This window comes from Acinetobacter sp. ANC 3813 (assembly GCF_002135435.1).
Taxonomy (GTDB): domain Bacteria; phylum Pseudomonadota; class Gammaproteobacteria; order Pseudomonadales; family Moraxellaceae; genus Acinetobacter.
This window is the reverse complement of the sequence record NZ_NEGK01000004.1, coordinates 57,672-173,014: the sequence shown is the minus strand read 5'-3', so window position 1 is coordinate 173,014 and position 115,343 is coordinate 57,672. Positions and strand designations below refer to the sequence as shown.

Here is a 115,343-nt window from a genome sequence, read left to right as displayed (position 1 = left end):
CGTGATTGCAGGTTCAATTGCCTTAGTAGGCGGTTTAGGCACTGCAGGCGCATGGGGGCCAATTTTTGAAACCAAATATGCAGTAGAGGGCGCTTTACCGATGGGTATTGCCTCTGCAACATTTGGTATGGTGATTGGCGGGCTGATGGGCGGGCCTTTGGCGCGCTATTTAATCCGTAAGCATCAGCTGGCGTCTCCTTTAGACAAAGAAACGCGTTTAGAGAATGATGATGCGCCGCTGACTGATCAGGAATACTCATTTGAATCGCCGCATAAAGTCCGTTTAATTACTGCAGACAATGCCATTGTGACGCTTGGCATGTTTGCATTTGCCCTGGCCTTTGCAGAAGTCTTGAAAGGTTTAACAGTCGGTACGGCTTTTGAATTGCCAACCTTTGTCTGGGCCTTAATGGGCGGTATTATCTTGCGTAATGTGGTCGAGTCTGGCTTTAAGCGTGAAATCTTTGACCGTTCAATTGATGTATTTGGCAACACTGCTTTGGCGCTGTATTTAGCGATGGCGCTCGTGTCGTTAAAGCTTTGGCAGTTGACAGACTTAGCCATTCCAATGCTGATTCTTTTAATTGCGCAGTCTATTGCCATGTGGGTATTTGCCGTTTACGTGTCTTTCCGCGTGATGGGCAAAAACTACGACTCTGCTGTACTGGCATCTGGTCTTTGCGGTTTTGGTATGGGCGCAACGCCGAATGCGATTGCTAATATGCAAGCCATTACCAATATGTACGGCCCATCTCATAAAGCGTTCTTGATTGTGCCGCTGGTAGGCGCATTCTTTATTGACTTGGTGAATGTGGTTGTTATTCAAGGCATCTTGAAAATATTTGGTTAAGACGGTTTGAAATTAAATACCCAAGCTTGCTTGGGTATTTTTTTGCGCGATGCGCATTTACAATCTCAATGAATGGGCTATGCGCCTTGCTTAAAAATGAAAAGCTTGACTAGGTATGCCTGAATCAATTTTTTGATTGATGATCTGTATATTATTCAAAATAATTTAAAGAAGATTTAAGAGCGTGCTATAGCCCATAAATCCGCCTATTAAAATCAGCCAAATGGGAAGCTTGGTGCGCAATAAGCAGAGCAGTGCAATCACAAAGCAAAGATCGGAAAACTGCAAAAGATAGTCATGGCCCATATGTAAAATCATCGCAAACAATAAGCCTGCAACAGCGGCATTCATGCCAGTGACTGCCGCGCGCAGCGCCTGTTGCTGCATGAGCCAAGACCAGCAAGGCATAGCGGCAAACATGAGCAAGAATGACGGCAGGAAAATCGCTGCTGTAGCGATAAATGCATTGAGCCAAGGCCAAGGGCTAATCTCTAAGAAAGCGCCAATATAGCTGGCAAAGCTGAATAGTGGCCCAGGCATCAGCTGAGCCAAGGCATAGCCTGCATTAAAGTTTTCTGCAGAAATCTGCTGGCTGAGCACAAAATCCTGATACATCAGCGGCAGCACCACATGACCGCCGCCAAAAACCATGGATGCGCTTTGATAAAACTGAAAAGCATTCTGCCAAGCGCCGTGCATGCTGGATGGCAGAGCAGTAAAAAAGATAAAGGGTAAAAGAAACAAACTGAACCAAAAAAGAGACTGCGTTATTTGTTGTCGAGCCATGCTGCTTTCGGCAGGTGCAGGCAATGTATTGCAAATATTGCGTTTCCTGTAACATTCAAAGAAATAACCCATTAGTCCTGCAATGATCAGCAGCACAATATGAGCGCCGCTGATTGGGAAATAGAGCGTCAGCACCGCAATGCAAAACATCAGCAGTTTTTGCCAAAAAGCAGAACAGAAGCTTTGGAACATCTGCCAAAAGGCATGGCAAATCACGGCCAGAACAATCAACTGGATGATATGAAAGCTTTGCGAATTCAGCAGCTGAAAATACTGCTGGCCAGCAATCGCGGCCATAGCCATCAATACAGCGGAAGGTAAACTAAAACCCAGCCAGGCGGCAAAGGCGCCGCTGTAGCCTTTGATGAGATAGCCGATGCCAATGCCAGCTTGACTGCTGGTTGGCCCAGGGAGCAGTTGAGCTAAGGCCAAGATACGTGCATATTCAGCTTCGCTGAGCCATTGTTTTTTCTGGATGAATAATTGATGAAAGAATACAAAATGCGCTGCAGGACCGCCAAAAGAGGTGCATCCGAGCCTTAGAAAGACCCAAAATATTTGCCATGCAGAAATGGATTTCATCAGTAAACGCTTTGGAATAGATTTTTGTGAATACTGAAATTATCAGCTAGTATTGCTTTAAATTATATATTTAGAATATGACAGTTTGATGCCGAATTTCTGACACTGGAAGCGGTTTAACGAATTATAACAGTGGCAGAGTGCTGATCTCTTTAGACTATGCTGCTTGCATAAAATGAATTATGAATGTTGGAATCTCTGTGCTGACAATGAAATTAGCTTTTGCTGCCTTAACCTGTGTTTTGCTTGCTGGATGCCAAACTGTTGCATCAAAAAATACAGAGCAGCTCGCGCATCATACCGCGGCGGAATTAAACGAAGTTGAAGCCTATGCGGGCAAAGACCGTATTGATTTTAAAAAGCTCAAACAGCAGGAAAAGCGGGCCGTTATTGCATTGGTTCTGGGCAGTGGCGGCGCACGCGGCTATGCGCATATTGGTGTTATTCAAGTGCTGGAAGCGCATGGCATTAAGCCTGATTTTATTGTGGGAACCAGTGCGGGCAGCATCGTTGGAACTCTATATGCTTCAGGCATGAATGCGGAGCAGCTGCGTGATGTGGCTTTAAGCATGAAACCCAATGATGTGCGGGATATTCGGCTTGATAAAAAAGGCGTACTGGATGGCAAAAAAGTTGAAGATTATGTTAATAAACAGGTTGATAATACGCCGCTGGAATTGCTGAAAACACCAATGTATGTGGTGGCGACTGAACTGCAGCAAGGCAAAAAAATGGTGTTCAATGCCGGCAATACAGGGCAGGCGGTGCGTGCATCTGTGTCTATTCCGAGCATGTTTATTCCTGCTGTGATTAATCATCAGGAATATGTGGATGGCGGCTTGGTCAGTCCCGTGCCTGTAGATGTAGCCCGTGATTTAGGGGCTGATATTATTATTGCTGTAGATATTCTGGCGCAGCCGATTCATACCGAAACCGGCAATGTATGGGGCCTATTTAACCAAAATATTAATATCATGCAGTATTATCTTGCAAAAGAAGAGCTGAAGCGTGCGGATATTGTGATTCAGCCAGACATACGGGAAAAGGCGCATATTTTTGATGTGACAGGGCGTGAGTCGACCATACAGGCTGGCGTCACTGCCGCTGAGCTGAAGTTTGAAGACATGGTGAAAGTATTTGCAGCCCATAAGCTGCCGCTGGAGCAGCCAGCGGATTTATATACTGTACAGAAATAAGCAGCAGATGGCATGAAGCGGAGGGGTGCTGAGTACGCCATTTTCTGCTCTCTGCCTGATACGCTAGAGAGATCAATAAAGCATTGCCAATCAAATACTCAATGTAAAAAGAGCTGAATGATGGTTTTAGCCTTTAGCGCTAGATGCTGCCGCGCAGATTCATACAAGCGCTGTATTTTCTAGATTTTTTTAAGCAAGTAATTGAAATTATATATAAATTTAGACTTAGCTTTAAAAGCTTAAATATAATAGTAATTTTCTATTTAGTCTTTTTCCTCAGCTATTTAAGTTTACCTATAATTATAATAAAGTTAGAATTCTGCAAGCTTTATATAGCTTCAATGAATTATTAAAAGTATGAGCAACAATGTTATGCCTAGATTAGAAGTGGGCCAGAAAGTCACCATGGCCGCTATGGAACAACAAGTATTTACAGTGACAGCAATTAATACAGATGGGTCATTTAACATAGAAACACAATTGGCGAATCAGCAAAAACTCAATTATGAAAATGTTGCATTTGAAATGCTGCGGGTGTTGCCTTCAGAGGATTAAACGGATAAGCGCATCTACGGTTTTATAGGATGCACCTTCATGATTAAATACAGGCAGCGTCCTGTATTTATTTTTTGCAAAGAACCTATATGCGAGCTTATTTAAAATAATCTAGTAATTGGGTTATATTTGCTTAATATTCATCCGCTTAATTAAGTTACTATATATTTTATTGAATGATGGCTAAATCACTATAAATAATAATGATGATTTTTTTGCCGATTCGAACATTTTATTCGAGTTAAAAACGATATAATAATCACACTAATCAATGTCCATCAAAAGTCTAGAGAAAAGCGATGTCCCCATTAGATCAAATTGCCCCGATCCTAGAAGATCAGTCTGAGTTAACTATGTCCGTCTTAATGACGCCTGATATGGCAAACTTTTCTGGCAATGTACATGGCGGCACAATTTTAAAACTGTTGGACCAAGTGGCTTATGCATGCGCGAGCCGTTACTCGGGCAGTTATGTGGTTACGCTGTCGGTCGATAAAGTTAATTTTAAAGAGCCGATTCATGTGGGCGAAATGGTGACCTTTTTAGCGAGTGTGAACCATGTCGGCCGTACATCTATGGAAATCGGCATCCGTGTAGAAGCGCAGAATATTCAGAAACGTACTGTGCGCCATACAAACAGCTGCTACTTCACTATGGTTGCGGTAGATGATGATGGCAAGCCAAAACCGATCCCTGCGCTGAATTTGAATAACGACTGGAAACGCTGCCGTTTTGAAGCAGCAGAGCAGCGCAAAATTGCGCGCTTGCAGGAAAATCATCATCCGTCTTGCAGTATCTATAAAAAATCATCGCAGAGCTGATTTGTGCTGATATAAAAAACCGCCATAAGGCGGTTTTTTATTGAGCGCGATTTAAGTAGCGCCCGTCTACAGTCATGCTCCAAATGCCATTGTTATTCAGATGCGGCTCGGCGGTAACTTTAAATTTGGAACTGAAGGGGCCGTAGCCGATATGAATAATGCTGTTGTCTAAAGACTGAATATTGCCCTGTATTGATTTTTTGTTATCAATCTCGACTAAGCGGTATTTCAATCTGCCTTCAGGACTGATTTCGATAACGACACTGCTGTCGTCATTTCTCCATGTACCTGCATATTTGCGCATGTTTTGCGGCACAGGATTGCTGCATGCACTTAAAAGCATTAAGCAAAGACTTGCAGGTACTGCTGCTTTTAACATGTGTGTCTCCCCCCTAAGTCTGCAAAATACATCCGGTTTAAATAGTTATTTTTATATTTGATATTATCTACTTTATAGTTCAAAAATGTGATCTATGCACGATTTATTTTAAGGCTTTTAAATCCGAGCATTCTACTAAAGTTTTATGCGCATCAGGTCAATTCTGCTAGAGCCGTCAGCATTTTCATCGTAGAATAAAACGATACGTATCGTTTCGTATTTTGGTGGTTTTGTAATATCAGGCTATTCTTTAAGGATACTGTATGACCCAATCAGATTTAGCTCAAGACAGGCTGAGCACTCAGGAAACTGAAAAAAGCTCACGCCGCAAACAGTGTATTTTGCGTGCGGTGAATGATGCATTAGCTGAATGCCATTACAGTAAATTAACTGTAGAAGATATTGCTTCACGTGCAGGCGTAGGCAAGTCAACGATTTACCGCTGGTGGAAGCATAAGTCAGATTTGGTGTTCGAAGCCTTTAAAGAAAATACGGTGTCTGTTTTTGATTTGGATTATGAACAGTCTTTAGAGTTCAACCTGAATCAGCAGCTGCTGAAATTGTCCAATGCTTTAAATCAGCATGTTGGGCGGGCGTTGCTGGTGGTCATGGCAGAAAACCGTGAAGCTGCAGGAGAATTTTTTCGGCAGTATTTGCTGCCGCGCCGTGAACAGACCCGCAAGCTGATTAGCCAAGCTATTGAGCGCAATGAAATTATTGCGGATTATCCCTTCGAATTGATGCTGGATATGCTGTATGGCCCGATCCATTACCAAATTATCTTTTTTAACCGTGTGCCAGATCAGAATTATATTCAGCAGCTGGTTGGCTTAGCTTTGCAGCCAATCCTAACAGTGCCGTCTAAGACGGACTTGAACGTGTGAGCCATATGTCTGAACCTCAAATGCAGGCGATGCTAAATGAGCAATTATGGAACCGTTCATTTTTGCTATGCCTGTGCAATAACTTATTTTTATTTATTTATTATTTTGCCATGCTCACGGTACTGCCGATTTACATCATGCAGGATTTGGGCGGTACGGTCAAAGAAGCAGGCTTGGCGCTGACCTTGTTTCTGGTGTCATCCATTGCAATTCGCCCATTCTCGGGCTTAATTGTGGAGCGCTTAGGAAAAAAACGTTCTTTACGCGGTGCAGGGCTGCTGTTTGTCCTTTTTGCATTTAGTTATCTGCTGATTGACAGTTTATGGTCCTTGCTGCTGGTGCGTTTTTTACATGGCTTCTGGTTCAGTATTTTAACGACAGTCAATGTGCCTGTCGTGAATGATTTTATTCCCGAAAAGCGCAAAGGCGAGGGCATGGGCTATTTTGTCATGTCGACCAATTTAGGCGTGGTGTTTGGGCCGCTGATCGCTTTGACGGTGATTCAATTTACCAGTTTTAATACGCTGTTTGCGTTGCTCAGCATTGTGACCTGCATTGGCTATGTCTTTTGCCTGACCCTGAATGTGCATGAAAATCCGAAAACAGCACCTGCAGCAGATGCCCCAAAACCTAAAATTGGCTGGCACGATATTGTTGAAGTCAAAGTCTTGCCCATCAGTCTGATTGCTTTGCTGGTGGCTTTTGCCTATTCCAGCATCACCAGTTTTATTACGGCTTTTGCAGACAGTCAGCATTTGCTGAAGGAAGCCAGCTTATTTTTTATTGTCTTTGCCGTATCGATGATTGCGGTGCGTCCTTGGGTTGGCAAATGGTATGACCGTAAAGGGCCAAGTTCGGTCATTTATCCATCCTTTGTTTCATTTGCCATTGGACTGGTGATTGTCAGTTTTATGGATAATCAATGGGTGCTGTGGCTATCTGCGGTATTTATTGGTATGGGGTATGGTTCGCTCTTTCCCTGCATGCAGACTTTGGCGATTCAGTCCGTGTCTAAGCAGCGCATGGGCCATGCCATTTCGACTTTTTTTGCGCTGTTTGATGTTGGGCTGGCGGTTGGTTCTGTGGTGATGGGCTTATTGATTGCTTACTTTGACTATCAATTTACTTATTTAAGCTGTGCGGTTATGGTGATCGCAACGCTGTTTATTTATAAGGCATCGATGCGCGCAAAGAAGCCTGTTCAAACAACTATTTCTTAGAGGTGCAGTGTGGAATTACGTCATTTGCGATATTTCGTAGCCGTTGCAGAAGAGCTGAATTTTACCAAAGCTGCACAGCGCATGTGTACGGTGCAGCCGTCTTTAAGCCAGCAGATTAAAGATTTGGAAAATGAAGTTGGCGTGCAGCTGCTGCAGCGTTCAAACCGTAAGGTTGAGCTGACAGAAGAAGGCAAGGCATTCTTGAAAGAAGCGCGCTTAAGTTTGGAGCATGCGGAAAAAGCGGTGCTGGATGCGCGTCAGGTGGCGCATCTGACCAAAGAGCAGCTGAACATTGGCTTTGTCCCTGTAGCGGAAATGAAAGTGTTTCCCTACATTATGCCCAATATCCGCGCCAAGTTCCCTGAGCTGAAAATTCATTTTCATAGCTTAACCGATGCTGATCAGCTGAAAGCGCTGCACAAAGGCGAGATTGACATCGCTTTTACCCGCTATGCGGAAGAATCTGCAGAAATTGAATCGATCCAAGTGTTTACCGAGCCTTTGGCACTGATTATGCCAAAGGATTGTCCTGAGGCGGCGCAGCGTCACATCAGTATTAAAAGCTTCAATCAGCAAGAGTTTATTGTCAGCGATGAACATTCTTCGCCTGAGCTGTACCGCATTATTCAAGAGTTTTTCAAGCAGTCGAAGCTCAATGTGAATGTGGTGCAGTACTCCACTAACGTCTTGCTGAATGTCAATTTGGTGGGCATGGGCGTGGGCTGGAGTTTGGTTCCGTCGTATGTGATTCCGCTTTTGGGCGATAAAATTGTGGTGAAAAGCACCATTGAGCCGCTCCCGATGATTGGACTGTATGCCAGCTACCGTAAAGACAAAAAAAATGAAGCGATTGAACTGATTTTAAAAGTCTTGAAAGAGCAGTTCTATATGGGGTTCTTTTAAAAACCGTCATTTAATTCAAGCCAGTCCATCGACTGGCTTTTTTATGCATCAATACAGCACCAGACAAATAAAAAAAATTATACAGATCTATTTTTGATCAATTGTAAGCTAGAGAAAGAACAAAAAAGGATCATGTCGATGAAGTACTACAGCAATAAACAATCCCGCGGAAACACACTGCTGCCGTTATTCAAAGAGCTGGGCATTGAACAAGACATTGAAATGATTGAAGTGGAATACGCCAAAATTCGAGATGAAGAATATTTGCGTATCAACCCGATGGCTAAAGTGCCTTGTCTGGTGGATGGTCCAGCTGTGATCAGCGAGACAGCGGCGATTTATGCTTATTTAGCGGATAAGTACCATGAAAAAGGTTTAGCACCTGCTTTGAATGATCCGATGCGCGGTGAGTATTTAAAATGGCTGTTTTTCTGTCATGGCCCAATGACTGAATATATGGATATTCAATACTTGCAGGTGGCAGACGCGCAAATTGAAAAATGCCACTCAGCATTAAGCATGGGAAATGAAGCCTCTATATTTGCCTTTTTGAAGCAAGGGATGAAGCAGGCCAATCCGTATTTAACCGGTGAGCAGTTTACGGCTGCAGATTTATATCTGGCGTATTGGATTGCTTATGCGGTGCAATTTAAACTTTTACCGTATTTGGATGAGTTTGATCCCTTTATTCAGCGGATTAAAAAGCGGGATTCTGTGCAGGATATTGAGTGGCTGCAGAAACTTTAAAAAATGGCTTTTAGGCGCTTTGTTCAGGAAAATGAACGCTCAGTCTATGTTTTTTAATTTTTAAGCAGGGGCAAAGCTTGGCTTGAGCAAAAATACCATTGCATCTAAAGCTGAGGTCTTTGCGGTTGCAGGGTATTCAATGATGTCATTGCTTATTATTAAGCTGCATTTATCAGTCTTTTATGTGCTTTATAAGCTGTATTTTGTCTAAGTTTAAGAATTGATTGCGACTTTTTAATTCAATTTTAAAATTAAGGATTTGGGTTTTAATAAGTAAATTTAATTTAAAATATTATAATTATATATTTGTTTTATAAAATGAATGTAAAAAATAGCCAAAGACCTGAAAACGGTTGTTTGGTTAAGCTATAAACATAAATTACTTTACTATTATAATATATTGCATGTTTAATTATTCTATAAATCTATTGCTTAAAAACGCTGTTCTGAAAGGTCAAAATCGCCAAAATTTACAATTTAAATGCGCAGAAACACCAGCAGACTTGCAGCGTATTTTAGACTTCCGTTTAGCTGAGTATCAGAAGCAATTGCCCTATATGCTTGAAACTCTTAATGAGCAGGGGCAAGACAATTACGATGCAAGTGCCTATCACTTTTATGTTCAAGACCGTGAACGCATTTTGGCAGTGGTGCGTTTTAATCGCTATCCCTTTGAATCGATGCAATGGATAGAGCCGCAGAAATTTAGCCCGCATATTGCTGCGCAGCAGTTGGATCAAACCGTGGAAATATCCAGACTGATTACAGCGCAGCAGCATGGATATAAGCGTTTAATGCCCAGTTTATTATTGTTCAGCAGCTTATATTTATGGCGGCATACGGATTGCCGATATTATATGGCTTACTGCAAAGAGCAGAATAAAGACAAATTTAAAGGGTTTCGATCCATGCAGACACAGCTGAATTTTTCAATTCAGTGCCGTGGAGAGCATGCTTATAGTTTCTATTTTGGTGAAATAAAACAGGCTTTGCTGCAGGGTCTTAAAACAGCCTTCAAGTTTAATCAGGCAAAAAAAGACCACGCATAGTGCGTGGTCAGGCCTCTGAATCAATCAGAATTTTTAATGGTTATGCAGCTGCAGTATTACTTTACATGCAGTTTAGCAAACAGTTGCTGGCTGACTTGGTCTAAAGTCTGCGGAATTGCAAGCGCTGCCACAAAGCGGTCAGGGCGAAGCACCACAACAGATTCAGATGTTTTACCAAACCAAGTGCGGATATCTGTACCAATATCGCCAATGGTAATCACGCCTTCAGGCTGTTTGCGGGCTTCGTTTTGGAACTGTACCGCTGGAATCACTTGGATGAATTTAACACCCAGCTTTTGCCATTGTTTAATCGTTGCATCTGATAAGCCCCACTGCGGGTCTACACCCCAAGCGATCAGGGCAAAATCATTGCCGATCACTTCGTCCAGCAATACGGTTTCGCCAGTCGCTAAGCGTACTTCAGGCTGAATAAACATTTTGCCGACAGGTGAGTCTTTTGAATTGTTGGCTAATAGCGCGCCATCATGGTATTTCGGCATAGGCTTAAAGCGCATTTCAAGCAAGTATTGTTTAATTGGCTTGATGTAGTTCAATGCATAAGCAATACCGTCACGTACAAAACCTTGCCATTTTTTAGGCGGCGCAAGTACGTGGCCAGCCAATACAGACAGGTCAATCATCGCTTTTGCATGGTCTTTACGTTCAATTTGGTAAGAGTCTAGAAGTTCTGGACCCGCTTTACCTTGAACCACTAATGCCACTTTCCATGCCAAGTTGAAAGCATCACGCATGCCGCTGTTATAGCCTTGACCTTGCCATACAGGCATGATGTGGGCAGCATCACCTGCAAGCAGGATGCGGTCTACACGGAATTTATCTGCAATACGCGCATTATGGGTATATACACGCTGGCGGATGACTTCAATACCGTCAGTCGTCGGCATTACTTTAGACAGTAATTTTGCAATGTTTTCCGGCTTGCTCAATTCTTCTTGAGTTTCGCCTGGCATTACCATGAATTCAAAACGGCGGATACCGTGAGGCAGCGCAGCTGAAACGTATGGACGCACAGGGTCGCAGCACAGGTAAATATGCGGTGTCGCCAGCGGGTCATTATCGATGTCGATTACAATCCATTGGTTCGGCGCAGTTTCACCGTCAAAGGCAATGTTTAATGTGCGGCGCACAATAGAGTTGCCGCCGTCGCAGGCAATCAGGTACTGTGCTTTAACAGTTTCCTGCTGGCCTTCTTTGTTGGTGATGTTCAGCGTTACGCCAGAAGCATCCTGATAGAATTCTGTTAAGTGGCGAGAGAACAATACTTCAGTTTTATCGTATTGTTTTAAGCCTTGCAGCAAGACATTGTCGACTTGCGGCTGAATAAACGCATTGCGGCGAGAAAAGCCGAATTCGCGCGTTAAAGGCTGAATGTCTGCAAAGCAGCGGCCTTTAGGCGTTAAGAAACGCATAGCGTGGTTAGGCGTAGTGTGCGGCAATACTTGATCAACCAAACCTAAAGATTGGATGGTACGCAATGATTCATCATCAATGCCGATTGCACGCGGGTAATCAATCAAACTGTCCAGCTGTTCAATGACAGTGACTTGTACGCCTTGCTTACTTAAGTAGTTGGCAATGGTTAAGCCGACTGGGCCAGCACCTATGATCGCTACTTCAGCTGTAAAATTTGCTTTATTGCTCATGTGCAAACATCCGATTCTTTCGCATTAAGATTATTTAACGGCTAAATGGGGGTATGCAGCAAGCTATGCCTAAGTCGGTGGAATAGGTGTTTATTATATTAAAAAAATAGGATATTTATTATAATTATTTGATTTTAAATAATTTGATTTGTCATTCTTTATAGGCTTTGATGATTTATCTATCATTTATAACTATGATTCATTGCTTATTCATTTAAAAAACCAGTCAGCATTTTCAGCTGGCTGGTCTTATTTTAGGTCAAACACGATGAGGGCTTTTCATCATGGAGCAGTTTTGACCTGCAGACTCTGCTGAGCTGCATCTAATGCAGTGAAGTCAGCAGAGTCAAATTCTGTGCATTACTGTGCAGGCTGAGCTGGAGCAGAGGCATCCGCTTGAGCTTCTGATGCAGGTTGCGCAGATGTTGCGCCAGCAGCAGCTTCAGTGCCAGCAGGCTGTTCTTGGGTGCTGACAACAACTTTTTCGTCCTGTGCGGGCTGAGTGTCTTGAGCGGCAAAAGTAGTCGCAGCGGCAGCAGCTAAAGTTGAAGCAAGTAAAATTTGAGTTAATTTCATTTTGGCATTCCTTAATATCTATTTTGATTTGATATTCACATTGAGCATCACTCTCAATATGAATAGGAACCCATGCTAAAAGCCGAAACGGATGCAGGCAATGATTGCAGCAAAAGCTTAATAAAGGAGTTACAGAACAAAGGTATTTGAATTTATTTTGTTGGTTTATGTGAATAAAAAACTGAAATGATTGCCTAAAATGTATGCAGATATTTCGAATTTCAGTATTCAGCACAGCGGCAGTAACGCTGCTGTTACAAAAGCGGGTAATGACGAGCGAAATGAACAGGCTTGGCAGACAAATAAATGTAAGATTTCATTGCAGATAGACCTCAATATGAAGCAAATGTGTCAATACAGTCAGTTCATGACTGTCAAACAGCACAATATTTTTTAAGCGCTGCAGAATAAGCTGTTCATAGACTTGTCAGCACAGGGTGGTCCAGCTGTACAATTCAGTTCTTTCATTCCTTCTTCGCAGGTATTCTTTTGAAGCTCGTTACAGCATCTCAGGCAATTCCCGTTCATATTATTTCTGGTTTTTTGGGTGCGGGTAAAACCACGCTGCTCAAACATTTGCTGAGCCAAAAACCTGAAAATGAAGTGTGGGCTGTGCTGATGAATGAGTTCGGGCAGATTGGGGTTGATCAGCAGCTGCTGCCGCAGGATCAAGGCTATGCGGTGAAAGAGCTTTTGGGCGGCTGCCTTTGCTGCAGCAGTCAAATGCCAATGCAGATTGCTTTGTCACGCCTGCTTTCTGAAAATCAGCCAGACCGTTTGTTTATTGAGCCGACAGGTTTAGGCCATCCTGCGCAGCTGCTGGAGCAGCTAACTGAACCGCATTGGCAGCCGCATTTGAACATGCGTGCTTTGCTGACTGTTGTGGATGGTTCACGTTTGCACGACAGTGAATGGTCAAAACAAAACTTATATGCTGATCAGCTGAAAGCTGCGCAAATAATTGCGGTTTCACATGCAGACCAAATGAATCATGCCGATGAACAGGCGCTTGAGTTATTGCAAGCTGAGTATCAGCCTTATCAGCAAATATGGCTTAAAACAGCGATGGGGCAGCTCACACTTTCGGACATCGATTTGCCTTATGCAGGAACACCGCGAAAAATTCAGCCTTTGCTTCGGGTTCAGCAGCTGTTTAATACAGGCGAAGCTATGCCTGAAATTAAGCAGTTGCCATATCATTATGTTGAAACTGCGCAGGGCTATAGTGTAGCAGGCTGGAAAATGCCTAAGCGTTGGGTCTTCGATTTTTATGATTTGCTGGATTTGCTTTGTGAGCAAAAAGACTGGCTGCGTATTAAAGGCATCTTTCAAACCAATCAGGGCTGGAAAAGCTTTAATTTTAATCCTGAACAATTTAACTATCAGAGTGCTGAAGAAAGCATTGATAACCGTCTGGAAATTATTTATCTGCAGGAACGTGCTTGGCTGGAGTTTGAGAGTTTGCTAATGAATTGCCGCGTGGATCAAGAGCAAAAATAACCTGTAGGGGAGAGTGATTTACGCTGCCGTTATAGCATTCGCATTCATTTTCATTTGATCAATGTTTTAAGTTGGAGTTTAACGAGACTGCATAAAGTCGTGGAACATTGTTTAAATAGTAGGCGTGAAACGTGATCAATCAATAAAAAAAAAGCTCAGATCAGTAGATGTGAGCTTTTATGTTGACATAAGATACTGAAATTTATTAATTAAGATGATTTCGTATAACGTGTATTATGTTAATTTTAGGGATATTTAATAATTAAGCATATTGTAATGACTAGAAATGAGCTAATTAAATAATTAGAGCATCTGCGAGTTCATCACATCAGTTACTCTTTTGATAAAATCAAGAACTCTGAATGTATTAGTGTCTTAAAACAAAAAACAGAGTGGTGTGTTTATTACACTGAGAGGGATAAAGCTGAACTTATATTTTCTTCGAAAGAAGAAAGTGATGCCTATGAATTTATAGCTAATGAGTTTAAAAGGTGGATCGTATAGAAACCCATTTAACATATATGGCTGTTATACGAAATTTCGTTATTCTTAGCAGGTAAAATAATCATATGCCTTATCAGAACTTAAATATTATGTATGACTTTGGACCAATCGACATAAAGGTCATCGAGAGTTTTGAGCACGATAATAAAATTAATTTTCCTTTAAGTTATAAAAAGCTGATTGCTTCCCACAATGGAGTGCAATTTATGGAGAATAGCTTTGAATATCTAGATTCCAACAATGAAGTTGGAGAATCTGGCATAGCCTTTTGTTGTTTTGGGAAAGGGGGAGGAGGTGATGATATTGAAAACTGTCAAGATCAGGATATATATGGCCATGATAGGATAGTCGTCTTTGGACTAAATGGTTGTGGTGACTATATCGGATTTGACTACAGATCTGACGTCAATCATCCTAAAGTAGTTCTTATGTACCATGATCAATATATCAAAGATCAACATGAACAACCCAAATTAAAATTAGTAGAAGTATCTGATAGTTTTGATAATTTCTTAACTTCACTAAGATAAACTAAATTATTATTCTGAAAATAGATTTAACATAAAATCTCTTATACGAAATCCATTTTACCCCCCAGAAAAGTGGTGTTCAAGTGGGATCGGAATGTCTGCTCATTTATTTGTGGAATGAGCTATCCAGTAAAATAAGAATACGCATTGATGCCAAAGTTACTTATAACTTCAACTCAGGCTGTTGTTTCCATATTGTTCTCCCGAGTGATTATTTCACTTTTCTACTGATGCAAAAACTTCGCCAAAATGCGTCAAGACGGTCTAAATCGGGTATGCTATGCGCCAAATTTGAGGACTTTTTCTATGGCGCTGAAAGCTACAATTTATAAAGCAGATTTGAACATAGCCAATATGGATGTGCATCAGTATGGTGACTACCAGTTGACCATGGCGCTGCATCCATCAGAAACAATTGAACGTTTGATGGTGCGCATTTTGGCTTATGCCCGCTATGCGGATGAAGCTTTAGAATTTACCAAAGACTTATTTGAAACCGATGAGCCTGCACTTTGGCAAAAAGACTTAACAGGCCAGTTGGAAAAATGGATTGAAGTGGGCAGTCCAGACGAAGACAAAGTGAAAAAAGCCTGTGCGCGCTGCAGCCGAGTGGTCATTGTGACTTATGGTACTGCAGTAGATGAATGGTATAAGCGCAACAGCAAGCTGAAAACATTGAAAAATTTAGAAGTGTGGAAATTGTCTTTGGCAACCACAGAAGCGATTCAGGCACTGTGCGAACGTACCATGCAGCTGCAGTTAAATGTAATGGATGGCGAGTGGACGCTCATCGGCGATACAGCTCAAGCCGTGATCGAGTGGGAACAGCTGCAGTAAGCGTTTCTTTCAGATCAGCTGTAAAGCGTCTTCAGGCGGCTGCATGCTGAAAACTGAGAAATGTTTATAATGTAATTTGGTTGTGATAAGGCAAAGGTATTCAGACATGTCGAACGAATTAGAAATTATTGAGTTAAAAATTGGTGAAGGTAAAGAAGCGGTGAAAGGCGCTTTGATTACGACGCACTATACTGGATGGCTGGAAGACGGCACAAAATTTGACTCATCCATTGACCGCGGCAGTTATTTTGAAACCGTCATTGGTACTGGCCGTGTAATTAAAGGCTGGGATCAAGGCATTATGGGCATGAAAGTCGGCGGTAAGCGCAAACTGATTGTACCTGCGCATTTGGCTTACGGTTCTCGCAAAATGGGCAATATTATTCCAGCGAACTCTAATTTGATTTTTGAAATTGAATTATTTGATGTCAAAACCCGTGATTAATATTTAATCCGCTGGGGTTTATTAACGGCAAGGATGCTGTTAATCAAAAAAATAAAAAAGTATTTGGAAATCATAAATTTTCATTTTACATTGAGTGATATAAAAGCGTTAGGAACTCGATGTTTTGCGTTATTTGCATGATGCGATCCGTATTTTTCAAGGATTATTGCTGCTGAGCTTGATGATGATTTTTGGGCAAACCGCTGTGTTTGCGCAATATGAATCTGCGCCGGCGTCATTTTATGAAAAAAATCGCGAAAATATTAATGAAGTGCATTTTAGCGAAAACAGCAGTTCGCTGCTCAATGGCCAATGGCAGTATTATCCGCAAGCCTTTTTAAAAGGACCCAGTCAAAAACTTACTCCACAAACGGTATTTTTACCTGCATCTTTAAAAGAAGTTGCTGGAAATAATCAAACTTACGGCACTTATGTCGGCTATTTTAAATTGCCGAAAGAGTTTGTCGGGCGCCGTATTGCAATTAAAGTACCTAATCAGTACGGGGCATATAAGTTCTTCTTAAATGGCGACTTTCTGATTCGTGTTGGGGAAGTGAGCAAAGATGAGCAAAGCCAAGTCTCTGAAAATGCACCGCGCATTGCTTATTTTATTACCGATAAAGAATACTTTACGTTAGCCATTCAGGTTTCAAACTATTCATCTTTGCATGGCGGTTTGGAAAACCCGATGCGCATCGGTTTGGCGCGAACCATTAACCGCGAATATCAGCAATTGATGATGAGTATAGGGGTGGTGTGCGGGGCGATTTTGGGCGTGGGTTTATTTACCATTCTGTTTGCGCTGTTCCGAGGCTCCAAAGAACGTAATTCCAAAAGTATTTTGGTCTTCGGAATTTTTATTATCTTTTTGGCGCTGCATAACTTTTTCTCAGCGCCCTATGCCTATACCGCCGTGGTGGATATTAACTGGCTGTGGGGCGTTCGTTTAGAATATTTATTTACCTATTTCAGCATCATTTTTTTTATTACGTATATTCATTTACTGAATCCTCGCTATTTGCATCGGCTAAATTTTCAAGCGGCCATGCTGCTGCTGGCGTTGAATATAGGAGTGACGTCATTTTCCCAGCCGGAAATTTTTGAGCGATTGGCGCTGTTCTGCTCAATATATGCCTTAATGGTTTTAGCCAATTTTATTTATGGCTTTTATCAGACTTTAAAATTTAAAGAGCCATATTCCATTTTGAATTTATGCGCAGTCATTTTCTTGTGCATCACTTTTTTAAATGATTTTCTGCTGATGATGAATTGGATTGATTCGGTCAATTTGTCCTTTGTATCCACCAGTTTATATGCGCTGCTGATTATGTTTCAGCAGTCGCGAAATTATGCATATCAGACTTATCATACTGAAATGCTGAATAATAATTTGATGGAGCTGAACCGTCTGCTGGATCAGAAAGTCAAAGCGCGGACAGAGCAGCTGCATGAGCTGAATGCCAAATTGGAACAGCAGGTAAAAATAGATGCTTTGACGGGGGCTTATAACCGCCGTGCGCTTAATGATGAAATACAGGAGCGTTTTGCGCAAACGAAACGCTTACGGCACGGCACTTTAGTGTTTGCCATGATTGATGTGGATTTTTTCAAAAATTATAACGATTATTACGGTCATTTGAAGGGCGACGAAGTTTTAAAGCAGCTGGTGCAAGTGATTGGCGGCATTTTACCGCCCTCAGCATTTTTAGCGCGCTATGGCGGCGAAGAATTTGCCATAGTGGTGCAGAATGTGCCCCTGCAGGTCTCAGTAGATCTCATGACTAAAGTTCTGAACGCAGTCCGTGATGCGCAGCTGGAGCATTGCAGGCGCGGCGACAGTAAAACGTATGTGACGGTCAGCATGGGAATGTCCTGCATGGACAATGAACAGCCCTATGCCGATATACACGCATTGATGCGGGCGGCAGATGAAAAATTGTATGAGGCGAAGCAGGCTGGCCGCGACCAGCTGAAAGCGGCATAGAGTGAAGAAAGCCGTCTGATTTAAGCCAAGTATTTCACTAAATGCGTTGTGGCTGCGCCAGTTTCAGGCGCTAAAGTTTGAGGGCTTTGAAAGCCACATTTCTTATAAAAAGGCAAAGCGGTATAGGTGCTTTTTAAGCTCACTTGCGGAATTTTCTTTTCACGCAAAGAATCAATCATATTCATTAGCAGCGCTGTGCCAATGCCTTGCTGCTGCATTGCTGGGTGAATATAATTCAGTAAAATTTTTCCTTGATCATTCACTAAAATAAAGCCAGCGATTCGTTCTTGATCGATATATACCCAGCTGTCGTTATACAGCAGCCAGAGCATCAGATTGGCTTGATTGGTTTTTTCCAGCCAGATTTGGATGGCGCTTTCATTGCGCTGATGGTCTTGAATACACGAGCGGACACTTTCGTGAATGACCCGAATAATTTCGGGAATATCTTCAATCCTTGATTCACGTATCATATTTATTTCGAACTGAATTGAAAAACAGGATACATTTCAGAAGATAAACTCATACTAGAATAGATGAATAATGTTGCTTTATGATGCATTTTCGAAGCATTTCAGCAGAAATGACGGAGTTTGATTTCAATTTGTTTCAATAGTTTAATCGCATCAAGCCAGTATGTGACGTACTTCACGGAATGAGAAATATGTGAAATTTCATTTTTCTAATGCGATTGATCATATTCGTTTAAAAACTACCCGTCCAGTACCTTGCTGTATTGATCTAATCCGTTGATGGATGGGCAAAACAAGAAAAAAAGGAAATAGAGAGCCGCTGAAAGTTTTTCTCATTCAGTCAAAAACGCTGCCAGAAGCCTAAATGAATTGTTTGAAAAATATTCAGTTTTGCCGTGCTATACTCCTTAAAAATATAATTAAACCGTGTTTGGGATTTAGTTATGGTCAAACTATTATTGATGTTATGCGTTTTGATTGTGCTTATTTCTGCGTGGGTTATCGGCAAAAAAATTTATAAAACCCAAAATATGCTCAAAAAATGGCGAAAATATCAGGCGCCAGAAAAACGCGCCAGCCTGACAGAGGCTGAGCCTGTCCGTGAAGTGGACAGCGTGGCTGAGGTCGATGCCTATGAGCAGCAGCTGTTTGATAACATTGCTGAAATATTCATGAGTGAAACAGTAATGCATGATATAGCGGAAGCAGAGCAGGTCCAGGCTCAAGTGTTTAGAAAAATGCCCGTCAGCTCCAAAACCCAAATTCGAAAAATGGACTTAGATGAATGGTCAATTTATTGGACTTTTTACGATCAGTCTTTGGAATATTATGTAGGGAAATATGGCGTTTTTTATGCCCATGTAGACCGTTTTGGCGACGAACATAAACATGAGATCCGTACACAGGACAGTTTGAGCTAAGCTTTTGCTGCCTGTTTTACCCTGTGAATGGATGATTTGTTTTTATGCCTTTAAGCCTGTATTGCTAAACTGAGTATTTCAGTTCTGCATAGCGAAAGCCGCAGATATACTGCGGCTGATTTTGTTGCGAACATAAAACAGAAGGGATTATTGGATTCAGCTTAATTAACATTTTTTATGCAGAATGCCGTGCCTATGCTATAGCGCTGTGCATAGATTTAAACTGCTGCAGCACTTGATCCCAGAGCTGTTCGGCGCCTTTTCTAAAGTAGCCCATGTGGCCAATACTGTTTAAGGCGTAATCCTGCGCTTTTAAATCTATGAATTGCATGGGTGCATTGCTGTAATGCTGCATAAATGCATGCCGTGAAGCCGGCAGCGCCCAGTCATCATCCAATGCAGATAGGGCACAGATCGGCGTTTGAACTTGAGCAAATTGTTTTTTTAAGTCTTGAAGTTCAGGATCTGCAAAAAAGTAGGTGGGGTTCTTGCACCACTTGCGCCATTGGCGATACACATCGACCGGCAAATCTGCCCCCATATTTAATGTGCTCCATGGTAAATAGCCTTTGACAGCAGCCATGGGTGGAAAGACTATATTCCAAATGACCTGAACCTTCATTTTTTCGCGCCAAGGCATGTAGCCATGCCAGCCTGCGCCTGTACCAAAGCACTGCATGGCGTCTACCAGCTGATGATTGCGTGTTAGCCCAAGCGCTTGCCCGCCATAGGAATGTCCAATCATATAGAGCGGCAAGTCTTGCTTGGCTAAGAGATCAATTGCACTGCTCAGATCATGGCGGCCCCAATCTAAATAAGACATGCGAAAACCTTTGAGGCTTTTGGGAGCAGATGCGCCTATGCTGCGGTAATCAAAGCTCAAGACCTGAAAGCCTTGCTCTGCGGCATATTCTGCAAAACGGCGGTAAAAACCTTGCGGCACACCTGTGGCGCTGGAAATGATGATGCTGGCATGCGGGTTTTCTGCAGCATACATCGTTCCAGACAGCGGATAGCCATCGGCAGCGCTGAATGCAATGGTTTGCGCTTCAATGCTGCTGCGCGCTATATTTTGTTCCATCTCAACATCCCTCTTTATTTTTATAAGATAAATCTTTTATTTTACCGCTTAAAAGCTTTTTACTTGCCTGTGAATTGCGGCGCTCTGCGTTCAATCATGGCCTTTACGCCTTCTTGAGCATCCTGTGAATGCAGCAAGGGGCCAAGATGCTGCTGTAAATGCTGAAAGGCAGTTTCTGGGCCATGCCATACGCCATCTTGTGCGGATGCCAAAGTGGCTTGTACCGCTAGGGGCGCTGCGCGGGCAATATGTTCTGCCAGTTCAATTGCGCGCGCCAATGGCGCAGCTGAGGTAATTTCATTAATCAGATTTAAATCGAGCGCTGTCTGGGCATCAAAGCTGTCGCCCGTCAGTAAATAGCGCATGGCTTTGGCCCAGCCGGCAGCCTGTACAAAGCGCACAGTTGCACCGCCAAAAGGCAGAATGCCGCGCTGCACTTCCATTTGCGCAAATTGACAATTGTCCTGCGCAATGACGAGGTCTGCATTGAGCATCAATTCAATACCTGCCGTAAAGCAGTAGCCTTGCACTGCGGCAATGATGGGCTTGCGGCGCTGGCGGGAACTGGTTCCCCAAGGATTAATCTGCTGCGCAGTGAAATCGAAAACACCCGAGGCCAGTTTGGGCTGCAATTCAAGCAAGTCCAAACCTGCAGTAAAATGCTCACCATGCGCAAAAATCACTGCACAGCGCAGTGCGGCGTTATCTTCATATTCTGTCAGCGCCAAAGACAAATCATTAATCATATGGCTGTCAAAGGCATTGCGCTTATCTGCCCGGTCTAAGCCAATCAGCATAATGCTGCCGCGGATTTCACGGCTGATTTTACCGTTCTGGCTTTGATTAGATGCGCTGTTTTGATCATGCAGAATCATATGCTGTGCCTGCTGTGTTGTTGGTTATTTATACTGATTTCATATGTAGACCTTGCATGGAAAACTGTCAATGCGCAAAGCGTGACTGTATTATTGATAAAAATACTGGAAAGAGATCCTTTCCATGCAGGATTGAACGCTGATGCAATCTAGACAATGAAATTGAATATGATGCATTGTGCTGCGAACCCCGCAGATGCGGGTAGGCTGAAGTCTTGAACAGGGAGGAATTAAGCAATGCTGATTGATTTTCAGTATGAGCAGCAGAAAAAATTCGATGCATTGGCATTAGATATTTTGCAGCGCCCTAAACATTTTTTAAATTTTGACTGTATCAGTGATTTCTATCAGGCGCCGTGGCTGCAGCAGTTTCCCACGGGCACACAGTGGTCTGCGACGGGGATGGATGATGGCGCTGAAGAATACTGCATTTGCATAGAATACAAAGCGCAAAGCATGTTTATTGATTACGCGGCGCAGCACTTGTCTGTGACCTATGAATGGAATGGGCTAAAGCGTAGCAGCCAGCATATTGCCTAAATGCTTTATTCAATTATTTGCGCTGTATTTTGAAGCAGCAATTTTTAACGATGCGTATGGCATCCATATCTAGAATCCGTGCATTTGAGTCAATGACAGCAGCAAAGCAACAGGATTTAATGCGCTTAGCCTTGCGGTGCAAAGCAATAAAAACAACTAGAGAATTTTGAATAGGAAAGCAAAATGGCGCATCAATTTACAGTAAATGCTGCAATCAAAGGCGTTTCATTGGATGAATTTAAACGCATTGCTGCAGATGTTTCAATGCATGAAGCTGTATGCAAGCGTATCCCAGGTGAAAACTTAGAAATTTTAGAATCAAAAAAAAATGGCGACATTTACACGCTTAAGCGCGCCTATAATTTAGAAGTCAATATTCCGGATATTGCCAAAAAATTCTTAAAAGATGCGTTCCGTTTAAAACGCACAGATGTCAGTGATTTAGCGAAACTGACCTCTGTGGTGACTTTAGACCCGAATTTGCCTTTAGAAGCCAGCTGCCAGCGCAGTGTGACAGGCGATGATTCGCAAATTGAGTTAAAACTGCAATGGACTGTCAAGGTTAAAGTACCTTTGATTGGCGGGATGCTGGAAAAGCATGCGGAAGGTGAAATCCGCCGTTTTAGCGAACTGGAAATTGAAATTGTAGAAGATGAGCTGCGCAAAAATTTAATGAACTAAAATTTAAAAATCAGTTTTGATGTGAGTGTTGTGCCTTCCTCTGCTGCAGATTCAAGGATGATTTTGCAGCAGAGGAAAAAAAGAGCGGATCATCCGCTCTTTTTTTATGTTAAAGCTTTGCCTTTTTAGCGGCTGCTTTCAGCAATTGAGCTTTCAGGCTGCGCCTGCTTTTCAAAGCGTGATCTGTACAGCAGCGCTGTGAAGAATGCGACGAAGCAGACTACCCAAACATAGTACAGCGCGCCAATTTTACTGTAAGCGCTCAGCCACTGCACCAGCGGCAGGGTAATACCGCCTGCAATTGCGTAGGCAAGATTGTATGAAAATGAAATGCCCGAGAAACGGATTTGTGCAGGGAACATCTTGACCATACTGTAAGACACCATACCCACGGTTCCTGAACTGAAACCCAGCAGCATATACAGCATAAATACGGTAGAGGCTTCGACATGGCCTAAGCTGTTGTAGAACACCGCTGCCAGCGCAGCCACAGTTAAAGAACCGAACAGCATGACTTTGCCAGCGCCCAAACGGTCTGCCAGCAGGCCCGCGGTTATACAGCCCGCCATCTGCATGACAATGGCCGCACTTTGCATCTTAAATGCATCTGCACGTTCGAAGCCAAAAGCGCCTGTGAGTAAATTCGGCATCGCCAAAATTAAGACCACCACGCAGCCCGTCAAGAACCAGGTAAACAGCATGCCAATAATCACGGCAGTTTTGTGTTCTGCTAGGACTTGCTTTACCGGCAGTTCCTTGGCTAAAGCTTTCTTTTCCTGCATGGCTTTAAACACAGGGGTTTCTTTTAAATAGCTGCGCAGATACAGCGCTACAAAGCCAAAAACACCGCCCACAATAAATGGAATACGCCATGCCCAGTCATGAATTTCCGTCTCACTGAATTTGAGTGAAATAAACAGCGACATGAGCGCGCCCAGCAAAATACCCAGCGATAAGCCTGCAGTCAGCAAGCCATTGGCAATCCCAATTTTCTTTTCAGGCACATGTTCAGAAACAAAAGTCCATGCTGCAGGAATTTCCCCGCCAATGGCAATGCCTTGCACCACGCGCATGAGCAGCAGCAGTAATGGCGCAGCATAGCCAATGGTTTCAAAGGTGGGCATCACACCAATCATTAAGGTTGGCAATGCCATTAATAGAATAGACAGGCTGAATAGACGCTTGCGGCCGACCAAGTCGCCAAAATGCGCCATGACTACACCGCCCAGCGGACGGAAAAAATAGCCTGCAGCGAAAATGCCATAGGTATTCAGCATGGCCCAAAATGGGCTGAGGGTGCTGGGGAAAAATAATTCAGAAATAATTTTGGCGTAAAAAACGTAAATGACAAAATCATAGAATTCTAAAGCGCCGCCTAAGGAGGAGAGTCCTAGCGTGCGTTTATCTTCATTGCTTAAACGTGGCTGTACGTCCATGTAAATTTACCATGCGCGGGTTGGCTATCAATAATTGCAATTTTAATAAACTGAGAAATTGTTGAATAATCAATCTTTATTGGATGGTGAATAACTTTTTTTTATCAAATAATAAAATTTATATTATTGTTTATTTGGCAGGATGCGGCATCAAATCCGAACAAATTTAGGCAGCAGCATAAAAATCAGGCCAAGCGCAATGATGGCGGCGGTGCTGTCAAAAAAGTACGAATAAATCATCAGAGCAATTCCGCAAATCAGCGCAGACGTGTGCTGCTGCTTTTTGCCATACATACAATAGCCTAAGCCTATAGAACTGAAAACAACGCCCAATAATAATGCCGTGGTATCCATTGATGCATCTCCAAATAATTGCAGATATAGCTGAGATTGATGAAGCCTGCCTTAAAGAGAAATTGAAACAGATAAATGGCGCAGCATGATGCAGCAAGATGAGTGCTGTATTATTCGGGGCAGTGTTGAGGCTTCACAATTTTGCCGTAAATTAGACGGGCAATGACAATACAGCTGATCACCGCAAGCATAATGATGATCTTTCTTTGATTGGGCAGAAGCATATGCCAAAACACATGCAGCCAATGGCTGACTTGCAGCCCAACACTTATAACCACAAAGGCCCAAATAAAACTGGCAAACAGGTTGACCAGGCTATAGCGCAGAGCAGGATAGCGCAAAATGCCAAAACTCATGGGAATGATGGTACGCAGTCCCCACAAAAAGCGCATGAGTAAAATGGACAGGGTAGGAAAACGCACAATAAGCAGGCTGGCGCGTTTAAATTTGCTGTTCAGTTTAGGCCGGCTGCGGATAAAGCTGTAGCCGTATTTATAGCCTAGGGCATAATAAAATTGATCCCCGAGAAAGCCGCCAAGCATGGCAATGCCGACCAAGGGCCAGAACGACAGGAGATGCTGCTGTACGGCATATGCGCTGAGCATGAGCACGGTTTCGCCTTCAAAAAAAGAACCGATTAAAACCGCCAGATAGCCATAATGCTGCACCAAAGAAGACCAATCAAACATAAGGCATTTATCTAAGAATATGAAAAATAGCGCAGAAGGAACCGTTGTAACGGATGAAGCTTAAGCTATGATTAAAGAATGTAAAAAATTCAGAGACTTTTCAGCACAAGTACTGCTGTTTAGGATAAGAGGGAGGTGATGTATGGATACTGTATTGCCCGTCGCACAGCGCGGAGACGCAATTTTAGATTTAATTGCAGCGCCTGTTGCTGCTCAGGAGTTTGGCAGTCCTTGGCTGCAGGCTTTAGTACAGGCGATGCAGGCCACCATGCTGGAGCGCAGCGGCGTGGGGATTGCCGCGCCGCAGGTATATGTGTCTAAGCGGGTGATTATTGTGGCGTCGCGTCCAAATTTACGCTATCCCGATGCGCCTGAAATGGATGCGGTATTCATGGTCAATCCAGTAATATTGTCTATGTCTGAGCAGACCGTTTGGGGTGAAGAAGGCTGTCTGAGCGTGCCCAATGAACGCGGACGTGTGGCGCGTGCGCAAGAGATTTTGGTGCGCTACAGCACTTTAGAGGGTCAGCAGATTGAACAGCAATTTTCAGGCTTTCCAGCGCGTATTGTGCAGCATGAGGTAGACCATTTAGATGGCATTTTATTTGTAGACAGACGCTGAGAAAAAAGTGGAAGCGCCAGTCAGCCGATAAAAATATCGGCTGATTTAATTCAATCGTATAATTAATCCTAAAATAAACAAGACCAATTAAATCCAGAGAAAAAGAAGAGCGGATACATGCGGAAGTATGCCTATCTAGATCAATCATCATATGGATGAGCGGATGTTTTGAAAAATAATTTAAGAAAATTATGGCAGCAGCTCAGATTTCATATTTTTGAAACGGACGATGTCATTATCTATTGGCCGGACTTTTATAAAGGCATCATGCTGCTGCTGTTTGCTTTGGCCATTATGAGCGGGCATTTGCTTTGGTACGTCACGACGTATCATTCAGATAACCGTATTTGGCTGAACGACAATTATTATGACTTGCGGCTGTTGACCTCATACGCGCAAATTGTGCTGACTTTTTGCGTACTGCTGATTGCCTATATTTTTCATAACTATGAAAAATTCAGGCTGTTTATGGGCTGGTTCATTCCGCTGTATTTTGGACTGCAGCTGATATTCTCGGCGCATTATGTCGGTATTTACAGTCCTGCGGCCATGGCGGGCATTATCAACATTTTATTGATTGGTTTTGTGCTGTATCAGCCCAAAGTCATTTACAGCATTATGGTGATTGTGGCCGTGGTGGTGGTGGCCATCTGTTATTTAACCAAGATTGACATTATTCCCTATGCGCCGCTATTCAGCGATGCCTTAGATCACAGCGCTTTTTATAAAAATACGTTTTGGATCAATAGTATGGTAGTGCTGTATACCCCCATACTTTTTGTGTCTGCGGTGTTTTTTGAGGTTCTGCTGTCGCAGTGGCGGCGCCGTGAAAAGAAAATTGAAGTGCTGAGCCAAATTGACGGCTTAACCAATGTGTATAACCGCCGTTATGTAAATGATCATTTGCAGAAAATTTATCATAAACAGCATAGTGCTTATGCTTTGGTTATTTTGGATTTAGATCATTTTAAGCAAATTAATGATAGCTATGGACACGAAGCTGGAGATGAAGTGCTGCGTCAAGTTGGGGCGATATTGCATGCTGCGGTGCGAGGCAATGATGTGGTTGGCCGCTTAGGCGGCGAAGAATTTGCTTTGGTGCTGTCGGGCTGTAATTTGGACGGCGCATTGGAAATTGCGGAGCGCTGCCGCAGTAAAATTGCTCAGATGGATATCCATTTGAATGATGGGCAGGTACTGAAAATTTCCGCCAGTTTTGGTGTGGCAATTGAGCAAGAAGGCGCAGCCCCTGAAGAAATTACACGCATGGCTGATCAGGCTTTATATTTGGCAAAACAGCAGGGGCGAAATCAGGTACGGCACTTTCAGGAGCTTAATCTCGCGTCTAGTGCATAATGCGGGTAGGAGAGGATCTAGATGCAAGATTTGATATTTGCTATAAGTTCAGAAAAAATTGAGCTTCAGCTGAGTGATCAGCTTCTTCAGCTTGATTTTGGCCTGAATTATATCGTTACGCAAAGCGTGCGTTTTGGCCGTATGGATGCCTTAGCCATTGAAAAGATGATTGATGTGATTGAAGCGCTGCTGGAACAGCTGAAACTGGATTATCACTCCCAGCGCATTGCACAAACTTCTGATGTATATATGCGGCAGCTGTCTGCGCTGTTTTTCAATGACGTGAAACACATAGACCGTAGCATGCTGGAGCATGCATTTAATGAGTGGGTGGAGCGGCTGGAATATTATGCGGACAAAGCTGAGAATGATTTTAAGCTATGGGCTTATTTTGTTTTGATTCGGGAAATGATGCATCATTTGAATGTGGTTGAGATCACTATAGTGAACAGATAAATTCTAGTTAGTGATCGATTCTTAAAAAAGCCCTGAATGATCAGGGCTTTTTTAATAGCTGAAGATTATTTCAAATGTTCAGCAATATCAGTAAAGATTACGCCTAAACCGTGTGCGCCTGCATCTGGGTAGCCTAAGCTACGGTCACCGACCGTACCTGCGCGGCCCATGCGCGCCACAATCGCTTTAGTGCTTTCTGCACCTTGTACAGCAGCTTTTGCACCCATTACAAAGTTTTCTTTAAAGCTTTTATCTGTATTGGTAGACCATGAATCTGCACATGGCACAAGTGCATCAATCAGGGTTTTATCACCGACCACAGCGCCACGCCCAAATGAACGCTCACCTGTGGTTTGAATGCCTTTCACCGCTGCTTGTAGCATCTCTGCAAAATCTACGGTATTTAAAACTGTTTTGCCTTGAATCGACTTAGCCGCAGCACGGAAAGCTGAACCCCAGATAGGGCCTGATGCACCGCCGCAATGTTCCATAATAATCATTGAAGCGTTCATTAAAAACTCGTCCATGCGTTCCGTTTGAATCAGGCTTTGCCATTCACGTTTTAATTGCTTAAAGCCTTTCGCCACGCTCATACCGAAGTCGCCGTCACCCGCATGGGCATCTAATTCACAAAATGGCACTTCATTTTTAATGATGCAGGCAGACATGACATCGACCACATAGCGCATATTTTCAATCCTGAATTGTTCATTGCTGATCACAGCATGTTCAGGATGGGTTTCTACATCGGTATTGACTGTATGTTCTGTGGCAGCATTTTGATGTGAAAATTCAAGCTGGAGCGCAGGAGAGCCATCCATTTTAAAGGCTGGGGTATTGGCTGCTGCGTCTAAGTAAGTTTTTAGCTCATCATCCAGCGCCAATAGCGATACCGATGCGCCGTTCATGTCGATGCTGGTCATGTAGTTGCCGGCAAAGGTGCGGTAAATTTTAATGCCTTTACGTGCTAAGTGTCCGCATACGTCATGGTTAAACACATACAATTCTTGCAGCGGTGTACTGCCAAAACCATTCACCAAAACTGCGACTTCTTGCATGTCGGGGCGGTCGAGGAAGAGGTCATCCACAATGCGCTGCGCCATTTTTTTAGATGGCAGGATTTTTTCACGGCGGATGCCCGGCTCACCGTGGATGCCAACGCCGTATTCCATCTCGTCATCTGTCAATGTGAATGTTGGTGTACCTTTGGCTGGAACGGTACATGAGCTATAAGCAAAACCAAGGCTAATCACGTTGTCTGCAGCTTTTTGAGCTATCGCTTTTACTTCTGTAAGTTCTAAACCTTTTGATGCTGCTGCACCTGCAATCTTATGCACAAATACTGTGCCCGCAACACCACGACGGCCCACGGTATAGAGGCTGTCTTTGACTGCAATGTCATCTGCAACTTTGACATAATCAACTTTAATGCCGTCTTCAGCTGCAAGAGCTGCACCATTCTGGAAATTCATCATATCGCCAGAATAGTTTTTGATAATCATCAGCACGCCTTTGTCAGTTGCGACTTGCTGCAAGGCTTTATAGACCTGAATTTGCGATGGAGATGCAAACACATCACCGCATACGGCAGCATCAAGCATGCCTGTACCGACAAAGCCTGCATGTGCAGGTTCGTGACCGCTACCACCGCCACTGATTAAAGCCACGTTTTGGTGTTTTTCTTTACGCGAAATGATCTTATAAGATTGATTAAATGTAAGTTCGGGATGCGCGAGGACAAAGCCTTTACACATTTCCACTACGATGTTTTCAGCACCGTTCATGAGTTTTTTCATGGAATGACCAGTTTAATTATTGGGGAGAGCTATGAGTTTTTTATTATTATCGAAAAACATAATGTTTGCTGACATAAAAGTGTAAAAAAGGGCGGTTTCAGATTGAAGAGTTAGAAAATAAACATTTTTTGATATATAAATCTTGTTGGAATGAATCCCCCTAAATCCCCCTTTTTCAAAGGGGGACTTTGCGCGAATTTAATTACAGTTTGAAATTAGTGGTGTTTCTCCATTTTCTATTGCAGGTACTAATAAGGTGATAATTAACTAAATAGATTATAAAATGATTTTTTTTTAAATTGCCTTGAAATTATTAGATAAAGCCCAAATATATTACGACTTAAATACTTGAAAATAATAAGGAGTAGAAATGGTTGTGTTTGGTGTTGAGTTGAAAGGCTCGGATGCAATTGTAGTGGTCGTTGAAAAAAATAACGATGGGGAATGTATGGGCAAAGAATATAAAATAGTCTCACTTAATAGCACCAACCAAGAAGATGCTCAAAGTTTTCGTGATTTATTTGTAGCGTTAATTGACCAATATTCACCTTCAAAAACTGTGATTAATACAAGACAGCAAAGAGGTGAGTATGCTGCAGGTGCAGTAACTTTTGTTATGGAAGGAATCTTACTTACCCTTCAACAAACCAATGTAATGTCTATTGCTAATCCGACTCTAAAGGCTAAGCTAAAAGCAAAATCTATTCAAAGTAACTTCACAGGCTATCCTAAATATGCGGAAAAAGCATATCAACTAGCTAGTGTGGGGTGTTTGTAAAATGGGTTTAGAGCAATTTATAAAGGAATCACCATACGGGGAGCAGATCCAAAAATTATTCTCTGAAAAGCATGAGCTAGAGTTTGTGAGTGGTAATCAGGAAGGAGCAAATGGAGAAATTATCTTAGCAAAAAACAGACATCTTAATCGTGAAGTTGCAATTAAAATTTATGATCATGATAGAGACCCAGTAGTACATGAACCGACTTTGGTCGCAGGTATAAATCATGAGAATATATTAAAGGTACATGATGCAGGTCTGTTATCTTCAAAGTCCTATTCAACATCATATTATGTAATGGAAAGAGCAAAAGAAAGTTTAACAAGTTATTTGAGCCATGAATCTATTTCAATTCAAATGGCATTAAAACTTTTCAAAGATTTACTCAAGGGTTTAAGTTGCCTTCATTCGAAAGAATACAATTTAATTCATAGAGACCTTAAACCTGATAATCTTTTAGTAGAATCTGAGAGTTTAAAAATTGGTGATTTTGGTTCGGTCAAGAAATTAAACTCGTCAAATAAATCCTTCGTTTCTAAGCATAGTATTTTATATAGACCACCTGAATCCTTTGGGGCAAAAGGATTCTTCGATAAAAAATCAGATATTTACCAAGCAGGAATAATACTAGCAGAATTATTAGGGTGTTCTTTAAGCATCAATGGAGAAAGCTATTTATCACCGCGAGATATTAAGAAATATAACGCTCTGACAAGATATGCGGATAAAGCAATATTTATTGATAAAGTTATCGAGAATAGAATTACTACACAAAAACTTATTGATTATTCTAAGTTTCCATTTTATGTAGATAGTAAATTGTTAGCTATAGTTCGAAAAATGGTTTGCTCATATGATAAAAGGTTTAACAGTATTGCAGATGTACTTGCAGCCTTGACTGTTTACGAACGTTTTAAGAGAAATTGGATGAAAGATGAAAATGGTAATTTTGTTCTTGAAAATTATAAAGGTAAAGATTATTTAATTATTTTAGAAAAAGAAGGGTATCTTCTTAAACATAGAAGAAATAGCCAAAATTTTATTCAAATGCCTAACACTGATATATATGACAGTAAAGAATCAGCTTACAAAGAGCTTAATAGAATCATTTCTGGAAAATAAAAAAAAACCCCTCACTCGAGGGGATTTTTCATATCTAAACTAGAATAATTTTAAACCACCGAATCATCCAAATTCGGTGCTAACCAACGCTTCGCCTCATCCAAAGTCCAGCCTTTACGCGCTGCATAATCCTCAAGCTGATCGCCTGCGATTTTACCCACGTTAAAGTATTGGCTTTCAGGGTTTGCATAATAGAAACCGCTTACTGATGAAGGTGGCCACATAGCAAAACTGGTCGTCAATTGCGTACCAATCTTATCGGTCGAACCTAACCAGTCAAACAATGGCGCTTTTTCAGAATGCTCAGGGCAAGCAGGGTAGCCCGGTGCAGGACGGATGCCCACGTATTTCTCTTTAATCAATTCTTCATTGCTCAAAGTTTCAGATGCTTGGTTGCCCCAGAACTCTTTACGAATGCGCTCATGCAAATGCTCAGCAAATGCTTCTGCAAAACGGTCACCCAAAGACTGCGCCAGAATCGCAGAGTAATCATCGCCTTTGGCTTTGTAATCATTCGCCATTTCTTCTGCACCAAAGATGGATACCGTGAAACCGCCCAAGTAATCTTCCGCTACACCTTTAGGCGCGACAAAGTCCGCCAATGACAAGTTTGGCTTGCCAGTCACTTTGTCAGACTGCTGACGGATATGCTCAAAAGTATGCGTTACTGTTTTCGCAGTTTCATCAAACACTTGAACCGTGTCTGCACCTGAGCGAGCAGCAGGGTAGATACCAAATACAGCACGCGCATCGAAGCGTTTGTTGTCAATAATATCTTTCAGCATGGTCTGCGCTTGTTCATACAAGTCAGTTGCTGCTTCACCTACCACTTCATCAGTCAGAATTGCAGGGAATTTACCTGCCAAGCTCCAAGAGATAAAGAACGGTGTCCAGTCAAAGTATTCAACCAAGGTTTCAAGCGGATAATTGGTCAGCGTTTGCGTACCAATAAAGTTTGGCTTCACAGGCGCATTGGCTGCAAAGTCAATTTTCAAACCATTTTCAACAGATTCAGCATACGTCAACTTGGCTGCTTTAGGCTGTTTGTTGGCAATACGCTCACGCACTTTTTCATATTCAGCACGGGTTTCCGCTACAAAAGCAGGCTTCATTTCCTTAGACAGCAATGTCGTTGCTACACCCACAGCACGTGAGGCATCGGCAACATAAATCACCGCATCATTAGAATACTGTGGGTCAATTTTTACTGCAGTATGCGCTTTAGATGTGGTTGCACCGCCAATCATCAATGGAACATTAAAGCCTTTACGCTGCATTTCTTTGGCAACAAAAACCATTTCATCTAAAGATGGGGTGATCAAGCCAGATAACCCAATAATATCGACTTTTTCATCAATGGCTGTTTGCAGGATTTTTTCCGCAGGGACCATCACGCCAAGATCGACAATATCATAGCCATTACAGCCTAAAACTACGCCTACAATATTTTTACCAATGTCATGCACGTCGCCTTTTACAGTCGCCATCAGGATTTTACCCTTAGATTGCGCACCAGTTTTTTCAGCTTCAATGTACGGGTTCAGCCAAGCGACCGCTTGCTTCATGACGCGAGCAGATTTCACCACTTGCGGTAAGAACATTTTACCCGAACCGAACAAGTCGCCGACCACGTTCATGCCGTCCATCAACGGACCTTCAATCACATCTAAAGGACGTTTGGCTTTTAAGCGCGCTTCTTCAGTATCTTCATCAATAAATGTCGTGATGCCTTTGACTAAAGCGTGTTCAAGGCGTTTTTCGACAGATTGATTGCGCCATTCAAGATCTGCAACTTGTTTTTGAGCAGCGCCTTGACCGCGGTATTGCTCTGCAACTTCCAGCAGTTTTTCAGTGGCATCTTGACCTGACTCACCTTGGTTTTGGTTCAAGATTACATCTTCAACCGCTGCTTTCAGTTCAGCATCAATGTCATCGTAAATCGCCATTTGACCTGCATTTACAATACCCATGGTCATGCCTTGCTGAATGGCATGGTAGAGGAACACAGAGTGAATCGCTTCACGCACAGGCTCATTGCCGCGGAATGAGAAGGATACGTTCGACACACCGCCTGAAATCATCGCATGCGGCAAATTCTGTTTAATCCAGCCTGTCGCTTCAATAAAGTCCACAGCATAGTTGTTGTGTTCTTCAATCCCTGTTGCCACCGCAAATACGTTCGGGTCAAAGATAATGTCTTCAGCAGGGAAACCGATTTCGTTCACCAGCACATCATAAGAACGTTTGCAGATTTCACGTTTACGGGCAGCAGTATCGGCCTGACCGTCTTCGTCAAAGGCCATCACAATCACAGCGGCACCGTATTGGCGGCAAAGACGCGCTTTGGCAACGAATTCGTCATAGCCTTCTTTCAGCGAGATCGAGTTGACAACCGCTTTACCTTGTACGCACTTCAAGCCAGCTTCAATGATTTCCCATTTAGATGAGTCAATCATGATCGGCACACGTGAAATTTCAGGCTCAGATGCCACAAGATTCAGGAAGTGCACCATAGCGCCTTCTGAATCCAGCATGCCTTCATCCATGTTGATGTCAATAATCTGAGCACCGGCAACCACTTGCTGCAATGCTACATCCAGCGCTTCAGCAAAGTTTTCTTCACGGATTAAACGCAGGAATTTTTTAGAACCCGTCACGTTGGTACGTTCGCCCACGTTAACGAATAATGATTCATTGGTAATGTTGAATGGCTCTAAACCGCTGAGACGGCAAGCTGGTTTTGTTTCCGGCACTAGTCTTGGCTTGATGTCTTTGACTGTATTGGCAATGGCGCGGATGTGATCCGGCGTTGTACCGCAGCAGCCGCCCGTAATATTGATCAGGCCGCTTTCCGCAAATTCTTTAATAAATGCAGCCGTTTCTTCAGGGGTTTCATCGTAACCGCCAAAGGCATTTGGCAAGCCCGCGTTCGGATGCGCTGAAACAAAAGTATCGGCAACATCTGAAATGGTTTTTACATGCGGACGCATTGCATCTGCGCCTAGGGCACAGTTAAAGCCAATTGAAAGTAAATCGCCGTGACGCACAGAGTTCCAGAACGCTTCAGCCGTTTGACCTGTCAATGTACGGCCAGATGCATCGGTGATCGTGCCTGAAATCATCAATGGCAATTCATAGCCAATTTGATTGAAGACTTCTTTCACTGCAAAAATCGCAGCTTTACAGTTTAGAGTATCGAAAACAGTTTCGATGAGTAAAATGTCCGCACCGCCTTCAATTAGGGCATGCGCAGCTTGAATATAGTTATCTTTCAGTTCATCAAATGTAATGTTACGGAACGCAGGGTCATTTACATTGGGCGAGATTGAGCAGGTGCGGGACGTGGGCCCAAGCACACCTGCCACAAAACGCGGTTTTTCAGGTGTTGAATATTTTTCACAAGCCGCTTTCGCAATCCGTGCTGCTTCACGGTTGATTTCTGATACCAAATCTTCCATGTGGTAATCAGACATTGAGACTTTTGTGCCGTTAAAGCTGTTGGTTTCAATGATGTCTGCGCCAGCATCAAGATAAGCTTCATGAATGCCTTGGATAATGTGGGGTTGAGTCAATACCAACAGGTCATTGTTGCCCTTTAGGTCAGATGCCCAATCTGCAAAACGCTCACCGCGGTAATCGGCTTCTTCAAGCTTGTGGCGTTGAATCATGGTGCCCATTGCACCGTCAATAATCAGAATGCGTTTGGCAAGAAGCGCCTTTAGGGTGGCAAGCGTGGACATAAATAACCCCAATCCGATGGAATATAAAATCGGCAAATATATTAACAGAATTTGCTTCATTTTTATTGATATTCATGGCTTAGGCGTTCGTCATTTTTTTCATGCCGTTTTTTTCAGCAATACACAGGGCAGAATGCAGGAGGGTGAACTGTCATCTAAAGGTCATGATTTTGCAGCAATAATGTTCCATCATGAATATCTGAAGGAACTTTGTCATATACATGACTGAAATATTTCACTGCTGAAATATACAGTGAATTGAATCTGATAGGTGTTTGAAATATTTTAAGGGTATGATATTGAAAGAATTAATTTTAATTTAGCAATAATTTGATTAAAAAATAAACACAATAAAGTCTGAAAAATTGCTTTATATGACAGCGCTTTGTCATATAATTGTCACAATTTAACTGAACAATATGGGGATTGTTAAATTCTCCATTTCTGCTTGCATGAATTCTAATCAAACTCCCGTAGATTCAGCACAAACATCGGCTCCAGCAAAGTCGACGAATGTTCATGTTCCTACTCCGAAATTTTTTATGCCGGTATTTTTGACGGTAATTATTTCGACGCTGATTTATATTGGCTTTCAATTAACTGCTGATTTGGCGCATGTCCCTGCATTGAGCCTTTACTCAATAATTTTATTAGGAACAGCGTTATTTATTGCACTTGGTTTTGAGTTTGTAAATGGTTTCCACGATACAGCCAATGCTGTAGCAACAGTTATTTATACCAACGCATTGTCTGCACCTGTTGCAGTCATGTGGGCGGGTTTTTGTAATTTCTTAGGTGTAATGGTGGCCAGCGGTGCGGTCGCTTACGGCATTATCGCTTTGCTGCCTGTAGAACTGATTATGAATGTCGGTTCTGGCGCTGGTTTCGCTATGGTATTTGCCATGCTGATTGCCGCGATTCTATGGAATCTGGGCACTTGGTTCCTAGGCATCCCAGCTTCAAGTTCACACACGCTAATCGGTTCAATTTTAGGTGTGGGCATCATGAACTACATTCTGCATGCAGGCGCTGGCGCCAGCGGTGTAGACATGGAACAAGTCATGAAAGTGGGTAAAGCGCTGCTGTTTTCTCCACTTATCGGTTTTGCCTTTGCTGCTTTGCTGTTCCTGTTGGTGAAAAAAATCTTCAGAAAGCAGTTGGAGCTTTTCCAGCCGCCTGAAGGCAATAAGCCGCCGCCGCCGCTGATCCGTGCGCTTCTGATCTTCACATGTACCGGCGTAAGTTTTGCGCACGGTTCAAATGACGGTCAAAAAGGCATGGGCTTGATCATGCTGATTTTGATTGGCTGTGTACCTTTGGCTTATTCTTTAAACAAGAATTTAGATCAAAAGCATGTGCAGACTTTTGAACAGCTGTCTGTTCAGGCGGCTGATGCAATCTATCCGCAGCATCAAGATATTCCTGATGAAAAAGCGCGTGAAGTCATTACCAAATATATTCAAACCAAAGAAGTGAATGCGCAAGTTGTGCCAGCTTTGGCAAGTTTGACTGATCACTTGGGCGATCGCGTTGCTCAGTATGGCGATTTGAAAAATATTCCAGAAGATCAAATCTCGATCATCCGCAATGATATGTACTTAAGCACGACAGCATTCAAGCGTTTAGATAAGGCAGAACTGTTGCCTGCAATGGATGCTGCAGAAGCGAAAGCAGTGAAAGAATACCGCAGCAATTTGGATTCATTCCTGCAATACATTCCAACTTGGGTAAAAGTTGCCGTTGCATTGGCTCTGGGCCTAGGCACAATGGTGGGCTGGAAGCGTATTGTGGTTACTGTGGGTGAGCGTATTGGTAAAGACCATATGACTTATGGCCAAGGCATGTCAGCAGAGCTTGTGGCGATGTCTACCATTGCGGCTGCAGACGGCTTGGGTATGCCAGTATCGACCACGCACGTCTTAAACAGTGCGGTGGCAGGTACGATGGTTGCCAATAAATCTGGCTTGAACTTCCAGATGGTGCGTACGATTTTATCGGCTTGGATTTTCACCTTGCCAGCGACCATCTGTTTATCAGGCGCTTTGTACTGGATTCTGCTTAAAGTCTTTGCTTAAGGGCAAAAGCTTTAACATAAAAAAACGCTGCTTAGGCAGCGTTTTTTTATGGATGATTTTTGCAAGTGAATGCAAGACTCAGGACAGAACACAAGACTGTTCTGCCTCTGCATAAATGGTTTATTTTTTCAGTTTAGACATTACTTTATTCAGCGGCAGTTTATCTGCAGCAAAACCGTAGACTGCTGCAAAAGGCAGGGCGGTACGCGCAAGATAAGCGACGCGCCATAGGCCGCCATGGTTTGCGCCTTTCATCATCAGTTCTAAAGGATGGGCTAGTTCAACCTCAGGATTGGCTACAGACTTTGGATTGCGCAAGTCGTGAATCCACAGCGCTGCCATAATGGCATTGGTGGTTTCTGGTTTAAACGCTTCCACATCAAACAGGCTTGCCCCGTTGAATGCTGCTTTCAGCAATGGATTTTTGGTCACAGAATAGGTCGTAGTAGATGGCGCAATATTGATGCTGACCCGCTGTCCTTGCTGACGTGCTAAAGTTGCACGCCATTGCTGAATGCGTTTTGCCAACGCATAGTTTGGACCTTGCTCCACCACCAGACAGTCTGCAATGCCATATTGCTGGCCATTGTCAGAGCTTACAAGGCCGTGCAGGTTTTTCTTGAAGAAATACTGGCGGCTCAATGCAGAAATACCTGAACTCATCAGCTGCTGCGCTTTAGAGCGCTGTGTAAATTTATCTTCCGATGCACGGATGACTTCTTCAGGCACAGCATATACATCTGTAGGCGTACACATATACATCAGGCTGGTATCAGATTTTTGCGCGCTGACTTGCTGCATAATGGCATCCATAGCCATCGATACGCGGACGTGTTTTTCACCATCTAAATAGGCAATAGCGGCCAAATCCAATTGGTGTTCATTACGGAGCAGCCACTGCGCAATTTCAGGAATTTGGGTGAGTAAATTAGCCCCTAATTTGTCTTTTAACACGGCCGTTTCCGTGTTTTCAGACAGTGCTTCTGCAGAAGGCGCATAGAGTGTTGCATTGCCTTGCTGTACGGTATTTAAAATTTTGCCCCAGACGCGGCTGTTAGGCAAATCCACCGCCACAATATTGGCTTTCCATTTAGACAGCCAAGTTAATGGGCCAGCTTCAGAAGCTGCGCCAAACAGCACCATGGTGCGGTCAGACAGATCAAACCATTCTGGATGGGCGACTGCTTCACGCAGCGCATCGGCATGGCTTGGCTCGACAATGCCCTGATCCTGCCACTTTTGAATCTGCGCCAGCAGGGCATCTCCTTGCAGTTTTTGGCCGTGATAGGGCACATACCATTCAGGCGCGGCTTGGCTTTCACCCTTCAGCTTAATGGTATGCAGCGGCTGTGCGTCCAGCTGCATGACATCTTTCAGCAAGTGCTTCTCGCCATTGCGGAAAAACTCAAAAGTATGATGTGCTTTATTCAATCCAGCTTGTGCAATTTTAATTGGGTTTTGACTGTTTTGAATGCCGTGTTCAACCAGCGCTTTAAAAAATTGCGGATAGGCTTTGCGCCAGTTTTTTTCATTCAATGCTTGCACTGAAATGCTGTGATCTACACTGGATAAGGCTTCGGCAATAATTTCCCGGCCTGCTTTAGACGTGCTGGGTTTTTGCTTTTGTGCTGGATTTGGAAATTGAAGACCGTCTAAAGAACTGGACATGCAAAAAATCTCACCTGAACGAATCATTACTATACATATGTATACATTATCTATGCCAGATTGAATTCGAGCTTGGCATAAACTGCCAAATTTAAGTAATTCTTTATGGGAAATAGAGATGAAAAAAGGAGGCCAAGGTCTCCTCTTGAAGAAAAACTAAACAATTATGGAATAGCCTGAGCCAATTCTTTCAGCATAAATTGAGTGTTGTCTAAGCCTGCCCCTGTCAAATACCAAGCATCCGCATTCACAAAAATGACTTTGCCATTTTTTACCGCCTGACTTTGACCAAGTATGCTATGGCTTAAGATTTTTTCTTTCGCTGCATATTGCTGGGTATTGACTGCGCCGCGGTCTAAAACAATGAGGTAATCAGGCGCTTGTTTGACTGCATTTTTTAAAATTTCAGCATTCTTTTGTGCCAAAGCCAGTGCTTCGGGAGAGCCTGTAGCAGGGCGCGGGGCATCAGTTTTTTCTGACAGCGGCAGTACAGACTTCAGGCCAGACAGCTCGTATGCAAAACCAAAACGGTTGTTGGCTGCATGCGGCATCCAGTTGTCGCCTGCTGCAAACAGCATCAGCGCGGTTTTGCCCTTTGTTTTGGCTTTCAGCGCCTGATGCAGCTGCACAATTTCGGACAGCTTCTGCTGGGCAATTTCCTCTTTATTAAAGGCCGCTGCCAGCACTTGAGTGCGTGCGGTCAAATCAGACATATAGTGGTCTGTATTTGCAGAAAGATGGAGTGTCGGGGCAATGTTTTGCAGCTGTTCTGCCGTTTTGGCAGAGCGTCCGCCGACAAATATAAGTTCTGGTTGGGCTTGTTTCAGCAGCTTTAAGTCAGGCTCAAATAAGGTTCCCGCTTTTAAATACTGCGCTTGCTGATACTTGCTTAAACTGCCTTGAAACGTTGTTTCAGGCACAATCGCAGCATCTATATTGAGCGCGTTTAAAGTGTCTAAAATAGCTAAATCGTAGACTGCAATTTTTTCAGGCGCTTGCTTTAACTCTACTTTGGGCTGTTCAGGCAGCGTTAAATGAAAAGGGGCACTGTGTACCGCAGTACTTAGCCCTAAACCGATTAAAAGCGCAGAGAGGGGAGCAAGAGTTTGATGCATGGGGTTAGGCAGTCCTGTATTGATGAGCAAGAGCCTAACAAAGAAACATGTAGATGAAAATGATTATCAATCGTTAATTTATGCCGTGTACTTTGGGTTTACAAAATTGTGTATTTATTCTTCATAAAGTTGCATTGAAGTGTGATATTCATCACAATTATTATATATCGAGAGCAAATCAGATCAGGATGCTGCAATGAATAAAGCAAACCAAGTCTATGTGTTTAATGGCCAGAAATCAGGCTTTGCTTCTGCCGTTTTTTCGGATTATCAGCAAGCGGAAGCTTGGATTCAGCAGAATTATCTCAGTGGAATTTTGACCGAATACCCTTTAAATGAAAGCTGTTACGATTGGGCAAAGGAGCAAGGGCATTTTAAAGAAAAGTCTGCGATTGACCGTGCGCCCGTCTTTATTGCACAGTTTGTTTCCGCCTATCAGCGCAATTGGCATTTTGAGCATGGCGCTTTGATGGAAAATATGGATGCTTAAAATCATTGGTGCGCAAATTAAGGCAGGTGTGATGATTTACTTATTTTGCATAGAAGATTAAACGGCTGAAAATTTAACTTACGCTTTCCATCCTGATCGATGCGGTTTATTGAATTGCGTAAAACAAAAAAAGAATTTTGCTTGCAGAATTCTTTTTTTGTACGGCCTGTACACGCTTAGAACGGAATTTGCGCCAGTTTGCTTAAAAAATGCGGCAGCAGGCGCGGCTCAATAATAAGGGTCATAATGACACCGTAGGCGGCTCCCCATAAATGTGCGCTATGATTAATATTGCTGTTGCCGCGCTTGCCAGACCAGATGCTGTAAGCGACATACAAAACTGCAAAAATAATAGCGGGCACAGGAATGAAGAATACAAAAATCAGCTTCCATGGTTCAAATAGAATATAGGCAAACAGCACCGCAGAAACTGCGCCTGAAGCGCCTAAGCTGGCCCAGCGCGCATCATTTTTATGCTGTAAATAGCTTGGAACAATTGCGGCAATCAGACCGCCTAAATAAAACAGCACAAAGCCCAAGTCAAAAAAGTATTGGCGGTAAAATGATTCAATCACACTGCCAAAAAAGAACAGGGTAATCATGTTAAATAATAAGTGCGCACCATCTGCATGCACAAAACCATGCGTGATAAAGCGGTCGTATTGCCCGCGCTGCATAGCTGGCGGCCAAAAAATCAGGCGGTTCATCATGTTCTGATTTTGAAATGCAAGGAAGGAAACAATGACCGTAATAATAATGATAGTCACGGTATGATTGATGGGTAAATCCAGCATAATGTGTTGGTCTATTGATCAATATTTAAAAGTAATAATGCCATTAAATGCTGGCTTAGCGGTAACTTTCAATTTAATTCCGACAATTTTGGTTGATTTTTTCGTATTGACCCGCATCTTCAGTTAAAATAGCGGCTTCAGCATGAGGAAAAATTGTTATGTCGACTGAAAATACCAGCACTGCAGCTGCAGAAGAGATTCCAAATTTATTGATTACGCCCAATGCGCAAGAGTATTTAAAAGATCTGCTGGCGAAACAAAACACGCCGGGCATTGCTGTTCGTATTTTTGTTGAAAATCCTGGTACACCGCGCGCTGAATGCTGTATGGCTTATAGTGCGCCAGAAGAAGTTATTCCGACAGATTACAAACAGGATTATCCTGATTTTCCGGCTTATGTTGATGCGCCATCTATTCCTTATTTGCTTGATGCGGTCATTGATTACAATAAAGACCGTTTTGGCGGCCAGCTGACTTTCCGCGCGCCAAACTCTAAAGTGCCGCGTGTAGGTCCAGATGCATCTGTAGAAGAGCGCATTACTTATGTGCTGCAGTCAGAAATTAATCCTGGCCTTGCAGGCCATGGCGGCAACTGTGCATTGGTCGAAGTCGTAAAAGATGAAGAACATGGTTTAACTGCCGTGCTTAAATTTGGCGGCGGCTGCCAAGGCTGTTCTTCAATTGACTTGACTCTGAAGCAGGGTGTAGAAACCACTTTGAAACAGCATGTGCCTGAACTTGCCCGTGTGGTCGATCAAACGGATCACAGTAATACTGAAGGCGCATATTTCAAGTAATATTGAAATCTGCGTGAATAAACCTCCTCTTTAGGAGGTTTTTTTGCCCGTTATAAATTGTTTTAAAAGCCTGCTGATTGATTCCTAAATTTATTGTTATAAAAATTTTGTCTTCATTAGTCATAAAATCTAAAAAATATGTGATAAATAAAAGTGAATGAAAATATTGATTTATGAGTTGTTCAGCGATAAATAAAAGACGAGGAAAGTATAAAATATACAAATCTTATTTGTTAAACATAATGATAATAATTATCAATAAGTATTGCATTATGTTTGTTGTTTGTTAATATTTGCGCACGAATCTACTTTATTTATCCATTATTATTAGCGAGTATTCACGAGATGAAGCGCACTTTAGTTCAATCGGCACTTGCCTTAGCGGTCACTTCAATTATGGCAGCGGCGCATGCAGAACAACAGGCTGCAGATGGGCAGGGCAATGTTACTAAATTAGAAACTATTGTTGTCACAACTGCGGGTGGTTTTGAACAAAATATTGCGGATGCTCCTGCTTCAATCTCAGTAATCACTGGTGAAGAATTACAAAAAAAATCATATACCGATGTCATTGATGCAGTAAAAAACATGCCGGGTTTATCTGTACAGGGCGGCGGCAATAATAAAGAAATCACCATTCGCGGCATGGGCGCAAGCTATACCAAGTATCTGATTGATGGACGTCCTGTCAGTGCCGGCAGAGCTGTGAACGGCAATGGTACGGATGGCGGGAAAATTGGCGCATATTTGCCGCCAATTGACATGATTGAGCGTATTGAAGTAGTTCGTGGCCCAATGTCATCATTGTATGGTTCAGATGCCATGGGCGGTGTCATTAACATCATTACCAAAAAAGCGTCTTCGAGCGATTGGCACGGCAGTATTTCTCCAGAATATACAAAATCAAATAATGACTATGCCAATGACAGCTATGGTGTTGGTTTCTATGCCGCTGGCCCATTAATTAAAGATAAATTGTCATTAAGTTTGGATGGTAATTTCCAAGGTAACGATGAAAGTGATTATGTTGGCGGTGAGGGGCAAAAATCAGGTTCGAGTGAGTCTGAAAAGAAAATTAGAAAGTTAGGCACTGAGTTGGTTTGGAATGTCGATCAGCACAATGATATTGGCTTGCGCTATGATTTCACGGGGCAGCAGTACACAACAACACTTGGAAAAAGTGTTGGCGCTGCAAGTGAAGCATCGATCAATGAAAATGAAAAAGAGATGTATACCATAACGCATAAAGCACATTACGATACATTCAATGTTGATTCATACTATCAAGACGAAACGACTAAAAAAGTTTATAGCGGCGCTGTAGCAGATGAAAAGCAAGAAGACTTAAAAGTATTTAATACGCAAGGTACGTTCTTCTTGGGCAATCATACTTTAACTGCGGGCGGTCAATATCAAACAGAAAAAATTATCGATACCACCAATGGCTTAGCCAGTGTTACGGGCTTGACGACACTTGACCGCTGGCTCTTTGCTTTGTATGCAGAGAATGAGTGGAACATTACGGATGATTTCGCGTTAACACTTGGCGCTCGATACAATAAAGACGAATATTTTGGTGGGGAAATTACTCCGCGAATTTATGGTATCTATCATTTAAATGATGTCTTAACGTTTAAAGGCGGGATCAGCACAGGCTACAAACAGCCGACGATTAGCCAAATTTCTGAAGGTTTTGGCAGCCGTACAGGTAAAGGTAGCGCCGTGATTATCGGTAACCCTGATTTGTCTCCAGAGAAGAGCACCAGTTACGAATTAGGCTTTAATTTTTCAGATCCAGAGTTGGGTTTAAGCAGCAGCTTAATGGTCTTTAAATCAGACTTTAAAGATAAGATCGTAGAAGACCGTTTGTGCGAAACACCAGGAACAACAAACAGCTCACCTGTTCAGGATTGGAAATGCTCGGCAAATGGTAAACCATACCGCTTTGTCAGCCAAATGAAGAACGTTGCAGAAGCTGAAATGAAAGGCGTTGAATTCGCTTTAGATTATGATGTGCTCGATAACTTACGTTTGAGCACAAGCTATACCTATACGGATTCAGAGCAAAAAAGCGGTGAATTTAAAGGCCAGCCTTTAAATAAAATGCCAAAACACATGCTGAATGCTGGTGTGGATTATGATGTTTCAGACCGCTGGAATACATGGATGGATTATAACTACCGCGGTAAAACCAGTGATTATTTAAGCCGTACATCAATGAGCAGCGGTACACCGGCTTATGGCACTGTTGATGCTGGTGCAGTGTATAAAGCGAGCGAAAAACTGAGCTTAACTGCCGGCGTATATAACCTTGCAAATAAAGAAGTGACCAATAGTGAATATGATATTGTCCTTGATGGCCGAAGATATACTGTAGGCATGAACATTAGATTCTAATCTGCAATAAAAAAGCCGCTTAAAGCGGCTTTTTTATTTAATCAGAATTTATTCAGAGATGGCTAAAATTTTTAAAGTTTCAGGCGCGTAATAGAATTGCTCTAAATAATGCCGAGCGCGTTCACGCAAATATTCAGAACCGATCATCTGCTGGATAACAGGATTGAGCAAGCCTTGCAGTTCTGCAGTAATCAGCGACTCATCAATATTTAAATCCCGCAGCAGCAAGTCGAACGGCCGTGCTGCATTGCGGATATACCACGCATAGACGGCGTCATGCACTTGCTGTTTCAAGTAATCACTTTGACGGATAAAATCCCAAATTTCTGCACCTAAACCCACCGTTTGCGGCAAGTCTTGAACCTCAATATAGTTTTTGAGGACAGAAACTGGCATGCCTTTAATTTTGTGCCATAAATTGGCTTGAAAGTGATACAGCTTCTGATCGTCAAAGTGCTGATTCAACACGGTTTCACTCATTTGACTGAGCTTTAAAATATTTTTTTGCAGGTATTTGCCAACGGCATTATCTAGATTGGTATCTGTGACATTTTCCAATACCGATTTGCCCATTTTCATAAAGCGCGATACACCGGGCACAGTTTTGGCAATCACAGAATTGTCTAAATAATCCTGAATAGAATGCTGGATGAGCTGGCTGATCATCGCTGAAAATGCAGGGCTGTTCACGACAGTCTTAATCAGGCGCTGACGGTGGCCGCTTTTGCTGGCCACATATTGCGCAATTTTATCCACGGTCAAAACAGGGATGATGTCCGCGATTGTCGCGGTATCATTCGATGGATGAATCAGCGCAAATTTTATATGCTCAACAATTTGCTCAATCAGAAAACTGCTGGCAGGCGTTTTCAGAATTTGCTTTTGAATCAGGGTATTAATTTGCTCAAAAGTCCACAGCTGCTGTAAAGGCTGCTTTGTAAACCAGTGATAAAAACTTAAAAATTCGGATTGAACTTGATTTGGTTGAGCAAAGGTCTGCTCTAAAAACTGAAGATGAGCCTCAATAAGCTGCTCAATCATAAGATTTTTTTGCATGCTGTCCTTGTAAAGCCTGTTTGCGGGCAAACGAGGTCAATTAGTTTAAAGGAATAAGTTTATCCGCAAGCGGGTTCTTAAACTTTTGGCTTTTTGCAAGGAAAGGCAAGTAATGGTCTGCAACTTCCTGCTCAGCTTCCATAATCGGCACGTGACCGACATTGTTAAGAATGACAGGAGCTTCAGCGCGTTTCAATAAGGTTTTCAGTTCATTTGCCGCTTCGACATTAATGATTTTGTCCTGTTTGCCCCAAAGAATTAATGTTGGCGCTTCAACTGTTTTGGTCAGGCGGGCAAAAGTGTCAGGCGTATAGATCCGGTTAAGCGTCACTACTTGATCAATCATTTTGCTGGTTTGCGCAGCTTGTGAAATGAGGTGCTGTTCTTGCGCCTGTTTTAATTTAAAAGGCACAGCAGGCGGGTTTTGCATCAGCTGATGCATCACGCTGTCAAAGTCGCCCGGCTTAGACACAATCAGCTGTTTTAATGAAGATGGATTCTTGGTATATGGCGTGACGGCATGCTTATAAATACCCGCACTGTTTAATAAAAACAGGCTTTGCGTATCAAAGGGATATTGCGCTGCATACACGGTGGCGATCGAGCCGCCCAGTGAATGGCCCGCAACATTTAATTTATCTTCAATATCAATTTTTTCAGCAAATTGGCGCAGCTGATCGGTCACATTCGGTACAGAGACATCAAAGTTAGCTGGCACTTTGGTGTCGCCATTGCTTGGCAAGTCTGGAATGATCACGTGATAATAAGGCGTTAGATAGTGCGCAACACGGTTCCAATTATCGCGGTTGCCTGCAAGGCCATGAATTAAAAGAATGGATGGATTCGCACGTGAGCCGCCTTCGCTGTAGCTCCATGTGATCGTGCCGATTTGAATGGTTTTAGAGCTCAGTCCAGCCGCTTTACGTTCTTGAATTAAGTAATTTTGCAAAATGGAGGGCTGTACATCTGGCGTATTATTCCCTGCTGCTAAACTCGGCTGGGCACAAAGCATCAGGCCACAGAGGCTGGCTATTTTAAATGCACGCCCAAACGTCGAATGTCGTCCTTTCATTGACTGGTGTTACCCCTAGCAAGCTGTTTAATTTGTTATTGCATTTATTAAAAATTTATCGGAATTAACACATTCGTCTAATAGAAATATCTATAAAGAATATTGTAGATCAAATATTTAGAATGTCACACTATGATTTTTTGACCGAGTTAATTGAGTGTTTTTAAAATGTGAACTGTGTCTTAAAAATAAGCAAAAATATTTAATAAAAAAAGATTAGCTTTGGCATTTTCTTCCTTTTTTGTGCAAAAAGTGTTTCTTAAATGAATAAAGAAATTATGGGAAAAGTTGGTTGAAGATAAATTAAGCATTTAAAAGCGCACAGCAGAAAAAGCGTTTCCTAATGGTTTTTGCAAGTGACAATCATTTTTATGAGGATTAAAATATTTCAACTTTAAATCAGGGTGGAAGATCATGCTAACAGCAGAAGAAGCTTTAGACCGTTTAAAAAAAGGGAATGAGCGTTTCGTAAATGGCCAAACGCAGCACCTTAAGCTTTTGACGCATCAGCAGCGTGCAGAGATGGCTGAAAGCCAAGAACCTTTTGCGATTGTATTGGGCTGTTCAGATTCGCGCGTTCCAGCAGAAATGGTCTTTGACCAAGGTCTGGGTGATTTATTTGTTATTCGTGTTGCGGGCAACATTGTCGCGCCATCGCAAGTAGGCAGTGTGGAATTTGCAGCAGACAGTTTTGGCTGTCCAGTCGTAATTGTTTTGGGCCACACGCATTGCGGCGCAATTCATTCAACCATTGAAGCGCTGACCAATCCTGCTGCTCCGTCGTCTGCAAATTTAATGTCGATTGTGAACCGCGTGCGTCCATCGGTAGAAATATTGCTGCAAACTGAGCTGAAAGATGATTTGGATAAATTGTCTGTACATGCGATACGTTCCAATGTATTCGCTTCCGTGAACCAATTGCGCCACGGCTCTGCTGTATTGGAAAACCTGATTGCTCAAGGCAAATTAAAGGTGGTTGGTGCTGAGTATTCATTGGAAACTGGCGAAGTGACCTTCTTTGATTTCTAAGCCCGAATATTTGCGGTTTTCCACTTCAAAGTGATGGGATACTGCATAAAAGCGATATTTAAAGCCAGCTTATTTGAGCTGGCTTTTTTATGCGCAGATCTTTTTACAATAATTCAAATAGTCATTAAATAATGTGAAAAATACAATATTGGTATGCAATTTGCTCCCTCTCTTGAGTCAATTCATGAACTTGGGATAATTGAAGTGAAATTTGCACAATTTAAGCTGGCAGCGCTGACGATGGCGCTATCATTTGGTGCGTCAGCAGCTGTAAATACTGAAGAGCTTACCATCGCGCAGCTGCACCAGGCCGTCAAAGAAAACAAAACGACCTTTAAGCAAACCATGCAAAACTATTTGGATGCGATTGAACAGTCAGATCAAAAAGGCGCTAAATTAAACAGTGTGATTAGTTTGAATGATCAAGCAATTGCACAGGCGGAAGCAGCGGATGCAGCCTTTAAAAAGACCGGTAAATTGAAGCCGCTGCAAGGCGTGCCTGTATTGCTGAAAGATAATGTTGATACTGCTGGCTTGTTAACCACAGGCGCTTCAATCAGCTTGAAAGACAATGTGCCGACGCAAGATGCTTTTATTGCGCAAAAGCTTAAAGATGCAGGTGCAATTGTCATTGCGAAAACCAATCTGCATGAATTTGCAGTTTGGGGCGAAACACGAAGCTCTATGCTGGGGCAAACCCTCAATCCCTATGGTTTAACCCGAACTCCAGGCGGTTCAAGCGGCGGTACAGGGGCGGGTGTCGCTGCCAATTTTGGTATTATTGGCATTGGTACAGACACCATTAACTCGATCCGCTCGCCAGCATCGGCCAACAGCCTTGTGGGTATCCGCCCAACCATTGGCCTTGTGAGCCGCGGCGGCATTATTCCTTATTCTTTTACCCAAGATACAGCTGGACCAATTACCCGCAGTGTTGAGGATGCAGCCAAAACTTTAAATGCAATTGTCGGCTATGACAAAGCGGATGAAGTTACGGCTATGGCAAAGAGCATGCACGTTGATTATACCCAGTCGCTGAAAGCGGATGGCTTGAAAAATAAGCGTATCGGCGTACTCAACAGTTTCTTTGGCACAGGTGAACAGCATCAGGCCACCAATGCCATCATCCGCAATTCAGTCGAGCAAATGAAGCAGGCTGGGGCGACCATCATTGAATTAGATGCACCGATTGATGCAGATGCGCTGGTAAAAAATGTCAGTGTGCATTTATATGATTTGCAGGATGATTTAAATACCTATTTAGCCGTCAATCCTAAGCAAAAACCTGTAGGTGACTTAAAAGCTTTGATTGCTTCAGGGCAATTTGATGCGGGGATCAAATCCAATATTGAAACTGCAGTGACCTTGTCGAAAGATTCAGATGAGTACAAAAGGCGCTTAAAGGGCCGTGAGCAGCTGCAAAAAGATGTGCAAAAACTGATGACAGAGCAAAAGCTGGATGCGGTCGTATTCCCGCATCAAAAACGCTTGGTGGTGCCAGTGGGTGAAACACAGGTCGAACGTAACGGTGTGCTGGGTTCTGTCACTGGCTTCCCATCGATTGTTGTACCGGCAGGCTTTAGTCCAAAATCTGAAACGGCGCCGATTGGCGTACCTGTGGGGCTTGAAATATTTGGACTGCCTTTAACTGAAGGCAAGCTTATTGAAATCGCTTATGGTTATGAGCAGCATTATCCAATGCGTCAAAAACCCGTATTGAAATGAGGATGGATTCTTTTCCAGCTGTAAAAATAAAAGGCGCTTTATAAAGCGCCTTTTATATAGGGATAGGCATTGTTGAGCAGGATGGGCTGTGCTTTGGCATTAGGATGGATCTGATCATTCTGCATCAGATTTTTATGCCCTGCGACTCCCTCTAAAAAGAAGGGCAGCAGTTTCACTTTGTATTGCTGGCTGACAAGCCTATAGTTGTTTTCAAAGGCTTTGGTGTAAGCTGAGCCATAATTTGGCGGAATTTTCATGCCAAATACTATGACGGTAGCTTTGGCTTGCTGGCTTTTTTGAATCAGCTGCGCTAAATTTTTTTGCATCATTTGCGGTGGCTGTCCGCGCAGGCCGTCATTGCCGCCCAACTCAATCACGACCACATGCGGTTTATGGGTTTGCAAGAGTTTCGGTAATCGCGCTAGCGCACCGCTGGTGGTTTCTCCGCTCACACTTGCATTGACCACTTTATGCGCTTTCGGATACTGTTGGTCTAAGCGTTTTTGCAATAACTGCACCCAGCCTTGCTGCGGCAGAATGCCATAGCCCGCGCTTAAGCTGTCTCCAACCACCATAATGGTTTTTGCGTTGGCCTGTATAGGGAGCAGCGCCAAGTTCAGCACTATAAATGAACCCAGAAGCCCCGTTTTTAAATTGCGGTTTTGTACACGACTTTGCATAAGAATCTGCTAGACCTGTAGATAGGAAAAATATGAGCCAAATTTCGACTGATTTATCCATCATGCCACAAGCCATTATTTCTGCACAGCAGTTGACACAAAAGATACAGTTGGGGCCTAAAGAACTCAGCATTTTTGAAAATTTAAACTTAGAAATTCTTGCGGGTGAGCAAGTCGCAATTACTGGGCGTTCTGGTTCAGGAAAATCAACATTGCTGGGTATTCTGGCGACACTGGATCAGGCCAGCAGCGGCCATTTGCAGGTCTGCGGCCAATCGATTGATCAATTGAATGAAGAGCAGCGCGCGGCTGTGCGTTTAGCGTATATTGGCTTTGTTTTTCAGTCTTTTCAGCTGCTGCCGCATCTCAGCGCATTGGAAAACGTCATGCTGCCGCTGCGCCTGCATCCGCATTTTCACTATGCTGCAGCGGAGCAAAAAGCGCAGACTTTACTGGAAAAAGTAGGTTTGGAACGTCAAGCGGCGCAAACACCTAAAGTGCTTTCAGGCGGCGAGCAGCAGCGGGTGGCCATTGCCCGCGCGCTGATCAGCGAGCCTAAAATTATTTTTGCCGATGAGCCGACCGGCAACTTGGATGGCGCGACCGCCAAAGAAATTGTACAGCTGTTATTTCAATTAAACCGTGAGCTGGGCACGACACTGATTTTAGTCACGCATGATCCGAAACTGGCTGCCCAATGCCAGCGCCATTATGAGTTGGTGGATGGCCAGCTGATCGAACATCAAAACGGAGGATGAAATGAATCCATTATTTCGTCCTTTGCTGACACAGAGTTTTAAAAGTACCGGTGTTTATCTGCTGCTGATTGCTTTGACCTTAGCCATCAGCGCTACCACCGCCTTAAAGTTCAGCAATGAGCAGGTGCAGCAGGCGGTTACGCTGCAGGCGGCAGAAATGCTGGCAGGGGATTTGGCGCTGACTGACAATGAACCAATTGCCCAGCCGTGGAAAGACAGAGCGAAGCAACTGAATTTGCAGCAGTCTGAAGTGACTATGTTTGGCACCATGGCGCACACTGCAGATCAATTTGTGATGGTCAACGTGAAAGCCATTGATGCAAATTTCCCGCTTCGCGGTGAACTGCGTGTCAGTCCTACAGCCAAAAGTATTCAATCGGGTGAAATTTGGCTGAGCCAGCGGGCCATGGATCTGCTTCGCCTGAAGATTGGCGATACGGTGCAGATCGCTGACGGTTCCTTTAAAGTCACTGCAAAAATTGCGCATGATTCCAATCAGGAATTGGGCTTTAGCGGTTTTTCGCCGACGGTCATTATTTCACGTCAAGACGTGGCTAAAACCAATGCTGTGCAAACAGGCAGCCGGATTGAATACCGGTTGCTGCTGGCTGGCGCTGTGTCTCAAAGCAAGCAGTTTGAGCAAGCGTTCAGACAGCAGTATCCAACTTGGGCAGACCGAGAGGATATGCAGAATAATGATTCCGATGCAGATAATCAGCCACCAGAAGCACAAAGCAGCCTGCGCTTAAGAAATGCCAGTGAGGGCAATACCCGCTTAATGAAACCGATTGCCAATTTGGATACTTTCCTGCAGCTGGCGAATATTCTAACTATACTGCTGTGCGGCATCGCTATTGCCTTAACCAGCCAGCGCTATGTACAGCAAAATCAGGACCATATTGCGTTAATGCGCTGTATGGGGGCATCTAAGCAGCAGATTCTTTGGGCCTACTTGTCATTGCTGGCGGTGGTTTTTGGCTTTGCGATTGTATTGGGCAGCGCTGCAGGCATTGGATTAGGCTATGGATTGCTGCAGCTTATGCTGCAATTGATTCCGCAGTTGAATGTGACGTTCTCTGCCCTAGATATGCTGCTGGGGCCGCTGCCGATTGCTATGCTCACCAGCGCTGTTGTTTTGCTGGGTTTTGTGCTGCCTAGCTTATGGCAGTTGCTGAATACAGCCCCCATCCGCGTCATCCGCCAGCAGGAGAAGTCGGTACAGTCTATGTTGTGGATGCTGCTGACAGGTACAGCCAGTTTGGTTTTATTTAGCGTTGTGCTGACCGAAAACCTGATGCTGACGGCTTGGGTCATTGGCGCCATTATTGTGCTATGCGCCGTACTGTATCTGTTTATTTGGGCTTTATTGAAATTCATCCGTAATTTAAAGCTGGGCATTTCGGCTTATGTGCGCACGCCGTATCAAACCGCCTTTCAAATTACCGCACTGGCCTTGGGATTAAGTTTAATTACCGTGCTCGCTGTATTGCGCACGGATCTGCTGGAGCGCTGGCAGCAGCAGCTGCCAGCAGGCACACCTAATCAGTTTGTGTATGGCTTGCCGCCCATGGATATGCCGGCTTTTCAGCAGCAGCTGAACATACATGGCTGGAAGGGCACGCCGCTATACCCCAATATCCGCGGGCGCTTAGTAGCAAAGAATGATCAGCCATTTTCCAATGTGCTGCTCAAGAATAACAACTCATTGCGCCGTGAGTTGAATTTAACGCAAGCAGCAGTTTTTCCTGTGGACAATAAAATTCTCAGCGGGGCAGTTAAATTTAGCCATGCCAATGAAGTTTCGGTTGAAGCTAAAACTGCGGCGGAATTGGGTATTCAAATTGGCGACCGCCTAACCTTTAGTCTGCCTGAAGGCTTACTGCAAGCTAAGGTGATTAATCTGCGCAGTGTTGAGTGGGAGAGTTTTAGCCCAAATTTCTTCTTTATTTTTTCACCTAAAACTATGGATGAAAATGCCGGCAGCTATTTGGGCAGTTTCTATGTGCCGCCTGCAGAAAAACCGCAATTAATTCAGCTGATTCAGCAGTTTTCCAATACGGTTTTTATTGATGTGACTTTAATTTTGGATGAGGTCAAACGCATTGTGGGTCTGCTGGTGCAGATCATTACCATTTTGGCTGTGCTGGTAGCTTTGTCGGGTATTTTGGTACTAATTGCATGCTTGAATCTGCTGATGGATGAGCGCAAACGTGAAGTTGCGCTGCTGCGCTCATTTGGCAGTTCTAAACAGAAATTAAAACGCATGCTGAGTTTAGAGATTGGCTTTATGGGACTCATCGCTGGTGTGGTGTCGTGTTTATTTGCAGAAATCATCAGCGCCATTGCTAGTTATAGAATGGAATTGGCGATTCAGCCGCATTGGGAGATATGGTTTATTCTACCTGTGCTGATGACATTGCTTTGTGCGCTAATTGGGCGTTATCGCCTAAGCTATTTAAGTGATATTCCACCTTTGCAAAGCCTGCGTGAGATGAATCAGTGATTCATCTTGGCAGTAAGGAGGTGGCTTTTAGTGCGATGCTAGTGTGTAAATAACTTAATCCATTGTGCTTAACGGATTGAGTTATTCATCATATTGACCAGCTCTTGCCACAGTGGCTGAATGTAGACTACTAAAGACAGGCAGTATTGATACGCAAACCAGCACAGTGCCGCACCAATCAATAGACTGATGGGATTGATGAGCGCGCTGCGCTGCATTTTGGCGCCATAATACCAAGTGGCGGCTAAGAAAGCGCCCATGATCATGCCGCCAATATGGGCGGCATTGTTGATGCCGCTAATCATAAATCCCATGGCTAAGTTAATGCCCATTACCGTGAGCAGTGTTTTTTTATCCAGCAAGAAGCGTTGCTGTGGCAAAACAGGGAACAGTGAAAGTACAGTCAGGGCTGCCCCAATGCCCATTACAGCGCCAGATGCACCCGCACCGACACTTGGCAGCAAGCTGTGATTGGCCTCGCCAATTCGGATCAATTCATAGCTGTCCTTAATAGAGATATAGCCGCTGAGCAATGAGCCGCTCAGCCCAGTCAAAAAATATAGACCAATAAAATACACACGGCCCAGCATCTGTTCAGCCACACTGCCAAATATATACAGCGCCCACATATTCAGCATCAGGTGAATAATGCCGAAGTGAAAAAACATGCTGGTGAATAGACGGATGGGTTCCGCTAAAAAACTTAAAGGTGCATAATCAGCACCCCAGCGAATAGCATCTGCTGTGCTCGGATTGCTGATATCCATGCCATGCAGCACTTGCCAAGCAAACAGTCCGACATTCACAGCAATCATTAAGGCTGTGAACCACCAAAGTTGAATTTCCAGTTTACGGTTTATCTGCGGTGGATGAAGTTCAGACATGCTATTCTTTTGGAAAATTATTGAATGAATAACAAGCTTAACATGAAAAAAGCCAAGATCAGGAACATCAGTTTGACATGAAAGCCTTTCTCGCTCGTACTTTAATGATTCTTGTCAGTTTAGTGCTTCTCGTACAGTTGTGGATTTTTGCCAGTTTGGCATGGTGGCGCACTCATTCTGTTGACACCACCATGATGATGCGGATTGATTATTGGTCGGATCCATCTGAGCCAATTAAGCACCAATGGCGCGACTATGATCAAATCAGTGACTATTTAAAGCATGCGGTCGTCGCTGCCGAAGACGGCAAGTTCTTGCAGCATCATGGTTTTGATTGGGAGGGTATGCAGTTTGCGCTGGAACGCAATAAGGACAAAGGCAAAGTGGTTGCGGGCGGATCGACCATCTCTCAGCAATTGGCTAAAAATTTATTCTTATTCAATAAGCGTTCATTTGTGCGTAAAGGCCAAGAAGCCGTTGCCACATGGATGATGGAGCGCATGTGGTCAAAAGAGCGCATTTTGGAAGTGTATTTAAATTCAGTTGAATTTGGTGAAAATATTTACGGTGTAGAGGCTGCTTCACAGCACTATTTTGGCAAAAGCTCGCGCAGTTTGAGCCGTGATCAGGCCGCGTTTTTAGCGGCGATTTTGCCTAATCCCAAATATTATCAGGATCACCGCAATGATTCTAAGCTCAAATACCGTAAACGCTTGATTCAAAAGTATATGCGTTATAGCCATATTCCTTGATTCAGGACTGCAGTTCGTTCCATTTAAATGCGCATTCAATTCCTTGTATAAAAAGCCTAGCAATCTAGGCTTTTTTTATGAAATTGTCATAAATTTGAAGCATACTAAACACAATGCACGGCACTTTCAAAAAATCATAGGTTAGACATGAATACGGCAGCTGACGCTTCTTTAGTACCCGCTGAATATACTTATAATGATCGATATATTAATCGAGAACTTTCGATTCTCGATTTCCACTTGCGCGTTTTGGAGCAAGCGGTCGATCCATTGCATCCGCTGCTGGAGCGCATGAATTTCCTGCTGATTTTTTCACGCAACTTAGATGAGTTCTTTGAAATCCGTGTTGCGGGCATGATGGAACAGCTGGATTTAGGCAATGAAAGCCATACGCCAGACGGTTTAACGCCAAAGCAGGTATTGGATCAGATTTCTGAAACAGCGCATGCGGCGATTGAACGCCAATACCGTATTTTAAATGAAGAAATTTTACCGAAGCTGCGTGAAGAAGACATTTGCTTCCTGCGCCGCGGTGAGCTGACGCCTGCACAGTCGGCATGGGTCAAAAAATATTTTCAGGAACAGGTTGCGCCAGTTTTAACGCCAATCAGCCTAGACCCTGCGCATCCATTTCCGCGCTTAGTCAATAAAAGCTTGAACTTTATTATTACGCTGGAAGGCAAAGATGCCTTTGGCCGTCAAATAGATTTGGCTGTTGTCCCTGCGCCGCGTTCATTGCCGCGCGTGGTGCGCCTGCCGGATGAACTGACTGGCGGTAAAGAGCATCATGTGATGCTGTCTGCAATCATTCATGAGCATGTATCAGATTTATTCCCAGGCATGACAGCTACAGGTTGCTATCAATTCCGAGTGACCCGTAATGCAGATTTGGCTTTGAATGAAGATGTCGAAGACTTAGCAAAAGCGCTGAAAGGCGAACTGAATTCACGCCGATTTGGCCGCGCAGTGCGTCTGGAAGTGACGCATAATTGCCCGAAACAGATTTATGACTATTTGCTGGATGAATTCGATCTGGAAGATGAGCAGCTGTATAAGGTTGATGGGCCAGTAAATTTAGCGCGCTTATTGTCTAACTTTAAACGCCCGCATTTGCGTTATGACTCACATACCCTCGTGATTCCCAAAGTATTGAAAAAGTCTGAGAATATTTTCAGCGCAATGCAGAAGCAGGATATTTTACTGCATCATCCATTTGAATCTTTTGCGCCAGTCATTAACTTACTGCGTGAAGCTGCGCGCGATCCGCAAGTATTAGCCATTAAGCAGACGCTGTACCGCAGCGGGCCAGACTCTGAAATTGTACAGGTGCTGGCGGAAGCGGCGCGTAATGGTAAAGAAGTCACTGCGGTCATTGAGCTGCGCGCGCGATTTGATGAAGAGTCAAATATTGAAGTGGCCAATGTGCTGCAGGAAGCGGGAGCTGTTGTTGTGTACGGCATAGTGGGCTATAAAACCCACGCCAAAATGATTCTTGTGGTGCGCCGTGAAAACAATAAGCTGGTGCGTTACGTGCATTTGGGCACAGGCAACTATCATGCAGGCAATGCACGCATTTATACCGATTATGGCTTGCTGACCACGGATAAAGAATTGTGTGAAGATGTGCACCGCATTTTTCAAGAATTGACGGGTATGGGCAAAATGGCGAAGCTGAAAAAACTGCTTCACGCGCCGTTTACCTTGCATGCGCAACTGGTGAATTATATTGATGAGGAGATTGCCAACGCTAAAGCGGGCAAGCCTGCGCAGATTATTGTAAAAGTAAATGCGCTGACTGAAGTGCAGCTGATCAATAAACTGTATGAGGCTTCACAGGCAGGGGTACAGATCGACCTGATTATCCGTTCGATTTGCTGCTTGCGTCCAGGTTTGCCGGGCCTTTCGGAAAATATCCGTGTGCGTTGTATTGTTGGACGTTTCTTGGAACATACCCGTGTGTATTACTTTAGCAATAATGGTGATGCCCGCATTTATTGTTCAAGTGCAGACTGGATGGATCGCAATCTGTTTAACCGTGTGGAAGCCTGTTTCCCTATTGAAGATGCTGGATTGAAAAAGCGGATTTATCAGCAAGGTTTAGTGAATTACTTAAAAGATAACCAGCAGGCTTGGCAGCTGCAGTCAGACGGCACATGGGTGCGTGTGCAGTCAGCCGAGGGCCAAGAGCCGCACAATGCGCAGCGTATTCTGCTGGATTTGATCAAATAATATTCATTGGGTGTAAACCTAAAAAAGGAAGCTTAGCTTCCTTTTTTTTGCTTATACAGCCGCGTGAGTTTGCGGAAAATGTTTTTGATCAAGGTATACACTTGATATTCAGAGACTTGAATCACTTCGGCTGTTTCTTTAGCGCTCTGAGACTGGCTGATATGCTGAATAATTTGTGCTTCTGAATGACTGAATATAGTCTGCTGCAGACCTGCAGCTCCATCTTTAAACTGTGTCTGCAAATGCTGCGCCAGTTGCGGATGCAATAATGCGCCGCCGCTTAAAATACATTTAACATGCTGAAATTGCTGTTCAGCAGGCGCGTCAGTCAGCAGATAGGCATCTGCACCTAACTGTATGGCTTCAATGATTTCATTCGTTTTAGCAGCATTTTCATGCAATGTAACCAAATAACTGGCAGGGTAGAGTGTTTTAATCTTTTGAATAAAGGGAAGATCACGAGAGTCTTGTATATAGTAAAAAATTAAATTTGGCAGATGTTCATAAATTATAGATTGGGCTTGTTCAGTCGAATGTGCAGACAAGACCAGTTCTTCAGGATAGCCCAAGTCTTTTAAAATAATTTGCAGAACGATATTGTGTTGCTGTTCTGCAGGCGTGATTCTGCCTTGATGAATCATCAGTACGGGTACAGGCAGAATTAATTCGTTATGCATTCAAATGGCTACTCTAATTTCAAATAAAAATTGATCAGAACTTTTGGTTTAGTTTTATTAACTTTGCCTTAAAAATAGAAGCATTCCTATCCCTAGAAATAGGTATTCAGCATTAGAGGTATAATTAAGTGTTTGTTGAATAATATTTATTTTATTATTTGTTATTTTTTATATATATCGTAACATCGAAGTGCTTCAGTGTAATATAATGTGAAAAGTGTGTTTTTTTATGTAAATTTTTTAATCTGAAAAAAAGTGATTTTTGAGTAAAAAATTAAATAAGGCTCCTGTGTAAAATTTTATCTGAGATTTTTAGCTTTAAATTTAGACAAACATGGAAAATAAAGAGATCTGGATTATCAGAAAATGGGATTTAGTGTGATAAGTATCACTTATTTAAATTAAATAGTTAATTAATATGATTTTTTGTATATTTTTAATTGATTAATTATTAAAAAATACCAAAAAATAGGGATAGGACAATAAATCGATGAACACTAATATACGGACATCTTCTGACTTATCTGGCTAGTAAGAAGATTTATAAAGGTTATAGATGATTTTATATTCGAGTTTGAAATCATCTGTATTTTTCCTTAAAGGGCAAATCAATGGGTTTGCCCTTTTTTTCTTTTGTCAGGTATAAAAAAAGGAGCAATAAATGCTCCTTTTGATATTCGGCACTATGAGAATAGTGCCGTAAAAAATTAATGTAAATTCTGCATGATTTTTTGCAAAATTTGCAGCAAAACATCAAATTCACTTTGCAGCGGAGTGCTCTTGCGTGTGATTAAGGCTAATGTGCGGCTTGGACCTGCAGTCACAGGTTTTACAGCCAAATGAGCATCTGCTTTAATCATATTGGTATGCACTGAAATTTCAGGAAGCAAGGTAAAGCCCAAGTTTGCAGAAACCATTTCAACCAAAGTCGGCAATGAGCTGGCCTTCAAGCGGTGATCATTTTTACGTTCGCCAATTGGACAAGCGCTCAATGCATGATCACGCAGGCAGTGGCCTTCTTCAAGCAGCATTAAGCGGGATAAGTCCAAATCATCTAAAGATGATGCATTGGCGGCGTTTTGATCTACACGGTTGTAGACCAAAAATAGATTCTCTTTCGAAATTTCTGCAACTTTTAAACTGCGAGTATCAAATGGCAAAGCCAATACCACCATGTCTAAATTGCCGTGTTCCAGTTTTTCTACAATTTTTTCACTTTGCGCTTCGTGCAGGTGCAGCTGAATCTTAGGCAGCTGTTTATGCACTTCATCTAACAGTTGAGAAAGAATAAAGGGCGCGATTGTTGGAATAATGCCGAGGTGAAGATCACCCGTCAGCGGTTCACTCATTTCACGGCTCAGGCGCATTAAGTCCTGAGCATCAGCCAAGAGAACACGTGCTCGGGCAACAACTTGTTCGCCAAGCGGCGTTAAACGGACATTTTGGCGGTCGCGTTCAACAAGAACGCCACCTAACAAACGCTCAAGCTCCATGATGCCGCCCGACAAAGTAGACTGGGTGACAAATGAACGGCGCGCAGCTTCAGTAAAATGCAGCGTTTCCGACAGCGTTACTAGATATGACAGCTGTCTTAAAGATGGTAATGCAGCCATAGTGTCCTAATGTTTATGAATTAAAGTGATCGGCAAATAAACCGCTAATATATGGAATAAAATGCGGAGGGATATCATGCCCCATTCCATCAATTAATTCAAATTTAGCGCCTGTAATTGCCTTTGCTACAGCTTTTCCATGGCTTGGCGGGAGCAGTCGATCACGCGACCCGTGTACAACCAAGGTTTTCTTCTGTATTTGTTTGTCCAATTTTAAAAGTGAACCTGTACATAATATTGCTAAAAACTGTTGAAGTACACCCGCTGGATAATAACTTCTTTTATAAAGCTTGCGAGCGGTCTGAATTGCTTCCATTTGGTTGATATAGCCAGGCGAACCAATAATGTTGAAAACTTTCAGGCTATGGTTGACGATGCCTTCTTCATCATGAGATTCAGGCCTGCCGATTAAGCTGAATAATTGCTTAGGAAAAGGCGGCGGTAAAAAGGGCTGATTATTGCTGGTAAACATCAACCCCAGCTTATTGATTTTATCTGGATATTTTGCAGAAAGGATCTGAGCGATCATGCCTCCCATGGAAGCGCCGATAATATTGACATTTTCCAAGCCCATACGGTCAATCAGCAAAGCGACATCGTCAGCCATATCATGCAGATTATACGGTGCGCCCTGATTTTCTAAGCCTAAAGCAAAGCGGCTCATCAATTTTAAAGTGTTCAGGCGGGGACCTTGATTTCTGACTTTGGAAGATAAGCCAATGTCGCGGTTATCAAAACGGATGACACGATAGCCTTGGTCAATAAGGGATTTGCAAAAAAAGTCTGGCCAATACAGCATCTGAGCGCCTAAGCCCATCACCAGCATAATCGGCGGATGTTCTGGGTTGCCCCCAGCTTCTACATGCAGCTCAATGCCATTGCCTAAATCGACTTTGGTTTCGTGCATAAAGGCTGTATATGGAGAATTGTTAAATTGTAATGCGCTATTCATTCTTATTCTCCCCATAATAAGGACGTTTTATTGAAAAACGTCCTTATATTAAACGCTTAAAGTGCAGCAGGAATCAAGTCTGGAACCAGCTTTGTTAATGCTAAACGCTGCTTGCCAGCAGATGCGCCGAGCAGTACAAAACCACGTAAAGTACCGTCGCTGTCTGTTGCTTTTGCCAGCATGCCGTCATCCGTTTCTTCGGTTTCCCATGTTACATCTGTATCTAAAGGTGCAGGCAATACAGTCAATGGCGCAGCTGGTGTTTTCACGGCTACAGGCATGGCAGGGTAATGCACAGAAGTATGTTCGCCATTCAGTGTTTTGGCCAAAGCGCGCGCTTGCTGCATGATTGGCATGACATAAGGCAACAGTGTGCCGTTAACTTCGGCGCAGTCGCCCATAGCATAAATATCTGGCTGATTGGTTTCTAACCCTGCATTGGTGATTACGCCGCGGCTGGTGTGAATATCCGCTTCTTTAGCTAAAGCAATATTTGGCTGCAAGCCGATGGCAGATAAAACGATATCGGCCTTGAAGCTTTGACCATTTGCTAGAGTGACTGTATAGCCATCAGAATCTTTAGTCACTTTTTCGACTGTTGTACCCAGAACAAAATGAATGCCGGTTTCTTCCAAATTGCTTTTGAAGGCTTCTGCAACATGTGCAGGCAGTAATCGGCCGAGCGGCAGCGGAGCAAGGTCAATGACGGTTACGCTATGACCGGTATTCTGTAAGTCATTGGCAAATTCACAGCCAATCAGACCTGCACCTAAAATCACCACGCGCTTTTCATTGCATTGGTCAATTTGAGCACGGAAAGCTTTGTAGTCATTCAGGCTGTTTACAACATGAATGTCATCACTGCCATCGCCAGCAATGGCTAAACGAATTGGATTTGCGCCTACCGCCAATACCAGTTTTGAATAGGCTTGAACCGATTGTTGGCCGTCCACATTTTTCAGCTGCAGTTCATGTGCAGAAGCATCAATGGATTTGACCCAAGTATGGTTTAAGATCTGCATGTTCAGCTGCGCAGCCATTTTTTCTGCATCGCCCAGCGCGATCTGTTCAGGCGCTTTTTTTCCCGTATAGGCATTTGACAGGGTCGGCTTTGCATAATTCGCTGCATCATCTGCGCAAATCATGATGAGTTCATGTTCTGCATTGACTTTGCGGAATTCACGCGCAGCGGCATAGCCCGCCATACCTGAACCAATGATGACAATCGGGTGCATGTTCTACTCCAAGCCCATTTCGCTATTTTTAAAGACGTAAAAAAAGACCATGGCATAGATGGTCTTCTTATGCGAAGAATTAAATTTCAACCATTTCAAAATCAATTTTTGATACGCCGCAATCTGGGCAAGTCCAGTCTTCTGGAATATCTTCCCATTTGGTGCCTGCCACAATACCGTCTTGCGGCCAGCCTTCTGCTTCGTCATAAATCCATCCACAAACGATGCATTGATACTTTTTCATTTAATTCTCCATAAACTGATCGAAAAAGGGGACCAGTAAAAACAATACAGTACTGCAAGACTCTAATAATATGACTTTAACAGCAAACTCTTGCGTAAATTTTTACGCAGTTCTGAGCAGAAAGTAAAGTGAATAGAGAGTTTAATCTGAGAAATAAAAACAAGAATGTCTAGCAAGGACAAAAAATATCATGAAACACGGTTTTTTCTGATTTATTGTTTGACAATTTGTTGCAGATCCATCAAGTCTGAATGGGTTGCGCCTAAAGACTGCAGGCAAAGCGGATTCTAGACTAAAGTCGCGCTGATTTTTTAACAGTTGTTTGATAAATTATGATCAGGCGTTTCTATACTTGTTATTTATTTATAAAATGATAATAATAAAATCAATAGTTTATAGATCATAACTCAGCTGATGATTTGAATTTGGCTGTTCATTGTGCAAATTTAGCGTTAAAATTCACTTATTCCTTTCTTATTTTATATTTCTCCTATGAGCAATTTGTCTACTGTATTGTGGTCGCACATTCGTACTGTCCAAGATTTCCCAAAACCTGGTATTTGCTTCTTTGACCTTACGCCGTTATTTATGAATAACATTGGGCCGTTGACAGATGCTCTGATTGAAAGCATTCCTGCAGAACAGCTTGCAGAAGTTGAAAGCTTTGTTGCTGTTGAAGCGCGCGGTTTTGTCTTGGCAAGCTTGCTGGCGCAGCGTACGGGCAAAGGCCTGATTCTTGTACGTAAGGCAGGAAAATTGCCGCCTCCAGTGGTGGGTGTTGGCTACAGCTTGGAATATGGCTTGGACCGTTTAGAAATGTCTGCAGAAATTAAAGCGCAAAAAGTCATTATTGTGGATGATGTCTTGGCGACAGGCGGTACACTTCGCGCTGTGAAACAGCTGGTAGATAAATGTAACCATCAAGTGCTGGGCGCAAGCATTTTCTTAGACTTGCCAGATTTGCACAAAGATTTAGGCATGCCAATTTGGTCTGTGTTGGATGATAAATCTAAACCTGAATCAAATGCTGCTTAAATTGAGCAACGATTGATGAAAGCCCTGCCGTATGCGGGCTTTTTTATTTGCTTAAAAAGGCGTGTTCAATCTGCTGAATCAGCGCGTTGATATTTTCAGGATTTTCTAAACGGTGGTGGCCGCCGTCAATGGCCTGTATTTGCATGTAGTCTTCCAGCTGTTCCTGCACAAAATGCATATCCAGCATTTCATCGCCCAATTCTAAATAAGCAAATTGCGGGATATCATGGTCTAAATCGGCATCGCTGATGGCAGGATAGTCTTCTCTGAAATTTGGCGACAGACTTGGATTGGCGATGACACAGGGAATTTGGTGGGCTGCAGACATTTTAAGTGCCCAATAACCGCCTAAGCTGTGGCCCACAATAATTTCAGGCTTAATTTTCTCAATAATTTCATGATAGAAGTCAGCAACGGTCTGAAAGTTCAGGTTGCGGTAATCCACGTTGATGCAAAATTTTTGTTTGGCATCAATCGCATGAAATTTGGTCGATTCACGTGATGAATCTAAACCATGCAGAAACAGTATTTTTGATAAACATGCACTCATTGTTTTTGTTCACACTGAATTTATCTATGAATAACACAAGGTTGAAAATAAAATATTTTTCAACAAATTTTATGTCTTCATTGTAGTGTGTTGAACAAAATAAATAATTTAGCTTTTGGTCTAATCTGCCTAGTTAAGCACCATGCAGAAGATGAGTTTTCTTGACTAAGTAGCTGAATATATAAGGTAAAAAAATCATCGTTGAAATGAATGTATGCATTGATTGGATAGTATTTCAGCAATTTATCTATGCCGGTATGGCCTGCAGGTTTGCTGTTCATGCTTTTAAGGTCTTGAAGAAAGAGTCTGCTGCAAGTTTTAGTGTTTGAAGTACAGGCTTATAAATTGCGGATACTTGATTGAAATTCTCAGATTGCCTACGAATTTTCATGTATTTCTGCTATGCTATGCGACTTCCATTTTTTATTTAATTTATTCGAGGCAGAGATGACGCAAAATAACGCTCAATCGACTTCTGAACAGCACATTTCCGAAAACGATTTAATTGCACAGCGTCATGCCAAGTTAAAGCAAATTCAGGATCAAGCAAAATCTGCAGGTGTAAGCCCTTGGCCAAACACATTTAAACGTGAACACTATGCGCAAGATTTGCAGGATCAATTCGGTGAAAAATCAAAAGAAGAAATTGAAGCGGGCGAAAAAGTCTATGTAAAAATTGCTGGCCGTGTCATGCTGAACCGCGGTTCATTTATTGTAATCCAAGATATGACTGGCCGTATCCAGCTTTATGTAGCGCGTAAAGAGTTGGCGCCAGAAGTTCTGGAAAGCATTAAAGGCTTAGACCTAGGCGATATTATTGCTGTTGGCGGCTATATCGGCCGTTCAGGTAAAGGCGACTTGTATGTTCACATCGAACATTTTGAATTGCTGACTAAATCGCTTCGTCCACTTCCAGATAAATTCCATGGTTTAACTGATACAGAAGTTAAATACCGTAAGCGTTATTTAGACTTAATTGTGAATGAAGAAACACGTAAAACTTTTGAAATTCGTGCAAAAGTGGTGTCTGGCATTCGCAGCTATTTAAGCAATGAACGTTTCATGGAAGTTGAAACACCAATGATGCATGTGATTCCAGGCGGCGCATCTGCGCGTCCATTTGAAACACATCACAATGCATTGGATATGCCTTTGTTCTTGCGTATTGCGCCTGAGCTTTATTTGAAGCGTTTAGTTGTCGGCGGTTTTGAACGTGTGTTCGAAATTAACCGCAACTTCCGTAACGAAGGTGTATCAACGCGCCATAACCCAGAATTCACTATGATTGAATTCTACCAAGCCTATGCAGACTACAAAGACCTTATGGCTTTGACTGAAAGCATGCTGGAAAAATTGGCGACAGACATTTTAGGTTCAACTGATGTGCCTTATGGTGAAGAAGTTTACAGCTTCAAAGGCCCATACAAAAAAATCTCAATGTTTCATGCAATTCTTGAACATAACCCGTCATTCACGCCAGAAAATGTATCTGACCGTGAATTCCTTGCGTCATTCATTCGTGAAGAACTGAAAGAGCAAGTTAAACCGGGCTTTGGTTTAGGTAAACTGCAAACAATCGTATTTGAAGAAACTGTTGAAACGCAGCTGCGTCAACCGACTTTTATTACAGAATATCCAGCGGAAACTTCTCCATTGGCGCGACGTAATGATGACAACCCGCATATTACTGACCGTTTTGAATTCTTCATTGGCGGTCGTGAGCTGGCAAATGGCTTCTCAGAATTAAATGACCCGATCGATCAAGCAGAACGTTTCCAAGCGCAAGTTGCTGAAAAAGATGCCGGTGATGATGAAGCGATGCATTATGATGCTGACTTCGTAGAAGCGTTAGAATACGGTTTGCCGCCTACAGCGGGTGAGGGTATTGGTATTGACCGTTTGGTGATGCTGTTTGTGAACGCGCCAAGTATCCGTGATGTGATTTTGTTCCCGCATATGCGTCATAAAAATGCATAAGCTGTGAACATGTAAAGAACCCGCCTAGAGCGGGTTTTTTTATATCTGAATAATGGTGATATCAGTATTTGGTGTGAATTATTCATTAAAAAATAACTAAATAAATTAAATAATATTTGTTATTTATTTATTACATTTTTGTTTTAGTTTTGTTTAAATTGGGGGTTTTAAGCGTAATCTTTGCGTTAAAAATCATGAAAATAGTTCAGAATTGTAGCTAATAATATAGATTCAATTTTAATCATGAAGAGAACAATTTTATCAGCGTTGGCTCTAGCCGTATCCATTCAGACTGTTTGGGCGCAAGGTATTGTATTAAATGATGAAGCTTTACGTTCAGATTTAAATTGGCTGAATCAGCAAGGCGTGATTCAAATTAGCACCTCTACATGGCCAATGAGCGGTGATGAAATTCAGCGCGCTTTATCTCATGCGCAAGCTTCTACGCCAGCGCAGCAAAAAGTCATGCAGGCAGTTCAAAATAAACTCAATGCAGATCAGGCAAAATTTAAAGCTGAGCTTTTTGCTGAATCAGATCAAAAGAATATTCCGCAAAATTTTGGTGATCACCAAAAAGCTCAGTATCAAGGCTCTCTAGAGTTTAATGCTGGCGGTGAAAACTGGGATGTTAAATTACGTGCCAATGCTGAAAAAGATCCGCAAATTGATAACGATCAGGATGTAAATTTAGAAGGCTCATATTTAGCGGGGAAATTGTGGAATCAATGGCTGATTGCAGGTCAAATCCCAAGCTATTGGGGGCCTGGGCATGACGGCAGTTTACTCCGAGGCGATGCTAGCCGTCCTGTCTATGGCTTTACCCTGCAGCGTGCAGACCAAAGCGCATTTGAAAGCAAATGGCTGTCTTGGATTGGGCCTTGGCAATATCAAGCATTTGCTGGCCGTTTAGATGATTACAAAGCTGTGCCGGATGCGAATTTATTAGGTTTGCGTTTAACTGCTCAGCCTTTGCCTTATTTAGAATTGGGTCTGTCGCGCACATTCCAAATCGATGGTGAAGGGCAGCCAGGCAGCGCTAAAGCTTATTGGAATGCATTTATCGGCAAAGATAACGAATGTAATGAGCAGGGCTGCCGCGGCGAGAAGAATGCATCAAACCAAATTGCTGGTTTTGATGGCCGTTTAAATTTACAGCCCTTGCTGCAAGTGCCTGTCAGCCTGTATGGTCAATATGTGGGTGAAGATGAGGCGGGCGGATTGCCAGCCAAAAAAATGTACCTAGCGGGCGCTGACTATTCTTCTGCATTGAATGAAATGCCTTACCAGCTGTATGCTGAATGGGCGGACACCCGTACCAATGGCGAATCACGCGGCATTTCCTATAACCACCATATTTACACAGATGGCTATTATCAGCATGGCTATCCATTAGGCCATGCTATGGGCGGTGACGGTCAGATGGTTTCGGTGGGCGGCAATATTCGTATTAGTCCAATGAACCGTATTAACGGCCGCGTACTGTTTGCCAAGTTATCAGAAGCTGAAAATCGTCCTAATGTGCGCGCAATTAATGCAGCATTCCCAGCGGCGGATGAAATTAAAGCTTTGGACCTGACTTGGACTCACTATTTGCGTCCTGACTTGCCTTTGAAGCTGAATGGCTGGGTAAGTGATTCTGATCAGCAAGGGAATGATGCAGGTGCATCGATTGGCATAGAGTTGCCATTGGATAAACGGTTATTCAGTTTTTAAGATTTTGAGCTTTTGAAAATCCCAGTCCGCTGGGATTTTTTTATTTTAAAATATGCATTGAATTAAAAATGTTTCAGTTCATGCTGAATTTTAAGCAAAAAAAATACGCAACGATTGGGGTTGTCATTGCGTATTACAACGAATCTGTTTTCACAGCTTCGGTAAAGGAGAAATGTATGACTTCAGGTTTCCCTAAAACATGAGACAAGTGTAGAAAGAAAGTAGAGTGATTTCATCGGTATTCAGGTTACTGGATGTTAACTAACGTTAACAGATGGATGTTTGTGTGATGAGGTTCTCCATATTTCCTTCACAATGAATTGAAATACAAAAAAAAGCCTTTCATGTAGAAAGGCTTTTTAATGGAATGTGAACGTAAATCAAATTAGAAATGGAACATGCCTAAGCCTGATTTAATTTCATCCAATGTTTGCTGGGTAATATCACGGCATTTGTCTGTGCCAGTTTTTAGGATGTCCATGATGTAATCAGGATCTTTGGCTAATTCCATGCGGCGTTCGCGGATTGGTAAAATCAGCTCTTTTAACACACCTTCGAGGCGCTTTTTCACTGTGCCGTCACCGAGGCCGCCGCGGCGGTAGTGTTCTTTCAATTCTGCAACAGCTTCTTTATCAGGATCAAACGCATCAAGATAAGTAAAGACCACATTGCCTTCGACTTGGCCTGGATCTTCAATGCGCAAATGGTTGGGGTCTGTGTACATCGAGTTGACGGCTTTTTTGATGTCTTTATCAGAAGCATCCAGCACAATGGTATTGCCCAGTGACTTAGACATTTTTGCTTTGCCGTCAAAGCCCGGCAAACGGCCGACATTTGAAAGCAGCGCTTTACATTCAGGCAATACATCGCGGCCAATTTGGCGGTTTAGGCGGCGCACAATTTCATTGGTCTGCTCAATCATTGGAATCTGATCTTCGCCGACTGGTACGACAGATGCTTTGAATGCAGTGATGTCTGCGGCTTGCGCAACTGGATAGCATAAGAAGCCCGCTGGAATATCCCGTTCAAAACCGCGCATCTGAATTTCAGATTTAATGGTTGGGTTGCGTTCTAGACGAGATACAGTCACGAAGTTCAAATACAGCATGGTCATCTCATTAAGAGCTGGCAAGCAAGATTGAACGCAAATTGTTGTTTTTGTTGGATCAATGCCAACTGCTAGATAGTCCGTTGCCACTTCAAGAATATTGCGGCGGACTTTTTCAAAATTATCTGCATTATCTGTCAGCGCCTGCGCATCAGCGAGCAAGATATGCTGATGGTGAGAATCCTGTAAACCTACGCGAGAACGTAAAGAACCGACAAAGTGACCAAGGTGAAGTTGTCCAGTTGGACGGTCGCCAGTCAAAATCACTGGACGATTATCGAGATTGCTCATTATTTATTCCATAATAGCAGCCAGCGCTGCAGTACATTTTCAAACAATGGCGACATTGTACGGCATAATTTTTCAATATGTCAGCCACATTAAAACTCAGACGAAAAATATCCATGATTTAATGAAGTAAATACAATATAAAAATGCAAAACACTTTAAAATTGCAGAAAAATGACGAGGAACAATAAGAATGGCCAGCAGCCTGTTATTACTTTTAGATGATATTGCCACGGTGCTTGATGATGTGGCTGTTATGAGCAAAATGGCCGCAAAGAAAACTGCGGGTGTATTAGGGGATGATTTAGCTTTAAATGCGCAGCAGGTCAGCGGTGTACGTTCAGAACGTGAATTGCCGGTGGTGTGGGGGGTGGCTAAAGGTTCATTTATCAATAAGCTGATTTTGGTGCCTTTGGCGCTGCTGATCAGTGTTATTGCGCCTTGGGCAATCAATCCATTGCTGATGATAGGCGGTTTATTTCTCTGCTATGAAGGTGTGGAAAAAGTGCTGCACAGCCTGCATCACAAAAAAGCCAAGACTGCAGAAGCGGCACAAATAGAATTGGAAAAAACAGAAATTGATCTGGCGGCATTTGAAAAAGATAAAATCAAAGGCGCGATCCGTACAGACTTTATTTTGTCTGCAGAAATTGTGGTGATTTCATTAGGCACGGTTGCTGCTGCCAGTTTTATGACTAAAGTGAGCGTATTAAGCCTGATTGCAATCCTGATGACGGTTGGTGTTTATGGATTTGTCGCGCTGATTGTCAAAATTGATGATATTGGTTTATATCTAACTGAGCAGGCTACCAGCCTGAAGCAAAGCATAGGCAGAGGCTTGCTGGCTTTCGCGCCGATCTTAATGAAAACATTAACGATTGTAGGCACAATTGCCATGTTTTTAGTGGGCGGCGGAATTATCAGCCACGCTGTGCCTTGGCTGCATCATTTTTCCAATGATACGGTGGGCTATGTGCATGATATTCCAGCATTTGGCAATATTTTTGGTGCCGTCGCGCCAACCATGCTGAATTTGGTGATTGGATTTGCAGCGGGCTTAGCTGTGTTTTTAGTGATGAGCGTGATCAATAAAATGCGTGCTTCAACGAAATAGCCAGATAGCGATTGAAGCCCAAAATAGACTGAATAATGACTTAAAAGGATAAAGACTATGCGTTGGAAAGGTCGTCGAGTCAGCTCAAATGTAGAAGACCGCCGCGGTGGCGGCGCTAAAGCAGGCGGTATCAGTATTGTCGGTTTGGTGGTTGCTTTTGTTGCATGGAAATTTTTTGGTGTAGACCCGCAGCAGGCCTATCAAGCGACGAAGCAAGTGACGCAGCAGACATCAACTGCGGAAGTGAAAGGCTTGGATAATCCCACGCCTGAACAGCAGGAAGCCATGGATTTTGTCGGCACAGTTTTGGCTGATACAGAAGATACATGGTCAGAAATTTTCAAAACTCAGCTGAATGCGCAATATCAGCCGCCTAAGCTGGTCATGTTCAGCGGTACGGTGAATTCCGGCTGCGGTACGGCGCAATCTGCGATGGGGCCATTTTATTGTCCAAGTGATCAAAAGGTTTATATTGATACTGCATTCTTTAAAGATATGCGTACTCAAATGGGCATAGGCGGCGAACAGAACCAGACAGAATTGCAGCGCCAAGATCAGGCAGGCGATTTTGCTCAGGCCTATGTGGTGGCGCATGAGGTAGGCCATCATATTCAAACGCTGCTGGGTATTTCAGAACAGGTGCATAAGGCGCGTTCACAGGCAAGCAAAGCACAGGGCAATCAATTGTCTGTCATGCAGGAACTGCAGGCGGATTGTTTTGCAGGCATTTGGGCCAATCATACCCAGCAGCGCACTCAGTTCCTTGAACAAGGAGATATTGAGGAAGCGATGGATGCTGCGCATAAAATTGGCGATGACTATTTGCAAAAAAGCGCAACAGGCCAAGTGGTTCCAGACAGCTTTACCCATGGGACCAGTGCTCAGCGGATGAAATGGTTTCAGGTGGGTTTGAAATCTGGAAAAATTGACAGCTGCGATACCTTCAATAATCCAATTTAAGACGGATAGGCTTAATTGCTGCGATATCTAGAATAAAAAAGAGGGGACAGCCCCTCTTTTTTATTTGCCTAAGAAAGTTTTAAAATTTCTTAAGATGCGGATGCTGACATACACTGCAGCTAGGGCAAACAGCCCAATGCCAAATAGGGTATATTTCAAGCTGGAAACGTCAGCGCGGTAGAATTGCTGAATTTGCTCAGCCGAATAGTTTAAGGTCTTAGGCTCTTGTGTGCGGCTGTCTGTGTAACGCACTTGCTGAATATAGTGGAACTGTCCAGCATGCAGCAAATCAATGTTCTGAATTTGACGTGTATGCTGCTGATTATAGTCATCTATGCAGATTTCTGGATAGTGGCTGCAATTGGATTTGGCAATATAGCCATTTTGCGCAATTGCAATATAGACAGCTTCCTCTGGACTTTTATTATTGGACAGCAGCACCAGCTGCTCCTTGTCGCTGGACTGCAAATGGATTTTTTTAGCCTGCGCGAAATTTTGTTCTGACTGAGCAATTTCGATGCTCTTGCTGAGGCAAGTCAAAATTAAAGCAGCTGTAATCGCAAAAATAATTGCAGCTAAGCATAGGCGGACAATCAGTCGAATAGTTTGTTGCATAGTTCAAGCATTATATTTGAGGTTGAAGCGGATGCATCAAATGTGCGCGAGCGGATATCTTATCTCAGCCGTCACACTTTTGTGAAATAAACTGAATTGATACAAGCAGAACTTTTGATTTTTAGTAAAATATTTAAAATAAAAATGATGTTCGATGCATCATTCATTCACTAAATAAGTGTGCAGATTCCCTCAATAGCGCGCAACACAGAATTGGATACAAAATGGGAAACTTTTTTTTCTTACAGGTTTTTACAGTCATTTTTGCATTATCCATTGCAACTACGATCTTTAACAAGCGGATTTTAGGCTTCCCGCAAGCGATTGGCGTGCCGCTGGTTTCTGCAATTTTTGTCTTTATTCTGCAATGGGGCGCCAGCTTGCTGAGCGGCAATCAATTCATCACCATAAATATTCATAATATTGAAGAAGCTGTACGTCATATTGATTTTTATGATTTTTTAATTAATGGGGTGATTTGTTTCATTCTGACGTCTTCCGCCTTGAAGTTCAAAGTTTCAGATTTGCGCAGTTATTGGAAACCCATCAGTATTTTAGCCAGTATTGCTTTGGTGCTGTGTGCAACGCTGTTTGGTTTGGCGCTGTACGGCTATCAATTCTTGATTGGCCAGCATGTGGATTTGCTGGTGCTGCTGCTGCTGGGAGCAGCTTTGGGCGCGACTGACCCCATTGGCATTAAAGGCGTATTAAGTTCGGTGCGTGCGCCGCATCATTTAATGGTGAAGCTGGAAGGGGAGTCCTTATTTAATGATGCCATGTGTATAGCCTTATTCATGACATTGATTAATGTGCTGCAGGGTGCGCATGTCACGATTATTGGCGTGCTGGAAACGCTGCTGTATGAAATTGTGGTGGCTGTGATTATTGGCTGGGGCTTTGGTCAGGCCATCCTGCGTATTTTGCGCGGCAAGCATGAAATGGAATCGCTGATTCTGACCACTGCGCTATTGGCCTGCGGGTCATATTTGGTGGCTTTGCTGGCGCATGCTTCTGCGCCGATTGCCTGCGTGATTGGCGGCTTAATTGTCGGCAACCGCTGGAAGGAAATTTTAGAAGCGCGTGAAATCCGTGAGGTCAATCATTTCTGGCACACGGTAGAAGGCATTATCAATTCTTTCTTATTTACCTTGATTGGGTTGGAACTGTTTATTCTGGATCTCAGCATCAGCCTGATTTTAGGCGGCATAGTTGCCTTCCTGATTCTGCATGCTTCACGCTTTGCGGCCAATTATATGGCTTTTGCATTCTTTCCGAGTTTCCGCCATAAAAGCTATAACGGCAGTTTAGCGATCTTGTCATGGGGCGGGGTGCGCGGCGGCATTTCATTGGCGCTGATTTTGGCGGTCGCCAACGTGCCGGAACTGGGAGAATACAGCAGTATCTTAATTGGCTATACCTTTATTGCGGTATTGCTGTCAGGGATTGTCTGCGGTTTAGGCCTGCCAGCTGTGATGAATGCGTTTTATTACAATCCGAATGAAGAAACCAAAGGATTTAAAGGCTGGTATCAGCGCATGTGCCATAAAATGAACCGTAAAGGCTTTAAGTACATCGTAGGTGAAGATGCGCTGGGCAATGAAACCATTACGGTGTATAAACCTGAAAACTTAATTGATGAAAAAGCGGCTGATGGCGTGGCTGCGGTACATAATCCAGAGCGTGTGCAGGAAGTGAAGCGTCTGGAAAATCCAGATAATTTTTAACAGTATCCTGCAGCAGTCTATGCTGGATCTATCATTTATGATTTAAATTTCAGCTACTTAGGATCTGATAATCACAGATGCTGTTTAGAGATATTTAAGCCGAAGCCTGAAATCAGGTTTCGGCTTTTTTGTGAAAAAGAGTTTTCACAATTTATCAATTATTAAGTAAATGCGAAAAATACCGTTAGCTGAAAGTCACGGTAAGGCGGTGTGGTTACAAAATAAATGTGATGAAATTCACAATTATTAAGTGACTGTTATTTATTGTTAATTTTTCTAATAAAAAATGAATATTCCATAAAAAAAATGATAATTTTCAATCAATTGTGAATAATAAATTAAAAATGTGATATAAAGCACACTATTAAAAGAAACGTTTCTAATGAATTGTATTTAAAGAAATTATTAAAGAAAACAATTCATTATAAGACTTAAAAACACCATTAAAAGAAATAGAGAGTTTATACATGACACAAATTTCCGTAATTTCTAAGGAAAGTCACACCTTATTGAATCAAGTCGATTCGAATAATGTCAGCTTAACTGAAAATTCAGTTGTTGTTATTAAAGCCCCTAAAGAAGATGTGGCCTCAATTACCCGCAGCGGTGATCACGCAATCATTAACCTTAAAAACGGCGAAAGCATTGTCGTTGAAAATTATTTTAATGCAGCCAGTTCAGACAACAGTTTGGTTTTTGAAGGGCAGGACGGCAGTTTATATTGGGCCAAATTTACTGACAGCACGGGCGCCATTGCCGATGTGATTCAGTATCAGCCTTTGGCTGAAATTGAGCCGCTGCTGTATAAAGATTCATTAACCGGTGTAATTTTGCCTTGGGCGCTTGGCGCAGGCGGTGCTGGACTGATTGGCGCTGCGGCAAGCAATGGGTCTGATGATAAAGACAAGGAAACACCTGCTCCAGCAGTCCCGTCTAAACTGACTGCCTTTGAAGTTGCAGATAATCAGGCGCCGAAAGTCGGCAAAATTTCAGCAGGTGCAGTCACAAATGATCAAACTCCTGTAGTGTCAGGCTCGGGCGCAGAAGCTGGTGCAGAAATTAAAGTATATGATGGCGGTCAATTGATTGCGTCAACCACCGCTCAAGCAGACGGTACATGGAGCGTAGAAGTTGCGAAGGATTTAACAGATGGTGCGCATTCTATAAGCGTTAGCCAAACTGTGAAGGGGGTAGAAGGACCAAAATCTGATGCTTTAGATTTTACAATTGACACTAAAGACCCCAACGTCACAATTGATCCTCTTGCGCCTACAGGTGATAACACGCCAACAATTGGAGGTGAAACTGATCTGGGCGCTCAAATTGAAGTTGTCATTAAAGACAAAAATGGCAATATAGTTGACAAAGGCCCAGGTGTTGTTGATGGTAATGGCGACTGGACTTATACACCAAGCAAGCCGCTTCCAGAAGGCCCGCTTACTGTTGAAGTAACGGCAAAAGATCCTGCAGGCAACGATAAGACTGTGACAGATACAGGCTTAACAGTTGATACCACGCTTCCTGCGGTTTCAATTGAAGCTTTAAAACCAACGAATGATGTAACGCCTGACATCAAAGGTAAAACTGAAGCAGGTGCGACAGTTAAGGTTGAGATTAAAAATGCTGCGGGTAATGTTGTTGATGCAGGGAATGCAACAGTTGACAGTAGCGGCAACTGGACCTATACGCCAACTAAAACTCTTCCTGAAGGCGCTTATAAAGTAGAAGCAACAGCGACTGATCCAGCTGGAAACAAGGGAAGTGCAACTGATTCAGGCTTGTCTGTAGACTTAACGCCTCCAGTTGTAAGCATTAATCCTTTAGCACCGACCAATGACGCCACACCTGCTGTAACCGGTAAAACGGAAGCAGGCTCAACCGTTGAAGTGGCTGTTAAAGACCAAGCTGGCAAAACTGTTGAATCAGGTCCAGCGACTGTAGATGGCAGCGGTAACTGGTCATATACACCTACAAACTCACTTCCAGACAGCGGCTATACTGTTGAAGCGACAGCTAAAGATCCAGCAGGCAATAAGGGTGTTGCAACAGATACAGGCCTTGTGGTTGATACGGCTGGCCTAACGGTCACAATTGATCCATTGAAGCCAACGAATGACACGACCCCAGACATTACAGGTAATACAGCCAGCAATGCTGTGGTAACTGTCGTTATTAAGGATGCATCAGGCGCAACCATTAATACAGGTACTGCAACCACTGATTCATCTGGTAAATGGAGCTACACAGCAGGTACTTTGCCTGAAGGCACATACACTGTTGATGCGACTGCAAAATTACCGTCTGGCACGACAGCAAATGCAACAGCAAATGGCTTAATTGTAGATACAACTTTGCCAACGGTTAGCGTTTATCCATTGGCATTGACCAATGACGCGACACCAACTATTAGCGGTAAAACTGAAAGTGGCGCATCTGTACATGTACAAGTCAAAGATGCTTCTGGCGCAGTTGTTAGCGCAGGTGATGCAATTGTAGATGCAAGCGGTAATTGGACATACGCTCCAGCAAGCGATCTTCCTGATGGCAGTTACACAGCAGAAGCTGTAGCGAAAGATACTGCGGGTAATACAGCATCTGCTTCAAATGGCGGATTGACTGTCGATACCACGCCTCCTGCAGTCACCATTGAACCATTGGCAATTACAAATGCGGTTGCGCCTGTTATTAAAGGCACAATGGAGGCTGGTTCGGCAGTAACTGTTGTTGTGAAAGATGATACGGGCAAAACAGTTGCAAGCGGTTCAGCACAAATCGATTCAAATAATGAGTGGTCATTTGTTCCGTCTCCAGCCTTGGCCGATGGTAAATATACTGTCGAAGCTGTGGCTAAAGACCCAGCAGGAAACGCGTCAAATGCAGCAGTGGACTCTGGTTTAGAGATCGATACTATTCCGCCTACAGTAGACATTGATAACTTGTTTGGTGCAGCAGCAGCTCGTATGCTGATGAGCACAGCATCCACTACGCTGCCGCAGACCAATCAAATCAAACCAACCTTCTCAGGCAGTTCTACAAAAAGTACTGAGGTCATGATTTATCTACAGGATGAATCTGGCAAAAATGTTGATTCAGGCTTGGCAAAACTCGATACCGCTACAGGTAAATGGACATTTACACCTTCACATGACTTGGCTGAAGGCTACTACATGTTGCAAGCGATTTCTAAAGATGCCGCCGGTAACCAAAGTGCGCCAGCTGCTAAAGCGTTTATTGTCGATATTCAAGCACCAGTGGTTGAAGTTGATGATGTTGGTTTAACCAATGATGCGACACCAGAGCTAAAAGGCAAGGTCAATGAGCCAACTGCTACAGTCACAGTAGAAGTAAAAGATGCAGCGGGCAAAGTGATTGAAACGGGTACAGCGACAGTGGCTTCAGACGGTAAGTGGAATTATACGGTTAAAGCTGCTCTTCCAGATGGCAGTTATCAAGTCACAGCTTCTGCTCGAGATAAAGCAGGCAACATTGGTGCTGAAGATACAGGCACAGCACAAGTAGATACAGTTGTACCAACATCGACATTGACTGTTAGTCCAACAGGCGAAGTTGTGATCATTTTCAGTGAAACTGTCAATGGCTTTGATCAATCGGATGTGACAGTCCAAGGCGGCACATTGGTTGGCTTAACTCAGCAGCCTGATGGCTCTTGGAAAGGTCAAGTTGTTGCTGACGGTACAAGTGGCACGACTGGTCAAATAGATGTAGTTCTTGCTGACGGTTCATACACAGACCTTGCTGGCAATGCAGGTAAAGGTTCAAGTGTGATTGGTGCGAATGTGCCAAGCGTAGATACAACAGCACCTAATGCAGCGATTACAGTGGATGCTGACGGCAATGTTGTTGTGACATTCAGCGAAGCGGTTAAAGGCTTTGATCCTAATGATGTCAAAGTGACAGGCGGTAAGCTGCTTAATCTTGTACAGCAACCTGATGGCAGCTGGACTGGCAAAGTTGTTGCTGATGGCGCAACAGGTGCTTCTGGTTCGGTAAAACTAGATATCCCAGCAGCATCATATACAGATATCGCAGGTAATCCAGGTACAGCAGCGACAGCAGCTCAATCTGTACCAAGCGTAGATACGACAGGGCCTACACCAACATTGACGCTAGATGCGAATGGTAATCTGGTTATCAAATTCAGTGAGCCAGTGAAAGGTTTTGATGCAACTGATGTGAAAGTATCGAATGGTTCTATCAGTGGCTTAACACAGCAGCCGGATGGCAGTTGGACTGGCAAAGTCGTTGCGAATGGCGCAACAGGCGCAGCGGCGAATGTTGTCGTTTCTATTGCAGATGGCACATATACAGACCTTGCTGGTAATGCAGGCAAGGGTGGGTTTGTTGTTGAAAGTATTCCTAGTGTGGATACGACAGCACCAACTTCAGCGATTGTTCTGGATGCAAATGGCAATTTAACGATTGGCTTCAGCGAAGCGGTTAAAGGCTTTGATGCGAATGACGTTAAAGTGACTGGCGGTACAGTCAGCGGCTTAACACAGCAGCCAGATGGTTCTTGGACTGGCAAAGTTGTTGCTGCTGGCAACACGGGTGCATTGGGTAAAGTTACGGTAGACGTTGCAGATAATAGCTATACAGACCTTGCAGGCAATAATGGTAAAGGTTCAACGGCTTCTAAAGATATTCCAAGTGTAGATACGACTCCACCATCGGCAACGATTACGGTAGGGGCAAATGGTGAAGTCACAATCAGCTTCAGTGAGCCAGTAAAAGGTTTTGATGCTCAGGATGTGCAAGTTACAGGCGGTACATTGACTGGCTTGACCCAACAGCCGGACGGTTCATGGAAAGGCCAAGTCGTTGCAAATGGCACAACAGGCTCACCAGGCCTAGTAGATTTAAAAATTCCAGCTGGATCATATACAGACAATGCGGGTAACCCTGGTAAAGAAGCTACAGTTGCACAATCTGTACCAAGTCTAGACACTACTGCGCCTTCAGCGACTATTGCTGTTGATGCTGCAGGAAATGTAACGGTTAGTTTCAGCGAGCCTGTGAAAGGCTTTGACAAGTCTGATTTGAAAGTTGCAGGCGGTACATTACAGGATCTGGTTGAACAGCCAGACGGCTCTTGGAAAGGTCATGTCGTTGCAAATGACCCGACAGGCACACCAGCTAAAGTAGACCTTTCGATTACTGCGGGTTCATATACTGACACTGCAGGCAATCTTGGTACAGCAGCATCTCAGTCACAAACAGTGCCAAGCATCGATATTACTGCACCATCATCAATTATTACATTGAGTCCAAATGGCGATATCACGATTAGTTTCAGTGAGCCAGTAAAAGGCTTTGATGCGACTGACGTGAAAGTAGCAGGCGGTACTCTGATCAGCTTGACTGCACAGCCAGACGGTACTTGGACAGGTAAAGTTGCAGCAAATGGCAATACAGGTGCATCAAGCAGTGTCGCAGTTGAAGTAGTGGCGAATAGCTATACAGACCTTGCAGGCAACTTAGGTAAGGGTGCAACAGCAGTACAAACTGTTCCGAGCATTGATACAGCAGCGCCAACGTCAGTGACTACATTAGATGCAGCGGGCAACCTGAAAATCACTTTCAGCGAAGCGGTTAAAGGCTTTGATGCGAATGACGTTAAAGTGACTGGCGGTACAGTCAGCGGCTTAACACAGCAGCCAGATGGTTCTTGGACTGGCAAAGTTGTTGCTGCTGGCAACACGGGTGCATTGGGCAAAGTCACTGTAGATATTGCAGACAACAGCTATACAGACCTTGCGGGCAATAAAGGTAAAGGTTCAACGGCTTCTAAAGATGTTCCAAGTGTGGATTCAACGCCACCAGAAGCTACGATTAGCATCGCGCCGAATGGTGATGTAACTATTAGCTTCAGCGAGCCAGTAAAAGGTTTTGATGCGGCTGATGTTAAGGTTGCAGGCGGGACAATCAGTGGCTTGACTCAGCAACCAGATGGTTCATGGAAAGGCCATGCAGTATCCAATGATCCTGCAGGTGCGCCAGGCAAAGTCGATATTACGATTGATGCAGGTTCATATACAGACAATGCGGGTAATGCAGGTAAAGCAGCATCAGGCTCGTTGACTGTTCCGGGTACGGATACGACTGCACCGACCTCTTCAATGGTGTTGGATAAGGCTGGAAATCTGACGATTACATTCACTGAAGTAGTGAAAGATTTCACATTGTCTGACTTAGTTGTTACTGGCGGTACAGTCAGCGCTCTTACACAGCAAACCAATGGGACATGGACAGCGAAAGTCACAACAGCGGGGAACACAGGCGGTTCTGTAAAAGTAGATTTAGCAGACAGCAGCTATACAGACCTTGCAGGCAATGCAGGTAAAGGTTCAAGCGTACAGCAATCTGTAGATTCAACAGCACCTTCTGCAGCCATTACTTTAGATACTCAAGGTAATGTGATTGTTAGCTTTAGCGAGAAAGTAACGGACTTTGATCCTTCTGATTTGAAAGTAACTGGCGCTATAGTTAAGGACTTAACAGAGCAAGCCGATGGCACTTGGAAAGGTGCAGTTCAAGTTCCGACAGTCGGTGTGAATACTCCTGTCAACTTTGAAATTTCAGCGGGTTCATATGAAGATGTATCTGGAAATAAAGGCCTTGAAGTGAAGCTGGATACCATTGTCTATCCTCCAACAGTGGAAATTGATCCATTTGACTTCTTTGCTGCAGCTCCAGTAATGAAATTCGCGGCGCGTACTTTACTTGCTGCAGAGCCGTTACCGCCTGCAACGAATAATCCAAAACAGACGTTCAATGGTTCTTCTGCAAACAGCGTGGAAGTGAAAATCAACCTATATGACTCTTCAAATAATATTGTTGAGTCAGGTCTGGCAGTGTTGAATACAGCGACAGGCCGTTGGTCATACACACCAGCTAAACCGCTTGCAGATGGCCAATTCCGTTTAGAAGCGATTTCGAAAGATATTTATGGCGTAACAAGCGCACCAGCAAACATCAAGTTCATTATCGATACGGTTAAACCGACCATTGATATTGATGATGCAGGCGCAGTAAGTGATGCAACACCAAGCTTCTCTGGTAAAACAGAAGCCAATGCGACAGTGACTGTGACTGTAAAAGATGCAACTGATAAAGTACTGGCAAGCGGTGCAGCGGCAGTAGCTGCAGATGGCAGCTGGACTTATGCAGCACCTAATCTTGCGGATGGTACGTATACTGTAGAAGCGGTTGCGAAAGATCGTGCGGGTAACCTGAGCGCTCCAGACTCAACAAGCGTAACGGTAGATACGGTTACTCAGCTTGATGCATTGACTGTTACAGCGAATCCAGATGGCACAGCAACTGTATCAGGCAAGGCAGAAGCAGGTGCTACGGTGACAGTAAAAGATCCGAATGGCAATAACTTGACAGTTACAGTAAATGCAGACGGTACATTCAGTGCGACAGCACCAGCGCCAGCGACTGAAGGCATTTATACTGCTGCAACTACAGATGCAGTAGGCAACACTGCAAGTGCAACAGCGAATTTAGATGACAATGTTGCGCCAGTGATTGTGAACCTAGATGTAACGCCAAATACTGACGGTACAGCGACGGTAACAGGTAGAACTGAAATAGGTTCTACAGTAACGCTGAAAGATCCGAACGGTAAAGACGTACCTGTCACGGTCAATCCAGACGGTACATTTACAGCGACTGTTCCAGCGCCAGCGGCAGAAGGCGCGTACACAGCGACTGCAACTGACCCAGCGGGCAATGCAGGCACAGCAACAGATGAACTGGATGACAACATTGCTCCAGCTGTAACCATGGATGTGGTTTCAAATCCAGACGGTTCTGCAACCATTACAGGTAAATCCGAGCCAGGTTCTACAGTGACACTGAAAGATCCAAACGGTAAAGATGTTCCTGTAACAGTCAATCCAGATGGTACATACACAGCAATAGTTCCAGCAACTGCTGCGGAAGGTACTTATACAGCAACTGCGAAAGATCCAGCGGGCAATGCGGGAACTGCATCTGACAGCTTGGCGGATACGACTGCTCCAAGCATGCTAACTGCGCAAGTCGATGCGAAAACGGGTGGGTTTGTTACAGGTGTTGCACAAGCGGGTTCTGCAATTACTGTTTACACAGATGATGGTAAAACTGTGCTGGGCACAGGTACTGCCAATGCTTCTGGTCAGTATTCAGTAACGCTTAAACCAGCTCAAGTTGACGGCGAAAATGTGAATGTCACAGCTCGAGATCCAGGTGGTGAATCAGCTCCAGTGAAAGCAGCCGCTCCTGATCTATATGCGCCAGATGCGCCAACAGCCCTAGTGGCTGTGGACGGTAAATCAGTTAATGGTGTAACTGAGCCAAATGCAGATATTACTGTTTATGGCGGCAGCAAAGGTACAACAGTGATCGGTACTGCTGTTGCTGGTGCAGACGGCAAATATACTGTAGCGCTGAATCCAGCTTTGGTGGATGGCGAATCAGTAAAAGTCACAGCGAAAGATCCTGGCGGTGAATCGCTTGCCACCCCTGTACAAGCCCCTGATTTATATGCGCCAAATGCGCCTGTAGCAAATTTTAATGCAAAGGGCGATTCGATCAGCGGTACTGCAGAAGCCAACGCTGATATTAAGGTGTATGCGCAAGACGGTAAAACGGTGATTGCTCAAGGCAAATCTGATGCCAGTGGAAACTACAGCATTAAGCTGCCTTCGGCATATAGCGACGGCCAAACCTTGCTGGTCAGCGCCAGCGATGCAGGCGGCGAGTCTGGAAAAACGGGTGCTAAAGCGCCAAACGTACAGCTGGATGCAGCAGATAACTTGGTATCTGCATCAATTAATTTCGATTATCCAGTGACTGAAAACAGCAGCATTAAACTGTTCAGCCATAAATCGGTTGTAGATATATGCGCAGAAACTTATTCGAGTGAATTTACGATTGGTGAAAATCAAGTCGGCAATGCGGTGATTTCAGTATCGACAAGCTCTTTAGTGAACTTGTTTGACATAGCAATTATGAAGCTGTATGTAAAAGGATCAGATGGTTCATGGAAACTGATCGGTGCTAATAAAGATGCCGGACTGCTTGATTTACTGGGACTCTTCAATGAAGGCACGCAAGTAAAAGCAAACAACCTGCAAACGGGGACGTATAAGTTTGAATTCACTGGCGGTGCAAAAATTGGATTCCTGACCAGTGTTAATGCGAGTCTTGCATTGGCCATTAAGGATACATCGAAAGATCCTGCAGTCAGCGGTGTTACAGAATCGCATGGCAATGTTGTGACTGATCATGACAGCATTTATGGCAAAGACTCTGTTCCTGCGGGTTCTGCAGTGACTGCTGTGAATGGCCAAAGCTTGAATGCATCGGGTTCAACAGTCATTGTCGGTGATCATGGCGTATTAACCATTGCTAAAGATGGCACCTATAGCTATAAGCCAAATGCAGACGCTGTAAATATCGGAAAATCGGAAGTCTTCGGCTATACAGTAACGGATCCGGCGACAGGCAAAACAGATACAGCCAGCTTAATTATTCACATTGGCACACAAAGTGACTTGGCTGTTGAGTGGGATGCTGCCCATCCTAAAGCAGACGCAACAACCGTTGTGGCAACAGACAACAGCAATTCGGTCAGTTTCGATGCATCGAATGCGGTGAGTTCAGCCAGCGCTTCTGCAATCAGCTACAGTTGGCTATTTGGTGTGGGCAATACCAAATCAGGCACAAGCAAATTTACGGTAGCGGATGGCACGTTTGAAGATGTGAAAATCAGCTTCGGCTCGACCCAAGTCGCATCCTTGCTGGGCGGTACAGTTATCAATGTTTATGACAAGGTTGGCAAATTGGTCGCAACCACAAGCGCATCGACTTTAATTGATGTGATTACTTTGCTGCCAAATGGCAATAGCTTATCGATCAGCGGTTTAAAAGCTGGCGAATACACCATTAAAGCGCTAACCAATACAGGCTTAAGCTTTGCTGGAAAAGTGAATGCCACCATTAGCCGTACAATTACCGATCTTGAAGACTTTACTGCGAAATCAACAGGTACAGCAGCTAAAGGCAATATCTTTACAGATAACAATGGCAGCGGTACAGATGTTTTGGCGTCGAAGTACACGGATCTGTATATCTCCAAAGATGGCGGCAAAACATATGCGGCTGTAAGCAAAGCGGGTCTTACAGTTCAGGGTGATCATGGCCAGCTGACCATTAAATCGGACGGCAGCTATAGCTACAGCGTAACTGACGGCAAAGCGGTATCGGGTACGCTCGAAGACTTTAGCTATAAATTGGTTGCGCCAAATGGAGATTCTTCTGTGGCATCGTTAACCATCAGTGCTGGTCTGAACTATACAGGCAGCATTGGCAGCGATAAGATCACCAGCACAAACGGCAATGATACTGTGACATCTAAAGCCGGTGCAGATACACTGATCTTTAAATTACTCAATAGCTCAGATGCAGCAGGCGGCAATGGCCATGATAGCTGGAATGACTTCAAGAAAGCTGAAGGTGACAAGATTGATGTGAGCAAATTATTGCAAGGTCAAAATATAGATAAGAGCAATATCGGCCAGTTTATTTCGGTGGCGGCTGACGGTAAAGGCAATACGGTCATCAGTATTGACCGTGACGGTACTGCAGGCAAAACCTACAATAAAGTGGAACTGCTGACGCTGAAAAACACGGACATCGGTTTGCAGGAATTGCTGGACAATAACCATCTGGTGTATTAATGCTGAACTGAGCTATACAATAAGAGAGCCTTAGGGCTCTCTTATTTTTTGCACATCAAAAAGGACGAATAGGCAGTGAAGCAAAGTGATGAGCTTGCACGGCAAATACTGGCTGTTATTGATTTAATTCCCAGAGGTCAGGTGGCCTGTTATGGTCAGGTTGCCCGATTGGCGGGCTTGCCTAAACATGCGCGTTTGGTCGGCTATGTGCTCAAGCATGTCGCGGCAGATGCCGATTTGCCATGGCATCGAGTGATCAATAGCCAAGGAAAAATCAGTCTGAGTAAACTCGATGAGTATGGATACAATGTGCAGCAGCAGAAATTGCTGGAAGAGGGCATTGCGGTATTGGCTGGAAAGATTGATTTAAAAAAATACCAGTGGAAAGCTTGAGCCTTGCAAGGATGGCTTGCAAGGCCAAGTTGATTCGGCTGAGCTTTATTTGCGCACGACCATCACAGGTGTATCAGATGCGCCCAATACGCTTTGCGCTACACTGCCAAGGAAAAATTTTTTCAAGCCAGTACGGCCATGTGAGCCGATGATGATCAGATCTGCATTGACATCATGCGCGGCCTTCACAATTTCGGCATTCACCGTTTGACCTTCGAGCAATTTAGTCTCTACATTCAGGCCTTCAGAGCTTAATTTGGCTTTGACCTCATTTAAATTTTCTACAATGGCGCTGCGCGCGCGTTCTATCAGTTCATTGGTTTGCGCTGAAGAAATATATTCAGCAGCAATGTAGGGGTCGAGCACCATAACCTGTACAACCGTAATTTTACTGTTAAATGCTTTAGCAAATTCAGTTGCTTTTGCGACAGCAGCAAAAGAAGTATCAGAACCGTCTACAGGGACAACGATATTTTGAAATGACATGTGAACTCTCCTTATTATTGCGGTTTATTTGAGCAGGCTCAGCTGCTTTCTGTATAAAAATTATCTATTCCTTATGATCATAGCGCTAAATATAATGAAATAAAACCGAGTAAATTCATAAGGATATTTTGAAGTAAATAATAATAAATTAAAGATTATTAGAGACTTATTCCGTATATCTCTACTGCTGGAAACATTAAATACGCGCTTATGCAACTAAAGTTTAAGTATGAATTTTGTACACATTGGCGGCGCTAAATTCCTGATTTATTTGGCGGAGAGCTTCATCAGCATTGGTGCCGCATTTATTCACAGCGAATAGACTGCTCATCTAATTTAAACTGCGGCGCCTGCTGCTGATAATTCATTAAAATATGTTCTTTTTCATTGCCAAAAATGATCTGCTGCAGCTGATTAATTTTGTGATCTGTCACGTGCATATGCGCGCAGTGCATGGCAATTTGATACTGTTTAGCCAGTTCCAAACGCTTCTGAGAGTCTTGCGTATTAAACGTGTTCAAAGGCTGCAAGGCTTTACTCAGCTGCGCCAAACTGCGCTTTTGCTGCATGCTGAGCATAGGCTGATGATTGATCCATTTGGCGGCATCCATACGCACGCCATAATAATCGACAAAAATAGGTGAGATGAGCTGACAGCCGCTGAGCGTAAACATCAAGGCAACAAGGGTGATCTTTTTCAATGTAAATATTCTCTTAATAACTGGTTAATTTTTAAATAAAAAAATGTGAAAACTGCCAGAAATAATCGCAGAGATGATTATTTTTTAGCAACTTAATGCATTTTTGAACAAAGACTGAACATTTCTGCAGAAAAAAACTTGACGATAGGGGCCGAACTTTAGATAATGCGCACACAGTTTACGGCTATGTAGCTCAGTTGGTTAGAGCACCGCACTCATAATGCGGGGGTCACAAGTTCAAGTCTCGTCATAGCCACCATTTTAAAAGACCAAGCTCTCAGCTTGGTCTCTTTTTTTGTGCGTGAAAAGTATTTTGTACGGCAAAATTAATTGAATATTCTAGCTAGAATAATAAAATCATTTTTGGTTGAATGATCTTGTGATTAAACACTAAATAATAGGCTTGTACAGTCGGGTATGGTTTATTTCACATGTCTGTGTACACGATGCAAAAAAAAAAGCCCAAACATGAAGTTTGGGCTTTTTTAATATACGAATTAAATGCCTGGTTTCCAGCCATTAATAATTGGATAACGGCGTTCACGGCTGAAAGCGCGCGAACTGATGCGCGGGCCAATTGCGCCTTGACGGCGTTTATATTCATTGAAATCAACTAAGCGGATCACTTTAGCCACGACTTCAGCATCAAAGCCTTTGGCAATAATATCGTCTTGGCTTAAGTCTTCTTCAATGTAAGCATACAAAATTGCATCCAATACATCATAAGCTGGCAGTGAGTCCTGATCTTTTTGGTCTGGGCGAAGCTCAGCAGAAGGCGGGCGGGTAATCACACGCTCTGGAATCACTGGCTTTTCAGAGATGCTGTTGCGGTATTTTGCCAACTCAAAGACGATGGTTTTATAGACATCTTTCAGCACAGCAAAACCGCCGACCATATCGCCATACAGTGTGCAGTAACCGACAGACAATTCAGACTTGTTGCCGGTAGACAGCACAAGGTTGCCGAATTTATTCGACAGCGCCATCAGCAGTGTACCGCGTGAACGCGCTTGCAAGTTTTCTTCAGTCGCATCTGCTGGCGCATTGCCAAAGAATGGATAAAGGGTCTGCATAAAGCTTGATACGATTGGGTTAATTTCGGCAATACCAAAAGTCACCCCCATATTTTTAGCCTGTTCAGCTGCATCTTCAACGCTGATTTGCGCAGTATAGGTATAAGGCATCATCACAGCTTGCACTTTGTCTGCGCCAATTGCATCGGCAGCGATGGCAAGTGTTACTGCAGAGTCAATGCCGCCTGACAGGCCTAGGATTACGCCTTTAAAACCTGAACGCTGCACATAGTCACGTGTTGCTAGGACTAAGCTTTGATAAATTTCAGCCATAGTATCCAAGGCAGGCGCCACAAAGCCTTTGCTGAATGCTTTTTTGTCTGCATCATAAGCTGCGATGTAAAGATCTTCTTGGAAGCTCGGCGCTTGCAGAACAACTTGACCTTCTTTATCAATCACAAAGCTTGTGCCGTCAAAGACTAAATCGTCTTGACCGCCAACTTGGTTACAGTAAACCAAATTCAAATTCATTTGCTTTGCCAGTGCAGACATCGTTTCTACACGGTGCTGCGGTTTGCCTACTTCATAAGGAGAAGCATTCAGCACCAATGCAGTTTCTACATTCAGCTGAGACAATTGCTGAACAGTCGGCAATGACCAAGCGTCTTCACAAATCAGCACGCCAAATTTATGGCCCAGATATTCAAACACGAGGTGCTGATGGCCTTCAGAGAAATAGCGCTTTTCATCAAAAACGCTATAATTCGGCAAGTTTTGTTTATTATAAATTCCAAGAACTTGCCCATCTTTCATCACGGCAGCGGAGTTAAAGCGCTGGCCATCTTCAGTTTGATTGACAAAACCGAAGACTAAGACGATGTCTTTAATGGAAGCAAGGGTGCTAAAAGCCTGCTGAGTGCGTTTGCTCAGGCTTGGGCGCAGCAGTAAATCTTCTGCAGGATATCCCAATGTAGACAGTTCTGGGAAAACAATAATATCAGCATTTTGTTTTTTGGCTTGATTTGCCTGTTCCAGCATTTTTTCAGCATTTGAAGTCAAATCGCCGATATGCGGAGAAAATTGGGCAAGCGCAATTTTAAAACTATTCATTCCAACTAAATCCTATTCCTATAGGGTAAATGCACTGAGTACTGATTTTTGTTGTGATTATTATCCAGCTGAGTGCATTTTGATACTAAAAATACAGCCATAAGGGCTTAAAAAACATCATTTCAGCGATGATAAAAAAAAACTTCTTGTGCTTTAAATAAGCAGGTCAGACTCCGCTATTTTAGCTGAAATTGGCTTATATGCTAGAGCCAATTCACAGCTTTTAAACCGAATATGAACAGGATATACGCCAATGGAGCTTTAGATGACGGCGCATGCTCATATTTGTCTAAAATTTGACAGATACAGCTGAAATACTGCTTAAAAATAAATGAAAAAGGCTAATGATGTTGCTGGCTATAGCAGAAAAAAATCTATAGCTGGTTCTGCTGCTGTGCAGCCGGATGATCAGGAAGCAAAATAATATTATGAATTCGCTGGAAAAATATATCACGGGCAATTTCACCCTGCTGTTCTATATTGTAATCAAAGAATTTTTTACCTGCCTGCAGCTGATATCGATAAGGATTGTATTTGCCGCGGCTTAAAAAGAATGCGCTTTGCAGCAGCGCACCGCGCAGCAGGACATTGATCCGCTGCTGATACTGGTAAATATGCGCCATTTCATGAATAAACAGCCCTTGATAGGCGAGGCTTTCCTGAGCATAGTCGTGGCTGTAGTTGGGCGAAAGCGCATGAATATAGCCTTTCGGCGCCATGACCACATTGCCCGGCTGCCAAGGCAAATAAGGATGATTCATTACTTTTACTTTTGCGTAATCTATCAAGCTTCCAAAAACACGCTGGCACAGCGCAATTTCTCCAGCCGTTAAATTACGGCATTTAAAACGCTCTAGTTTTAAGAATTTAATCAGCAGGGGAATAAAATTCAGCATGAATAAAAAAGGCGGCTTTGTCTTGGGTTTAGCATAGCAAATTTTATTGAGGAAGATTTTAAAAGCGATGCATTTCGCAAAAGGAGTATGCACCGTTACAATAGGCATTATTTGCCAATGGTCTCCTTTATGAAAGCGCGTATGCATGCATTAATTGCTCAAGTCAGTGAACAGATGTATGAGCGTGAGCAGATTATTGCGCTGAGTCTTTTGGCAGGCGTTGCAGGCCTGAATACTTTTTTATATGGCGCACCCGGCACAGCCAAGAGTCTAATTTCAAGACGGATTGCTTCGGCTTTTGAAGTGGGCGAGTATTTTGAATATTTGATGAACCGTTTCAGTACGCCAGAAGAAATTTTTGGTCCTGTGTCCATTAAAGCTTTAAAAGATGATCAGTATTTGCGTAAAACAGACCATTATCTGCCCAAAGCAGACTTCGTCTTTTTAGATGAAATTTGGAAAGCCAGCCCTGCAATTTTAAATACCTTGCTGACTTTGGTAAATGAAAAAACTTTCAAAAACGGCGATATGATTCAGCACGTGCCGTTGAAGGTGCTAATGAGTGCTTCGAATGAAATTCCTGAACCAAATCAAGGTTTAGATGCCTTATACGACCGCTTTATTTTGCGTTTGGTGGTGGAGCCGATTCAGCATGTGCAGAATTTTCATACCTTGCTGCAGACTAAGCCGAGCTCTGTAAAAGTAGAGGTGGCGGATGCGCTGCGCATTAAAAAGCACGAACTGCAGCAGTGGCGTGAGCAGATTCATGCAGTAGAGCTGCCGGATAGCATTTTAGAAATCTTTGATGAAATTAAACAGCGTTTAGGCGACAGTTTTGAGGAGCATCAGATTTATATCTCAGACCGCCGCTGGCAGCGGGCGGCTTATCTGGTCAAAGCTGCTGCGTTTTTAAATGGCCGTGCTGCCGTTAATTTGATTGATATCTATGTGCTGAAGCATTGTTTATGGAATCAGATCGAAGATATTTCCTATGTAAATGACATGATTGAGCAGGTGATTCTTGATATCGGTTTAGATTCAGACTTGGACTTAGCTGGCAGCATTGCGCAGAAAGAAGATATTGAACAGCGCATCCTGAATCATTTTTATTATACCGAAGATGTCTATGAGAGCTATCTCATCCGCGGGCGCGAGTATTTAAAAGCAGTGACCAATTTGGATCATCATTATCAAGATAAAGTGCTGTATTTAGAGCTGGATAAAATGGACAGCAAAAAAGATTTCTTTGCGGTAGATGAGAGCGGTGAGGAAATTCGAGGCATTGTTTGCAATTTTAATGGCGGACGGCAGTGTACTTTAAAAGGCGGTTACTACGGCTTAGAAGAAGTGGTTACACCTTATATTAAGTACACGAAAGGCAGTGCCCGCACACAGCTTTCAGCGCAAGTGAAGTATGAACTGCTGCAAGAAATACAAGGCCTGCAAAATAAATTGAGCGAAGATTATGCTGTTTTACAGCAGCGCTTAGAAGCAGAATTTATAGATTTTGATTCAGATTTTACCGCGCAGGCAGATACGGACAAGCTCAAAATTCAGCTCGAACAAACGCTGCAGCGCTATGAGTTACAGCGCCAAGACTGTCAGCGTTTGGAACAGTTATGCCGAAGTTAAAGCTGCAGTCTGCGCGTCAGACTTCAAAGGCTTTGACGGCAGTTACTGATCAGCTGTATGAGGAGCTGCGTCAATCTAGTTTGAAGCACTGGCTGGATGATGAAAAAGCCGCTAAAAAATTAGACGAGAAAGTGCATACTTGGGCCTATCAAGCCAAAAACAGTTTAGATCAACAGCATCCTTATCAAGCCGTACAGCTGCAGCTGGAAGCATGGCTTGAAAAATCTGCGCTTACTGAAGCTGAATTTACCCAGATGAATGAGCAGTATCAAGAATTTCAGCGTAGTTTGGGCATGCCTGTTTTTAGTGATTTGTGGCAACTTCAGCAAAATGAAGTGCAGTCAAAAGCTGCGCTGAACCTGCAATTTCAGTTACTGCAGGAAAAATGGCAGCGCAAGCTGACAGAAGCAGTGGCACAGTGGGAGTTTGAACAGCTGGCACTGCAGCGCGATGCTTTTTTGGATGACATTAAAGATTTTCTAGCGACTTTGCAGAAAATGGCCAAGCATAAAGACAGTTTAGGTGCAGATACAGGTATCTTTTTAGACTATTCCAAAGGCGAGCTGAGTGCGCAGGATGTCGCGCAGTTTGAAACATGGAGCAGTTATTTAGCGCAAGATAAGGCGCTGCAAAAACTCTGCAGGATAATGGGCAGTGCTGTGCCCTCAAAATATAAGCGTAAAATTTTAAATATCAGTCCTATGCAGGCGCAGCAGGTCATGCCAGATGAACATGCCTTTGAAGAAATAACGGGGATTCATTTGTCGCAAGATTTGAATTTGGCGCTGCCAAGTGAACTTGCGCTGCTGGCCGATCCAGATTTGCAGGTTTTATTTGATTTAAAATATTTGGAATCTAATATTCTCGGTTTTCATTTGCAGGGTGAGCAGGCCGGCCGTGTCATTGATGACCCGCGGCGTGCGCGTAAAAAATTGGGTGAGAAAGGCCCGATGATTTTATGTTTAGACACCAGCGGTTCGATGCATGGACAGCCAGAGCTGATTGCCAAAGCCATCAGTTTATATTTGGCGATACAAGCTATGAAGAGTAAACGGCCCATGTACATCATTAACTTTTCAACGAATTTAACAGCATTAGATTTGAATCAAGATTATGCGTTGGATGAGGTAATTCATTTTTTAAGCCAATCTTTTCATGGCGGTACAGACATTATTCCTGCCATGCAGCATGCTGTGGACATGCTGCAGCAGCCGAATTTTAGCCATGCCGATGTTTTGGTTATCTCAGACTTTATTATGGGGGCTTTGCCCGCAGAGCTGATGGAGCAGATTGATCAGATGCAGCAGCAGGGTGCAGGATTTTATGCAGCAGCCATTGGTAATTTCCGTATAGATCATATGAATGATGCGCTGTTTGATCATCAGTGGGTGTATCAAGCCAATACTGGAAAAGTCGAACAGTTATATTAATTGCAGGATCTGCAAAAAAAACCGCTGACCTTAATTGATATGAAGATGGCATGTGGGGGAAAGATCAGGCCCTGATTGTTAGACAATTTTTTCAAACGGCAATATTTGCCAATTCAAAGACCATTTTTGCAAATGGCAGTCTGCTCCGCTTAGCTTACTTTTTCATCATAACTTTGAGCAGTTCAAGCTCGATCTTGATGATTTCGTGATGACAAACGAACTAAAAAAAGAGTAAGCGCCATGCAATTTTTTGATCCGATTAAAACAAAACTCAGCCAGATATTTGCTCCAGCTCAGTTTGATGCAGCCAAGCAGTCATCCATCATTCCTATTCGTCATATGAAGTTTGATTTTGAACCAGACAAAATTGATGAAAAGTTTTTTATGAACGCTGAATTAGCCAGCGCCTATTTTGCATCTTTATCCATTTTTTTAACCCGCGGCGAAGATTTAGTGATTGATACCGCGCGTTACCATCGTGACTTTTTGACTGATCCATTATTAAAGCAGCGTGTTACTTCACTGATTGGTCAAGAAGCCATTCATTCAAGAATGCATGAAGAACTGAACGATGCCTATTTAGAGCGGGATTTGCCGGTCAAAATTTTCCGCACACTAGAGCACTATGTATTTGCTTACGGTTTTGAACGTTTTTCTCAGCCAATGAAACTGTCTTTGATGGCCGCCATTGAACATTTTACTGCGGTACTTGCAGAGTACATGATGAATCATGAGGAAATCTTTTTTGGCTCTCATGATGAAAAACAGCGTGCGATTTGGATGTGGCATATGCTGGAAGAGTCAGAGCATAAAGATATTGCTTATGACGTGTTTCAAACCTTGTCGAATAACTATGCGCTGCGCATAGCTGGTTTTATTCCTGCATTGGTCACCATTCTGGTGCTGATCTCATTTGCTTCATTCTTTGTGCCGTTTTATCGGAAACCGTCAAACTTAATCAGCTGGAGCTATTGGAAAGATGTGCCGCGCAGTTTTAATCTGCTGTTTGGCTTAAAGCAAGGTGTTTACGGCAGCAGCTGGAAGCATATTCTGGATTATCTACGTCCAAACTTTCATCCCAACGACCACGACACCAGCATATTTTTAGACTATTACAAAGAGCGCTTACTGCATCCCGAAACAGGCCTGCTGACGCCGTATTTTACCAAAGAATTTACGCCGGCACTCAAAGTATAAGCGGCTGTCATTTAGACTAAAAATAAGGAAAGAAAAGATGGGAATCTTTAATAAAAAGAACCCGCCTAGCCGGAATGCCTATGCTGTGGTTACTGGTGCAGGCAGTGGAATTGGGCGCAGTTTTGCATTGGAATTGGCGCGCCGCGGCGGTCATGTGGTGTGTGCAGATATTAATTTAGATGCTGCACAGGAAACAGCAGATTTGATTCAATCGCTTACATCTTCACATGCCTATGCCGTGCAATGTGATGTAGGCATTAAGGAGCAGGTTCAAGCTTTGTCTGAACAGGCAGAACAGCTGTTGGGACATGCAGTGACTTTAGTCATTAATAATGCGGGCGTGGGTTTAGGCGGCAAGTTTGATGAAGTGTCTTTAGAGGATTGGCAGTGGTGCATGCATGTCAATCTTTGGGGCGTCATTCACGGCTGCCATTATTTTGTGCCTAAGCTAAAACAGAACGGCGGCGGCGCCATTATTAATGTGGCGTCTGCAGCAGGCTATACAGCAGCGCCCGAAATGACAGCTTATAACGTCACTAAGTCCAGCGTGCTGGCATTATCGGAAACCTTATCTGCGGAACTGCGCAGCGCAAATATTCGTGTGAATGTACTGTGTCCGACACTGGTGCCGACCAATATTATGAAAAATGGCCGTTTGCCAAAGCAGTATTCTGGCTTGGCAGATCAGCTGCTCATGAACCATGCCTTTACGACCAGTGATGACGTGGTGCAAAAAACATTGAAACAGCTTGATGCAGATCGGCTGTATACCATTCCTCAGCCTGATGCAAAATTGTTTTGGTGGATGAAGCGTCTTTCTCCGCAAATCTATACCAAACTTCTAGGCGCAGGTTATCCATTATTCAACAAATATATTAAAAAAGCGGGAGCGCCGTCATGAACATGCCGACAGCTTTAAATCCAGATCAAATCATTGAAGAACTCGAAAATAAAAAGCCAAAGACTCAGTCTGCATCTGTGCCAAAGGCAGCAAAGGGCAAAGGGCAGGCCAAGATTCAGCAACGGTCTGAAGCGGTTAGCGCAAAGCCTGTGCATATTTATGACACCATTGTGGTGGGTGCTGGGATTTCAGGGATTGCCGCAGCACATAAAATGCAGCAAGTGGGTTATGACAATTATCTGGTCTTAGAAAAAGCCAGCCGTGTAGGCGGAACATGGCGTGATAACAGCTATCCGGGCTGCGGCTGTGATGTGCCGTCTGCGCTGTATGCGTTTTCTTTTTCGCCAAGCCATAAGTGGAGCCACTTATTTGCCAAACAGCCAGAAATTTTGAGTTATTTGGAAGATGTGGTTGAGCAATTTAATCTCACAGATAAAATTGTCTTTAATCATGAGCTGCTGAATGCAGAATGGGATGAAGCCGCAGGGCTTTGGAAGCTGGAAACATCTCAAGGCAGTTATCAGGCCAAGACAGTAATTTTCAGTACGGGGCCGATTACCGAGCCATCTTTACCCAAAATAAAAGGCATTGAGAGCTTCAAAGGTGAGATGTTCCATTCTGCGCGCTGGAATCATGATTATGATTTAACAGGTAAGCGCATTGCCGTGATTGGTACTGGCGCATCTGCCATTCAGTTTATTCCGCAAATTCAGCCATTGGCAAAAGAGCTGTATGTATTTCAGCGCACTGCACCTTGGGTCTTGCCGAAAGCAGATATGAACTTAAATGACACTGCCAAAGGCCTTGTGGCGCGTTTTCCTGTGATTCAGCAAACGTGGCGCAACAGTGTGGCGCAGATTTTAAATGGCATTAATTTTGGCCTGCGCAATCCTGCGGTATTAAAGCCAATCAATGCGCTGAGTCGTCAATTGCTGCGTTTACAGATTTCAGATCAGACCCTGCGTCAAAATGTCACGCCAAATTTTGATATTGGCTGCAAGCGTTTATTGTTTGCTAACAATTATTATCCAGCGCTGCAGCAGGTCAATGTCAGCTTAATTCCGCATGGGCTGGTTGAAATTGACGGCAATACTGTGATTGCTGCCAATGGCGAACGTCATGAAGTGGATGTGATTATTTTGGGCACTGGTTTTGAAGTGTCACACCCGCCAATCGGTCAGCGCGTGAAAAATGCCAATGGCGTATTACTTTCTGAGCTATGGAAAGACAGCTCGCCAGAAGCTTATCTGGGCACCAGTATTGAAAACGTGCCGAATGCCTTTTTAGTTTTAGGTCCTAATATCTTAGTTTATGACTCTTTCATTGGCATTGCAGAAGCGCAGATTGGCTATATTGTGGATGGTTTGCTGAAAATACGTGATCAGAATTTGAAGAAGCTGAGCATTAAAAAAGATGCATTACGTTATCACAACATCCGCGTGCAGCATCATTTAAAAACAACCGTGTTTAATGCAGGCGGCTGCAAGTCTTATTATTTAGATCAAAATGGCCGTAACTTTGCGGCTTGGCCGTGGTCGCTGCAGGATTTGCGCAGTCAGTTAAAGTCGCTGGATTTAAACAAATATGATGCCGTGTCTTAATAATCTAATGTAATCGTTTAAATTAAAAAAGCCCCTGATGAGGGGCTTTTTTATGCACAGTCGTTTTGATTTAAATGGGCTGAGTATTACGCAGCAGCCAATCGAGTACTTCACCTTGCACATGCTGCGCTAAGCGGGTTCTCACCATCTGGTGATAGTCATTCAGCCAAGCTTTTTCCTCAGCATTCATTAATTCTTGGACAATACACTGCGGGTGGATGGGGCAGAGCGTTAACGTTTCAAAGGCTAAAAACTCGCCATAGGTATGGTCTGTAAGCGCTTTGGGCTGATTGACCACTAAGTTTTCAATACGGATGCCGTATTTACCTTCATGATAAAGACCGGGTTCATTCGAGGTGATCATCCCTGCACGCATTTGGGTTGGTGCTGCAGGCGGAGCATAATAAGAAATCACCTGCGGCCCTTCATGCACATTCAGCGCAAAGCCAACGCCGTGACCTGTACCGTGGCGGTAATCCAGTCCGTACTTCCATAAGTTTTGGCGGGTAATGGCATCCAGCAATGGTGAGGCAATTCCCTCTGGGAATACGGTCTGAGCCAAAGCTATGTGGCATTTCAATACCAGTGTGTAGTCACGCTTTTGCTCTGCGCTTGGCACACCAATCGGAACCACGCGGGTAATGTCGGTTGTGCCGTCGCGGTATTGTGCGCCAGAATCAATTAACAGTAAGCCATTGCCTTGAATTTCACTGAACTGCTCAGCTGTCGCGCGGTAATGAGGCAGTGCGCCATTGGCATTAAACCCTGCAATGGTTGAAAAACTTAAGCCAATAAATCCTTCTTGCTCTGCGCGAAATGCAGTGATTTTTTCATCAATGGTCAGTTCATTGATAGACTCGCCGTGAGCAAGTGCAGACTCAAGCCAATGATAAAAATGACATAAGGCTATGCCGTCTTTAATCATGGCATTGCGCATATGCGCAATTTCAGACGGCGCTTTTTGCGATTTAAACAGCGTACTTGGATTAATGTCCTGTATAACTTGATTCTGCTGCAGCGCGTGCAGATGTAAAATCGACACTTTAGCAGGATCGATCAATACCTGCTGCCCAGTAGTCTTCGCTAAGAATGCAGCACTGTCTGCATATGGCAGAATTTCGACTTGATCTGCCTGCAGCTTGTGCACTAAATCTGCTGAACATTTGGCATCATCTATAAACAGTACAGTACGTGTCTGATCAATATATAAATGTGCTAAGAACACTGGGTTGTATTCCACATCGCTGCCGCGGCAATTTAAAATCCATGCAATATCATCCACAGCAGAAACAAAGTGCGCAGTGGCTTGCTTTGCAGTCAGAGCTTCATGGACTTTTGTGATTTTTTGCTTGCGGTCCAAAGCATTTAAATCGTCCTGCATTTGCCAAACAGGCTGCTGCGGCAGAGCGGGGCGATCTGTCCAAACCTCTGCGATCAAATCTAAATCTGTACGCAGCGTTAAAGCGTGCTGTGCAGCCATGTGCTGCAGGCCTTGATATTGCAACACTGAAGTATTTTCAGCATTGACCAAAACTGCTGAATCTTGGCTCAGATTTTCTGAAAGCCATGACGTATAGCTGCTGGCAGGATCTTGAGTCTGTTTCTGCAATACATAGCCCGTATGCTGGAGTTGCTGTTCAGCCTGTACCCAGTAGCGTCCATCCACCCACACGCCAGCAAAATCCTGAGTAATGACCACTGTACCTACAGAGCCAGTAAAACTGGTGAGCCAGCGGCGGATTTGCCAGTGCTCAGGCAAATATTCTGACATATGCGGATCGGCGCTGAGCGCCACAAAGGCATTAATTTGATGCTGCTGCATGTGCTTTCTGACTAAGCTGAGTTTTTCTAAGGGCGTTTGCGTATTCATAAAGTGTCCGCTTGTGCAGGAATAGGGTTTTTCGCCTGGGTTTGTGTGGAATCTGCTGTTTCTGCCTGATTCAGCAATTTGTGTATTGGCTTACGCAGCAGCCATAAAATTATAGCGCCAATCATTAAAGCAATGACGCAGCGTAAAAATAACTCTGGCAAATGCTGTATTTCATCAGCAGAGACTTGGCCGCCCACTAAGCTTGCCATTAAATTGCCAAGTGCAGAAGCAGTAAACCATAAGCCCATCACTTGTCCGCGTAATATTGTAGGCGCAAGTTTGGTCATTGTAGAGAGTCCAATAGGGCTTAAGCACAGTTCACCTAAAGTCAGTAATAACAGTGTGCCAATCAGCCAAAGCGGCGAAACATTGCTGCCGCTGTGCAGCACTTGCATAGAAGCAAGCATCATTAAAATGAAGCCTGCTGCAGCCAGCAAGAGGGCAATACAGAATTTGCTGATGTAGCTCGGATCACGGTTTGACTTGGCCAGCTTCACCCAGAGCCATGCTGTCATTGGGGCGAAAATTACAATTAAGATGGGGTTGATGGATTGGAACCAAACCGCAGGTACTTCATAGCCAAAAATATTACGGTCTGTGAAGTCCTGCGCAAATAAATTGAAGGCTGTCGGTTTTTGCTCAAAGGCTGACCAAAATAAAGCGGCGGCTAAAAGCAAAATAAAGCACACCCCAATTTTCTTTTTCTCTAGGCTGTTTAATTGGGCAAATAGCAGTAGATAAGCAAAATAAGCCACGATGCCAATGCAGATAAAAGCCGTCAGGTATTTGACTAGGGCGAAAGGATTGATTTGAATAATACCTAAACTCACCAAGGCAATCATTACCGCCGTTATACCTAAAAAGCATAGTGCGGCTTTTGGGGCATTTTTATTGCGGTACACAGGTTTATTCCATGTTGCATCATTGCCCTGTAAATGATTAAACGTGGTCAGCTGAGGCACCGTAATTAAACGGAAAATCACTAAAGACAGCAGCATACCAAAGCCGCCTATACCAAAGCCAATATGCCAGCCAAAATCCTTAATTAATAAACCTGTAATTAAAGGCGCAGCCAAAGAACCAAGATTGATGCCCATATAAAACAGTGAAAAACCTGCATCGCGCCGTGAATCCTGCGCTTGATACAAGGTTCCAACGATCACTGAGATACATGTTTTAAATAGCCCGGAGCCAATAACGATTAAAACCAAGCCAAAATAAAAGAAAAATTGATCAAATACTGCAGTGAGGGCAATGGATAAATGCCCCAAGGCAATAATCATAGAGCCATACCAAACCGATTTTTCCTGTCCCAGCCACTGATCAGCCAGCCAGCCGCCAAAAACGGTCATCAGATACATCGAGCCTGCAAATAAACCAACAATGGCGGAGGCGCTAGGACGGTCTAAGCCAAGTCCGCCATTGGCAACCATAGCGGCCATATACAGAATGAGCAGCGGGCGGATGCCGTAATATGAAAAACGCTCCCAGAGTTCTGTAAAAAATAAACCTTTTAAAGGTTTGGGGTGGCCTAAAAAAGCCTGATCATATTGTTTTAAATCTTGAGGCATTCCCAAATCCTTTGAAAATGATTAATAAATATAAGTTTTACAATATATAAAAATAAGTATTTATTGTGCAGATTTTATTCGTAGTGATTTGTAAGGCAATAAAGTGAATTTATAATATTAGTCATTTTAAAAAACAATGATTTAAATATATTTATGGATTGTTTTAAGCATAAAAAAAACCGCCACAGAGGGCGGTTTTTTTAATCCACGGTTAATTCAAAAGAATTAACGGCCTTGGATATCGCGCTGAGTTTCGCCAGTGTAAAGCTGACGAGGGCGGCCGATTTTGTAAGGACCGCTGTGCATTTCTAACCAGTGGCTGATCCAGCCAACAGTACGTGCAAGCGCGAAGATTACAGTAAACATTTCTGTTGGGATACCAATCGCTTTAAGGATGATACCTGAGTAGAAGTCTACGTTAGGGTATAAGTTACGTTTGATGAAGTATTCGTCAGAAAGCGCAATACGTTCAAGTTCCATAGCAAGAGCAAGCTGTGGATCGTTGATGCCAAGTGCAGCAAGAACTTCGTCGCAAGTTTCTTTCATAACTTTAGCGCGTGGGTCGAAGTTTTTGTAAACACGGTGACCGAAGCCCATCAGTTTAACTTCTTTGGTCTTCACTTTTTCCATGAAGCCAGCAACGTTTTCTACAGTGCCGATTTCATCAAGCATCTTAAGAACAGCTTCGTTTGCGCCGCCGTGAGCAGGGCCCCAAAGTGCAGAGATACCAGCAGCAATACATGCATATGGGTTAGCGCCAGTAGAACCAGCTAAACGTACTGTAGAAGTAGACGCGTTTTGTTCGTGGTCAGCATGAAGCGTGAAGATGCGGTCCATTGCTTTAGCAAGAATCGGATCAACTTTATAATCGCGGTCTGCAGGAGTCGCGAACATCATGTGAAGGAAGTTTTCAGCGTAGTTCAAGTCGTTACGCGGATAAACAAACGGCTGACCGATTGTGTATTTGTAGCTCCACGCAGCCAAAGTAGGTACTTTAGCAATTAAGCGGATCGCTGTAATTTCACGGTGGTCAACGTTTTCGATGTCCAAGTTGTTGTGATAGAACGCAGAAAGCGCGCCAACAACACCAACCATGATCGCCATAGGATGCGCATCACGGCGGAAACCGTTGAAGAAACGGCTAACTTGATCGTGAACCATAGTGTGGTTGCGAACTTTAGCGTCGAATTCTTCTTTTTGAGCAGCTGTTGGAAGCTCGCCGTTTAATAACAAGTAGCAAGTTTCTAAGTAATCAGCTTTAGTTGCCAATTGGTCGATCGGGTAACCGCGGTGTAAAAGAACACCTTTGTTGCCATCGATGAAAGTGATTTTAGACTCGCACGCAGCAGTAGCCATAAAACCAGGATCAAAAGTGAAGTGACCTGCGGCCAATACATCTTTAACGTCGATTACATCTGGGCCCAATGTGCCGCTGTAAATTGGTAATTCAATTTCTTTGCCATCAAGCTGTAAAACGGCTTTCTTGCCAGTTGCTTCAGACATTCAATAGATCTCCTGTCCTGGTGAATGTGGATCTGACTCGCAGTGCTAATCTTTTAATGCACGAATCAGACGGATCAAAAATTTGCTCTAAGATTAGAGAGAACTGAAATTTTGTCAATTATACTTATGGATAAAAGTGACGTTCATACAAATGATTAGTCAAAAATTATTCCGATAAAATATGAATAAAATCACAGCATCGGGACGGTATAATAAGTCATATTGAAGGGGAGGTGCAGAGAAAAATACCGATGCTGCTTTAATTGTAAGCAATTTTTTATTCCTAAAAACTCTGAGAATTTTCAAAAATTCAAGCAACTTTGGTGCTTAAAATATTATAAATCTCGTAACTTACAGTGTTTTAAACTTTAGGAGCGCTGTTTTCTTATTCATATTAAAAAGCGCTAAATCCTCTGTATGAAAGCGTTTGATTGATCAAAAAATAGCTTGTTGTTTTCTGTTAGGTGGCGAATTAATGGTCTGTTATACGGATTAACCCATCATTTATGCTGTTTATATATACAAAATATTTTTGATTAAATGAGTTATGCACAGACTAAGTGTTTATTTCAGCTCATGATATTTTGACTTTATTACTGTAAATAAATAACAAACATTTATTTAGAAAATGAATTATTGGTTAAAGCTATAGAACACGCTAAAATTGAAAAGGGCCGTGGTTAAGGGTTTTTGTTCGTCTTTAGTCTAAATTTTAGAAAAACATTTTAGGCCCTAAAAAAACCGTCAAAAAACCATTTAATTTTTTAAAACCAATAACATATTGTTTATCTTCAGGTGCTTTACCTTTCTATAATGTCTTAAGTAGTTGTTAATGATTCTTATTTAAGGACTTTTTTAGTATTTCATCAATTCTGATTGTTTGTATTTTGATACTTCACGTTTTATAATTCAGTGTCGTTAAAATTTTGAGTCGGGACTTGGTTATAAGTTTTGATTCAACAATGCCAGCTTTCCTTCGAATTAATTCCAACAAACTCCGGATGGAGTTTTTACTTACAGGATGCCCGCTGTGAAAAGCAACAGACCTGTCAATTTGTCCATGGGTCAAGTTTTAGAAGTAAACTTAAAATCCCCTGTGGCTATTGCATCAATTCTACACCGTCTTTCTGGTGTCATCGTATTTTTACTCGTACCGGTACTATTGTGGCTTCTAGACAAATCTTTGTCTTCGCCAGAAGGTTTTGCTCAAGTTCAGGCAATCCTTGGCGGCTTCATTGTGCGTTTTATCGTATGGGTATTTGTAGCTGGCTTAATTTTCCACTTTATTGCAGGTGTTAAGCATTTACTTGCTGACCAAGGCATTGCTGAAGAACTGCAAAGTGGTCGAGTAGCATCTACTATCGCATTAATTTTGTCTGCAATCGGTATTATTGCAGCATTTGTATGGATCGTACTCTAATGAAAAGTGCTACTGGTTTTTCGGGTTCAGGTTCTCGCGATTGGTTTATCCAGCGTGTAAGTGCTGTTGTTCTTGCTGTTTATACCGTAGTGGTATTTGGCTGGATCCTTTGTAATGGCGGATTCAACTTTGAACAGTGGTACGGCTTTATGATGACATTGCCAATGAAGATCTTATCTTTACTGGCAGTCTTATCTCTAGTTGCGCATGCATGGATTGGTATGTGGCAAGTTTTCACAGACTATGTGACAACTCGCGCAATGGGTCCTGTCGCTTCAGGCTTACGCTTGGTGCTGACTTCAGCAGTCATTATTGCTGTATTTGCATACGCAATCTGGGCAATCCAGATTTTTTGGGCGAATTGATAGGAAACAATCATGGGCGCTATTACCCCTAAAGAAGATTACACAAATATTCCACACAAAACCTTCGATGCAGTTATCGTTGGCGGCGGTGGTTCAGGTATGCGTGCTTCATATCAGCTTGCTCAAGCGGGTTTGAATGTTGCAGTACTGACTAAAGTATTCCCAACACGTTCTCATACTGTTGCGGCGCAGGGCGGTATCGGTGCATCTCTTGGCAACATGCAAGAAGATAACTGGCACTACCATTTCTACGATACAGTTAAAGGTTCTGACTGGTTAGGTGACCAAGACGCAATCGAGTACATGACTCGCGAAGCGCCTCAAGTTGTTTATGAACTTGAACACCTAGGCATGCCGTTTGACCGTAACGCAGACGGCACAATTTACCAGCGTCCATTCGGCGGCCACGCAGCGAACTATGGTGAAAAGCCAGTTCCGCGCGCATGTGCAGCAGCTGACCGTACAGGTCACGCGCTTCTTCACACGCTGTATCAAGGCAACGTGAAAATGGGCACTCAATTTTTCGTTGAATGGATTGCATTAGATCTAATCCGCAACGAAGCTGGCGATGTGCTGGGCGTAACTGCTTTAGACCAAGAAACCGGTAAAATCGCAGTATTCCAAGCCAAAGCGACATTATTCGCGACTGGCGGTGCTGGCCGTGTATACCGCGCTTCTACAAACGCTTATATCAACACTGGTGACGGTCTTGGTATGGCAGCTCGTGCAGGCATTCCATTGCAAGATATGGAATTCTGGCAATTCCACCCTACGGGTGTTGCGGGCGCAGGCGTATTGCTGACTGAAGGCTGCCGCGGTGAAGGCGCAATCCTTCGCAACGATTCAGGCGAGCCGTTCATGGAGCGCTATGCTCCGACTTTGAAAGACTTGGCGCCGCGTGACTTCGTATCACGTTCTATGGACCAGGAAATCAAAGAAGGTCGTGGCTGTGGTCCGAAGAAAGACTACATCCTGCTTGATATGACGCATTTGGGTGCTGAAACAATCATGAAGCGTCTTCCATCTGTATTCGAGATTGGTAAGAAATTCGCGAACGTTGACATCACTAAAGAGCCAATTCCAGTAGTGCCGACTATCCATTATCAAATGGGTGGTATTCCTACAAACATTCATGGCCAAGTTGTTTTGCCTGAAAGTGCTGAAACTCAAGCATTTGAAGCGAACTACAACAAAGAAACTGGTGTTTACTCACACAATGCAGGCGACCGTGATTTCACTAAGCCTGTAAAAGGTTTCTATGCAATCGGCGAATGTTCTTGCGTGTCTGTACATGGTGCAAACCGTTTAGGTACAAACTCACTGCTTGACTTGGTTGTATTTGGTAAAGCTGCTGGCGAACACATTATTGATTACGTGACTAAACACCACGGTGATGAATACGCTCCGCTTCCTACAACTGTTCTTGAAAATACCTACAAGCGTATTCAGATTCTTGATGAATCGACTTCAGGTGAAAATGCTCAAGAAGTTGCAGATGCAATCCGTGATATCGTTCAAGACCACGCTGGTGTATTCCGTACATCTGCACTTCTTGAAGAAGGTGTGAAACAGATTCTTGCAATTGAACCGCGCGTACGCAACATTCATTTGAAAGACAAATCTAAAGTATTCAACACTGCCCGTATTGAAGCGCTTGAAGTTGAAAACCTGTATGAAGTTGCGAAAGCGACACTGATTTCTGCTGCTGCGCGTAAAGAATGCCGCGGTGCGCATACAGTGGTTGATTTTGAAGAATCACCGGATCATGCAGAATATCCTTACGGCCGCCGCGATGATACGTGGATGAAGCATACATTATGGTTCTCTGTAGATAACCATCTTGAGTACAAGCCAGTTCGCTACAAGCCGCTGTCTGTAGATGCTATCCCACCTAAACCGCGTACATTCTAATTAGGAGAAGTAAGATGAGTAGAGGTACTCGTACATTTAATATCTACCGCTACGATCCTGATAAGGATAAAGCACCGTACATGCAAACTTTCAAGCTTGAATTGACTGATAAGCACCGTATGTTGCTTGATGCGCTTCTTGCATTGAAAGTTCAAGACGAATCTTTAACTTTCCGCCGTTCTTGCCGTGAAGGTATTTGCGGTTCGGATGGTGTAAACATCAATGGTAAAAATGGTTTAGCGTGTCTTTGGAACCTAAACGATTTGCCTGATGTGATCACAATCCGTCCTTTACCGGGTTTGCCAGTGGTAAAAGATTTAGTTGTGGATATGAACCAGTTCTACGATCAGTATGACAAAATTCAGCCATTCCTAATCAACAACCAGCCTGCACCTGCTAAAGAGCGTTTACAGTCTCCAGAAGAGCGTGAACACTTGGATGGTTTGTACGAATGTATTCTTTGTGCATGCTGTTCAACTTCATGCCCATCATTCTGGTGGAACCCAGACAAGTTCTTGGGTCCTTCAGCGTTGCTAAATGCTTACCGTTTCATTATTGATTCGCGTGATACAGCAACTCAAGAGCGTTTGGAGCGTCTTGACGACCCGTTCTCTCTATTCCGTTGCAAAGGCATTATGAACTGTGTGTCTGTTTGTCCTAAGGGTTTGAACCCGACGAAGGCAATTGGCCATATCCGCAGCATGATGTTTGATCAAGCTGGCTAATCAGTCTTTGATTGAAAAAAAAGCGCATCAATTGATGCGCTTTTTTTTATGATTGAATTTTCGATTTAAGCCTTTGCAAGATATTGAATATTGAAATGATAGCTTTAAGTTATGATTCATCTTGATGCTTAAAAATATTGTGATGAGTTTGCTGAATTTTGATGAATTGTTTTTGAATGGGTAAAAATGATTGATGAAAAAATGAGGTAAAGGCGCTTTTGGGCTGTTAAAGGAGTTTGAAAATGTTATCATGTAACGTATACGGAGCGTAGATAGCAAAATCACGCTCCTTTTTATTAGGTGTATTTTATGAATGATTTGGTGAAATAGACTTTGGTCTAAATTGTAAGATCATTTTTTATAACGCACCATATCTTAGAGTAAAATACTGAGAATGTATTTAGCTGGTTTATGAGAGGTATGTGTCAAAAAAATCAATTGAAAAGACATAACGTGTTAGCATTTAACATACCGTTATATGTGAAATTTGAACGCTAAATACGTACATTTTTTCAACATTTTAGCTGTTAAAGACAGTATATAAATGTATAAAAAACCGGTTTAGAAAAAGTAAAGCGCATGAGTTATTTTTTCTAAGACGATTTGCAAAAAATTGCCCGGTTTCGGCCGGGTATAACAATGAGTAATGATGTCGCTGAGGGGCGTTATTGTTCATTAATCACATTGGGAATTCCTAATGTAGTGATAACGCGCCTCATGGCTTAAGCCTAATGGGGACTAATGTCATGTTACCAATTTGACATTAATAATCATGGGTTCGCTTAAAAAGCATCCTGAAATGTTTTTGCAATAGGAAATGGGTCCACAAATGCAAGAAGTTGCTGACGCACTGCGTCTTGACACTGAACTTTCCGCTGACAGTGCAGCGTATATTGAAGAACTTTATGAGCAGTATTTAACCGCTCCAGACTCAGTAGAAGCTGACTGGCGCGCATACTTCGATAAATTCCCGAAAGGCGACCAGCCACACAGCAATGTACGTGAGCAATTCCTACTATTAGGACGTAACTCAAACCGTGTTCAGCCTGTTGTTCAAAGTACAGTAAGTTCTGAGCATGAGCGCCGTCAAATTGGCGTATTGCAATTAATTGCTGCCTACCGTAACCGCGGTCATCAAAAAGCAAAACTAGATCCACTTGGTTTGGCTAAGCGTGAGCAGGCATTTGATTTAGAATTAGATGCACATGGCTTAACAAAGTCAGATTTGGACACAGTTTTCAATACAGGCAACCTAGCGATTGGCAAAGCTGAAGCTACGCTAGGCGAAATGGTTCAAGCCATGGAAGCAACTTACTGTGCTTCTATTGGTACAGAATACATGCACATCGTGGATACTAAAGAAAAACGCTGGATTCAGCAGCGTCTTGAAAGTGCACGCGGTCAATTCGGTTTTAATGCAGATCAGAAAAAACACGTTCTTGAGCGTTTAACTGCAGCTGAAGGCCTTGAAAAATATCTAGGCAACAAATTTGTCGGCGCTAAGCGTTTCGGTGTTGAGGGCGGTGAATCTTTCATCCCTATGGTTGATGCCGTAATTCAGCGTGCAGGTTCTGTAGGCTGTAAAGAAGTTGTAATTGGTATGCCTCACCGCGGCCGTTTAAACCTTCTTGTCAACATCATGGGTAAAAACCCAGCAGATCTTTTTGGTGAATTTGAAGGCAAATCACTGCATAAAAAAGGTTCTGGTGACGTTAAGTACCACCAAGGTTTCTCTTCAAACGTAATGACTTCAGGTGGCGAAGTTCACTTGGCATTGGCGTTTAACCCATCGCACTTGGAAATTGTCGGTCCTGTAGTTGAAGGTTCTGTACGCGCACGTCAAGTACGCCGTAAAGACATTGGCGGTGATGATGTATTGCCGATCATTGTGCACGGTGATGCTGCATTTGCAGGTCAGGGTGTAAACCAAGAAACTTTCCAAATGTCGCAAACTCGCGGTTATACAGTTGGCGGTACAGTTCACATCGTTGTCAACAACCAAGTGGGCTTCACGACTTCTGATCCACGCGATGCACGTTCTACAGAATACTGTACTGACATTGCGAAAATGATTCAGGCGCCAATTTTCCATGTGAATGGCGATGATCCTGAGTCTGTATTGTTTGTTGCTCAATTGGCGCATGACTTCCGTCATACATTCCGTAAAGATGTTGTGATTGACATGTTCTGCTACCGTCGTCGCGGTCATAACGAAGCGGACGAGCCAGCAGCAACTCAGCCAATGATGTATCAAGTGATCAACAAAAAAGCGACGACTCGTACGCTTTATGCAGATCAGCTTGTACAGCAAAATGTATTGGACCGCGCTTCTGCTGATGCGATGGTTGAACAATACCGTTCTGATCTTGAAGCAGGCAAGCACGTTGCAAATGCTTTGGTATTAGAGCCAAATACGAAAATGTTCGTAGACTGGACGCCATACTTAGGTCATGACTACACAGACAACTGGGATACAACTTTCCCAATCGAGCGCTTAAAAGAGCTTGGTACTAAAATGCGCGAGCTTCCAGAAGGCTTCGTGATGCAGCGTCAAGTATCTAAAGTGATTGATGACCGTCTGAAAATGCAGACTGGTGAAATGCCGCTGAACTGGGGTGCTGCTGAAACTTTAGCATACGCTACAATTTTGGATGAAGGCTTCCTTGTTCGTTTAACAGGTGAAGACGTTGGCCGCGGTACATTCTCACACCGTCATGCAAAACTTCATAACCAAGTAGACGGTTCAACTTACATTCCATTATGTAACTTGAAAGAAAACCAGCCGCGTACTGCAATTTATGACTCTTTATTGTCAGAAATGGCGGTTCTTGCATTCGAATACGGCTATGCAACGACTCTTCCGAAGAGCCTTGTCATTTGGGAAGCGCAATTCGGTGATTTCGCTAACTGTGCACAGGTTGTAATCGATCAGTTCATCGCGTCTGGCGAAACGAAGTGGGAACGCGTATGCGGTCTGACTATGCTTCTTCCGCACGGTTTTGAAGGTCAAGGTCCAGAGCATTCATCTGCACGTTTAGAACGTTTCTTACAGCTTTGCGCTGAAGACAACATGCAAGTGATGACTCCAACTACGCCTGCGCAGATTTTCCATGCAATGCGCCGTCAAGCGCTGCGTCCAATCCGCAAGCCAATGATCATCACATCGCCGAAGTCTCTTCTTCGTCACAAACTTGCAACGTCTACTTTAGATGAGCTTGCAACTGGCACATTCCAGACAGTGATTGATGAAATCGACAACATCAACAAATCAGACGTAACCCGTTTAGTGCTTTGCGGCGGTAAGGTTTACTACGATCTACTTGAAAAACGTCGTGAGCAGGAATTGAATAACACGGCAATTGTCCGCATTGAACAATTGTATCCGTACCCAGAACAACGTATTGCTGAAGTGCTTGCTTCATATCCAAACGTGACTGAAGTTGTTTGGACTCAAGAAGAGCCGAAGAACCAAGGTGCGTGGCTGTTCATTGCTCCGCGTCTGTATGACGACGTAATGAAAGCGGGTAAACAAGTACGTATCAGCTATGCAGGTCGTGAAGCTTCTGCTGCACCGGCTTGTGGTTCACCATATTTGCATGCAAAACAACAAGCTCAGCTCGTAAATGACGCTTTAGCGATCGCAGCTGAATAACAGGAGATTCTTAGTAATGGCAACCGAAATTAAAGCACCGGTATTCCCAGAGTCAGTTGCTGACGGAACGATCGCAACTTGGCACAAACAGCCTGGTGAAGCAGTATCACGTGATGAAGTGATCTGCGATATTGAAACAGATAAAGTTGTTTTAGAAGTTGTTGCTCCTGCTGACGGTACAATTGCATCTATCATTAAAAACGAAGGCGATACAGTGCTTTCTAGCGAAGTGATTGCTCAGTTTGAAGAAGGCGCGCTTTCTGGCGCTGCTGAAACTCAAGCAGTTCAATCTGAAGCGAATGTAGAACAAGCTGCTGCGAAAACTGAAGCAGGCAACGCGCCTGTCGTTGAACGCGCTCAGCCTGTTTCTGACCAAGCGCCTGCAGTGCGTAAAGCATTGACTGAGTCTGGTATTGCTGCTTCTGACGTATCTGGTACTGGCCGCGGCGGCCGCATCACGAAAGAAGATGTTGCGAATCATCAAGCTAAACCTGCTGCTCCAGCAGCTGCGCCTCTAAGCGTTGCAGTTGGTGAGCGTGTTGAAAAACGCGTTCCAATGACTCGTCTTCGTAAGCGTGTTGCTGAACGTCTTCTTGCTGCAACTCAAGAAACAGCAATGTTGACTACGTTCAACGAAGTGAACATGAAACCAATCATGGAAATGCGCAACCAATATAAAGATGCTTTTGAAAAGCGTCATGGCGCGCGTCTTGGCTTCATGTCATTCTTCGTTAAAGCAGCGACTGAAGCGCTTAAACGCTACCCAGCTGTAAACGCTTCTATTGATGGCGAAGACATCGTTTACCACGGTTTCTATGACATCGGTGTTGCTGTATCTTCTGACCGCGGTCTTGTGGTTCCTGTTCTTCGTGATACAGACCGCATGAACTATGCAGAAGTAGAAAATGGCATCCGTGCATACGCTGGTAAAGCGCGTGACGGTAAATTGGGTATTGAAGACATGACTGGCGGTACGTTCACCATTACTAATGGCGGTACTTTCGGTTCATTGCTTTCTACACCTATCTTGAACACGCCGCAAACTGCGATTCTTGGCATGCACAAAATCCAAGAGCGTCCTATGGCGGTGAATGGTCAAGTAGAGATCTTGCCGATGATGTATCTAGCGCTTTCTTATGACCACCGTTTAATCGATGGTAAAGAAGCTGTAGGCTTCCTTGTAACAATCAAAGAATTGTTAGAAGAGCCAGCTCGACTTATCCTTGATCTTTAATACTTCAGAATAAATCCATGGGCTTAGAGTGATCCTCTAAGCCCATTTTTGGAGATACACATGTCTCAACAGTTTGATTTAGTAGTAATTGGCGGCGGTCCTGGCGGTTATGAAGCTGCAATCCGCGCTGCACAGTTAGGCTTTAAAGTAGCCTGCATCGAAAAACGCATCCACAAAGGCAAGCCATCACTAGGCGGTACTTGCTTAAACGTGGGCTGTATCCCTTCTAAAGCATTGCTTGACTCTTCACACCGTTATGAAGATACCGTTCATCACTTAGATGACCACGGTATTACCACTGGTGAAGTGAAGTTTGATCTGGCAAAACTGCTTGACCGTAAAGACAAAATTGTTAACCAATTAACTATGGGTATTGATGGCCTGCTTAAAGGCAATGGTATCGAATGGTTAAAAGGTACAGGTAAATTGCTTGCGGGTAAAAAAGTTGAGTTTGTATCTCACGAAGGTGAAACTCAAATTTTAGAACCTAAATATGTGATTCTTGCATCTGGTTCTGTGCCTGTAAATATTCCTGTTGCTCCTGTAGATCAAGACGTTATTGTTGATTCTACTGGCGCGCTTGAGTTCCCAGAAGTGCCTAAGCGTTTAGGTGTGATTGGTGCAGGCGTTATTGGTTTAGAGCTTGGTTCAGTTTGGCGCCGTCTTGGTTCAGAAGTTGTTGTATTTGAAGCAATGGATGCATTCTTGCCGATGGCTGATAAAGCTTTGGCAAAAGACTACCAAAAAGTATTGACTAAACAAGGTCTTGATATCCGTGTTGGCGCTAAAGTTGCCGGTACGGAAGTGAATGGCCGTGAAGTTACAGTTCAGTACACTCAAGGTGGCGAAGACAAAACCCAAACTTTCGATAAATTGATCGTTTGTGTTGGCCGTAAAGCATATGCAGAAGGTTTATTGGCTGAAGATTCAGGCATTAAACTCACTGAGCGCGGTCTAGTTGAAGTAAACGATTGGTGTGCAACTTCTGTTGAAGGCGTATACGCAATTGGTGACTTGGTACGCGGTCCAATGCTTGCGCATAAAGCAATGGAAGAAGGCGTAATGGCTGTTGAACGTATGCACGGTCACGCAGCTCAAGTGAACTACGACACAATCATTTCTGTAATCTACACACACCCAGAAGCGGCGTGGGTTGGTTTAACAGAAGAGCAAGCGAAAGAAAAAGGCCACGAAGTTAAAACGGGTCAATTTGGTTTCGCTGCCAATGGTCGTGCAATGGCTGCTGGCGAAAACGCGGGCTTTGTTAAGTTTGTTGCTGATGCAAAAACAGATCGTTTATTGGGTATGCACGTCATTGGGCCTGCAGCGTCTGATATCGTACACCAAGGTATGATTGCACTTGAGTTTGTATCTTCTGTGGAAGATCTTCAGTTGATGACTTTTGGTCACCCAACATTCTCTGAAGTGGTTCATGAAGCTGCACTGGCAGTGGATGGACGAGCGATTCACGCGATTCAGCGTAAACGTAAATAAGATGAAAAAAAGAGCGGCTTAGGCCGCTCTTTTTGTATTTGGTGGTTGTTTTTGTATGAACAATCATCTAAAAAGAAAGAGAAGAAAAGTTTTAAAAATAATCAGTTCTGACGAGGGATGCCAGAAACTGTTGGGTAATAACAAAGCGAAAAACAGTAAAAAGGTAAACAATGAATCTACACGAGTATCAAGCCAAAGCGCTATTAAAAAAATATGGAATGCCGGTTCAAGAAGGCATTTTAGCCACCAATGCAGAAGAAACAGTTCAAGCGTTTGAACAGCTGGGCGGTAAATTTGCGGTATTGAAAGCGCAAGTGCATGCAGGCGGCCGCGGTAAAGCGGGCGGCGTAAAAGTGGTTAAAACAGCGCAAGAAGCCGCTGACTACGCCATCAGCATTATCGGTACGCGTTTAGTGACTTATCAAACCGATGCCAATGGTCAGCCGGTAAACAGCATTTTAGTGGCTGAAGATGTTTATCCAGTAGAGCGTGAGCTGTATTTAGGCGCTGTGGTAGACCGTTCAAGCCGCCGTGTGACCTTTATGGCATCGACTGAAGGCGGTGTGGAAATTGAAAAAGTTGCAGAAGAAACGCCTGAAAAAATCATAAAAGTCGAAGTTGATCCGCTGGTGGGGCTATTGCCGTTCCAAGCGCGTGAAGTCGCGTTTCAGCTGGGTTTAAAAGACCAGCAAATCGGTCAATTTGTCAAAATCATGACTGCAGCCTATCAGGCATTTATCGAAAATGATTTTGCTCTGTTTGAAATCAATCCGCTGTCAGTGCGTGAAAATGGCGACATTTTATGTGTGGATGCCAAAGTCGGAATCGATTCAAACGCGCTTTACCGTTTGCCAGAAGTTGTGGCAATGCGTGATAAATCTCAAGAGAACGAGCGCGAGCTAAAAGCGTCTGAGTTTGATCTGAACTATGTTGCACTTGAGGGCAATATTGGCTGTATGGTCAATGGCGCAGGTCTGGCCATGGCTACGATGGATATTATTAAGCTGTATGGCGGCCAGCCAGCCAACTTCCTAGATGTAGGCGGCGGTGCGACCAAAGACCGCGTGATTGAAGCGTTTAAAATTATTTTATCGGATGCATCGGTAAAAGGCGTATTGATTAATATTTTTGGCGGCATTGTACGCTGTGACATGATTGCTGAAGCAATTATTGCGGCGGTTCAAGAAGTAAATGTCACCGTTCCGGTGGTTGTCCGTTTAGAGGGCAACAATGCGGAATTGGGTGCAAAAATACTGGATGAATCGAATTTAACTTTAATTTCTGCCAGCGGCCTAGCGGATGCTGCAGAAAAAATTGTTGCTGCAGTAAAAGCTTAAGGAGGATCAATCATGAGCGTATTAGTTAATAAAGACACCAAAGTATTGGTACAGGGCTTTACCGGAAAAAATGGCACCTTCCATTCTGCGCAGGCTTTAGATTACGGCACGAAAGTTGTCGGCGGTGTAACGCCAGGCAAAGGCGGCACGACACATTTAGATTTACCTGTTTTCAATACCATGAATGACGCTGTAAAAGCGACTGGCGCAGATGCCTCTGTCATTTATGTGCCAGCGCCTTTTGTATTGGATTCGATTGTAGAGGCGGTTGATTCAGGCATAGGCTTGATTGTGGTGATTACTGAAGGTGTGCCGACCCTAGATATGCTTAAAGCCAAACGTTATTTGGAAACCTATGGCAATAATGCACGTTTAATCGGGCCAAACTGTCCGGGCATTATTACGCCGGGTGAATGCAAAATCGGTATTATGCCGGGGCATATTCACCAGCCGGGTAAAATTGGCATCATTTCACGTTCAGGGACACTGACTTATGAAGCTGTTTCTCAAACGACGAAGCTGGGGCTGGGGCAGTCGACGTGTATCGGTATTGGTGGTGATCCAATTCCAGGTATGAATCAAATTGATTGTTTGAAGCTATTCCAAGATGACCCGCAAACTGAAGCGATCATTATGATTGGTGAAATTGGCGGTACGGCGGAAGAAGAAGCGGCTGAGTATATTCAATCCCATGTGACCAAGCCTGTGGTTGGCTATATTGCTGGTGTAACTGCTCCGAAAGGCAAACGCATGGGGCATGCCGGCGCGATTATTTCTGGCGGCAAAGGCACGGCAGAAGAAAAATTTGCTGCTTTTGAAAAAGCGGGTATGGCCTATACGCGCAGCCCAGCAGAGTTAGGTTCTACAATGCTGCAGGTATTGAAAGATAAAAATCTCGCTTGAATCGAGTGATGAAAAATCAAGCTCCCTATATGGGGGCTTTTTTTGTGTTCTTATTGTTTGAATAAGCAAAAAATAAAACAAATGTGGAGCAATTTTGAAGATATAAGTCCAATTGCTTACATAAATAGAAGACTATTTAAGCTTATATGAACAAATTAATATAATATAATGTGATTTGAGTCACATTTTGTGGCTGTTTATAAATATTACTTTATTAATGTGAATAATCATGATCAATAAGACATATTTATGCCAATTTTGTTTTTTATCTATTTTAACTGGTTTTTCCGCAGCCGGGTTTGCTGCAGATCAAGTTGATATTCAGAGGGAAAAAAGCGTGGTTGATATTCGTGAGGGACGGATTGATCAAGGCTTTAATCAGTTAAAAACATTATTAGCAAAATATCCAGATAATCAAAAGCTGATTGCCGACTATGCCGTGCTGCGTTATGCCAGTGCGCAATTTTCAGTAGAAGATGGCGTATATTTGGGACGAATTTCACCTGCTGTATTTCCCAGTTATGGCAAAGTCAGTGTCATTAAAGGTTTGCGTGATCTAAAACAGTATGATCAGGCATTGCAATGGAGTGAAAAATTTTATCATGCAGATCATTCTGAACATTGGCTCGTCTGGCAGGCTGTACTGCTGGCCGAATCTGGGCAGAACGATGCCGCAAGAAAAAAACTCTCTGGACTCCATGTGCAGGATTTTGAGGCTGATTATTTATCTCAATTGGCCTATGTTTATCGCTTATTGGATATGCCAGCAGAATCACTGAATGCCGCACAGCTTGCGCTAGATAAAAAAGTCAGCCCTGATGCGCAAGAGCAGTATATTTTGGCGCTGATGCAAAATAGTGATTTTGATAAAGCCTCTGAATATCTGCAGCAAAATGGACAGAACAATTCTGAGTCTGTCCTGCATCATCTTTTAAAAATGAATGAGTTTTCCCAGCGCATTCAGCAAGGTATTCAAGCATCTAAAAATTTGCAAGACCAGCAAGGCAGTACAGCAGCATATGCTTCTTTAGATCATGTCATTGCGGACATGCAGGCTTATGAGGCGCAGCTTCCAGCCGATGCGGTCAGCAAACGCAAATTTTATTATGAATATATTTTTGCATTAAGTGCTCGACATGCATCAAAACAGGCCATTGCACAGGTGGAGAAAACAGGCCTAAACCCAGCAGAAATGCCGGCCTATGTGCGTCATGCCTTGGCTGACAGCTATCTTCGAAATCGGCAGCCTAAACAAGCTGAAGCGCTGTATCAAAGTCTGTTTTCTGAAAAGAACTATGCAGATTACAACGTCTATTCAGGCTTATATTACAGTTTGATTGAGCAGGAAAAATTCAAGCAGGCCAATCAGCTGATTGAGGTGATGGATCAGCAGCTGCCGACATTTGTGTACAGCAATGCCAAAGGTGTAGACAAATCTCCGCATGATGACCGTGCAGAGTTTATTGCGCTGAAAGGACTGAATTACGCTTACCGCAATGAGCATGCAAAAGCCGAGAAATATTTTGATGAGCTGAGTGCAAAGGCGCCGGCTAATGTCGGTTATCAAAATAATTTAGCGCTGGTTCAGCGTTGGCGGGAAAAGCCACAACAGTCTCAGCTGACCATCAGTCAGTTAAACAGCCTCGAGCCGATCAGCCAGTCTACTCAGATTAACCGCATGCAGAATCTTCAAGCTTTAAACCGCATTCAGGATTGGCGCGCTTTGAATGCTGAGCTGGTGGTGAATGCAGGTGATGACACAGGCGTGCAGCTGAGCAAGAAGGAACTCGATGACCGTAACCATGCAAGCATTCAGCATCAAAGCACATTTTCTAAAAGTAAGTCTGATAATGAAGCGCTTTTGGGGCGTTTAAAAGGTTCGAGTGAGCAGGAAAATTGGACGCGCATCAATAGCCCTTGGTTTTATGACAACTACCGTATTTTTGCTGATCACAGCAACCGCTGGGCCAAGTATGAATCAGGCAAGTTAAAAGATCAGCGCTTAGGTTTGGGGCTGGAATGGGCTGAAGAGCGTAAAGCGGCATCGCTGCTGTTGTCTCAAAGTACTGATGGCGACAGATTTGGCGCACAGCTGGATTGGTCACACTGGCTGAATGACCATTGGAATTATATGCTGGGCTATAACAGTCAGGCGGATATTCCTTTGCAGTCATTGGCGCAGGGTCATGAAGGCAAATCTTATGTAGCGGGGCTGAATTGGCAGCAAAATGAATCGCGCAAAGCTGGCGCTGCTGTTCAAGTTACCGACATTGATGATGGCAATACCCGTCAGGAATTGTCTGCATATTTTAAGCAGCAGCTGCAGCAGTCACCGCATCATGTTACGGCAGCCACTTTGCGCGGCTATTACGGGAAAAATGATGCTTTAGATGTGCCGTATTTCAATCCAGAGCATAGCTACAGTACAGAAGTGACTTTGGAGCATGACTGGATGACTTGGCGTGATTATGACCGTCATTTTAATCAGC

At 43.4% G+C, this 115,343-nt stretch carries 89 protein-coding genes and 1 tRNA gene (2 of these 90 cut by a window edge); 56 read left to right on the top strand and 34 right to left on the bottom strand.

Annotated features, from left to right (window positions below):
- Window positions 1-850 carry the 3' portion of a sodium/glutamate symporter gene (gene gltS, locus B9T34_RS07750; RefSeq protein WP_086212592.1) on the top strand. Its footprint begins 380 nt before the window's first position, so the window shows 850 of its 1,230 coding nt (coding positions 381-1,230); its start codon lies off the left edge, out of view; its stop codon occupies window positions 848-850.
- A gap of 165 nt (window positions 851-1,015) precedes the next feature.
- On the opposite strand, the gene chrA is transcribed toward gltS, so the two are convergent.
- Window positions 1,016-2,218: a chromate efflux transporter gene (gene chrA, locus B9T34_RS07745; RefSeq protein WP_086212591.1), complete on the bottom strand. Its 1,203-nt coding sequence runs from the start codon at window positions 2,216-2,218 to the stop codon at window positions 1,016-1,018.
- A gap of 209 nt (window positions 2,219-2,427) precedes the next feature.
- On the opposite strand from chrA, the gene B9T34_RS07740 reads away from it, so the two are divergent.
- The 3 genes from B9T34_RS07740 (at window position 2,428) to B9T34_RS07730 (ending at window position 4,790) form a co-directional block, all read left to right on the top strand.
- Entirely contained in the window at window positions 2,428-3,414 is a 987-nt protein-coding gene (locus B9T34_RS07740; RefSeq protein WP_213034158.1) for a patatin-like phospholipase family protein, read from the top strand.
- 372 nt (window positions 3,415-3,786) lie between these two features.
- Complete coding sequence (locus B9T34_RS07735; protein WP_086212589.1) at window positions 3,787-3,969, top strand: hypothetical protein; 183 nt, start codon at window positions 3,787-3,789, stop codon at window positions 3,967-3,969.
- Between the two features lie 299 nt (window positions 3,970-4,268).
- Entirely contained in the window at window positions 4,269-4,790 is a 522-nt protein-coding gene (locus B9T34_RS07730) for an acyl-CoA thioesterase (protein ID WP_086212588.1), read from the top strand.
- Window positions 4,791-4,827: 37 nt separating this feature from the next.
- Here B9T34_RS07730 and B9T34_RS07725 read toward each other — a convergent pair whose 3' ends face one another.
- A complete protein-coding gene (locus B9T34_RS07725; protein WP_086212587.1) occupies window positions 4,828-5,169 on the bottom strand; it encodes a hypothetical protein in 342 nt (113 codons plus the stop codon).
- A 263-nt stretch (window positions 5,170-5,432) separates the two neighbouring features.
- Here B9T34_RS07725 and B9T34_RS07720 point away from each other — a divergent pair, with 263 nt between their 5' ends.
- From B9T34_RS07720 to B9T34_RS07700, 5 genes are all read left to right on the top strand, one after another.
- Window positions 5,433-6,053 (top strand): TetR/AcrR family transcriptional regulator, encoded by a 621-nt coding sequence (locus B9T34_RS07720; RefSeq protein ID WP_086212586.1) that lies wholly within the window; start codon window positions 5,433-5,435, stop codon window positions 6,051-6,053.
- Between the two features lie 20 nt (window positions 6,054-6,073).
- Complete coding sequence (locus B9T34_RS07715; RefSeq protein WP_416202707.1) at window positions 6,074-7,273, top strand: MFS transporter; 1,200 nt, start codon at window positions 6,074-6,076, stop codon at window positions 7,271-7,273.
- 9 nt (window positions 7,274-7,282) lie between these two features.
- Window positions 7,283-8,176, top strand: coding sequence for a LysR substrate-binding domain-containing protein (locus B9T34_RS07710; RefSeq protein WP_086212584.1), 894 nt, complete (start codon window positions 7,283-7,285; stop codon window positions 8,174-8,176).
- Between the two features lie 138 nt (window positions 8,177-8,314).
- Window positions 8,315-8,923, top strand: a complete 609-nt coding sequence (locus B9T34_RS07705; protein WP_086212583.1) for a glutathione S-transferase family protein — start codon at window positions 8,315-8,317, stop codon at window positions 8,921-8,923.
- 404 nt (window positions 8,924-9,327) lie between these two features.
- Window positions 9,328-9,972, top strand: coding sequence for a GNAT family N-acyltransferase (locus tag B9T34_RS07700; RefSeq protein WP_086212582.1), 645 nt, complete (start codon window positions 9,328-9,330; stop codon window positions 9,970-9,972).
- A 56-nt stretch (window positions 9,973-10,028) separates the two neighbouring features.
- On the opposite strand, the gene B9T34_RS07695 is transcribed toward B9T34_RS07700, so the two are convergent.
- The gene (locus tag B9T34_RS07695; RefSeq protein ID WP_086212581.1) at window positions 10,029-11,636 is read right to left on the bottom strand and encodes a bifunctional 3-(3-hydroxy-phenyl)propionate/3-hydroxycinnamic acid hydroxylase; all 1,608 of its coding nucleotides are present in this window, start codon (window positions 11,634-11,636) and stop codon (window positions 10,029-10,031) included.
- A 360-nt stretch (window positions 11,637-11,996) separates the two neighbouring features.
- Window positions 11,997-12,212 carry a hypothetical protein gene (locus B9T34_RS07690; protein ID WP_086212580.1) on the bottom strand — a complete coding sequence of 72 codons (216 nt, stop codon included), beginning with the start codon at window positions 12,210-12,212 and terminating at the stop codon, window positions 11,997-11,999.
- Window positions 12,213-12,701: 489 nt separating this feature from the next.
- On the opposite strand from B9T34_RS07690, the gene B9T34_RS07680 reads away from it, so the two are divergent.
- The 5 genes from B9T34_RS07680 to B9T34_RS07655 all read left to right on the top strand — a co-directional run bounded on the left by B9T34_RS07680 (window position 12,702) and on the right by B9T34_RS07655 (window position 18,012).
- On the top strand, window positions 12,702-13,712 hold the full coding sequence (locus B9T34_RS07680) for a CobW family GTP-binding protein (RefSeq protein WP_086212578.1): 1,011 nt from the start codon (window positions 12,702-12,704) through the stop codon (window positions 13,710-13,712).
- A gap of 569 nt (window positions 13,713-14,281) precedes the next feature.
- Window positions 14,282-14,746, top strand: coding sequence for an SMI1/KNR4 family protein (locus B9T34_RS07670; protein WP_086212577.1), 465 nt, complete (start codon window positions 14,282-14,284; stop codon window positions 14,744-14,746).
- A 306-nt stretch (window positions 14,747-15,052) separates the two neighbouring features.
- A complete protein-coding gene (locus B9T34_RS07665; protein ID WP_086212576.1) occupies window positions 15,053-15,583 on the top strand; it encodes a YaeQ family protein in 531 nt (176 codons plus the stop codon).
- Between the two features lie 106 nt (window positions 15,584-15,689).
- Window positions 15,690-16,028 (top strand): FKBP-type peptidyl-prolyl cis-trans isomerase, encoded by a 339-nt coding sequence (locus tag B9T34_RS07660; protein WP_086212575.1) that lies wholly within the window; start codon window positions 15,690-15,692, stop codon window positions 16,026-16,028.
- Between the two features lie 184 nt (window positions 16,029-16,212).
- Complete coding sequence (locus B9T34_RS07655; RefSeq protein WP_171265163.1) at window positions 16,213-18,012, top strand: diguanylate cyclase; 1,800 nt, start codon at window positions 16,213-16,215, stop codon at window positions 18,010-18,012.
- Between the two features lie 20 nt (window positions 18,013-18,032).
- Here B9T34_RS07655 and B9T34_RS07650 read toward each other — a convergent pair whose 3' ends face one another.
- Window positions 18,033-18,485, bottom strand: coding sequence for a GNAT family N-acetyltransferase (locus B9T34_RS07650; RefSeq protein WP_086212573.1), 453 nt, complete (start codon window positions 18,483-18,485; stop codon window positions 18,033-18,035).
- Between the two features lie 443 nt (window positions 18,486-18,928).
- On the opposite strand from B9T34_RS07650, the gene B9T34_RS07645 reads away from it, so the two are divergent.
- Window positions 18,929-19,405, top strand: coding sequence for a hypothetical protein (locus B9T34_RS07645; RefSeq protein ID WP_086212572.1), 477 nt, complete (start codon window positions 18,929-18,931; stop codon window positions 19,403-19,405).
- Window positions 19,406-19,598: 193 nt separating this feature from the next.
- On the opposite strand, the gene B9T34_RS07640 is transcribed toward B9T34_RS07645, so the two are convergent.
- Window positions 19,599-20,486 carry an alpha/beta fold hydrolase gene (locus tag B9T34_RS07640; protein WP_086212571.1) on the bottom strand — a complete coding sequence of 296 codons (888 nt, stop codon included), beginning with the start codon at window positions 20,484-20,486 and terminating at the stop codon, window positions 19,599-19,601.
- Window positions 20,487-20,545: 59 nt separating this feature from the next.
- Window positions 20,546-21,361, bottom strand: a complete 816-nt coding sequence (locus tag B9T34_RS07635) for a crotonase/enoyl-CoA hydratase family protein (protein ID WP_086212570.1) — start codon at window positions 21,359-21,361, stop codon at window positions 20,546-20,548.
- A 237-nt stretch (window positions 21,362-21,598) separates the two neighbouring features.
- On the opposite strand from B9T34_RS07635, the gene B9T34_RS07630 reads away from it, so the two are divergent.
- On the top strand, window positions 21,599-21,901 hold the full coding sequence (locus B9T34_RS07630; protein WP_086212569.1) for a hypothetical protein: 303 nt from the start codon (window positions 21,599-21,601) through the stop codon (window positions 21,899-21,901).
- Window positions 21,902-22,084: 183 nt separating this feature from the next.
- Window positions 22,085-22,582, top strand: coding sequence for a DUF2505 family protein (locus B9T34_RS07625; RefSeq protein WP_086212568.1), 498 nt, complete (start codon window positions 22,085-22,087; stop codon window positions 22,580-22,582).
- Between the two features lie 125 nt (window positions 22,583-22,707).
- On the opposite strand, the gene B9T34_RS07620 is transcribed toward B9T34_RS07625, so the two are convergent.
- From B9T34_RS07620 to B9T34_RS07610, 3 genes are all read right to left on the bottom strand, one after another.
- Entirely contained in the window at window positions 22,708-24,018 is a 1,311-nt protein-coding gene (locus B9T34_RS07620) for an MFS transporter (protein ID WP_086212567.1), read from the bottom strand.
- A gap of 150 nt (window positions 24,019-24,168) precedes the next feature.
- Window positions 24,169-24,372 carry an amino acid transport protein gene (locus B9T34_RS07615; RefSeq protein ID WP_086212566.1) on the bottom strand — a complete coding sequence of 68 codons (204 nt, stop codon included), beginning with the start codon at window positions 24,370-24,372 and terminating at the stop codon, window positions 24,169-24,171.
- A gap of 110 nt (window positions 24,373-24,482) precedes the next feature.
- A complete protein-coding gene (locus tag B9T34_RS07610; protein ID WP_086212565.1) occupies window positions 24,483-25,061 on the bottom strand; it encodes a DedA family protein in 579 nt (192 codons plus the stop codon).
- 142 nt (window positions 25,062-25,203) lie between these two features.
- Between B9T34_RS07610 and def the strand changes: the two genes are divergently transcribed.
- The 3 genes from def (at window position 25,204) to B9T34_RS07595 (ending at window position 27,495) form a co-directional block, all read left to right on the top strand.
- Window positions 25,204-25,683, top strand: coding sequence for a peptide deformylase (def, locus tag B9T34_RS07605; RefSeq protein ID WP_086212564.1), 480 nt, complete (start codon window positions 25,204-25,206; stop codon window positions 25,681-25,683).
- 168 nt (window positions 25,684-25,851) lie between these two features.
- Window positions 25,852-27,039, top strand: coding sequence for a GGDEF domain-containing protein (locus tag B9T34_RS07600; RefSeq protein ID WP_086212563.1), 1,188 nt, complete (start codon window positions 25,852-25,854; stop codon window positions 27,037-27,039).
- Between the two features lie 21 nt (window positions 27,040-27,060).
- Complete coding sequence (locus B9T34_RS07595) at window positions 27,061-27,495, top strand: hypothetical protein (RefSeq protein ID WP_086212562.1); 435 nt, start codon at window positions 27,061-27,063, stop codon at window positions 27,493-27,495.
- A 65-nt stretch (window positions 27,496-27,560) separates the two neighbouring features.
- Here the strand turns inward: B9T34_RS07595 and dhaK are convergent, their stop codons facing one another.
- Window positions 27,561-29,291, bottom strand: a complete 1,731-nt coding sequence (gene dhaK / locus B9T34_RS07590; RefSeq protein WP_086212561.1) for a dihydroxyacetone kinase subunit DhaK — start codon at window positions 29,289-29,291, stop codon at window positions 27,561-27,563.
- A gap of 370 nt (window positions 29,292-29,661) precedes the next feature.
- Here dhaK and B9T34_RS07585 point away from each other — a divergent pair, with 370 nt between their 5' ends.
- A complete protein-coding gene (locus tag B9T34_RS07585) occupies window positions 29,662-30,069 on the top strand; it encodes a DUF3010 family protein (protein WP_086212560.1) in 408 nt (135 codons plus the stop codon).
- A 1-nt stretch (window position 30,070) separates the two neighbouring features.
- A complete protein-coding gene (locus B9T34_RS07580) occupies window positions 30,071-31,192 on the top strand; it encodes a protein kinase domain-containing protein (RefSeq protein WP_086212559.1) in 1,122 nt (373 codons plus the stop codon).
- Window positions 31,193-31,242: 50 nt separating this feature from the next.
- Here B9T34_RS07580 and metH read toward each other — a convergent pair whose 3' ends face one another.
- Window positions 31,243-34,932 carry a methionine synthase gene (gene metH, locus B9T34_RS07575; RefSeq protein WP_086212558.1) on the bottom strand — a complete coding sequence of 1,230 codons (3,690 nt, stop codon included), beginning with the start codon at window positions 34,930-34,932 and terminating at the stop codon, window positions 31,243-31,245.
- Window positions 34,933-35,384: 452 nt separating this feature from the next.
- Between metH and B9T34_RS07565 the strand changes: the two genes are divergently transcribed.
- Window positions 35,385-37,007 (top strand): inorganic phosphate transporter, encoded by a 1,623-nt coding sequence (locus B9T34_RS07565; RefSeq protein WP_086212556.1) that lies wholly within the window; start codon window positions 35,385-35,387, stop codon window positions 37,005-37,007.
- A gap of 120 nt (window positions 37,008-37,127) precedes the next feature.
- Here B9T34_RS07565 and B9T34_RS07560 read toward each other — a convergent pair whose 3' ends face one another.
- A complete protein-coding gene (locus B9T34_RS07560; RefSeq protein ID WP_086212773.1) occupies window positions 37,128-38,675 on the bottom strand; it encodes a hypothetical protein in 1,548 nt (515 codons plus the stop codon).
- 164 nt (window positions 38,676-38,839) lie between these two features.
- Window positions 38,840-39,790: an ABC transporter substrate-binding protein gene (locus B9T34_RS07555; RefSeq protein WP_086212555.1), complete on the bottom strand. Its 951-nt coding sequence runs from the start codon at window positions 39,788-39,790 to the stop codon at window positions 38,840-38,842.
- Between the two features lie 196 nt (window positions 39,791-39,986).
- Here B9T34_RS07555 and B9T34_RS07550 point away from each other — a divergent pair, with 196 nt between their 5' ends.
- The gene (locus B9T34_RS07550; RefSeq protein WP_086212554.1) at window positions 39,987-40,280 is read left to right on the top strand and encodes a hypothetical protein; all 294 of its coding nucleotides are present in this window, start codon (window positions 39,987-39,989) and stop codon (window positions 40,278-40,280) included.
- A gap of 176 nt (window positions 40,281-40,456) precedes the next feature.
- Here B9T34_RS07550 and B9T34_RS07545 read toward each other — a convergent pair whose 3' ends face one another.
- Window positions 40,457-41,074, bottom strand: coding sequence for a rhomboid family intramembrane serine protease (locus B9T34_RS07545; protein WP_086212553.1), 618 nt, complete (start codon window positions 41,072-41,074; stop codon window positions 40,457-40,459).
- A 158-nt stretch (window positions 41,075-41,232) separates the two neighbouring features.
- On the opposite strand from B9T34_RS07545, the gene nfuA reads away from it, so the two are divergent.
- Together nfuA and B9T34_RS07535 are read left to right on the top strand one after the other, a co-directional pair.
- Window positions 41,233-41,871, top strand: a complete 639-nt coding sequence (nfuA, locus tag B9T34_RS07540; protein ID WP_086212552.1) for a Fe-S biogenesis protein NfuA — start codon at window positions 41,233-41,235, stop codon at window positions 41,869-41,871.
- 345 nt (window positions 41,872-42,216) lie between these two features.
- Window positions 42,217-44,268: a TonB-dependent receptor domain-containing protein gene (locus B9T34_RS07535; RefSeq protein ID WP_086212551.1), complete on the top strand. Its 2,052-nt coding sequence runs from the start codon at window positions 42,217-42,219 to the stop codon at window positions 44,266-44,268.
- Between the two features lie 48 nt (window positions 44,269-44,316).
- On the opposite strand, the gene B9T34_RS07530 is transcribed toward B9T34_RS07535, so the two are convergent.
- Window positions 44,317-45,324: a hypothetical protein gene (locus B9T34_RS07530; RefSeq protein ID WP_086212550.1), complete on the bottom strand. Its 1,008-nt coding sequence runs from the start codon at window positions 45,322-45,324 to the stop codon at window positions 44,317-44,319.
- A gap of 40 nt (window positions 45,325-45,364) precedes the next feature.
- Window positions 45,365-46,396: an alpha/beta fold hydrolase gene (locus tag B9T34_RS07525; RefSeq protein ID WP_086212549.1), complete on the bottom strand. Its 1,032-nt coding sequence runs from the start codon at window positions 46,394-46,396 to the stop codon at window positions 45,365-45,367.
- Window positions 46,397-46,810: 414 nt separating this feature from the next.
- Between B9T34_RS07525 and B9T34_RS07520 the strand changes: the two genes are divergently transcribed.
- Together B9T34_RS07520 and B9T34_RS07515 are read left to right on the top strand one after the other, a co-directional pair.
- Window positions 46,811-47,425 carry a carbonic anhydrase gene (locus B9T34_RS07520; protein ID WP_086212548.1) on the top strand — a complete coding sequence of 205 codons (615 nt, stop codon included), beginning with the start codon at window positions 46,811-46,813 and terminating at the stop codon, window positions 47,423-47,425.
- A gap of 204 nt (window positions 47,426-47,629) precedes the next feature.
- Entirely contained in the window at window positions 47,630-49,150 is a 1,521-nt protein-coding gene (locus tag B9T34_RS07515; protein WP_213034157.1) for an amidase family protein, read from the top strand.
- Window positions 49,151-49,188: 38 nt separating this feature from the next.
- On the opposite strand, the gene B9T34_RS07510 is transcribed toward B9T34_RS07515, so the two are convergent.
- Window positions 49,189-49,830 (bottom strand): arylesterase, encoded by a 642-nt coding sequence (locus tag B9T34_RS07510; protein WP_086212547.1) that lies wholly within the window; start codon window positions 49,828-49,830, stop codon window positions 49,189-49,191.
- Between the two features lie 32 nt (window positions 49,831-49,862).
- On the opposite strand from B9T34_RS07510, the gene B9T34_RS07505 reads away from it, so the two are divergent.
- Window positions 49,863-50,588 carry an ABC transporter ATP-binding protein gene (locus tag B9T34_RS07505; protein ID WP_086212546.1) on the top strand — a complete coding sequence of 242 codons (726 nt, stop codon included), beginning with the start codon at window positions 49,863-49,865 and terminating at the stop codon, window positions 50,586-50,588.
- Window position 50,589: 1 nt separating this feature from the next.
- Entirely contained in the window at window positions 50,590-53,091 is a 2,502-nt protein-coding gene (locus B9T34_RS07500) for an ABC transporter permease (RefSeq protein ID WP_086212545.1), read from the top strand.
- A gap of 68 nt (window positions 53,092-53,159) precedes the next feature.
- Here the strand turns inward: B9T34_RS07500 and B9T34_RS07495 are convergent, their stop codons facing one another.
- The gene (locus B9T34_RS07495; RefSeq protein ID WP_086212544.1) at window positions 53,160-53,975 is read right to left on the bottom strand and encodes a rhomboid family intramembrane serine protease; all 816 of its coding nucleotides are present in this window, start codon (window positions 53,973-53,975) and stop codon (window positions 53,160-53,162) included.
- 77 nt (window positions 53,976-54,052) lie between these two features.
- Between B9T34_RS07495 and mtgA the strand changes: the two genes are divergently transcribed.
- The gene (gene mtgA, locus B9T34_RS07490; protein WP_086212543.1) at window positions 54,053-54,727 is read left to right on the top strand and encodes a monofunctional biosynthetic peptidoglycan transglycosylase; all 675 of its coding nucleotides are present in this window, start codon (window positions 54,053-54,055) and stop codon (window positions 54,725-54,727) included.
- A gap of 147 nt (window positions 54,728-54,874) precedes the next feature.
- Window positions 54,875-56,956, top strand: a complete 2,082-nt coding sequence (ppk1, locus tag B9T34_RS07485) for a polyphosphate kinase 1 (protein WP_086212542.1) — start codon at window positions 54,875-54,877, stop codon at window positions 56,954-56,956.
- Between the two features lie 32 nt (window positions 56,957-56,988).
- On the opposite strand, the gene B9T34_RS07480 is transcribed toward ppk1, so the two are convergent.
- From B9T34_RS07480 to rubA, 5 genes are all read right to left on the bottom strand, one after another.
- On the bottom strand, window positions 56,989-57,633 hold the full coding sequence (locus B9T34_RS07480; RefSeq protein WP_086212541.1) for a response regulator transcription factor: 645 nt from the start codon (window positions 57,631-57,633) through the stop codon (window positions 56,989-56,991).
- Window positions 57,634-58,340: 707 nt separating this feature from the next.
- Window positions 58,341-59,246, bottom strand: a complete 906-nt coding sequence (gene oxyR, locus B9T34_RS07475; RefSeq protein ID WP_086212540.1) for a LysR family transcriptional regulator OxyR — start codon at window positions 59,244-59,246, stop codon at window positions 58,341-58,343.
- A 13-nt stretch (window positions 59,247-59,259) separates the two neighbouring features.
- Complete coding sequence (gene estB / locus B9T34_RS07470) at window positions 59,260-60,198, bottom strand: esterase EstB (RefSeq protein WP_086212539.1); 939 nt, start codon at window positions 60,196-60,198, stop codon at window positions 59,260-59,262.
- 56 nt (window positions 60,199-60,254) lie between these two features.
- Window positions 60,255-61,433, bottom strand: a complete 1,179-nt coding sequence (locus tag B9T34_RS07465; protein ID WP_086212538.1) for an NAD(P)/FAD-dependent oxidoreductase — start codon at window positions 61,431-61,433, stop codon at window positions 60,255-60,257.
- A gap of 79 nt (window positions 61,434-61,512) precedes the next feature.
- Window positions 61,513-61,677: a rubredoxin RubA gene (gene rubA / locus B9T34_RS07460; RefSeq protein ID WP_086212537.1), complete on the bottom strand. Its 165-nt coding sequence runs from the start codon at window positions 61,675-61,677 to the stop codon at window positions 61,513-61,515.
- A 492-nt stretch (window positions 61,678-62,169) separates the two neighbouring features.
- On the opposite strand from rubA, the gene B9T34_RS07455 reads away from it, so the two are divergent.
- Window positions 62,170-62,712 carry an adenine phosphoribosyltransferase gene (locus B9T34_RS07455; protein WP_086212536.1) on the top strand — a complete coding sequence of 181 codons (543 nt, stop codon included), beginning with the start codon at window positions 62,170-62,172 and terminating at the stop codon, window positions 62,710-62,712.
- 43 nt (window positions 62,713-62,755) lie between these two features.
- Here the strand turns inward: B9T34_RS07455 and B9T34_RS07450 are convergent, their stop codons facing one another.
- Window positions 62,756-63,262 carry a YqiA/YcfP family alpha/beta fold hydrolase gene (locus B9T34_RS07450; RefSeq protein ID WP_086212535.1) on the bottom strand — a complete coding sequence of 169 codons (507 nt, stop codon included), beginning with the start codon at window positions 63,260-63,262 and terminating at the stop codon, window positions 62,756-62,758.
- 447 nt (window positions 63,263-63,709) lie between these two features.
- Here B9T34_RS07450 and lysS point away from each other — a divergent pair, with 447 nt between their 5' ends.
- Window positions 63,710-65,239 (top strand): lysine--tRNA ligase, encoded by a 1,530-nt coding sequence (gene lysS, locus B9T34_RS07440; protein WP_086212533.1) that lies wholly within the window; start codon window positions 63,710-63,712, stop codon window positions 65,237-65,239.
- A 240-nt stretch (window positions 65,240-65,479) separates the two neighbouring features.
- Window positions 65,480-66,952, top strand: a complete 1,473-nt coding sequence (locus B9T34_RS07435; protein WP_416202706.1) for a capsule assembly Wzi family protein — start codon at window positions 65,480-65,482, stop codon at window positions 66,950-66,952.
- A gap of 385 nt (window positions 66,953-67,337) precedes the next feature.
- Here the strand turns inward: B9T34_RS07435 and trpS are convergent, their stop codons facing one another.
- Window positions 67,338-68,351: a tryptophan--tRNA ligase gene (gene trpS, locus B9T34_RS07430; protein WP_086212531.1), complete on the bottom strand. Its 1,014-nt coding sequence runs from the start codon at window positions 68,349-68,351 to the stop codon at window positions 67,338-67,340.
- Between the two features lie 190 nt (window positions 68,352-68,541).
- Between trpS and B9T34_RS07425 the strand changes: the two genes are divergently transcribed.
- Complete coding sequence (locus B9T34_RS07425; protein WP_086212530.1) at window positions 68,542-69,462, top strand: DUF808 domain-containing protein; 921 nt, start codon at window positions 68,542-68,544, stop codon at window positions 69,460-69,462.
- A 57-nt stretch (window positions 69,463-69,519) separates the two neighbouring features.
- Window positions 69,520-70,422, top strand: coding sequence for a neutral zinc metallopeptidase (locus B9T34_RS07420; protein ID WP_086212529.1), 903 nt, complete (start codon window positions 69,520-69,522; stop codon window positions 70,420-70,422).
- Between the two features lie 60 nt (window positions 70,423-70,482).
- On the opposite strand, the gene B9T34_RS07415 is transcribed toward B9T34_RS07420, so the two are convergent.
- Window positions 70,483-71,037: a hypothetical protein gene (locus B9T34_RS07415; RefSeq protein ID WP_086212528.1), complete on the bottom strand. Its 555-nt coding sequence runs from the start codon at window positions 71,035-71,037 to the stop codon at window positions 70,483-70,485.
- Between the two features lie 224 nt (window positions 71,038-71,261).
- On the opposite strand from B9T34_RS07415, the gene B9T34_RS07410 reads away from it, so the two are divergent.
- The 3 genes from B9T34_RS07410 (at window position 71,262) to B9T34_RS07400 (ending at window position 83,902) form a co-directional block, all read left to right on the top strand.
- A complete protein-coding gene (locus B9T34_RS07410) occupies window positions 71,262-72,761 on the top strand; it encodes a cation:proton antiporter (protein WP_086212527.1) in 1,500 nt (499 codons plus the stop codon).
- Between the two features lie 467 nt (window positions 72,762-73,228).
- On the top strand, window positions 73,229-83,509 hold the full coding sequence (locus tag B9T34_RS07405; RefSeq protein ID WP_139841255.1) for a BapA/Bap/LapF family large adhesin: 10,281 nt from the start codon (window positions 73,229-73,231) through the stop codon (window positions 83,507-83,509).
- Between the two features lie 75 nt (window positions 83,510-83,584).
- The gene (locus tag B9T34_RS07400; protein WP_086212525.1) at window positions 83,585-83,902 is read left to right on the top strand and encodes an MGMT family protein; all 318 of its coding nucleotides are present in this window, start codon (window positions 83,585-83,587) and stop codon (window positions 83,900-83,902) included.
- 45 nt (window positions 83,903-83,947) lie between these two features.
- Here the strand turns inward: B9T34_RS07400 and B9T34_RS07395 are convergent, their stop codons facing one another.
- Together B9T34_RS07395 and B9T34_RS07390 are read right to left on the bottom strand one after the other, a co-directional pair.
- Entirely contained in the window at window positions 83,948-84,388 is a 441-nt protein-coding gene (locus tag B9T34_RS07395; protein WP_086212524.1) for a universal stress protein, read from the bottom strand.
- 305 nt (window positions 84,389-84,693) lie between these two features.
- Window positions 84,694-85,098 (bottom strand): hypothetical protein, encoded by a 405-nt coding sequence (locus tag B9T34_RS07390; protein WP_171265160.1) that lies wholly within the window; start codon window positions 85,096-85,098, stop codon window positions 84,694-84,696.
- A gap of 173 nt (window positions 85,099-85,271) precedes the next feature.
- Here B9T34_RS07390 and B9T34_RS07385 point away from each other — a divergent pair.
- Window positions 85,272-85,348 (top strand) — tRNA-Met (locus tag B9T34_RS07385).
- 238 nt (window positions 85,349-85,586) lie between these two features.
- Here the strand turns inward: B9T34_RS07385 and B9T34_RS07380 are convergent.
- Window positions 85,587-87,212 carry an NAD+ synthase gene (locus tag B9T34_RS07380; RefSeq protein WP_086212522.1) on the bottom strand — a complete coding sequence of 542 codons (1,626 nt, stop codon included), beginning with the start codon at window positions 87,210-87,212 and terminating at the stop codon, window positions 85,587-85,589.
- A gap of 374 nt (window positions 87,213-87,586) precedes the next feature.
- A complete protein-coding gene (locus B9T34_RS07375; RefSeq protein ID WP_086212771.1) occupies window positions 87,587-88,108 on the bottom strand; it encodes a hypothetical protein in 522 nt (173 codons plus the stop codon).
- Between the two features lie 129 nt (window positions 88,109-88,237).
- Here B9T34_RS07375 and B9T34_RS07370 point away from each other — a divergent pair, with 129 nt between their 5' ends.
- The 5 genes from B9T34_RS07370 to B9T34_RS07350 all read left to right on the top strand — a co-directional run bounded on the left by B9T34_RS07370 (window position 88,238) and on the right by B9T34_RS07350 (window position 94,869).
- On the top strand, window positions 88,238-89,740 hold the full coding sequence (locus tag B9T34_RS07370) for an AAA family ATPase (protein WP_086212521.1): 1,503 nt from the start codon (window positions 88,238-88,240) through the stop codon (window positions 89,738-89,740).
- A complete protein-coding gene (locus tag B9T34_RS07365) occupies window positions 89,728-91,170 on the top strand; it encodes a VWA domain-containing protein (RefSeq protein WP_086212520.1) in 1,443 nt (480 codons plus the stop codon). The genes B9T34_RS07370 and B9T34_RS07365 overlap by 13 nt, the downstream gene beginning before the upstream one ends.
- Before the next feature lie 240 nt (window positions 91,171-91,410).
- Window positions 91,411-92,367, top strand: a complete 957-nt coding sequence (locus tag B9T34_RS07360) for a metal-dependent hydrolase (RefSeq protein ID WP_086212519.1) — start codon at window positions 91,411-91,413, stop codon at window positions 92,365-92,367.
- Between the two features lie 37 nt (window positions 92,368-92,404).
- Window positions 92,405-93,268, top strand: a complete 864-nt coding sequence (locus tag B9T34_RS07355; RefSeq protein ID WP_086212518.1) for an SDR family NAD(P)-dependent oxidoreductase — start codon at window positions 92,405-92,407, stop codon at window positions 93,266-93,268.
- Window positions 93,265-94,869: a flavin-containing monooxygenase gene (locus B9T34_RS07350; protein ID WP_086212517.1), complete on the top strand. Its 1,605-nt coding sequence runs from the start codon at window positions 93,265-93,267 to the stop codon at window positions 94,867-94,869. The genes B9T34_RS07355 and B9T34_RS07350 overlap by 4 nt, the downstream gene beginning before the upstream one ends.
- A 70-nt stretch (window positions 94,870-94,939) precedes the next feature.
- Here B9T34_RS07350 and B9T34_RS07345 read toward each other — a convergent pair whose 3' ends face one another.
- The 3 genes from B9T34_RS07345 to gltA all read right to left on the bottom strand — a co-directional run bounded on the left by B9T34_RS07345 (window position 94,940) and on the right by gltA (window position 99,813).
- Window positions 94,940-96,739 (bottom strand): aminopeptidase P family protein, encoded by a 1,800-nt coding sequence (locus B9T34_RS07345; protein ID WP_086212516.1) that lies wholly within the window; start codon window positions 96,737-96,739, stop codon window positions 94,940-94,942.
- Entirely contained in the window at window positions 96,736-98,310 is a 1,575-nt protein-coding gene (locus B9T34_RS07340) for a peptide MFS transporter (RefSeq protein ID WP_086212515.1), read from the bottom strand. The genes B9T34_RS07345 and B9T34_RS07340 overlap by 4 nt, the downstream gene beginning before the upstream one ends.
- A 225-nt stretch (window positions 98,311-98,535) precedes the next feature.
- The gene (gltA, locus tag B9T34_RS07335) at window positions 98,536-99,813 is read right to left on the bottom strand and encodes a citrate synthase (protein ID WP_086212514.1); all 1,278 of its coding nucleotides are present in this window, start codon (window positions 99,811-99,813) and stop codon (window positions 98,536-98,538) included.
- Window positions 99,814-100,834: 1,021 nt separating this feature from the next.
- Between gltA and sdhC the strand changes: the two genes are divergently transcribed.
- The 10 genes from sdhC to pgaA form a co-directional block, all read left to right on the top strand.
- Window positions 100,835-101,233: a succinate dehydrogenase, cytochrome b556 subunit gene (sdhC, locus tag B9T34_RS07330; protein ID WP_086212513.1), complete on the top strand. Its 399-nt coding sequence runs from the start codon at window positions 100,835-100,837 to the stop codon at window positions 101,231-101,233.
- The gene (gene sdhD, locus B9T34_RS07325; protein ID WP_086212512.1) at window positions 101,233-101,598 is read left to right on the top strand and encodes a succinate dehydrogenase, hydrophobic membrane anchor protein; all 366 of its coding nucleotides are present in this window, start codon (window positions 101,233-101,235) and stop codon (window positions 101,596-101,598) included. Before sdhC ends, sdhD begins: the two co-directional genes overlap by 1 nt.
- Window positions 101,599-101,610: 12 nt before the next feature.
- Window positions 101,611-103,509 carry an FAD-binding protein gene (locus B9T34_RS07320; protein WP_086212511.1) on the top strand — a complete coding sequence of 633 codons (1,899 nt, stop codon included), beginning with the start codon at window positions 101,611-101,613 and terminating at the stop codon, window positions 103,507-103,509.
- Window positions 103,510-103,523: 14 nt separating this feature from the next.
- Window positions 103,524-104,234: a succinate dehydrogenase iron-sulfur subunit gene (locus tag B9T34_RS07315; protein WP_086212510.1), complete on the top strand. Its 711-nt coding sequence runs from the start codon at window positions 103,524-103,526 to the stop codon at window positions 104,232-104,234.
- 829 nt (window positions 104,235-105,063) lie between these two features.
- A complete protein-coding gene (locus tag B9T34_RS07310) occupies window positions 105,064-107,886 on the top strand; it encodes a 2-oxoglutarate dehydrogenase E1 component (protein WP_086212770.1) in 2,823 nt (940 codons plus the stop codon).
- A gap of 16 nt (window positions 107,887-107,902) precedes the next feature.
- Window positions 107,903-109,120 carry a 2-oxoglutarate dehydrogenase complex dihydrolipoyllysine-residue succinyltransferase gene (gene odhB / locus B9T34_RS07305; RefSeq protein WP_086212509.1) on the top strand — a complete coding sequence of 406 codons (1,218 nt, stop codon included), beginning with the start codon at window positions 107,903-107,905 and terminating at the stop codon, window positions 109,118-109,120.
- A 60-nt stretch (window positions 109,121-109,180) separates the two neighbouring features.
- Complete coding sequence (gene lpdA, locus B9T34_RS07300) at window positions 109,181-110,614, top strand: dihydrolipoyl dehydrogenase (RefSeq protein WP_086212508.1); 1,434 nt, start codon at window positions 109,181-109,183, stop codon at window positions 110,612-110,614.
- A 170-nt stretch (window positions 110,615-110,784) separates the two neighbouring features.
- Window positions 110,785-111,951, top strand: coding sequence for an ADP-forming succinate--CoA ligase subunit beta (gene sucC, locus B9T34_RS07295; RefSeq protein WP_086212507.1), 1,167 nt, complete (start codon window positions 110,785-110,787; stop codon window positions 111,949-111,951).
- A gap of 12 nt (window positions 111,952-111,963) precedes the next feature.
- Window positions 111,964-112,854: a succinate--CoA ligase subunit alpha gene (sucD, locus tag B9T34_RS07290; RefSeq protein WP_086212506.1), complete on the top strand. Its 891-nt coding sequence runs from the start codon at window positions 111,964-111,966 to the stop codon at window positions 112,852-112,854.
- A 229-nt stretch (window positions 112,855-113,083) separates the two neighbouring features.
- A protein-coding gene (gene pgaA, locus B9T34_RS07285) for a poly-beta-1,6 N-acetyl-D-glucosamine export porin PgaA (protein WP_086212505.1) crosses the window boundary here: on the top strand, window positions 113,084-115,343 show its 5' portion. The gene runs 197 nt beyond the window's last position; 2,260 of the gene's 2,457 nt are visible here — the first part of the coding sequence; the start codon lies at window positions 113,084-113,086; the stop codon falls past the right edge of the window.

Coding starts and splice junctions, on each gene's coding strand:
- chrA (WP_086212591.1), bottom strand. CDS start 2,218: ATGAAATCCATTTCTGCATGGCAAATATTTTGGGTCTTTCTAAGGCTC.
- B9T34_RS07740 (WP_213034158.1), top strand. CDS start 2,428: ATGAAATTAGCTTTTGCTGCCTTAACCTGTGTTTTGCTTGCTGGATGC.
- B9T34_RS07735 (WP_086212589.1), top strand. CDS start 3,787: ATGCCTAGATTAGAAGTGGGCCAGAAAGTCACCATGGCCGCTATGGAA.
- B9T34_RS07730 (WP_086212588.1), top strand. CDS start 4,269: ATGTCCCCATTAGATCAAATTGCCCCGATCCTAGAAGATCAGTCTGAG.
- B9T34_RS07725 (WP_086212587.1), bottom strand. CDS start 5,169: ATGTTAAAAGCAGCAGTACCTGCAAGTCTTTGCTTAATGCTTTTAAGT.
- B9T34_RS07720 (WP_086212586.1), top strand. CDS start 5,433: ATGACCCAATCAGATTTAGCTCAAGACAGGCTGAGCACTCAGGAAACT.
- B9T34_RS07715 (WP_416202707.1), top strand. CDS start 6,074: ATGCAGGCGATGCTAAATGAGCAATTATGGAACCGTTCATTTTTGCTA.
- B9T34_RS07705 (WP_086212583.1), top strand. CDS start 8,315: ATGAAGTACTACAGCAATAAACAATCCCGCGGAAACACACTGCTGCCG.
- B9T34_RS07700 (WP_086212582.1), top strand. CDS start 9,328: ATGTTTAATTATTCTATAAATCTATTGCTTAAAAACGCTGTTCTGAAA.
- B9T34_RS07695 (WP_086212581.1), bottom strand. CDS start 11,636: ATGAGCAATAAAGCAAATTTTACAGCTGAAGTAGCGATCATAGGTGCT.
- B9T34_RS07690 (WP_086212580.1), bottom strand. CDS start 12,212: ATGAAATTAACTCAAATTTTACTTGCTTCAACTTTAGCTGCTGCCGCT.
- B9T34_RS07670 (WP_086212577.1), top strand. CDS start 14,282: ATGCCTTATCAGAACTTAAATATTATGTATGACTTTGGACCAATCGAC.
- B9T34_RS07665 (WP_086212576.1), top strand. CDS start 15,053: ATGGCGCTGAAAGCTACAATTTATAAAGCAGATTTGAACATAGCCAAT.
- B9T34_RS07660 (WP_086212575.1), top strand. CDS start 15,690: ATGTCGAACGAATTAGAAATTATTGAGTTAAAAATTGGTGAAGGTAAA.
- B9T34_RS07655 (WP_171265163.1), top strand. CDS start 16,213: ATGATTTTTGGGCAAACCGCTGTGTTTGCGCAATATGAATCTGCGCCG.
- B9T34_RS07650 (WP_086212573.1), bottom strand. CDS start 18,485: ATGATACGTGAATCAAGGATTGAAGATATTCCCGAAATTATTCGGGTC.
- B9T34_RS07645 (WP_086212572.1), top strand. CDS start 18,929: ATGGTCAAACTATTATTGATGTTATGCGTTTTGATTGTGCTTATTTCT.
- B9T34_RS07640 (WP_086212571.1), bottom strand. CDS start 20,486: ATGGAACAAAATATAGCGCGCAGCAGCATTGAAGCGCAAACCATTGCA.
- B9T34_RS07635 (WP_086212570.1), bottom strand. CDS start 21,361: ATGATTCTGCATGATCAAAACAGCGCATCTAATCAAAGCCAGAACGGT.
- B9T34_RS07630 (WP_086212569.1), top strand. CDS start 21,599: ATGCTGATTGATTTTCAGTATGAGCAGCAGAAAAAATTCGATGCATTG.
- B9T34_RS07625 (WP_086212568.1), top strand. CDS start 22,085: ATGGCGCATCAATTTACAGTAAATGCTGCAATCAAAGGCGTTTCATTG.
- B9T34_RS07620 (WP_086212567.1), bottom strand. CDS start 24,018: ATGGACGTACAGCCACGTTTAAGCAATGAAGATAAACGCACGCTAGGA.
- B9T34_RS07615 (WP_086212566.1), bottom strand. CDS start 24,372: ATGGATACCACGGCATTATTATTGGGCGTTGTTTTCAGTTCTATAGGC.
- B9T34_RS07610 (WP_086212565.1), bottom strand. CDS start 25,061: ATGTTTGATTGGTCTTCTTTGGTGCAGCATTATGGCTATCTGGCGGTT.
- def (WP_086212564.1), top strand. CDS start 25,204: ATGGATACTGTATTGCCCGTCGCACAGCGCGGAGACGCAATTTTAGAT.
- B9T34_RS07595 (WP_086212562.1), top strand. CDS start 27,061: ATGCAAGATTTGATATTTGCTATAAGTTCAGAAAAAATTGAGCTTCAG.
- dhaK (WP_086212561.1), bottom strand. CDS start 29,291: ATGAAAAAACTCATGAACGGTGCTGAAAACATCGTAGTGGAAATGTGT.
- B9T34_RS07585 (WP_086212560.1), top strand. CDS start 29,662: ATGGTTGTGTTTGGTGTTGAGTTGAAAGGCTCGGATGCAATTGTAGTG.
- B9T34_RS07580 (WP_086212559.1), top strand. CDS start 30,071: ATGGGTTTAGAGCAATTTATAAAGGAATCACCATACGGGGAGCAGATC.
- metH (WP_086212558.1), bottom strand. CDS start 34,932: ATGTCCACGCTTGCCACCCTAAAGGCGCTTCTTGCCAAACGCATTCTG.
- B9T34_RS07565 (WP_086212556.1), top strand. CDS start 35,385: ATGAATTCTAATCAAACTCCCGTAGATTCAGCACAAACATCGGCTCCA.
- B9T34_RS07560 (WP_086212773.1), bottom strand. CDS start 38,675: ATGTCCAGTTCTTTAGACGGTCTTCAATTTCCAAATCCAGCACAAAAG.
- B9T34_RS07555 (WP_086212555.1), bottom strand. CDS start 39,790: ATGCATCAAACTCTTGCTCCCCTCTCTGCGCTTTTAATCGGTTTAGGG.
- B9T34_RS07550 (WP_086212554.1), top strand. CDS start 39,987: ATGAATAAAGCAAACCAAGTCTATGTGTTTAATGGCCAGAAATCAGGC.
- B9T34_RS07545 (WP_086212553.1), bottom strand. CDS start 41,074: ATGCTGGATTTACCCATCAATCATACCGTGACTATCATTATTATTACG.
- nfuA (WP_086212552.1), top strand. CDS start 41,233: ATGTCGACTGAAAATACCAGCACTGCAGCTGCAGAAGAGATTCCAAAT.
- B9T34_RS07535 (WP_086212551.1), top strand. CDS start 42,217: ATGAAGCGCACTTTAGTTCAATCGGCACTTGCCTTAGCGGTCACTTCA.
- B9T34_RS07530 (WP_086212550.1), bottom strand. CDS start 45,324: ATGCAAAAAAATCTTATGATTGAGCAGCTTATTGAGGCTCATCTTCAG.
- B9T34_RS07525 (WP_086212549.1), bottom strand. CDS start 46,396: ATGAAAGGACGACATTCGACGTTTGGGCGTGCATTTAAAATAGCCAGC.
- B9T34_RS07520 (WP_086212548.1), top strand. CDS start 46,811: ATGCTAACAGCAGAAGAAGCTTTAGACCGTTTAAAAAAAGGGAATGAG.
- B9T34_RS07510 (WP_086212547.1), bottom strand. CDS start 49,830: ATGCAAAGTCGTGTACAAAACCGCAATTTAAAAACGGGGCTTCTGGGT.
- B9T34_RS07505 (WP_086212546.1), top strand. CDS start 49,863: ATGAGCCAAATTTCGACTGATTTATCCATCATGCCACAAGCCATTATT.
- B9T34_RS07500 (WP_086212545.1), top strand. CDS start 50,590: ATGAATCCATTATTTCGTCCTTTGCTGACACAGAGTTTTAAAAGTACC.
- B9T34_RS07495 (WP_086212544.1), bottom strand. CDS start 53,975: ATGTCTGAACTTCATCCACCGCAGATAAACCGTAAACTGGAAATTCAA.
- mtgA (WP_086212543.1), top strand. CDS start 54,053: ATGAAAGCCTTTCTCGCTCGTACTTTAATGATTCTTGTCAGTTTAGTG.
- ppk1 (WP_086212542.1), top strand. CDS start 54,875: ATGAATACGGCAGCTGACGCTTCTTTAGTACCCGCTGAATATACTTAT.
- B9T34_RS07480 (WP_086212541.1), bottom strand. CDS start 57,633: ATGCATAACGAATTAATTCTGCCTGTACCCGTACTGATGATTCATCAA.
- oxyR (WP_086212540.1), bottom strand. CDS start 59,246: ATGGCTGCATTACCATCTTTAAGACAGCTGTCATATCTAGTAACGCTG.
- estB (WP_086212539.1), bottom strand. CDS start 60,198: ATGAATAGCGCATTACAATTTAACAATTCTCCATATACAGCCTTTATG.
- B9T34_RS07465 (WP_086212538.1), bottom strand. CDS start 61,433: ATGCACCCGATTGTCATCATTGGTTCAGGTATGGCGGGCTATGCCGCT.
- rubA (WP_086212537.1), bottom strand. CDS start 61,677: ATGAAAAAGTATCAATGCATCGTTTGTGGATGGATTTATGACGAAGCA.
- B9T34_RS07455 (WP_086212536.1), top strand. CDS start 62,170: ATGAGCAATTTGTCTACTGTATTGTGGTCGCACATTCGTACTGTCCAA.
- B9T34_RS07450 (WP_086212535.1), bottom strand. CDS start 63,262: ATGAGTGCATGTTTATCAAAAATACTGTTTCTGCATGGTTTAGATTCA.
- lysS (WP_086212533.1), top strand. CDS start 63,710: ATGACGCAAAATAACGCTCAATCGACTTCTGAACAGCACATTTCCGAA.
- trpS (WP_086212531.1), bottom strand. CDS start 68,351: ATGAGCAATCTCGATAATCGTCCAGTGATTTTGACTGGCGACCGTCCA.
- B9T34_RS07425 (WP_086212530.1), top strand. CDS start 68,542: ATGGCCAGCAGCCTGTTATTACTTTTAGATGATATTGCCACGGTGCTT.
- B9T34_RS07420 (WP_086212529.1), top strand. CDS start 69,520: ATGCGTTGGAAAGGTCGTCGAGTCAGCTCAAATGTAGAAGACCGCCGC.
- B9T34_RS07415 (WP_086212528.1), bottom strand. CDS start 71,037: ATGCAACAAACTATTCGACTGATTGTCCGCCTATGCTTAGCTGCAATT.
- B9T34_RS07410 (WP_086212527.1), top strand. CDS start 71,262: ATGGGAAACTTTTTTTTCTTACAGGTTTTTACAGTCATTTTTGCATTA.
- B9T34_RS07405 (WP_139841255.1), top strand. CDS start 73,229: ATGACACAAATTTCCGTAATTTCTAAGGAAAGTCACACCTTATTGAAT.
- B9T34_RS07395 (WP_086212524.1), bottom strand. CDS start 84,388: ATGTCATTTCAAAATATCGTTGTCCCTGTAGACGGTTCTGATACTTCT.
- B9T34_RS07380 (WP_086212522.1), bottom strand. CDS start 87,212: ATGAATAGTTTTAAAATTGCGCTTGCCCAATTTTCTCCGCATATCGGC.
- B9T34_RS07375 (WP_086212771.1), bottom strand. CDS start 88,108: ATGCTGAATTTTATTCCCCTGCTGATTAAATTCTTAAAACTAGAGCGT.
- B9T34_RS07370 (WP_086212521.1), top strand. CDS start 88,238: ATGAAAGCGCGTATGCATGCATTAATTGCTCAAGTCAGTGAACAGATG.
- B9T34_RS07365 (WP_086212520.1), top strand. CDS start 89,728: ATGCCGAAGTTAAAGCTGCAGTCTGCGCGTCAGACTTCAAAGGCTTTG.
- B9T34_RS07360 (WP_086212519.1), top strand. CDS start 91,411: ATGCAATTTTTTGATCCGATTAAAACAAAACTCAGCCAGATATTTGCT.
- B9T34_RS07355 (WP_086212518.1), top strand. CDS start 92,405: ATGGGAATCTTTAATAAAAAGAACCCGCCTAGCCGGAATGCCTATGCT.
- B9T34_RS07350 (WP_086212517.1), top strand. CDS start 93,265: ATGAACATGCCGACAGCTTTAAATCCAGATCAAATCATTGAAGAACTC.
- B9T34_RS07345 (WP_086212516.1), bottom strand. CDS start 96,739: ATGAATACGCAAACGCCCTTAGAAAAACTCAGCTTAGTCAGAAAGCAC.
- B9T34_RS07340 (WP_086212515.1), bottom strand. CDS start 98,310: ATGCCTCAAGATTTAAAACAATATGATCAGGCTTTTTTAGGCCACCCC.
- gltA (WP_086212514.1), bottom strand. CDS start 99,813: ATGTCTGAAGCAACTGGCAAGAAAGCCGTTTTACAGCTTGATGGCAAA.
- sdhC (WP_086212513.1), top strand. CDS start 100,835: ATGCCCGCTGTGAAAAGCAACAGACCTGTCAATTTGTCCATGGGTCAA.
- sdhD (WP_086212512.1), top strand. CDS start 101,233: ATGAAAAGTGCTACTGGTTTTTCGGGTTCAGGTTCTCGCGATTGGTTT.
- B9T34_RS07320 (WP_086212511.1), top strand. CDS start 101,611: ATGGGCGCTATTACCCCTAAAGAAGATTACACAAATATTCCACACAAA.
- B9T34_RS07315 (WP_086212510.1), top strand. CDS start 103,524: ATGAGTAGAGGTACTCGTACATTTAATATCTACCGCTACGATCCTGAT.
- B9T34_RS07310 (WP_086212770.1), top strand. CDS start 105,064: ATGCAAGAAGTTGCTGACGCACTGCGTCTTGACACTGAACTTTCCGCT.
- odhB (WP_086212509.1), top strand. CDS start 107,903: ATGGCAACCGAAATTAAAGCACCGGTATTCCCAGAGTCAGTTGCTGAC.
- lpdA (WP_086212508.1), top strand. CDS start 109,181: ATGTCTCAACAGTTTGATTTAGTAGTAATTGGCGGCGGTCCTGGCGGT.
- sucC (WP_086212507.1), top strand. CDS start 110,785: ATGAATCTACACGAGTATCAAGCCAAAGCGCTATTAAAAAAATATGGA.
- sucD (WP_086212506.1), top strand. CDS start 111,964: ATGAGCGTATTAGTTAATAAAGACACCAAAGTATTGGTACAGGGCTTT.